This window comes from Actinopolyspora xinjiangensis, from assembly GCF_900104475.1.
Taxonomy (GTDB): Bacteria; Actinomycetota; Actinomycetes; order Mycobacteriales; family Pseudonocardiaceae; genus Actinopolyspora; species Actinopolyspora xinjiangensis.
Genome location: NZ_FNJR01000010.1, coordinates 57,672 through 173,014, shown reverse-complemented (window position 1 = coordinate 173,014; position 115,343 = coordinate 57,672). Strand labels below are relative to the sequence as shown.

Below are 115,343 nucleotides of genomic sequence, written 5' to 3'. Positions count from 1 at the left end.
CACGATCGTGACCGCCGCCCGGTTGGTCTCGGCCGGAGCCGGGGAACGCTATCTGGCGGGCGGCGCGGAGAGCGCCTCGACCGCACCGTGGCGCGCCTGGCGGCCACGGGACGCCACCGAGCCTCCCCGGTTCTACTCGCGGGCGCCGTTCGCACCACCCGACGTCGGGGATCCGGACATGGGGCCCGCCGCCGACCTGGTCGCCGCCGAGGCCGGAATCACCCGACAGCGGCAGGACGAGTTCGCCGCGCGCAGCCACCGGCGCGCCTCTGCCGCGCGGGAGGAGGGAGCGTTCGACGCGGAGCTGGTCGCAGTCAACGGGGTGGGGCGCGACGAGCGACCGCGCGCCGGGTTCGACGTCCGGCGGCTGGGCCGCTTCCCGCCCGCCTTCACCGCCGACGGCACCGCCACGGCCGCGAACTCCTGCGGCATCGCGGACGGGGCCGCGATGGTGGCGGTGACCAGTGAACGCCTGCGGCGGGAGAGCGGCGTGCCGGGGCTGCGGCTGCTGGACGCCGAGGTCGCGGGCTCCGACCCGAACCGGCTGGGCACGGCGGCGGTACCCGCGATGCGCGCCGTGCTGCGGCGGCAGCGACGCCGCCCGGAGGTGGTGGAGTTCACCGAGGCGTTCGCCGGGCAGGTGCTGGCGTGCCTGGACGCCGTGGGCCTGGACGAGCGGCTGGTCAGCCCGGACGGGGGTGCGATCGCGTTGGGGCACCCGTGGGCGGCCTCCGGCGCGGTGCTGGTGGTGCGCCTGTTCCACCGGATGCTGCGGTGCGGAGAATCGGTGGGGATGGCCGCGCTGTCCTCCGGTGGCGGCCTGGGGATCGCCACCATGTGGGAGCTGGTCCGCTGAAGCGGCGGGCCGCGAGGCGAACCGGAAAGGCGGAAGTTCGGTTGATCGAGTTCGACGGAGTCGGGCACTCCTACGGCGAGCACACGGTGCTCGACGACGTCCGGTTGCGGCTGGACGAGCGTCGGGTGGCCTTCGTGGGCGCCAACGGTTCCGGCAAGTCCACCCTCGCCCGGATGATCAACGGACTGGTGCTGCCCACGCGGGGGCGGGTACTGGTGGACGGGCTGGATCCCGCCCGGGACGGCAAACGCGTGCGCAACCGGGTGGGTTTCGTGTTCACCAACCCGGACTCGCAGATAGTCATGCCCACCGCCGGTGAGGACGTCGCCTTCTCACTGCGCAGGAAGGGGATTCCCAAGGCCGAACGGGAGCGCAGGGCCGCCGAGGCGCTGGCCGAGCACGGCCTGGCGGGCTACGCGGAGCATCCGGCCCAGCAGCTCTCCGGCGGGCAGAAGCAGTTGCTCGCGCTGTGCGCGATGCTGGTCCTGGAACCCGACGTGCTGGTCTGCGACGAGCCGACGACGCTGCTGGACCTGCGCAACAAACGACGTTTCGCGGAACGACTGCGCGGGCTCGAACAGCAGGTCGTCCTCGTGACCCACGACCTGGAGCTGCTCGACGACTTCGACCGCGTGGTGGTGCTCGACGAAGGACGCGTCGTCGCCGACGACGAGCCCGACGAGGCGCTGCGGTACTACCGGGAGCTGGTGGTATGAGCAACGTGATCGGCCTCTACCAACCCGGTCGCAGTCCGCTGCACCGGTTGCCCGCCGGGTGGAAGTTCCTGGCACTGCTGGTCTTCGCCGTGCTGATCGTGGTGTTCGACCGGCTGTGGCAGCTCGGTGTCGGCGCGGCTGTGCTGTGCGTCGGGTTCGCGGTGGCACGCCTGCGCCCCGGGGTGGTCCTGCGGACCATGCGCACGGTGCTGGTGCTGCTGGCGGTCGTCTTCGCGTTGCAGTGGTGGTTGCTGGGCGCCCTCAGCGCCGCCGTGGTGTGCCTGCGGCTGCTGGTGGCCATCGGCGCCGCCAACCTGTTCACCCTCACCACCAGGGTCGACGACCTGGTGGCCGCGATCGAACGGGCGGCCTCCCCGTTGCGCCGCTTCGGGGTCCGGCCGGAGACGCTGGGACTGCTGGTCGGGTTGACCGTCCAGGCGGTGGGAGCGCTGTCGGTGATCGCGAGACAGACCCGCGAGGCCCAGCGGGCACGCGACGCGGGGCGGTCGGTGGCCGCGTTCACGGTGCCCTTCCTGATCCGCACGCTGCGGCACGCCGACGAGCTCGGGGAGGCGCTGGCGGCTCGTGGGGTCGGTGACGAGGACGGAAGTGACGCGGCCCGGCTCTCCGAGGAGCTGAGGCGGTAGCACTCAGCCTCTCCGGGCAGCCCGGTTCCCGATGAACGCCCCCGCGCTACGTTGGGCTGCCGGGAGCGAAGTCGACGAGCTGTCAGCCCCGTGTCAGTCCCCACCACTAGCTTTCACTCACCGAAACCTCTCCGATCACGGGAGATCCTGGTGAGTGAAAGGTTCAGGAACAAGAGCGCGCTGGAGGTGCTGCGCCAGCATCTGGCCGACCAGCTCGTCCCCACCGTGAGGGTGAACAGTGTCGCCCCCGGATTCGTCGACACCGCGTTCGCCGGGAAACTGCGACGGCTCCCGAAGGAACAGGGCGACGCCTCGTACCCCCTGGGCCGACAGGGAAGCCCCGAGGACGTCGCGCGGGCGACAACCTTCCTCGCCTCGGACGAGGCCGAGTGGATCACCGGCACCGTCCTGGTGGTGGACGGCGGCAAGAGCACGCAGCCCTACCGACACGACCTGCCGCACGTCGAGATGGGAAGCGTGCTGCACTGAAAGCGCGTCGCCGAACGCCAGAGCCACCCGGCGGTCGGCGACGCGCTCAGCTCCCCGCTTCGACCTCGCGCGGCCACCGCGCCAGCACGGTCACGGTTCCCGGGTCGATCTCGGTGAACCCGGCGTCGCGCACCGCCGCCACCCCGCGGTCCCGCCAGGCCGAGGCGGGATCGTCCCCCGGCAGCAGCTCCCGCCAGGTTTCGGCGTCCGGCGTGCGCACCGCGCACGGGAACCCGGCGTCGTGCCAACGGCGCAGCTCGCCCTCGGCGTGCTCACCGACGGCGTCCGCCCGCCGGGTGTCCCCGTGCAGCAGCGCGGCCAGGATCATGGTGGCGTGCCCGACCTGCGCTGCCGCCTTGCCCGCCGTCATCCCCACATGCGGGTTCAGCCACAGCACCGGCCTACCCTCCGGCGGTGCCCCCGGCTCGTCGGCGGGGAGTTCGCTGCCGGATATCTGCAGCCGGGTGAGTTCGCGCGGCATGTCGGCCACCCGGGCAGGCAGCAGCGCGCGCACCTCAGCCCCGCCGACGGTGACCGTGATGCCGGGCAGTTCCGTCACGGCGCGCCAGTGCGAGCCCCGGGCTCGCCGGGTCACCTTGCGAATCCGTCCGTCGACCCAGCCGGAGACCGCCTCGTGCCACGGACCACCCTGCCCGCTGCGCGGATCGAGGCACACCGCCACGGCCGCCGAGGCCGCGGCCTCCAGCAACGCGGTGCGCGCGGGCGGCGTGCTGCGTTCGATGCGCAGCACCATCGGCATCAACACGACGTCGTCCGGGTTCTCCTCCGAGGTGTCGGCGGTGGACCGGTCGGGCAGCGACAGCCAGGAGGTGTAGCGCTCGGTCAACGGGTTCAGTACGGCGGCGCGCTCACTCACGGGACCGATTGTCCTTCCGGGACGGCGGCCTTCTCCCGCTCCCGCAACCGGATGTTGCCCAGCCAGGCGACCAGCATCGCGGCGAGGGCGATGCCGAGCGCCATGACGACCAGGTGCAGCACCACGCCGTCGACCCCACCGGCACCGCCGGGACGCAGGAAGGGGTAGGGGAACCATCCCGTCACCGCACCCCGCACCAGCGCGTAGGTGACGTAGACCAGCGGGACGGCCAACCAGGCGAGGGCGCGGCCGTAGCCGACCCGCGCCCGGGGGCGCACCAGCATCCAGTCCACGAACATCACCGCCGGGATGACGCGGTGCATCACCGTGTTCACCCAGGGCAGTGTCAGCCCGAGATCGCCGTCGTCGAGCAGCAGCGCGAAGACGATCCCCGTCGTGGCCATGTAGACGGTCATGCCCCCGCGCCACCATTCGAGAACGGCGTGGCCGTCACGGCCGGGCGCGGCCCCGAGGCGGAGCAGCAACACCCCGGCTGCGATGTTGCTGAGGATGGTGAAGTAGCTGAAGAAGTTCACCGGGGAGAACTGCGGCAGCCCCACTTCGGCGAGGAACTGTCTGCCGACGGCGGTCACGGCCAACGCGCCGAACAGAATCCGCAGCAGGCGTACGGGCCACGCCCGGCTGGACAGCATCGGGTCGGACACCTCACGTTTCCAACGGGACACGCGCGACGAACCCGTCCTCGGCATCCGCGGCCTCGACCTCGGCGCGAGTCACGCCGAGCACGAACAGCACGGCGTCGAGGAACGGGTGCGACAGCGCGGTGTCGGCCACCTCGCGCAGCGCGGGCTTGGCGTTGAACGCCACCCCCAGCCCCGCCGTGGCGAGCATATCCATGTCGTTGGCGCCGTCACCGACCGCCACGCACTGCGAGAGCGGAACGTCGTAGGACTCGGCGAACCGCTTCAGCGCGCGGGCCTTGCCACTGCGGTCGACGATCTCGCCGACGACGCGCCCGGTGAGCTTACCGTCCACGACCTCCAGGTCGTTGGCGGCGCTGAAGTCCAGCCCCAGATCGTCGACCAAGTGGTCGATGATCCTGGTGAAACCGCCGGAGACCACACCGGTGTGGTACCCGAGCCTGCGGAGGGTGCGCACCGTGGTGCGGGCGCCGGGGGTCAGCCGCAGCTCCTTGCCGACCTCGTCGAGCACCGAGGCGGGCAGCCCCTCCAGCACCGCCACCCTGCGGCGCAACGACTCGGAGAAGTCCACCTCACCCCGCATGGCCTGTTCGGTGACCTTGCGGACCTCCTCCTCACGGCCTGCCTTGGCGGCGAGCATCTCGATGACCTCGCCCTGCACCAGGGTGGAGTCGACGTCGAAGACGACGAGGCGCTTGGCGCGGCGGGCCAACCCGGTGCGTTCCACCGCGACGTCGACACCGATCCCGGCGGAGAGATCGGCCATCTCGGAAGTGAGCATCTCGTCGGTGTGCTCGCCGGTCTCGGACGCGCTGACGTACAGCTGCAGGCCGGTCACCGGGTAGTCGGCGACCCGCTGGATGGAGTCGATGTTGACGTCGACCTCGGCGAGCTTGCGGGCCACCTCGGAGAAGCTGCGTGCCGACACGGGTTGGCCGAGCACGGTGACGACGTGGGTCGAACCGAGCTTGTCGGCCTCCCCGTCCTCGGCGTCGATCTCGACCTCGACCGTCATGCCGACGGTGGCCATCGCCTGTTCGACCGACTCCTGCAGCTGCTCGGGGTCGTGTTCGGTCGCCACGAGCACCCCGAGGACCAGTCGCCCGCGGATCACGACCTGCTCGACGTCGAGCACATCCACCCCGTGCCTGGTCAGCGCGGCGAACAGCACCGAGGTGACCCCGGGTTTGTCACGGCCTGTCACGGTCATCAGCACGGTGGTGGGATTTGACGTGGTCACGACTGACGGCACTCCCTCGATATTCGACTCCACGGCCCACCCTACGGGGTTCGGAGCGACCGGCCCCGAACAGCAAGAGCCCCGGACCGGTCGGCTGACCGACCGGCCGGGGCTCCCCGTCGAGCGGGATTACCGTGACACACCCGCGGGGCGTGCCGTTAGGTCGAATATCACTTCCCGTCGAGCTTGTGCGCGCCACCGGAGTCGCCGTCGTGACCCGAGTCACCGGAGGCACCGGCGTGTGCCAGCGGTTTACCGGAGAGGCCGACGTGGCTCTCCACTCGCATCCGCTCGCTCATGTGCGGGTAGTGCAGCTCGAAGGCGGGACGCTCGGAACGGATGCGGGGCAGCTCGGTGAAGTTGTGCCTGGGCGGCGGGCAGGAGGTGGCCCACTCCAGCGAGTTGCCGTAGCCCCACGGGTCGTCGACGTTGGCGAGCTCACCGTAGCGGTAGCTTTTGAACACGTTGTACAGGAACGGCAGCATCGACGCGCCCAGCAGGAACGCGCCCGCCGTCGAGATGGTGTTGAGCGTGGTGAACCCGTCGCCGGGCAGGTAGTCGGCGTAGCGCCGGGGCATGCCCTCGTTGCCCAGCCAGTGCTGCACCAGGAACGTGGCGTGGAAGCCGATGAAGGTCAGCCAGAAGTGCAGCTTGCCCAACCGCTCGTCCATCATCCGGCCGGTCATCTTGGGGAACCAGAAGTAGATGCCCGCGAACGTGGCGAACACGATCGTGCCGTAGAGCACGTAGTGGAAGTGCGCGACCACGAAGTAGGTGTCCGAGACGTGGAAGTCGATCGGCGGTGAGGCCAGCAGCACGCCGGTCAGCCCGCCGAACAGGAAGGTGACCAGGAACCCGATGGAAAAGACCATCGGTGTCTCGAAGCTGATCTGCCCGCGCCACATGGTGCCGATCCAGTTGAAGAACTTCATACCGGTGGGCACCGCGATCAGGAACGTCGTGAACGCGAAGAACGGCAGCAGCACCGCGCCGGTCGCGTACATGTGGTGGGCCCAGACCACGACCGACAGCGCGGCGATGCCGAGGGTCGCGTAGATCAGGCCGGTGTAGCCGAACAGCGGCTTGCGGGAGAACACCGGGAAGATCTCGGTGACGATGCCGAAGAACGGCAGCGCCACGATGTAGACCTCGGGGTGGCCGAAGAACCAGAACAGGTGCTGCCAGAGGATCGCCCCGCCGTTGGCGGGGTCGAACACGTGCGCGCCGAGGTGCCGGTCGGCCAGCAGCCCGAACAGCGCCGCCGTCAGGATGGGGAAGGCCATCAGGATCAGCACGCTGGTGACCAGGATGTTCCAGGTGAAGATCGGCATCCGCCACATGGTCATGCCGGGCGCGCGCATGCAGACCACGGTGGTGATCATGTTGACACCGCCGAGGATCGTGCCCAGTCCGGAGACGAGCAGACCGGAGATCCACAGGTCCGCGCCGATGCCGGGCGAGTGCACGGCGTCGGACAGCGGTGTGTAGGCGAACCACCCGAAGTCGGCCGCGCCGCCCGGAGCCAGGAAACCGCTGACCACGGTTATCCCACCGAACAGGTAGAGCCAGTAGGACAGCGAGTTCAGCCTGGGGAAGGCCACGTCGGGAGCGCCGATCTGCAGCGGCAGGATGTAGTTGGCGAAGCCGAACAGGATCGGGGTGGCGTACAGCAGCAGCATGATCGTGCCGTGCATGGTGAACAGCTGGTTGTACTGCTCCTGCGACAGGAACTGCATCCCCGGGACCGCGAGCTCGCCGCGGATCAACATGGCCATCAGACCGCCGACCAGGAAGAATCCCATCGAGGTGGCCAGGTAGAGGATCCCGAGCTGCTTGGGGTCGGTGGTACGCAGCAGTCCCAGCAGTGTGGATCCCTTGGACGTGTTGCGCACCGGATAGGGGCGCGAAGTGATCGGCTCTGGCGCGACGGCCGTCACGGTGCCTCCTGCACTGCCTCGAAGACGTTGTCGGCCCCGACCACGGGACCGCCCGGCCCGTGCGGGCCGGCTAACCCTGATGGCAGCGTCGCAACCGACGTCGGTTCGACTCGCTCCCCGATGATCGATTCGATAACTGCCATCTGCGGATATTAGCCCTGGCGTTCAACTCCGACGCGTCCGGGCTGTAGTCACCCTATTCATCCCCTTCCTCGAAGGCACGAGGGGTGAGATCCATCCGACAGCCCGAGGAGCTCTCGCGGCGCGGGTTCCCTCGCCGTGGGGACCGCCCCGTCCCCGCGGCGAGGGGCGCACGGACCACCTGTACGGATCTCCGCGAGGCGGACCCCTTAAGCTGACAGGTGGTCGCCTGTTCGGTCAGGCGGACCGCTGGACCCAGCGGTGGAAGGCTCCGCAGGCGTGTCGGTGCGTGTACGGCACCCGACCCGCCCGGGGAAGGATCGGTATTTCCGGAGGCGAGGCAACGGTGCGCAAGAGCACGATCATCGGCGTCCTTGGGGCCGCGGTCCTGGCACTGACCGGCTGCTCGCCGAACTACGAACAACCGAGCGACATGGAACCCGGCCCGGGCACCCCGCCACCACCGAGCGCGATCGTGCCCGCCGAGGACTCCGGCAACGGCGACGAGACCGCGCGGGTCGACACCGACCTGGAGTTCGCCCAGCAGATGGTGGCCCACCACGAGGCCGAGCGGCAGCTGCTGGAGGTGGCGATCAAGAACGCCCCCGACGAGCGGGTCGTGGAGCTGGCGGAACGACTCGAACAGGAGCACGGCCCGCGGATCGAGGAGATCAGCGCCTGGCTGCGGGAGCGCGGCGAGGGCGAGGTCTCGCCCGAGGACGTCGGGACCGGCGAAGACTCGCAGATGCCGGGCACCGACGTCGCCAGCGAGATCACCAAGCTGGAGGAGGCCCAGCAGGGCAGGTTCGACTCGCTGTGGGTCAAGTCGATGGTCGACTACTACGAGGCGATCGTGGAGATGTGCCGCACCGAGATCGACAAGGGCTCCGACGAGGAGATGAAATCGATCGCCCGGCAGCTCCTGGACTCGCGCGTGCCGACCCTCGAGGAGCTGCGGCAGCTGCAGCGGAGTCTCTGACCTCCCGGCCGTTCGTCCGTCGTCCGCGAGTCCGCGACGTCCCTGCCGAACGGCCGCGTTGGTTCGCTCGGTGGTGTTGGTACGCCCGTACCAGACGGTAGTCTCCGGTGCGGCTCGGAACCGGTTTCGCGAGCACGGCCTTCCGAACCGGTTCCCCGGAATTCGCAGTCGCCACCTGGAGGGACCCGTTGGGCGAGAGCCTGGTCTTCGACGCGGACGACACGTTGTGGGAGAACAACGTGCTGTTCGAACGCGCGGTGGAAGCGTTCATCGACCATCTGGCGCACCCGGAGCTCACCCGGGAACAGGTGCGGGAGCAGCTGGACGAGATCGAAAAGGCCAACTGCCGAATCCACGGTTACGGCGTGGACAGCTTCGAGCGCAGCCTGCTGGACTGCCTGCGCCACCTCCGCGATGGTGATGTCTCCGAGGCCGACCGAATCGAGCTGCGCAGGGCCTGCACCCCGATACGGGAACAGCGGATCGAGTTGATCGACGGCGTCGAGGAGACCCTGCGGGAGCTGTCGCGACGGCACGACCTCTATCTGCTCACCAAGGGGGACGCCGACGAACAGGCGGGCAAGATCAAGGCTTCCGGGCTCAGCGAGCTCTTCGCCGACGTCACCGTGGTGCCGGAGAAGAAGACGGCCACCTACGAGCGGTTCGTCGCCGAGCGCGGCCTGGAGGGCTCGCGAACCTGGATGATCGGGAACTCGCCGCGCTCGGACATCTGGCCCGCCCTGCACGCCGGACTGAACGCCGTACTGGTGCCGCACCCGCTGACCTGGAGCCTGGAGCTGCGGGAACTGCCGGATCCGGGCTCCGGCTTCCGCACGGTCGAGCCGTTCTCCCGGCTCAGCGAGCACTTCTGACCGGGCAACCGGTGTTTTCGCCCCGCCGGGTGATGATCTCGTAGGTCGAACCTCTTTACTTTACGAACGAGTAACCTACTATGGGTAACCCGGCCGGTCGTCCTTCGGACCACCGCCGTTCAGTCGGCTCGCGAGATCAGGGAGGCCCCATGCCCATGTCGATGTCGGGCAAAGTAGTCGCCGTCACGGGTGCAGCACGCGGGATCGGCGCCCAGACCGCGCGCGATCTGGCTCACAAAGGGGCGCGCGTCGCCCTGATCGGCCTGGAACCCGAGGAACTGGCCTCGGTCGCGGCCGAGCTCGGCCCCGGCCACCCGTGGTTCGAGGCGGACGTCACCGACCCCGAGTCGATAGGGGCCGCCATCGACGAGACCGCACGACAACTGGGCGGCATCGACGTGGTCATGGCCAACGCCGGAGTGGCACCCTTCGGAACCGTGCGCCATCACGACCCGCGTGCCTTCACCAAGACGGTGGACGTCAACCTCAACGGGGTGTTCCACACCGCTCGTGCGGCACTGCCCCACCTGATCGAACGGCAGGGGTACCTGCTGGTGGTCTCCTCGCTCTCGGCGTTCGCCCCGATCGGCGGCATGGCCGCCTACACCGCGAGCAAGGCCGGTTCGGAGGCGCTGGCCAGCGCTCTGAGCTCCGAGGTCCGTCACCTGGGGGTGGCGGTGGGCAGCGCGCATCCCTCCTGGATAGACACCGACCTGGTTCGCGAGGCCTCGGCCGACCTGCCGAGTTTCCGCGCGATGCGGGCGAAACTTCCCTGGCCGATGCACTCGACCACCAACGTCGCCGACTGCTCCCGGGCGATCGTGGCGGGCATGGAACGCCGCGCCAGGCGCGTCTACGTCCCCAGGTCGGTGATGTTGATGCACTGGCTGCGCAACCTGCCCGCCTCGCGGTTGGTCGAGCGGCTGATGCTGCCCACCGTGCGGAAGCTGATGCCGCAGATGGAGGCCGAGGTGGCCCGGCTGGGGCGCGGGTTCAGCGCGCGCAACGACGAGCTCCAGGGGAAATGAGATCTCCCGGCGAGGATCTTCGTGCCTGGTCATTTGGCGGAACCCCGGGGCTCGCCGCGGGCGCCCCGACATCGGGGAGCTACGTGGCGTAGTGCCTACTCGATGTCTCCGGGCCCACTCGTGAGCCCGCGCGAGGTTCCGCCAAGCGACCAGCTACGCAGGCGGCGGAACCACCGTACAGCGCGAAAGTACCGGACTACCGGTTCTTACGCCGGAACAGCCTCCCCAGGGGATCGTAGCGCTGGTCGGCCAGCCGCTCCTTGAGCGGAATGAGCGCGTTGTCGGTGATCCCGATGTGTTCCGGACACACCTCGGTGCAGCACTTGGTGATGTTGCAGAACCCGAGCCCGTGGTCTCCCCGGGCTTCCTCCGGACGGTTCCCGCCCTTCTCCTCGTGGGAGTCCAGCGGGTGCATCTCCAGCTCCGCCACCCGCATCAGGAACCGAGGCCCGGAGAACGACTCCTTGTTCTCGGAGTGATCACGGATCACGTGGCAGGTGTCCTGGCACAGGAAGCACTCGATGCATTTGCGGAACTCCTGGGACCGCTCCACGTCCCGCTGGTGCATCCGGTACTCACCGGGCTCCAGCCCCCCGGGAGGGCTGAAGGCGGGAACCTCCCGCGCCTTGACGTAGTTGTAGGAGACGTCGCAGACGAGATCCTTGATCACCGGGAAGGTGCGCATCGGGGTGACCGTGATGGTCTCCTCCTCGCCGAAGAGCGACATCCTGGTCATGCAGGTCAGCCTCGGCCTGCCGTTGACCTCGGCGGAGCAGGAACCACACTTGCCCGCCTTGCAGTTCCAGCGCACCGCCAGGTCCGGGCACTGGGTCGCCTGCAACCGGTGCAGCAGGTCCAGCACCACCTCGCCTTCCTCCGCGTCGACCTCGTAGTCCCGCAGCTCTCCCGAATCGGCGTCACCACGCCAGACCCGCAGTCGCGCCCGGTATCCCATTTCCACAGTCCCTTCCATGACACTCGCCTGCAGACCAGCCGGTACTCGCGCGCTCGAACCGGCGGCGAGTACCGAAGTACTCGTCGAGCCCGGATTCGCGGGAAACGTGGTAGCCGGTCGTTTTCCTCCCGCGCCGCAGCGCCGAATCCCCATTCACACGACTCGCACCGCCGCGGGCTCTGCCGCGTGCGCTCCCGCACGCAGGGCCCGACGTCGCGTAACGGCTACCCGATGTCGGACCCGGCCCCGGTGAGAGCCGTGCGCGAGATTCCACCGCGAACCCCACGGAACCGAGCCGACCGCACCGCTAGGACGGTGTTCTCACCACGGCGAGCTCCTCCTCGGTGAAGTACTTACCCAGTTCCTCCGGTGAGAACAGCCGCATCAGGTCCTCCCGCATCGGGGGTTGCGGGTGCTCGGTGACCTCCACCGAGCCGTCCCGCAGCTCGCAGCCGAGCAGCGTGCCGCGCCACTTCGGATTCATGCTCGGGTGGTCGTCACGGGTGTGTCCGCCCCTGCTCTCGGTGCGACGCAGCGCCGCCGACGCCACGCACTCGCTGACCGCGAGCATGTTGCGCAGGTCCAGGGCCAGGTGCCAGCCGGGGTTGAACTGGCGATTGCCCTCCGGAACGGCCAGCCGCGCCGCCCGCTGTCTGATCTCGGCGAGCTGCTCCAGCGCGGAGCACATCTCCGCGCCGTCACGGATGATGCCCACGAGTCGGTTCATCACCTGTTGCAACTCGGCGTGCAGCGAGTAGGGATTCTCCTGCCCCCGCGTGTCGGTGACCTCGAACGGCGCGAGCGCCGAGTTCACCGCGTCGGTGACGGCGGCTTCCGACACCTCGGGGTGCTCCCCGCCCAGGGCGGCGATGTACTCCGCGGCCCCGGCCCCCGCTCGCCTGCCGAAGACCAGCAGGTCGGATAGTGAGTTCCCCCCGAGCCGGTTGGAACCGTGCATCCCACCGGCCACCTCACCGGCGGCGAACAGCCCCGGCACCGAGGAGGCGGCGGTGTCCGGATCGACCTCCACCCCGCCCATCACGTAGTGGCAGGTCGGGCCGACCTCCATGCGCTCGCTCGTGATGTCCACATCGGCCAGCTCCTTGAACTGGTGGTGCATCGAGGGCAGCCTGCGCATGATCTCCTCGGCGGAGAGCCTGCTGGCGACGTCGAGGTACACCCCACCGTGGGGTGTACCCCTCCCCTCCTTGACCTCGTTGTTGATCGCGCGGGCGACCTCGTCGCGCGGCAGCAGCTCCGGGGGCCTGCGGTTGTTGTCCGGATCGGAGTACCACCGATCGGCCTCGTCCGGCGTGTCGGCGTAGGAGTCCTTGAACACCTCGGGGATGTAGTCGAACATGAAGCGTCTGCCCGCCGCGTCCCGCAGCACCCCGCCGTCGCCGCGCACGGACTCGGTGACCAGGATTCCCTTCACGCTGGGCGGCCAGACCATCCCGGTGGGGTGGAACTGCACGAACTCCATGTTGATCAGCCGGGCGCCCGCGCGCAGGGCCAGCGCGTGCCCGTCCCCGGTGTACTCCCACGAGTTGGAGGTGACTTTGAAGGACTTCCCGATTCCACCGGTGGCGAGCACCACAGCCGGGGCCCGCAACCGCACGAACCGGCCGCTCTCGCGCCAGTAGCCGACCGTTCCGGCGACACGACCGCCGTCCAGCAGCAGATCGGTCACGGTGAACTCGGCGAACACCCGCAGCCCGGCCTCGTAGTCGCCGTGTTCGGCGTGATCGGCCTGCTGCAGCGAGACCACCTTCTGCTGCAGCGTGCGGATGAGCTCCAGCCCGGTGCGGTCCCCCACGTGGGCGAGCCGGGGGTACTCGTGACCGCCGAAGTTGCGCTGGCTGATCCGCCCGTCGGCGGTGCGGTCGAACAGCGCCCCGTAGGTCTCCAGTTCCCACACCCGTTGCGGCGCCTCGGTGGCATGCAGCTCTGCCATGCGCCAGTTGTTCAGAAACTTGCCGCCGCGCATGGTGTCGCGGAAGTGCACCTGCCAGTTGTCGCCCGAGTTGACGTTGCCCATGGCGGCCGCGATGCCGCCCTCGGCCATGACGGTGTGCGCCTTACCGAACAGCGACTTGCACAGCACGGCGGTGCGCAGCCCGTGTGAGCGCGCCTCGATCGCGGCGCGCAGTCCTGCCCCGCCCGCCCCGATCACGATCACGTCGTAGTCGTGACTTTCGATGTCGGCCATGTGCCGGTTTCCGATTCCTCGTCCGAAGGGGTTTCACGGCGCCGCCGCGTGCCCGGCGTGCCGAAGGGTCAGTTGAACAGTCGCGGGTCCGGGAACGCGCCGGCGGCGATGAGCATCACGTAGAGGTCCACCAGCGCCACCGACAGCAAAGAGGCCCAGGCCAGCCCCATGTGGTGGCCGTTCAGCCTGCTAACCAGCGTCCACATCCGGTAGCGCACCGGGTGTTTGGAGAAGTGGTTGATGCGGCCGCCGATCAGGTGCCTGCACGAGTGACAGGACAGGGTGTAGCCCCACAGCAGGACGACGTTGATCAGCATGAGCAGCGTTCCGACCCCGAATCCGAATCCGCCGTCGGGACCGCGGAAGGCGATCACGGTGTCGTAGGTGAGCACGCCCGCCACCAGCAGCGCCGCGTAGAAGAAGTAGCGGTGCACGTTCTGCATGATCAGTGGGAAGCGCGTCTCGCCGGTGTAGCGGCGGTGCGGCTCGGTGACCGCGCAGGCGGGTGGTGACGCCCAGAACGAGCGGTAGTAGGCCTTGCGGTAGTAGTAGCAGGTCAGCCGGAAACCGAGCACGAACGGCAGCACGAACACCGGAGGCGGCACCCAGGGGGCCAGGTCCGGGAAGGGGGTTCCGAGGTGACTGGCGCCCGGCACGCAGGCATCGCTGAGGCAGGGCGAGAAGAACGGCGCGAGGTAGTGGTACTCGGGCACCCAGTACCACTGGTTCATGAAGGTCCGCACCAAGCCGTAGACGACGAAGGCACCGAGCCCGAGCGCCGTGCCCAGCGGCGGCAACCACCACCGATCGGTTCGCAGGGTCCGGACGCGCCGAAGGGCGGATGTGGTTGTGGGAGCGGACATGCTCGACCTCTTGGACCTTTTTCGTTTCGGTTTCGAGGGGATCGGTTCGACGGGACCTCGCTTCTGCTCCCCGTTCGGGAGGCCGCGACGTCGAGCGGCTGCTACGCCACGTCGGGTTCTCCTCGCGAGCGGGCACGCGGGAATTCGCCTGCGGTGCTGGTACTGCCGAGCGGTGGGTGTTCCGGTGCCGGTAGCCCCGTCGCCCGGTCGTCGTCCTGGCCCGAGAGCTAGCTCCACGGGGCGAGGTGGCCGGTCGTCACGGGACGCGGCAGCACCACGTCGCGGGTCACGGGGCCCGTCGTGAGCGGGTTCAATCGTTGCGCGGTGACTGACCACCCACCCCTTCGTCGTCCACGCCCTGCCACCACGAGGGGTCGTAGGGCGTGTCCGGAACCTCGATGATGTCCCGCTGCCCGCTCTCGCGTTGCGTGGACATCCCCCGGTTCGCGGTGTTCACCGTCGAGGTGCCGGAACGCTGGCGCGGCGGCCCCGGTACGGCGGTCGAGAGCTCGGAGACGTCGATCTCCAACCGCTGGAGGTCGTTCTCGATGCGCCGTACCACGGCGACGTCGCCGTACCTGCCGTAGAGCTCGTCGACGCCGGTACGCAGCTGCGACAGCGCACGCAACACGTCACCCAGTTCAGCTGTCGAGGACATTCGCAACACCTCGCGTTCCCGCTCCGGTCACCGAACGACTCTGCACGAACCAAGCATACGTGACAAGAGACACATGTGATTCACAGCGCACCGAATGGACGAGGGTTCGCCTCCTACCCTCCGAAGAGGTGGCGCACGAAGATGACCAGTGACTGGAACACGAAGGCGACGCTGTCGAACAGCATCACCGACCCCTGCCGAACAGTTCCCGCGGCCGCGACCGGATCACGCACCACCAGGTAACCGACCGCGATCGCCGCGAACGCCACCAGAACGAGCACGCTCCTGCGGTCCACTCCCGACCTCCGTGTCTCGAACGACCGCGAATCGTGACCACCCTCGCACGGGCGGCCGTGCCACGGAGAGCGCAACGCCGGGAATCCACCGTTTCGTGCCAACGGGACCTCCTCACGCCGGTCTTCCCGTGTGCCGCCGCGCCGGGAGCGCCCGCCCCGGAAACAGCGGGCGGACTCGTGTCCCGGTGTCGCTTTCGGCCGACCGCGAACGAACACACCCGACCACGAGGCACCGCCACCACCCGCGCGCGGGCATACTCGAGGGCCGGAGACGATCAGACACGCACGAACGCGGAGACGGCGAATGCGGCAACGCGCGCTGGGCAGCCAGGGCCTGCGGGTCAGCGAGCAGGGCCTGGGCTGTATGGGAATGACATTCGGATATTCGGGGCGGAACGACGAGGAATCGGCCGCCACCATCCGCCGTGCCCTGGAGCTGGGGGTGAACTTCCTGGACACGGCGGACATGTACGGCCCGTGGAGCAACGAACGCCTGCTGGGCGAGACACTGGCCGGTCACCGCGACGAGGTGGTGCTGGCCAGCAAGTTCGGCAACGAGGTGGACGAGAACGGCGAGCTCACGGGCAGGACCAACGGCAGGCCGGAGTACCTGCGCGCGGCCGTGGACGGATCACTGCGGCGGCTGGGGGTCGATCACATAGACCTGTACTACCAGCACCGGATCGATCCCGACGTACCGATCGCCGAGACCTGGGGCGCGATGTCGGAACTGGTGCGGCAGGGCAAGGTACGTTACCTGGGAATCTCGGAGGCGGCCCCGGAGACCATCCGGAAGGCCCACGCCACCCACCCGGTCAGCGCGGTGCAGACCGAGTACTCGCTGTTCAGCCGCGACCCGGAGGACAACGGCGTGCTGGACACCTGCCGGGAGCTGGGCATCGGTTTCGTCGCCTACTCCCCACTCGGACGCGGCTTTCTCTCCGGCACGATCCGCTCCTTCGAGGACCTGCCGGAGGACGACTGGCGGCGGACCGCGCCGCGGTTCCGGGGGGAGAACTTCCGGCGCAACCTCGACGTGGTCGACCGGGTCCACGAACTGGCGCACCGGAAGGGCGTCTCGGCCTCGCAGCTGGCCCTCGCGTGGGTGATGGCACGGGGTGAGGACGTCGTGGCCATCCCCGGCACCAAGAAGCGCCGCTACCTCGAGGAGAACGTGGGAGCCGTGGACGTCACCCTCACCACGGAGGACCTGGAGGCCATCGAACGGGTGGCACCGCACGGCGTGGCCTCGGGGGAGCGCTACGACGAGGGCGGCATGAGCAAGGTGCACCTCTAGAATCCGGCTGCCCCGAGCAGGTGATCGCCGAAGCGGCGGCCGGGTGGCGCCTCGCCGGGCCACCGGGCACGTCGAGCGGCGACCATTGACGAACCGGGCGCCGAATTGATCACCTCGGGTGACCACGGTGGTGGTGTAGACGCGTTCCGACGCGGGTACGCCGGAGCAGGACGTTTCCCCTTCCGGAAAGGCAAGCATGGGCCAGCGACACGTCGTTCCCGGAGGCGGTGTCGGCGGTTGGAAGGTGGTCGGGGCGGCCACCGGCTCCACCGAGTCGAGCACCAGCACTCAGGCGGACGCGATCGACGAGGCACGCAAGCAGTTGGAGGACTCCGACGGCGGGGAGATCCTCATCCACGGCGTGGACGGATCGGTCCGCGACCGGCGGACCGTGCAGCCGAGCTGATCGGGGCCGGGGTGGCTCCGGTGGTCGACGAGGAAGCCACGAACCGCCGGAGCCACCACCCCACTCGGTCGCCGGGAACGGCACCACGGTGTGGTGACGCGTCGGTGCCCGTGTTCACGTTGCCTGGCGTTCCCGGCGATTCCCGTTCACGGCTCGGATTCCTCCACCGCGCGGAACCACAACCGCTGTCCGGGACGGGCCTGCGCGGCGGTGGGAAGATGCGCGGACGGCACCACGGCGATCACGGGGTATCCCCCCGTCACCGGGTGGTCGGCCAAGCAGAGCGTGGGCCGCCCGTCGGGCGGCACCTGCAGTGCGCCGCCGACCATCCCCTCGCTGGGCAATTCCCCTGTCTCGCGGCGCGGCAGCGAAGGCCCGGAAAGCCGCATCCCGACACGGTCGCTGTCCTGGGTGACCACGAAGGGTTCGCCGAGCAGTCGGCGCAGTGCTTCCCGGGTGAACCAGTCCTGCCGGGGACCCAACCGCACGGACAGGGTCAGATCACCGCCGGGGGGCGTGGCGATCGGTGCCGCGTCCACGCGGGGGAATCCGCCGTGCGGTTCCCCGACCGGCAGTACGCTGCCCACCTCGAGCGGCCGGGGGCCCAGTCCGGCGAGGGTGTCGGTGGCGCGGGACCCGAGTACCGGGGGCACTTCGACACCACCACGCACCGCCAGGTAACCGCGCATCCCCGTCCGGCACTGCCCCACGCGCAGTTCCGACCCGTTCCCCAGGGTCAGCACGGTGTGGCTCGCCGCCGTCCGGCCGTCCACTGTGACGGGGAACGAAGCCCCCGTCAGCGCGACGACGAGCGTGCTCCGGGCACGCACCCACAGTCCCCCCAGTGTGACCTCCACGGCCGCGGCGCCCTCGGTGTTCCCGACGAGCCGGTTGGCCAACCGCAGCGAGCGCCGATCGGCGGCCCCGGACACCCCCACTCCCGTGGCGGCCAGCCCGGTCCTGCCCAGGTCCTGCACGGTCGACAGCGGGCCGGACCGCAGCACCTCCAGTTCCCGCCCGGTCCTCCCACCGGAGGTGGCGCCGATCGTAGCGGGATTCGGGCCGGTCACGATCCCTCCTCGAATCGCACCCGAACGCCGGGGCGCAGCAGCGCGGGCGGGTCACGGTCGGTTCGCCAGATCTCCAGCTCGGTGCGGCCGATCAACTGCCACCCTCCCGGCGACGCCTTCGGGTACACACCACTGAACTTTCCCGCCAGTCCCACCGAACCCGCGGGCACGCTGGTCCGGGACTCGCCCCTGCGCGGGACCTCCAACCTCGGGTCACCTCCCACCAAATAACCGAATCCGGGAGCGAACCCGCCGAACGCGACCCGCCACTCGGTTCCGGTGTGCGCGCGCACCACCTCGCGACGCGAGAGACCGGTCAGCCGGGACACCTCCCCGAGGTCGGCACCGTCGTAGACCACCGGCACGGTGAGCAACCCGCGATCGACGAGCTCTCCCCCGGTCAGCGGCGCCTCACGGATCACCTCGACCAGCGCCCGCCGGTCGGCGTGCTCGGGATCCAGCGACACCAGCAACGTCCGCGCGGCGGGAACCAGATCCACCACTCCGGGCAGCGTGCGCTCGGTGAGCGCGGCGTGCAGCGCCAGCACCTGGTCGAGGTCGTCCAGCTCCACCAGCAGACCGGAATCGGCGCAGGGAAGTATCCGCACCACACCTCCTGCGATCCTCTGTTCGTCCCGGCGACCGGGACGGCCACCCGCACACCGGCCGGGGCTCTTCCTCTTCTTGCTCTCGCGGGCGAGGCCCCGAGCGACGTAGTCCTCACTCGACGTCGCCTCCATCCCGAACGGGAACCGGCGGGATGTTCCGCCGAGGAACCCGAACCGGGAACCAGGTCTCACCGCCCCACTGGGTCGGGGGGCGGCGGCGCGAACGGCTCGATCGGGGTTCCCCCCTCGGCCAGCTTCCCGCGCACCGCGCGGGCGATCTCCACCGCGTCGGGGGTGTCACCGTGCACGCAGAGCGAATCCGGCGACAACGACAACGGAGTCCCGTCCACCGCCTCGATCGGTCGACCTCGCACGATCCGCAGGCAGCGGTCGGCTATCAGCTCGGCGTCGTGCAGCACCGCGCCCGGGCTCCCCCTCGGGACCAGTGTCCCCTCCGGGGTGTAGGCGCGATCCGCGAAGGCCTCGCGGTGGACGTCCAGACCGGACTCCGCGGCCAGTCGCAACCACTCCGAACCGGGCAGTCCGAGCACGGCCATGCCTGGGCGGAACCGGCGCACCGCCTCCACCACGGCCTCGGCCTGGGCGGTGTGGGAGACGATGGTGTTGTACAGCGCGCCGTGCGGTTTGACGTAGGTGACCGCCGTGCCCGCCACCCTGGCAAGCGCGTCGAGCGCACCGATCTGGTAGATCACTTCGTCGACGAGTTCGCCGGGGTCCACGTCGATGAACCTGCGGCCGAAACCGGCCAGATCGCGGTAACCGACCTGCGCCCCCACCGCGACGCCACGCGCGGCCGCACCGGAGCAGGCTCGACGCAGCGTTCTCGGGTCCCCGGCGTGAAATCCGCAGGCGACGTTGGCGCTGCTGACGATGTCCAGCAGCGCGGTGTCGTCACCCAGTTCCCAGCGCCCGAACCCTTCGGCCAGGTCCGCGTTGACGTCCATGGTGGGAAACCTTTCACGAGATCGTGGGCGTGATCATAGGACTCCGGACTCGGCGCTGCCCACCGGACGTGCGTCTCGCACCCGCCGTCGGGGACACGGTGTTGGAGACACGGTGTGAACGAGGTTCTGCCCGCCGGGAGTTCCTGCCCGGACTCGAAGGACCGAGGCCACCGAACGATCGCGCCCCTGGGGCAGAGCTGGCCTCTACTCGGATCGTGGGTGCGTTCGCGCGCACCGTGCGAGGAACCGGTGAGTGAGGTCGGCTGTTTTTACTCGCGTGTCATCGTCGACGGTCTCGGAGGTAACAACCACCCCCCAGGCTGGAGACATGATCGAACGGGACTCCGGGGAAACCGACCACGGCAGGGCGCTCCGGCGCGTGGCTTCCGGGCGTTCGTCCAGCTGGTGGGGGCTCGCCGTGGTGGTGCTCGGCACCGCGCAGCTCGCGCTGTCGCAGCTGGACGCGGCGCGCGGCGCCGCGTGGTCACTGACCGTGGGCGGTCTGGTGTGGCTGTTGGTCTCGGTCACGCGCGAGACGATGTCGCGGATCGCCGGAAGGCCGTGCGGAACCTCCGGACGACGGCGGATCGCCGGTGAGCCCACTACCGTGGAGCTGGCCGGGTCCGGCGACCGGGCGTTGTGGCGGGTGCGTGCCTCGGTCAGCGACGAACCCGGCGGTCTGGCCTCGCTGGCGGACCGGCTGGCCCGGTTGGGCGGCGACATCCGAACCATGCAGGTGCACCCGGTCACCGACGCCGCGGTGGACGAGTTCCTGCTGCACCTGCCCGCCGAGGTCGGGCACACCGAGCTGGTCGGGGCGGTCGCCGAAGCGGGAGGGCGGGAGGTTATCGCCGAACGCACCGGACCTCGCGAGCTCGACGACGTACCGACCAGGGCACTGCGACTGGCTACCGGGCTGATGGACGGAACCGACGACCTGCGGAGCGCCCTGCGGCCACTGCTGGGGGATGTCGAGGTGCGCTGGCTGGGGTCCGCCGAGGAGGCGGGCACGGGCATCGGCGAGTTGGCGGGGCACTCGATCTGCCTGGAACACCCCGACGGCGGGGTACTGCTGCTGCGCAGGGGGGTCGGCGAGTTCACTCCCGCCGAGTTCGCCAGGGCACGCGCGATGACCGAGCTGGCGGCGATCCGAACGGCGCGGGCGAGCCGCACCGTCGAACACCGCACGGCACGCGACGGCTCGGAGTTCGCGGTGCGCGGCGCCGACCGCTCCGACCTGGCCGGAGTTCGGAGGCTGCACGAGAACTGTTCGAGCGCCAGCAGGCATCGTCGCTACTTCGTCGGGGGCACCCCCACGCGACGACAGCTCGAAGTCCTGCTCACCCCGGCCCTGGGCAGTACGACGCTGGCCACCTCGCCGGACGGCGAAGTGGTGGCGATGGGCGGTCTCGACCACGACGGCACCACGGGTGAGCTGGCACTGCTGGTACGCGACGACTGGCAGGGGCTGGGAGTGGGCTCGGCACTGCGGGACGCGCTGCTCGCCCGCGCCCGCGAGCTCGGGCTCGGCACAGTCCGCGCGCTGACCCAGTTGGACAACACCGCCATGGCGCGCACCCTGCGCTCGGCCGGGTTCAAGCACGTCGGAGCGGACGAGCCCGGTGAGTGGTCCTGGGCACTGGAGTTGCGGGAGAACTTCCGCCACGGCGGAACCGCCCCCGAGGCGGACAGGCCGGTAAGGCGCACCCTCGCCGAGACCAGCCCCTGCTGAGATCCCGTCCCCGGAGGCGTCGCTCCACCCGCGTTCGAGCACCTGCCGGGACACCGACTCCCTCGGCGGGCCATCACCACCCGGGTTCCGGGGGATCGCCGGTGTCCAGGAGAGCGAGAGCTCCACGCCCCCTCACCCCGAAGACGGGAGCTTCCCCGGCGGCCGACTCGTCCGGACCTTCGTACTGGTCCGGACGAGTCGGGATACCTCCCGCCGGTCGGGACTCAGGCGAACGCCGCCTCCCCGACCCGGGTGCCGTGCAGCCAGGCGACCTTGTCGTGAAGCTGCTCAGTGGACAGCGCCCGCAGCATGGCGTTGCGCTCCGTGGCCGCCTCGCCCTCCGGATGGTAGAGCTGTCGGCCCATCTCCCTGGAGACGAACTGCGCCCAGGCGGTGCGCGAACGCCGTTGCTCGTTGAACGTCTCCAGGCGGCCCGGTACCTCGGAGACGGAGCAGTCGAGCAGACCGCCCAGCACCACGGCGTCCTCCAGAGCCATGCACGCCCCCTGCGCCGCGTACTGCAGCATCGGATGCGCCGCGTCCCCGACCAGCAGGACCCGGTCGTCCGCCCACTCGTCGACGGGATCGCGGTCGCAGAGCACCCAGGACTTCCAGTCGGTCCCCAGCTCCAGCAGCCTACGGGCGTCCCCGGTGAACTCCGGGAACTCGGACAGCACCAGATCCCGTTCGACCGGCTCGCCGATCACTTCCTCCGCCGCGTCGTTGTCCCGCGTGACGGCGAGGTTGAGCAGTTCGCCGCCCCCGATCGGGTAATGCACGAAGTGGCACTTGGGTCCGGCCCACAGCGTGACCGAGTTCCAGCGCAGTTCCGGGGGAACCTGTTCCATCGGAATCACCGAGCGGTAGATGGTGTGTCCCGATATCCGCGGCGCTCCGTCCCCCACCAACTGGCCCCGCACCGAGGAGCGGATACCGTCGGCCCCTATCAGCGCGGCACAGGATATGCGCTGCCCGCTCTCGAGCACCGCCACGACGGTCTCCTGGTCGTGGTGCTCGTAGTGGGTCACAGCGGCGTTCGGCCGCAGCTCGATGGCGTCGGACGCCCGACAGGCGTCGAGCAGCGGCCGGTATATGTCGATGCGGTGCACCACCGCGTACGGGTTGTCGAACCGCTCCCGGTAGGAGCCGGTTACCGGCATTCTCGCGACGGCCTCTCCGGTGACACCGTCCATGAACCGCAGTTCGGCTATGTGCACCGCCAGTTCCCTGACTCGCTCACCCACTCCCAGGCGGTCCAGCGCGTGGAAGGCGTTGGGACCGAGCTGTATTCCCGCACCGAGTTCGGTGAACGTCTCCCTCCGTTCGAGCACGACGACCTCGTGTCCTTGTTCGGCGGCGGCAAGGGCGGTCGCCAGACCGCCGATCCCACCACCGGCGACAGCGATATACATGTCACTATTCCTTCTGTTCCACTGGTTCGAAAACGATTCGCACGAATACTTCCGTTCACGCCCCGAAGAACCAGAAAAGCCGCACCGGAAAGAGATGGTCCGAGAATTTCGGCCACTTTTCCGAAGTCCTCCGGGAATCCCCGAAGGGGGCGCTGCCCCGCCTTCCGGGGACGAGTCGTGAATTCCCGCCCTCGGGACCGCTCCCGCGACTCACGGGGAGGCTCTCCGCGAGTCCCCCGCGGAGTCGCGGGTTCACACGGGACGCCGCTCCACCAGCCGGGAAGCACTGTCCGAGCCGGCCCAGCACCCAGTCACGAGCTCCCGGATGATCCGGGGGCCGTCCACGGTCAGCACCGATTCGGCGTGGAACTGCACGGAGGCGAATCCCTGCCCCCGCAGGGCGTGCACCTCACCGTTCACCGGGTCCCTGCTGACCTCGACGACACCGCCCACGGACGGTACGAACTCGTCGGAGTCCGCCCGTGCCGCGAAGGTGTTGTAGAAACCGACCCTCTCGAACGAGCCGAACAGGTCGATCTCGTGCTGGGCCCCCTGGTTGGGATGCTCCCGGCGGATGATGGGAAGCCCCAGCAGCGAGCTCAGCACCTGGTGGCTCAGGCAGACCGCGACGAAGGGTTTACGACTGGAGAGCAGTCGCTCGATCGTGGCCCGCAACACCGCGATCTTGTGGGAGGCGCCGTCGGTGGGGTCCCCGGGACCGGGCCCCATGACGACGAGATCGTGCGAATCGATCGAGTACGGTTCGTCGAAGCGCCGCACGGTGACCGACAGCCCGAGGGACCGGAGCTGGTGCCCGATCATCGACGTGAACGTGTCCTCCGCGTCGACCACCAGCACGTCGAGTCCGGTCAGTTCCGGGACGAGCTGATTACGGTCTCCTTCCCCGCTCAGCCAGAACTTGGCTATCGAGGAGTTGCGCTGCTCCAACGCGTCGCGCACGCTGGGGTGGTTGTCGAATCGCTCACGTGTGCCGGGCTGCAGCGCGGCGAGCATTCCGGCCGCCTTGGCCCGCGTCTCGGCCACCTCCGACTCCGGCTCCGAGTCCCGCACCAGCGTGGCCCCGACACCGATGCGCAGCCTGCCGTCGCCGTCGATGTCGGCCGCCCTGATCAGGATGGACGAGTCCAGGGTGCGTCCACCGCGTGCGTCGCGGCCGATCAGCGCGGCCACTCCGCTGTAGTACCCGCGCCCGGCGGGCTCGTAGCGGCGGATGACGCGCGCGGCGCTCTCCAGTGGACTTCCGGTCACCGTCGGCGCGAACATCGTTTCGCGCAGGATCTCCCGGACGTCGCGCGTGCTGTGGCCGTGGACGAAGTACTCGGTGTGCGCCAGCCGAGCCATCTCCTTCAGGTGCGGTCCCGTCACCCGGCAGTCCCTGTCGCAGATGCGGCTCATCATCTTGAGCTCCTCGTCGACGACCATGTAGAGCTCGTCGACCTCCTTGGAGTCGTCGAGGAAGTCCAGCACTCCGGACAGGCTCGGCCCCGATTCCGGGTACCGGTAGGTGCCGCTTATGGGGTTCATGACCGCGTGCTCGTCACGCAGGCTGATGTGGCGCTCCGGCGAGGCGCCGACGAACGTGCGCCGGCCGGTGTGGACCAGGTAGGTCCAGTAGGCTCCCGACTCCCCTTCCAGCAGCCTGCGGAAGACCGTCAGCGCCCGTGCGGTGGAGTAGTCCGAGATCTCGGCCACGAAGGAGCGCTTGAACACGAAGTTCGCACCCGCTCCGCTGCCGATCTCTTCGTCGATGATCCGCCGCACCGTGGCCGCGTAGGTCTCGTCGTCGACGTCGAAGTGCCCGTTGGTCAGTTCGATTCCGGTGTCGGGCACCCGCGCGAACAGCTCCGCGGTGGACAACCGCTGCTGGTCCTCGACGCTGAGGGCTATCAGCGGCGCGTCCTCGTCCGGTGCCTCGAACCCCCGCTCGGCGATCTGCCGGTACGGGACCAGGGTCAGCAGGTCGTGCTCGTCACCCTGGCCTTCCCGGCTCGTGGTGGGCAGGTCGGGCACCGGCAGCTCGGCCAGGCTCCCGACTGTCGAGACGGAACCACCGAGCACCTCCACCACGTCCGGTCCCGTGGTCTCCGGGCGGTGCAGCAGCGCGAACGGCGTCGGGGCGTCCCCGAGGACGGTGCCCAGCAGGTCGGCGGTGTCGGGGTGCTGCCTGTCGGTCATAAGGCGACCTCCGCGGTGTGCAGCTCGGTGTTGACCGAGGCCGTCGTGGTGACGACGGCGCAGCGGGCCGCCGCGTAGTCGACGGCCATCCGGTGGTACTCCGGGGAGAAGTCGGCCACCGCGTCGGCCACGAGGAACGGCTGGATGTCGTTGGTGAACGCGTCGACGGCCGACATGAGCACGCCGACGTGCGCGTAGACCCCGCACAGGAGCAGCTGGTCACGCCCCGATTCCCGGAGCATCGCGAGCAGATCGCTGGCGAAGAAGGCGCTGTAGCGCCACTTGGTGAAGACCCGGTCTCCCTCCCTCGGGGCCAGGGGTTCGACGAGCTCGCGGTCCTCGGGTCCACCGCTCATTCCCGGTCCCCAGAAGTCCTGGAGGAGGCCGCGCTGCTCGGTGGTCATGTCCCCCGGTTGAGCCGTGTAGGCGACGGGAACGCCCAGCTCGGAACAGCTGTTCCGTAGTGAGACGATGTTGTCGACCAGGCTCCGGCCGGGCTCCCGGTCGGAGGGGAGCGGTTTCAGGAAGTACCGCTGCATGTCGTGGACCAGCAGTACGGCGCGGTCGGGATCCACCGTCCACGGTGCGGTGTTGGCGGGCAGGTCGTCGCCGGTGGGCATGGGGTACGGCGTGATCGTCGGTATACCGGTCATTGATTCTCCCTTTCGGGATGAGAAGGACTTCGTAACCGTTCTCTCGGCGCGGTCCCGTCACCGAACGCTTCGGCCACGGTGCCGGGCCGAACGCGCGGGAGCCGCCGAGAAACAGGCTCAACCTCCGAGCGCCGCCCCGCCGTCGACCGTCAGGGCGTGCATGGTGATGTGCGAGGCACGGTCGCTGAGCAGGAAGACCACCGCGTCGGCGATGTCGGAGGGCAGCGCGAGCTTGCCGAGTGGAATCCCCACGCGGTACTTCTCGGGAACCCCCGCGATCGTCGCGTCACGCCCGGTCTCGTCCTGCCACATCGACCCGAGCATCGGTGTGTCGGTGGAGCCGGGAGCCACCGTGTTGCACCTGATGCCGTACTTGGCGACCTCCAGACCGAGGGTCTTGGTGAACATGGTGGTCGCCGCCTTGGAGGCGGCGTAGGCCGCCATGTCCGCTCGCGGTGTCTGCGCGGCGTTGGAGGCGACCGTGACGATCGCGCCGCCACCTCTGGGCACCATCCGGTTGACCGCCGCCCTGGAGACGTGGAACACACCGGCCGTGTTCACCGCGAAGGTGCTCGACCAGTCCTCGTCGGTGAGGTGACGTGCCTCCCCCAGCCGCAGCACGCCCGCCGCGTTGACCACGTAGTCCAGCGGCCCCAGCCGGGTCTCGACGGTTTCCACGATCTCCTCGACCCGCTCGCTGGAGCTCACGTCGGCGGGAAACGCCGATACCTCGTTCCCGTCGACCGCGATCTCGGCCACTTTCCCGCGCAGCGCTTGCTCGTCCCGGTCGACCGCGGCCACCCGCACACCGTTCCTGGCGAGCTCGCGGACCACCGCTTCGCCTATTCCTCCCGCCGCACCGGTGACGAGAGCCGTTCTGTTCCGCAATTCCGACACCCTTCGTCCGATCGTCCTCGCTGGCGCGGCGCCGGTTCAGCGCCAGGCCGAAACGACGCGCAGCGCCTGTTCGGAGTTGAGCCGGGGGTCGCACAGCGTGGTGTAGTTGTGGTTCACTCCGTGCGTCGTCGCACTGTCCGAAACGCACTCGGTGACGTCCTCCGGTGTCGTCTCCAGGTGCAGACCCCCGGCGACACCTCCCGCGCTCTCCACCGCGTGCTGGAAGTTCCGGACCTCGTCGACCACGGTGCCGACCAGTCGGGTCTTGATCCCGTCGGCGCGGCTGACGGTGTTGGCGTGCATGGGATCGCTCAGCCAGATCACCGGGTGCCCCGAGGCTCGCACGGCACGCACCAGCGGTGGCAGGCACTCACCGACCTTCTCGGCTCCCATGCGGGCTATGAGGGTGAGCCTGCCGGGAACGCGTTCCGGGTCCAGCCTCTCGCAGAGCGCCACGATCTCCTCGGCTGTCATGGTGGGGCCGACCTTGCACGCCACCGGGTTGACCACACCGGAGAGCAACGCGACGTGCGCCCCCTCGACCTGGCGGGTGCGCTCCCCGATCCACGGCCAGTGGGTGGAGCCGAGCACCGGCACGCCCGTCGGATCGCGGCGGGTCAGCGGCAGCTCGTAATCCAGCAGCAGGGCCTCGTGGCTGGTCCACACCGGAGGGTCGATGAGGGATCCGGTGGCCGCTCCCGGCCAGCCGAGCAGGTTCATCACCTCCCGCGCGGCCCGGTAACCGCTCAGCATCCGCTCGGGGTTCGGAGCACGGTCGTGCTCGGTCGGTTCCAGGGTGTTGACCATGTGGCCGCGGTAGACGGGCAGTTCACGACCGTCGATCCACTCGGTGGGCTTGGAGCGTGGTTTGCCGAACTGGCCCGCTATCCGGCCCACGCGCAGCACCGGTTTGTTGGTGTTCATCTTGAGCACGCCCGCCACGGACTCGAGCAGGCCGGTCTTGCGGGCGACGTGCTCGGGGGTGGACTCCGCGGGATCCTCGGCGCAGTCACCGGACTGCACGATCCGCATCTTTCCCCTGGCGACGTCGGCCAGCAGGCCGCGCAGCACCCGGACGTCGACCGCGTCGACCAGCGCCGGTAATCGGGACAACCGCTCACCGACGTCTGAGGCGTGCTCACGGTCGGGCCACTGGGGTTGCTGCTGGGCGGGGCGGGACAGGACGTCCTCGGCCACCTCGCCGAGTCCGACGTCGCGGGATTCCGAGGGAATCGACTCCGACAGCGAAGTCATCCCGGATCACCTCTCCTCGAAAAATATGGTCAAAATCTCGTGACAACACCGGACGACTCTACCCGGAAAAACGATCACAAACAGCGAACAGGACACACTTCGTCAGATACCCGAATCGAAAAACACGAAAATCAAACCCCCGGCGAAGCAGCCCGACAGCACCGAAAGAAAACGAAAATCGGAATTCACGGAGAAAATTCTCTAACCCCGACCGCGGGCTCACGTTCCGGGGAGCGTCCGCCCCAGAAAAACCGGCCCGCCTCACGACGGGCCGGCGGGGAGAACGAGCGGATGGACACGGTGCCCGACTCAGGGCCTCTCGGCTCTCCTCCGGAGGGGAAGCCGGTGTGGTGACCGGCCATTCGGGGAGGCCGTGACACCACGCCCCCGGTTCGCGCCCGGCCCCGAGCCGCCGTGAGGCTCACCACCGGCGCCCCGGCGGGACCGAAGCCGCGGGAACGACCGCTCGCGGCTCAGAGCTCCACGCGGACGTTGTACTCGGTCACCCAGTTGTCGAACTCCACCAGCCTCTCCAGCACCGCGCGGGCTCCCCACGGTCCGCCCACGCCGTAGGTGCCGAACGGTTCGTCCAGCAACGAGCGAATCCCCGATTCGGGGACCAGGTCCAGCACGGGGGAACCCTTCGTGAGCAGACCCTCGACGCGCTCGCGCAGCGCCGTCTCGTACTTCTCGTCCTGGGTGGACGGGTAGGGGTTCTTCTTCCGGTCGAGGGCCGAGTCCGGCAGCACACCGCGCAGCGCCTCACGCAGCAAGCTCTTCTCCCGACCGTCGAAGTTCTTCATCTCCCACGGGGTGTTGTAGACGTACTCCACCAGCCTGTGGTCGGTGAACGGCACCCGGACCTCCAGACTCGCGGCCATGCTGATGCGGTCCTTGCGGTCGAGCAGGAAGTTCTCCCAGCGGGTGAGGTTGAGGTAGGTCAGCTCCCGCATCCGTTCACGGGTACCCGTCTCCCCTTCCAGGCGTGGCACCTCTTCCAGCGCCTGGGTGTAACGCCGCTTGACGTACTCGTCCATCTCGAGCCTGTCCCAGAGCCCCACCTGCCGGAGAGCGCCGATCCCGCCCGCCTTCTCGAAGGGGTGGTGCCAGGGGAACGTGTCCGCCTGTACGGCCTCCTCGTCGTGGAACCAGGTGTAGCCCCCGAAGAGTTCGTCGGCGGCCTCACCGGACAGCGCGACCGTCATGCGCTTGCGCAGTTCGCGACACAGGACCAGCAGGGAGTACTCCATGTCCCCGGTCGAGACGGGCAGGTCCTGGGCGCGCAGCACGGACTCGCGCACCTCCGGATCCAGGACGTCCTGGTTGTCCAGCTCGACGATGATGTGCTCGGCACCGACGTGCTCGGCGACCTCTATCGCGAAGGGGGTGTCGGGGTCCTCCCACTGCACGTTCGAGGCGAACCGCTCGGAGTGCCCCTTGAAGTCGACGGAGAAGGCCTGAACCGGCTGCTCGTGCCCCTTCTCCCGCAGCGCGCGGGCGGCCAGGGCGGTCACCGCGCTGGAATCCATGCCACCGGAGAGCAGCGTGCCCACGGTCACGTCGGCGACGAGCTGGCGTTGAACGATGTCCTCCAGCAGTTCGCGCACCTTGCGGATCGTGGTGTCGAGGTCGTCGGTGTGCGGGCGGGCGCGCAGCTGCCAGTACTGGGTGGTGTGCTGCCCGTCCCGGCCGAAGCGCACCACCGTGGCCGGCCGGACCTCGTGCATGCCGCGGAACACGCCGTGTCCGGGGGTTTTGACTATGCCGAAGATCTCCCGCAGCCCGTCGGCGTCAACGACCGCCTCGGCCTCCGGGTGGGCGAGCACCGCCTTCGGTTCCGACCCGAACAGCACACCGTCCTCGGTGGGGTAGTAGTACAGCGGTTTGACACCCATCCTGTCCCGCACCAGCAGCAGTTCCTCGCTGCGCGGGTCCCAGATCGCCATCGCGTAGATCCCGTTCAGGCGCTCCGGGAACTCCGCGCCCCACTGCTGGTAGGCGCGCAGCACGACCTCGGTGTCGGTACCGGTTCGGAACCGGTGACCGAGCTCGGCCAGTTCGTCCCGGAGCTCCCGGTAGTTGTAGACCTCGCCGGTGTAGCTGATCACGGGTAACGAGTCGTCCTCGGCTTCGGCGGGCATGGGTTGAGCGCCCGCGGCCGGATCGATGATGGAGAGCCTGCGATGGCCGAGCAGGGCGTGCTCGGAGACCCAGGTCCCCCCGTCGTCGGGGCCACGGCACTCCATGGTCCTGGTCATCGCGTCGATGATTTCGGTCTGTCCGGTCAGGTCACGTTGGTAACTCACCCATCCGGTAAGTCCGCACATGATATCGGCCTCTCACGAGAAGGGATCCGAGTCTGCCGGTGTCGAACTCGGATGATGTCGAAAACCGGGACCGCCTCACACCGCGGTCGAGGGGTGCCGCACGGTGGCTTCCACGATGGTCAGAAGTGAACCGGCGAAGAGTGAAGAGGTCTCCTTCAGGAATTCCCGGTCGCTCATCGCCTTTCTCTCACCCTCCTCCGAGAGGGTGACTTCGAGGACGAAGTGGAATTCGCCGCCCGACTCGAAGACCTGGTTGACCACGCGGTCCACGTCGATCGGGTCCCTGACGTCGAACACGAAACGACCGTCCGAGCCGTAGGTGACCCGTTCCACGACGCGCTCGCCGCTGCTGTACGTGATCTCCCGGAGAATCCCGTCGTGATAGCGCTCGTGAACCTCGCAGGAGGCTATGTAGGGAATGTAGGCAGCGGGGTTCTCGGCCTTGTCCCGCATGCTCCGCATGATCTCGTCCCGATCGAGCCGCAGGCCAGCCCGTGTCTCGGCGGGGCGTAACGGGACGGTCCAACTGAGTACGGTCATCGTAGCGTCACACCGCCTTGCGGATGTTCGAGGAAGAACCCGGCACCCGTTCCCGGGTGCCGGGTCGGTGGGACCTCACGCACTGGCCCCGCCGTCGACCACCAGGTCGTGACCGACGACGAAGCTGGCCTCGTCGGAGGCGAGCCAGAGCACCGCCGAGACGATCTCGCTCGGGTCCGCCAGCCTGCCCGCCGGGATGCCACCGGTGAGCCTGGCGGCGCGGTCCTCCTCGGACTCACCGGGCAGGAAGGTCATCTTGGTGTCGGACGCACCAGGGCTGACGACGTTGATCCGGATACCGTCCTGGATGTGGTCACGCGCGGCCGACCGGCTCATGTTGCTGACTCCGGCCTTGGAGGCCACGTAGGGGCCGACACCGCCGAACCTGGCGTGGTCACCGATGTTGGAACCGGCGTTGACGATGACACCGCCACCGTTCTCGCGCATGTGGTTGATCTCGTGCTTCATGCACAGGGCCACACCGGTCAGGTTGATGGCGATCACGGAGTGCCAGGTACTCTCCTCGGTGTCGGCGAACGCGCCCGGCATGGGGAAGATACCCGCGTTGTTGTGCGCGATGTCCAGGGAGCCGTGACGGCTCACAGCGGTCTGCACACCGTTGCGCACCGACGCCGAGTCGGTGACGTCGACGTTGACCGCGCTGGCCCTGCCGCCGTTGTCCTCGATCGTCTTGACGGTCTGGTCGGCCGTCTCGCTGTTGTGATCGGCGACGACCACGGTGGCTCCCTCGGCGGCGAACGAGAGGGCGCTCCTCCTGCCGATGCCGGACCCTGCTCCCGTGACGAATGCGACCTTGCCGTCGAAACGTGCGGCCATCTTTCTTACTCCCTAATCGTAGCGGATACCTTTTTCACTTTTCCGACCGAGCCGGTATCACTTGACTTCGGACGGACGAACCACCGCTCCACACTCCACGTCGCCTCACGCGGAGGGCAGTTTTATCGACTGCGAGTGGCGGAAGAAATTGGTCGGGTCGTAATTCTTCTTGACCCGCTGGAGTTTCGGGTAGTTGTTCTTGTAGTAGAGCTTGTACCAGGGGACGCCGGACTTGTTGTGCTCCGGGTCGGTTATGTCCATGTCCGGGTAGTTTATGTAGCAACCGTCGGCGCGGTCGTCCGGAACCGGATATCCACCCTTTTCCGCGAATATACCATTGTATATGGACCTGCACCAGTTCACATTGGCCGAATCATCCGACTTCCGCGACCAGAAGCTCTCCACCAACACCTTGAACGCCGAGTCGCGCTGCGCCGAGGCCGTGGCGTCCGGGGCCACCGAATTGATGGCGCCGCCGTAGGAGAGCAGGACCATTATCGAGTTCGGATTGGCGTGGTCGGTGCGTGTCAGCTGTTCGTACATGGTCGCTATCTGCTTCTCGGTGAAGCTCCGCTTGAGATAGCCCGACTTGTAGTCGGCACGCATGGTCGGATCGTTGAGCGTGGGGTTGTTGGTTCCGAGTAATCGAGTGGCGCGGAACCAGGGCAACCGCACCGGCTGGTAGAGCTCGGGAGCGGCGCTCATCTCCCCGACCGGCTCGCTGAGCGGGCGGGTCCGCACGTTGGCCCCCGCGAAGAGCCTGTCGAGGTAGTCGCGCAGCAGGGAATCGGCGTTCGGGTCGGAGCCGTCCACCACGGTCAGCAGACCGGCGCTGCCGTTCGCCTTGTGGTTTACCAGCAGGAAACTGGACAACGACGCGCCCGGGGAACCCGGAGCGCTGTTGTTCTCGAACCAGGTGCCGTAGTTCTTGACCAACCGGGTGAAACTCGCGCTGTCCAGGTCCGACCAGGGGATCGAGACGGCGTTGACCAGCAGCTCCTCCGGCGGACGAGGAAGCAGCGAGCCTGGGTCGGTGGCGGTTACGCCGGGGGACCTGAACCAGTAGCGGGTGACCACTCCGAAGTTTCCACCACCGCCGCCGGTGTGCGCCCACCACAGGTCACGGTTCGGATCGTCGGCCTCTCTGGTGGCGATGACGGACTTCGCCCTCCCGCTGCCGTCCACGGTGACCACCTCCACCGCGTACAGGTGGTCCGCGATCAGCCCCTCCTTCCTGGAGAGAAGACCGTAACCACCGCCGGGGACGTGACCGCCCATGCCGACCGAGAAGCACATCCCGCCCGGCAGGGTGACCCCCCAGATCTTGAAGAGGGTCTCGTAGACCTCCATCAACGTCGCGCCCGCCTCGACCACGAACGCCGATCGGCCCTGATCGAAATAGATGTTCTTCATCTCGCTCATGTTGATCACGACATCGACGTTCGGGTTGTGCACGAAGTCGGCGTAGCAGTGCCCCCCTCCCTGGACGGTGAGGCGTTTGTTCGCGCTCGCGGCCTCTTGAACGGCCTTGACCACCTGGTCCGTGGTCGCCACCATGCGGATGTGATCGGGCTTGCTGACCCAGCGCTGGTTCATGCCCTTGGTCAACTCGGGGTAGCGCAGATCGTTGGGTCCGATCTTGACCGAGTCGAACGGCTGTCCCGAGGCACTCGTCTCGACGGCCAGCGCCCTGCCCGCACCGCTCCCACCGCTCGCGGCGGCGATGCCCGTGGCCGTCAGAGCTCCCGCAGCACCGGTGAGCATTCTTCTCCGATTTAAACCACTCATGGTGAACATCCTCGTCAAGTAAGATTCGAACGCGTCGCGGAACGGAAAGGGGCGCGTTTCGACGAAAACCTCGCGCCGACCACACCGTCCCGTTGTCTCCCCCAGGGAGCCGCCACACATCCTGGGAATCGATCGAAGTGATCGGCAACCCGATCCGCACACTTCGTCAGATCGAGTGGAAAACAGGCTCGGACCTGACGAAATGAGGAGGCTCGGTTGCCGGGTACACCGGAGGTTCGCATACTCCGCACGGAAACAAAAGTCCGGAATTTCGAGGTGTTCGATGACTGTCGGTTCCCAAGACGCCGCCGCCTGCGCGGAAGGAGGACGACGCAGCGGACAGTCGCGTTCGAACGCGGCCTTCTTCCTGCTGGCCGCGGTGCAGATCGTGCTCATCATGGCGATCACGATGCTGGCGGTGGCGCTGCCCAGGATCGAGGCGGAGCTGGGGCTCTCCGCGAGCCGCCTGACGCTGGTCAACGCCGCCTATGGCCTGTCCTTCAGCGGTCTGCTGCTGCTGGGCGGTCGAGCAGCCGACCTCTACGGTCGTCGGCGGCTGTTCACGACCGGCCTCGCGCTGTTCGGCGGCGCCTCCCTCACCGCGGGGATCGCGCCCGAGTTCTGGACGCTGACGATCAGCAGGTTCCTGCAGGGAGCGGGCGCGGCACTGGCGGCCCCGGCCGCCATGGCACTGGTGGGGGCAGTCTTCCCCGATCCGGGCCGACACGCGCGCGCCATGGCCGTGTGGGGCGGTCTGTCACCGATGGGAGCCGCCGCGGGGACGCTTGCCTCCGGAGCCGTCTCCACCTGGGTGTCCTGGCGCTGGACGTTCGCCGTGCCGGTGGTCGCCGCGGTGCTCGCGCTGGCGCTGAGCGGACCACTGCTCCCCGCCGGGAAGACGAACGTGCGGGGCGGACTCGACGTCAAGGGCGCGGTGCTGGCGACGGCGGGGCTGACCGCGCTCAGCTACGGCCTGGTCTACGCGGCGGAGCACTCCTGGATCTCGCTGGCCGTGCTCGGTCCGATCGCGATCAGCGTGGTGCTGTTGGCGACATTCGCGGTCGTGGAACGGAAGACGGCGGACCCGCTGCTGCCGCTGGACTTCCTGAAGTCCGGGCACCGGCTCGGTGCCCTGTGGGTGATCCTGGCGGGCGCCACCGCGATCTCGACCATGTTCATGCTGATGTCGTTGTACTTCCAGCAGGTGGCGGGTATGTCCCCGCTCGGCACCGCCGCCGCGTTCCTGCCGTTCAGTCTGGTGCTGTTCCTGTCCGGCATCTCCGTGGCACGGTTGGTCCGCCGCTTCGGTGCCCGCAACGTCACGGTCGTCGGCTCGGTGCTCGCCGCGGCGGGACTGGCGCTGCTCGGGGCCATGGCGGCCGACAGCCCGTACGTGGGCACCCTGCTGGCCGGACTGCTGGTCCTGCCGGTCGGGATCAGCATGATGTTCTCCGGCGCGACGGTGAAGGTCTTCTCGCGAGTGGACGACGAGCGCTCCGGGCTCGCCGGGAGCCTGGTCAACACCGCCATGGAGACCGGCCCGACCGCCGGGCTGGCACTGCTGGTCTCGCTGGCGACCGCGCACACCGGTTCGCTGCTGGACGAGGAGACCGGAGCGCGGTTCGCGGAGACGGCCGGGTACTCCTTCGCGTTCAACACCGCGGCGGTGGCCCTGCTCGGCACGGCCGTGCTGACGCTGTGGACGCTCCGGGAACGACCGAGGCGTCAGGAGAGCTGATCGGACGTCACCCGGTGAGGAGGACCACCCCGCGCCCGGAGGCGGGGTGGTCGATTTTCGGCCCACGGCAACGGCGGCACGAAAAAAGCGTCCCCGCCGCACCACCGGAAAGCAACGCGCCACACCTTCCGGTGGATTTCTGCTAGTATCGCGTGCCGGAGCGGGGCCGGATTCGGCAGCGGCCACGGAAGACGATCCGAATCCTCAGGGAGTTCACCGAATCGCGCGGGAACGGACCTGACGAAGACGGTTACCGCGCTTAACATTCACCCGAATTTCGTTTATCGTTCATCCCTATGATCACCCACGCGGCCAGTGAACTTCTCGAATGCCTCGCCGCAGAGGGAGTGGTCGCCTGGATGACCGGCGATGTTCGTGGCTCCCTCACGAAGCGGGAGTTCGGACGACTGATCGACAGTGGGAAATGGTTCGGCGAAACACTGCGCCACCATGCCGAATCACCGTCCCTGATCCGACGGGCGTGCGACGATTTCCGGAAGACGTACGAGGAGACCGGGGCACGTGACGGTTACGTGTCCGTCCCCCTGCGGCCGCATCCGGGAGACGACGCGCAAGCGCTGGTCGACGCCGCGCGGTCGATGCGCCGTGAGGTGGGGCGCCCCAATCTGCTGGTGCAGCTCCCGGCGACGGACGCCGGAATCGACGCCTACCAGGAATGCCTGACGCGCGGGATCGGGGTGAACAGTACCGGCATCCTATCCGTGGAGCGCTACCGGCGCGTGCTGGACGCCCACCTCACCGGCACCGAACGTGCGCTGGAGGACGGTGTCCGCCTGCACGACATCACGGCGGTGACCTCGCTACCGGTGGGAATCCTCGACGCGGAGGTCAACCGGGAGCTGGACCTGTGCTCCTCCGCCGAGGCCGTGGCCAACAAGAACCGGGCGGGCACGGCGGTGGCACGACTGGTGTACCGGCAGCGGGAAACACACCTCAGCGGTGACTGGTGGCGGGTGCTGCGCACTGCCGGCGCCCGGCCCCCCAGGCTCATGTGGACCGATCTCCGCGCCTGGCACGTACCCGCCCTGGTCGGTTGGAACACGGCTCAGGCGGTCTCGCCCTCGGTGCTGGAGTCGGCCGCGGCGCGGCACTGCTTGCGGGGGGACAACCTGCTGAACACGCACTTGCGGGCGAGCCGCACCGTCAGGACACTGAAATCCCTGGGAAGCGACCCAGAGCTGGTGGCACGTTCACTCGAACCCCACTGCGGAACCCACCGGCACGGCGAGAACACCGGGGCCGTCCCCGAGAACAGCGTTCAGCGGCCCTGACCCGCCGAACCCGTCATCGCGAACCCTTCGGAAACGGACCCGGAAACACTTCACCCGAGCGATCGTTCTCGCCGCGGGCCTCCCCGAGCCACCGCGCCCCGCTCACGATCTGGACATGGCAGGGGATTCGCCCTGTTAGGACAATTTTTTGTCAACTCTGGATTCCGCTATGTCCGGTTAGCGCGAAAACGTTGTTAATCTTGTGCCGCCAGTACGCCGAACTAGGGGGAACGGATCGGTGACCACGCAAAGCGCTGTTCCGGGTGACGAACTGCTCGGTTTCCTCGAACTTCTGGCCTCGAAAGCTCCCACCTCCCGAATAGAACAGTGGGCGGAGCGACTTCGTCAGGAGCACGACGATCCCGAGACAGTGAAGCGGATCGACAGGGCGGACGAACTGGCCCGGCTGGTGGCGAACACCTCACACCCCCTCCCCCAGCGGGACGCGGGCACGGCCGGTCTGGTCGAGACGGCGCGTGACCTGGCCCGCCCGCGGGAGACAGAGCCCCTACTGCGGCTGGTCGTGAAGCGGGCGCGTCTGCTGCTGAACCTCGACATGGCCTGGCTGGCTCTCCGCGATCCGGCGGACGACCACTACAACGTGCGGGCCGCCGACGGACACATCTCCACATTGACCCTCGGTCTCCAGCTCCCCGAGCACGAAGAGCTCGGCGACCGGGCGAGACGGCACTCGGTTCCGTTCTGGTCCGCCGACTACCTCACCGACGACCGGTTCACGCACTCCGAGGCCGTCGCCGAGATGATCCGCGCCGAAGGACTGTGCGCTGTCCTGGCCGTGCCGCTGGTCGATGAGAACACCGACCTGGGAACCCTCTACGTGGCGACCAGAACCGAGCACGTCTTCCGAGGCGAGGAGATCACCCTGATGTCCTCGCTGGGTGAGCTGGTGTCGGTGGCCGTCGATCGGACCAGGCTGCTGGAGAGCACGAGAAACGAGCTCGACGCGCTGCGACAGGACACCTCGGACTCGGTGCACTACTCGCGCGTGGCCCACAAGCTGCACGACACCCACAGTCGGCTGCTCGATCTCGTGCTGCGCGGGTGCGGCCTGCGAACCCTGCTCTGCGAGGCGGCCAAGGAACTCGGCGGAACCCTGCAGCTGCGCGACAACCTCGGCAACAAACTGTGCGCCTCCGGAAAGATCCCGGAGATCGAGGACATCGAGCACCGGTGGATATCGGCCGACGTGTCGGACGGGGAGATCCCCTTCCAACCGCTGCGCAGGATCTGGTCCTGCCCCGTCTCGGCGGGCCAGGAACAGCTGGGCACCCTGCTGATGCGGCGGGAACGAGAGCCGGGTGAGCACGAGCTGCGGCTGTTGTCGCTGTTCGCGCAGAGCGTGTCGATCCTGCTGCTGATCCAGCGCGGCACGGCGTTCGCCGAGGGGCAGCTGCGGGAGGAGCTGTTCGAGGACCTGCTCAACTGCTCCTGGCTGACACCAGAACAGTACGCTGAACGGGCCAGACGGCTGTCGATAGACCTGAACGAACCGCACACGGTGGTGATCGCCCGCCCCGAGGGCAAAGGCCTCGGCAGAGCGGCGGGTTGGGCCTCCTCCTACACGGCACGCCGGTCGGGGTTGAAGAACGTCCGGGGCGACAAACTGGTCCTGCTGCTGCCCGGTTCGGACGCCTCGGCCGAGGGACGCGCGGTCTTCGAGGAACTCTCCGGGCTGCTGGACCATCCTGTCACCGTGGGAGCGGCCGGCCCATTCTCCGGCACCGCCGCACTGCTCGACACCTACCGGGAGGCGGTGCGCTGCCTGGACGCGCTCACGGCGCTGGGCAACACCGGACAGTCCGCCGCCGCCGACGAACTCGGTTTCCTGGGGATGCTGCTGTCCGACAACCACGACGTGGACAGCTTCATCCGCTCGGCCATAGGACCGGTGCTGGAGTACGACGCGGCGCAGTCCACGGAGCTGGTCCGGACGTTGCAGGCCTATCTGCACTCCGGCAACAGCCCCACCAACGCCGCCGAGGCGTTGTACGTGCACCCCAACACCGTCTCCCGGCGGCTGGAACGCGTGACCACCCTGCTGGGACCGGGATGGCAACACCCGGACCAACTGCTGGAGATCCAGCTGGCGCTGCGACTGCACCGCGCCCGCCACACGCTGCGCGAGAACGACGACCGGGTGCTGCTCACCGGCCGTTCCGGCCGAAGTGCTCAGTAGTCCTCGCCGCGCGTGAGCACGCGGGCGGTGTGCGCCAGCGAGGCCAGCGTGATGTGCCGATGCCAGCCGGGAAACGTGCGCCCCTCGAAGTCCCGGAACCCGACTGTCTCACCGACCTCCTCGCTGTCCCGGCTGACGCGGCGGGGGAGTTTGCTGCTCCGCAGCAGAGTCTCGACCGAGGGGGTGCGGGCGTTCGTCAGCCACATGCGTTGCGGTGCTCCTCGCGGGTCCGACCACTCCCCCACGAGGCGAAGCTCCTGCCCCTTGGTGCCCGTGGCCGCCCGCTGCGGTGCCGGAGCGACCGGAACGGCCACGGCCGGGCTGGTGTGGCGGTTTCCGGTGGCCGGGTCGAGCCACTCCACGGGCCTGCGCAGCCCTCGAACCGATTCGAGCAGTCGTCGCGCGGTCAGCGGACCGGCGCCGTATCCCGGAAGTGTGGGGTCGGTGACGACGAAGTGGTTGTCGGTCCGCACCCGCAGCAGGAAGGGGAACGGGGCGGTGGACAGACCGGTGCCGAACACGTCGACGTCGATGGAGTCGTTGTCGAACACCACCGGGGCGCGCAGCGGTCCCCACCGCCGGGCGGCTTCGAGTCCCACGTTCGCCGCGCACTGCCCCAGCGTCTCCGTACCGACCCCCGTCGGGATGGCGGCCTTGCCCCGTCGACTGTGGTCGCCCAGCCACTCCGAGGTGAGGTACAGCCGCCAGTCCACCGGGAAGGACGACCGCCCGTCGGTCAGCCACAGTCCGAAGGCCTGCTGCTTGTTGGCGCACGAGAGCACACCGACCGAGTGATCGCCGGTCTTCGGGATGGACAGCGGGCGCACCACCCACGCGGCGGGGGTGATCCGCTCACGCAGGTGTGCCACGAGCCGCTCGCGCACCGCCGTCCAGTCCCAGGTGGAGCTGTGCACGAAGTGGTGCAGGTTCTGCGCCGCCGCCTCACCACCGACGGTCGTCGCGATGTTGCGGATGGAGCGACGCCCGGTGGTGGACAGCAGGCCGCGTACGTACTGCTCGCCGCGACGTCGCTGGTCTCTTCTGCGTAGCGCCGCGAACACGGCCGAGCAGAGCTCGTCGACGACGTCGTCGTCGGTGGTGGTGGACCTCGTCAGAACACTCATGTCTCGTCTCGCACCTTTTCGGGGAAAGCGCTGTGAAGGACGCTTTCCACGGTGCCGGAACGAGCCGACACCGGACAGGTGCGGCGAACACACGATTCGCCGCTCGTCCGGTGGTGGGAGCACCGGAGGAGCACGATACGGCGCCTCCGGAGGGAGGTCGGCGTGACCACGCTCACGACGGGTGCCCGGCGGGAGCGGTACGGCCCCGTTCGCCGGGGTGTTCAGCGCACCAGGACGCTGGTGAACTGCCAGGGATCCTCGTCCGGTTCCCACGGTGGTGCGTCGAGCCGGTCGTCGGGGCCGTCGAGCGGCGTCCAACCGGTCGGCACGGAAGGGCAGTCGCCGAGGTAGGGCTCGGCGGCCGCCAGCACCTCATCGTGGTCGAGGTCGTCCGGCACGCACAACCCCCGGTTCGGGTGAAACAGCATCCAACGCAATCCCCCGAGCACGGCGGCGGCCACCTGCAGGGTGGTCGCGTTCTGCCCGGGAGCGAGCGAGCGGGCGCGGTGGATGTCCAGGCGGCTGCCGGTCCACCAGCCGCCACGGCCGTGCCCCAGCAGCAGGACACCCAGCTCGTCGGCTCCTCCTACGATCTCGTCGTCCATGATCCGCCGCTCCGACTGCGTCCGGTAGCCGGCCATCCGGAACTCGTGCAACGAGGCCAACGCGGGGTCGCTGGGCAGGTAGGCGAACAGCACGGTGGGTCGGTAGACCGGCTCGCCCTCGTCGTCGCGGACGGTGAGCCGCTCACCGATGGTGTAGGTCTCCCCGTGGCTGATCATCATCCCCAGCATCGGCCCCGTGGTGGGCACCCAGGAGCGGACCCAGGTGCTCATTCCGGTCCGCGCCAGGTAGATCTGGTTGCCCGGCCCGCTCCCGTGCGTGACCGCCCGCGGCGGCAGGCACCGTTCGTGGGTCCCCCAGCCCAGCTCGGCGGGCGCCGTGGCCTCCTCCTGGAAGCCCTTGACCGACCAGGTGTTGACGAACTCGCCGACGCGTTTCGGGACGCTGCCGCGCTGGGTGTCCCGCTCGGAGATGTGGACGGCCTTCGTGCCGCTCGCCATGGCGATCCGGGCGTAGTCGGCCTCCGCCAGCGCGGACTCCAGCTCGTCAGCACCGTCGGGGCGGGGCTCGGCTCCGGCGGAGCGGTCGTCCAGCATCGCGGTGGCGACGTCGTGCAGCGCGCGTTTGGCCAGGTGGCTGACCAGCCCGGGGTTGGCGCCGTGCTCGACCACCGCCGTGGGGCCGGCCGGGTCGAGTCGGGCGGCCAGCTCGTACAGCTCGCCGTGCCTGCGGTAGGTGGTGCGGTCCGCGGCGCTCGTGGTGGAGTCGTTTTCGGACGGCCACATCTCCAGCGAGGTGTCGAGGTAGCGCACCCCGTGGGAGTGGCACCACCGCAGCAGGTCCAGGGAGTCGACGTCCCAGGTGAGGTTGATCAGCACGTCACCCTCGCCGAGCTGCTCCGCCAGGGTGTTCGGGTAGTTCCACCGCGTGATCCGGTGCCGCACGAAGCGCGCTCCCCGTGCCAGCGCCCCTTCGGCGTGGGCCCGCGAGTCGAGCTTGTCCATGATGGTCAGTCGGCGGAAGTCCATGTCGATGTGGCGCAGCAGCAGCGGTTGCAGGCACCGGGAAACGGCCCCGCAGCCGAGCAGCAGCATCCGGCCGGGGAGCTCCACCCGCCAGTCAGCTCGCATGGCACAACGCATACGCCGGTGGCGGGTCGAGGTCCACAACCGGTGGTGAAGGGTAAGTCGATCGGAGTAGCGGCGCCTTCGGGACCGTTTCACTCGGGGGCGGCGTCCGGCGCGGGCGGCCCGGCCGTCACGATGTCGAGGAAGGACCGCAGCACCGGGGGTGTGCTGCCGCGTCGCCAGGAGACGGCGGTCTGCGCCTGTTCGGTGACGTCGCTCAACGAGCGGAAGACGGCCCCCGCGCGGTGCACCCTGCGCATCGAGGCGGGCACCACGGCCACCCCCATGCCACCGGCCACCAGTCCGACGATGGTCTGCATCAACCAGACGTCGCGCTGGACCACCCGAGGGGTGAAGCCCGCGCGTTCGCAGGCCTCGACCACGATCGCGTAGAGCCCCGGCATGCTGCCGTGCCGGGCGGGCAGGATGAACGGCTCGTCGGAGACCTCGTCGAGCCGCACCCGGTCCCGGTCGGCCAGCCGGTGGGTGGCGGGCAGCGCGAGCACCAGCGACTCCTCGGCGACGGCCCGCACGTGCAGCGAGGGGTCCTCGAACGGCAGGTAGAACATCCCGGCGTCGATTCGCCGGTCGTGCAGCCGGTCCACGATCTCGTCGGGGCGCATCTCCTGCAGGTGCAGCGTGACGTCGGGGTACTCCGCCTTGAACTGGCGCAGGATGGGCGGCAGCACCGCGTTGGACGCCGAGGGGATGAACCCCAGCGCGAGCCTGCCCACCAGCCCGCTGCCGACCTCCCTGGTCATCCTGGTGGCCTGCTCGACCTCGTGCAGGATGCGCCGCGCCTCGTCCAGCAGCACCCGTCCCGCCTCGGTCAGCTGGGCACCACGCGCGGTGCGGTTGACCAGGGTGGTTCCCAGCTCCGTCTCCAGCTTGCGCAGCTGCGCGCTCAGGGGTGGTTGCGCGATGTGCAATCGGGCTGCCGCGCGGGTGAGGCTCTGCTCCTCCGCGATGGTCACGAAATACCGCAGGTGTCGTAGTTCCACTTCCGCCGTCCGTCGCAGCACAGCCGTGCCGCATATGTTGATCGTATGACTACCGTCACGAGATGGTATTGGACATATGACTTGGGTCAAAGTCACTCTGCTACCCGACGGTCACCGCTCCCTCCCGGGCCAGGACGAGCCACACCACGGCTCGCCCGCGCGGCGGCAGCGGAGCGCGAACGAATGACCGGTGCGGATTTCCAACCACGTCCAACCCAGCTAGGAGAGTGCTGTGGCGGGTGTTGAAACGACGAGCCGCGCGGGTGCCGCTTGGGTGCTGCCGCTGTGTTGGGCGGCGGTGCTGCTGGACGGCTTCGACCTGGTGGTGCTCGGATCGGTGCTGCCGGTGATGCTCGACGAGGGGGTGTGGGGGCTGACCCCGGCCAGCGCCTCGGTCGTCTCCACGGTCGGACTGATCGGGATGATGGTCGGCGCGCTGACGATCGGCACGGTCACCGACCTGATCGGGCGCCGCAAGGTGCTGCTGGTGGCGGTGTCCACCTTCTCGCTGTTCACGCTGCTGTGCGCGGTCGCGCCCTCGGTGTTCGCCTTCGGGCTGCTGCGCTTCCTGGCGGGTCTGGGCCTCGGCGGCTGCCTGCCGACCGCGATCACGCTGACCACCGAGTACGCGCGCGGCTCCTGGCGCAGCAGCGCCACCACCACGATCATGACGGGCTACCACGTGGGCGCGGTGCTGACCGCGCTGCTGGGGATCGGGCTGATCCCCGCGTTCGGGTGGCACGCGATGTTCGTGGCGGGGGCGCTGCCCGCCGTGGTGCTGGTGCCGCTGATGTGGCGCTACCTGCCCGAGTCCGAGGTCTTCCGGGAGAAGGCGGCGAGGTCCACCGAGTCGCACGGCGCCTCGGCACGGCAGAGCATCACGCTGCTGTTCCGCGACGGCACGGCCCGCTCCACGCTGGCCTTCTGGATCACCTCGTTCCTGGGGCTGATCCTGGTCTACGGGCTCAACACCTGGCTGCCGGAGATCATGCGCACCGCCGGCTACCCGCTGGGCACCTCGCTTGGGCTGCTGCTGACGCTCAACGCCGGTGCCGTGGTCGGGCTGGTCGTGGCGGGCCGCGTGGCCGACAAGGCCGGTGTGAAGGGCTCCACGGTCTGCTGGTTCGGCGCGGCGGCGGTGATGCTGGCGCTGCTCAGCGTGAAGCTGCCCGCCTTCGGGCTGTACGTCGCGGTGTTCCTCGCCGGGTTCTTCGTGTTCAGCGCCCAGGTGCTGGTCTACGCCTTCGTGGGGCGCAGCTACCCGGTGGACAGCAGGGCCACCGGGCTGGGCTGGACCACCGGTGTCGGGCGGATCGGTGCCATCAGCGGCCCGCTGATCGGCGGCGCGCTGCTCACGGCCGGTATCGCCTACCCGTGGGGTTTCTACGCCTTCGCCGCCATCGGTGCGCTGGGCGCGGCCGCGGTGGCGATCGCGGCGCGGCCCGCCCCGCACGCCGAGGAGTCCGCCGAGGCGGCGACCTCGGAGCGGGCGGGTTCGAACGAGTCCGTGGCCACGAGCTGAGGCGACCGGGACTCGGTTCCGTGACGAGTTGCCCGGTGGGGTCGGCGGTGTTCGTGGAGCATCGCCGACCCCACCGGCTCGTCGGCGGCTCGGCGGCCGGTACTTTCGCGCGCGTTTCGGCGTTTCTGCGGGACGCGGCGGTGGTTTCGCAGCAGCATCGGGAGCGGTAACCGCTCGCTGCGCTTGGGAGTCGACGTGGATTCGGACGGCGTGCTGGACCCGGCCGAGGTCTTCGACCAGCTCGGGGCCGACTACGAGGCGGCGTTCCACGAGGCGCCGCTGGTGTGGGAGGGGCTGGACGCGCTGCTGGCACGGCTGCGGCCCGATGACGAGGTGCTGGACCTGGGCAGCGGCACCGGGCGCCCGGTCTCGGAGCGGTTGTCCGGCGCGGGCTGCGGGGTGACCGGCCTGGACGTCTCGGCCACCATGATCGAGCTGGCCCGCCGGCGGGTGCCGGAAGCTCGGTTCGAGCTCACCGACATCCGGGAGCGGGACTTCCCGCCGGAGTCGTTTCACGCGGTGGTGGCGTTCTTCTCGTTCCTGACGCTCTCGCGCACCGAGATCCGCACGATGCTGGAGCGGGTGCGGCGCTGGCTCGCGCCGGAGGGGATGCTCGCGCTGCTGACGGTGCCCGGCGACATCGAGCAGCGGGTGGTGCGCTTCCTGGGGTACCCGATCCGGGCCACCAGCTTCGCCGCCGAGCAGTGGCCGGACGTGCTGGAGGAGGCCGGGCTGGAGGTGCTGTGGAGCCGTTCGGAACCGTTCGTGCCCACCGGACGGAGCCGTGCCGAGACCGAGCAGCACCTGCTGTTGCTGGCGCGGAAGACCTAGACCTCCGCCGGTCCCCGGCGTCCTTCCCGGTCGCGCTCCCTTCCCGGCCGCGCTCCGCGATCTCGCGGGAAATCGACGTGGGATCGGGCCGGGAACCCCGGCGGTCTCCCCGTGGGGTTCGCGGGGGATCGAGGCGGTGCCGGGACGGGGCCGACCCGGGTGTCCCGCCACCGTGTCGGGGGCTGGTCGGAGCACCCGGAGCGTGACGGACCGCGCCGAGGGCGGCGTATGTGGAGATTCGGAAGGGCGGGGCTCAGGAGCTCCGGAGCCGCCGCAGCCCGGCCAGCACCCGGCCCATGACGACCAGGTCCGGATGCTCGGCCACGCTGCCGGAGCCGACCTCGACACTCCCGTCCTCCCCGGCCCCGGCAGCAACCCCGGTACCGGGCGCGGTACCAGCCGCCGCACCTACATCGGCACCAGCGGGCACCGGTGACGGCGCCACCGGCCGCGGCACCGCCGGCGCGAACAGGTGCGGACACCGATCCGGATCAACCAACGGCCATCCGATCAGCTCCACGGTGGGCCGCTCCTCCCGGAAATGGGGCTCCAACCGCAGCGCCGCCAACCTGCGTGCCGCCGGGCCACTGCCCCCGGCATGGCGCGGACGCGAGGCACCCCGCCGCGACCAGAACCGCAGCACCACCGCCACCCCGGCCAGCACCAGCGCGGCCCCCACCGGACCCGCCGAACCCACCATCACCACGACGCCTCACCCCGTTCACCCAGCACACCCGCATCGACCACACCGTCCACGGCCCCACCACCGAACGAGACCGTCGCCGCGTGCTCCCGCAGCAGACGCGCCACCCGCTCCAGCACCACCGCCGTCTCCGCGCACTGCCGCGCCGTGGCCCGACCACCGGCCAGGTCGTAGGCAACCTGGTCCAGCACCCACCGCTCGTGCTTGAGCACGATCACCAACTTCGCCCGATCACCGGTCACGACCGCACCTCCGCCCCGGCACGCCGCTCGATCTCGGCCAACGGCTCCAGCCCGACGAGCTCCCGCGTCCGCTCGTCGCAGTCGCGGCACGTGCCCCACAACCAGGCCACCTCACCCGTCTCGGCCGAGACCTCGACGCCGCACAACGTCGAGACCACCACACCCTCCGGAAACTCCACCCCCGGCAGCGGCACCACGTCCCCACTCGCGTGCCGAGCACCACCACCCGGCACCCACACGAACGGATGCGACACGAGCGATCACCCCTCACTCCGATCAACACCACACCGTTACCAGTGGTGCGTTTGGTTCTGTAACAGATTGTTCGAGGGCACCAATTTGCCGCAATCCCCTGATCAGGTGATCTTCAGGTCCAGAACTCAGCTGGTTATGCTGTGGTGCATGGCTGGTACCACCCCGAAAGCACGTGCGCTCGGCGCCGAGCTGCGTTCCGCGCGTGAAGCGGCGGGAATGGGTCTGCGGCAGTTGGCCGATCTGCTCGAAACCTCGCACGCGACAGTGTCCCGCTGGGAAACCGGGCAGCGGGCACCGAAGCCCGAGGACGTGACCGCCTACCTCGCCACCGTGGGTGGGACCGCCGAGCAACGCGAACAACTGGCTGACCTGGCCAGAGACCCGGACGGCTCCCACTGGTTGTCCGTGGGAATGCCCGAACAGCACCGGCAGCTGGCGACCCTGCTGGAGATCGAGCGAGAGGCCAGCCGGATCACGACCGTCTCACCACTGCTCATCCCCGGCCTGCTTCAGACTGCCGACTACGCACGAGCGATCATGACGACCGGCGGAGTCCCCGCCTCCGAGATCGACACCCGAGTCGCCGTACGGATCGGACGACACGACGCCATCGTGCGGAAGAACCCGGCGCACCTGCGTGCGTTCATCGGCGAAGGCGTGCTCAACCAGCTGATCGGCGACAGCGAGATCATGGTCGATCAACTACGGGCGCTGCTCAAATACGCCGAACTCGACAACGTCGAACTGCGGGTGATCCCCACCAGATGCGGCTGGCATCCAGGGCTCGAAGGCCCGTTCTCGCTGGCTGAATTCGACGGGACCCGCTCCCCTGTCGTTCATCTGGAAAACCGGGTCTCGGCATTGTTCCTGCACGAAAGCGACGAAGTTCAAGCGTATCTGGACGCCCTGGACAGGGTACGCGAAGTCGCCATGAGCCCGGCCGAATCCGTGGGGACTATCGGCGACGCCATCAACGAAACGGAGAGCACACAGTGACCACGCCACACACCTGGCGCAAATCCAGTCGAAGCACGAACACCGACAACTGCGTCGAGGTCGGCCGGTTAGCCGACGGCGCGGCCGTCCGTGACACCAAGGACCGCACGGGTGGGCATATCACCACCACCCGAGCACAATGGGCAGCCTTCATCACGGCCGTCAAAACCAACCGCTTCCACTGACCACACGAAGTCCACGACGGCCCCCGGTAGCCACCCCGGCGCGGGGGCGCCACCAACTCCTCGTGAAATCGCCGGGCACCCGGCCGAAACCGTGGAGCTCACCGACGACGCCACCAACGAAACGGAGAGCACACAGTGACCACGCCACACACCTGGCGCAAATCCAGTCGAAGCACGAACACCGACAACTGCGTCGAGGTCGGCCGGTTAGCCGACGGCGCGGCCGTCCGTGACACCAAGGACCGCACGGGTGGGCATATCACCACCACCCGAGCACAATGGGCAGCCTTCATCACGGCCGTCAAAACCAACCGCTTCGCCTGAGGTCAGCCATTGGGACTGTCTCGGCGAGTCCTCGTGTGCCGGAGAATCTTCTCGATCGGCCGTCTCACACGACTTCCGGATCGACCCTTCCACCACAACGGGGCCAGGATTCTCTGGACGGCACCATCGACGAACAGGAAGAAGCGGTATGAGCCCAGCATCCCACTGGCACAAGTCCAGCTATAGCGGCAACCAAACCAACTGCGTCGAGATCGGCCGGTTAGCCGACGGCGCGGCCGTCCGCGACACCAAAAACCGCGCCGCCGGGCACCTCACCACCACCCGAGCACAATGGGCAGCCTTCATCACGGCCGTCAAAACCAACCGTTTCGCCTGAGGTCAGCCGTTCAGACCGTCCCGGAAAGTGCGCGTGCACCGGGACGGTCTTTTCGCTCGGCCGCGTTTTGACCGGGAACAGGGTCTTCCGCGACGGGTTCGTCCGCTGAAGAGCACTCGCTGTCGGTCGGCGGCGCTACCGTCGCGCCGTGCGACAGCTGCCCGCTTCGCCAGGATCCACGCGCGGACCGAACGAGCCGTCAGCGATGCCCGGGACGTCGCCCGCGACGACGGGGGCGAGGATTCTGCGGCTGCCCCAGAGCAGGATGAGACGCTCCACTGCACGCGGCGCGCCCTCTCCGAAGCAGCGGCCACCCCCAGGAGGCCGCGCGGTGACCGTCCTTCCTGTCGACGTGTCACCGGAAACGCGCGGGGAGTGGAGACATCGAGGCCAACGGCGAGTTCGGCGTCAGGCGTGCCGCACGACCGCCGCTCCTCGGCTGTCTCTCCCGCGATCACCATCGGCGGGCACCGCCGACGACCACGCCAGCGGCAGGCAAGCCACACCCCTCGCGCACGCCGAGACGGAAACACAGGCAGGCACTGTGAGCAGCCTCGAGAAGCTCGGTGAGCAGCTGGCCCTGGTACTGGCCAAACTCGCCGAAGGCCAGGCCGCTCTCCGCCAAGCCCGCCACCGCATCGGCGAAAGCGGCCAGGCCCTGGCCGCCGTCGTCGACGACGACACCCACCCAGACCTGTCGTCCGGCATCTCGGCCCACCGCGAGGCCTGGTCCACCACGACCGAGGCCGGCAAAGCACTCGTTTCGGTCGACAAGGTCATCCGCACCTACATGACCAGCATCGGCGCCCCCGGTGTCGAGACCGCCGGAGTTCCCAGCGATGACGAGGCGAGCCCACCGATGGTCGCCACACCATCGTCGGAGAACACAGCGCGGTCCGACCAGTCGCACGAATTCACCCCCGAGTTCGGCAGCCCCGAATGGCTCGCCGCTGTCGGTAGGCGCATCCCGCCCTCGAACAACTACAGCCCGACCCGGGCCATCGCCTTCGATGATCACGGCAACGAGATCATGTCACTATCAAGCTCTACCGAGCAGGAACTCGGTGACGCTGCCCAGGACTTCTTGACCAAATCCAAGCAGTTCCCTCCGGTTTCTCCGCCGGGCAGCAAGATCGACAGTACCGATCACGCCGAGACGAAGCTGGCCATGTGGCTGCGTCAGCAGCGAGAACGCGGAAGCGCCATCACGCACATGACCGTCGTCATCAATCACCCCTACGTCTGCGGGCCACCGCTGGGATGCCAGCGTGCCGTGCGGGCGCTGCTGCCCCGAGAGGTCACCATGACTGTCGTCTCCGCCGTCTCTCAGCGAGAATGGCCGTTGAAGGGAGTGGCCCCACAATGATCTTGAACGCGGTGATCCACGGGACCTACCACTACGGTGAGTCCCCCCAGCAGGTCGAAGCGCTGATCAACAAGGTCCTGTACGACCTGGACCCGGGCACCCCGTGGGAAGCGATGGCCCCCGGCGAAGATGCCTACTTCAGCTTCGCCACCGCTCGTCACGATGCGGATACCTTCGACTGGTGGCCGGACAACTACCTGCAGATCGCGACGAACCCACGTACCGGCTTCGGAGCGCTGACCTGGACACACACCGAAGAGCGCCGAGTGGTCGACTCCCTTTACGGCCACCGGTGGGTCTCGGTCAACCCGCGCCCTCCCCGGGACCCGGCAGTCATCGGTGACCCGGGATACCCACGCTGGTTCCACCCCGCCTACACCATTCCACTCGACCGCGTGGAAACCGCGATCCGCGAGTTCTGCCGCCGTGGAACAGGTGACCGGCCCGAATGCATCCTGTGGTCCTCGGACGGTGACGATCTCGACCGGTTGTACGTAGACGCACACCAATACCGAGCCATGCTGCGCAACGCCGCATAGCACCCGATGTGCTTGGCAGCGGTGATCACCCGCTTCCTACCTGGATCGGCGCGTGCGCCGAGCTCACGGCGCGACCGTCCGCCACACCAAAAACCGCACCACCGGGCACCTCGCCACCACGCGAGCACAGTGGATGGCCTTCATCGCCGCCCTCGAAACCAACCGCTTCCACTGACCACGAGCTCCCTACGGTGGTGCCCCGGTGCCCGTTCAAGCGCCAGGGCCTCGCCCCCGAGGGGCGCCGTCAACTCCTCGCGAAATCACCGGGCACCGGGCTCCCGGCCTCCTCCCAGAGCCGGGCGGTGATCCGCGCCGCCGGGTCATCACCCGCCTCGCGGTAGCCGGTCCCCGCCCACAGCGCCAGCCCGTCCTGGTCGGCCTGCGCGGCGGCAGCGGCGCGCAGCGGCTTGGTGAGCTGGTTGACCTCCGGGTAGGCGGCCGGGGCGGTGGCGTCGTGCTCGTCGATGAACCGGTTGCGCAGCCCGCGCGCGTTCCTGCCCGAGAACGCCCTGGTCACGGCGGTCTCGGCGAAGCGCGGATCGATCAGCGCGTCCTTGTGCGCGCCGTTCGTCCCTGCCTCGGGGCAGCGCAGGTAGGCGGTGCCCAGCTGTACCGCCGTGGCCCCCGCCCGCAGCGCGTTGGCGATGTCGGTGCCGTCGGAGATCCCACCGGCCGCGAGCAGCGGCAGCTCGGTGGCGGCGCGCACCCGGACGAGCAGTTCGAGGGTGCTCACCTCGTCGTCCGGGGTGTCCACGTGGAAGGTCGCGCGGTGGCCACCGGCCTCGCTGCCCTGCACCGTGAGGGTGTCGGCCCCGTTGTGCTCGGCCCGCCGGGCCTCCTCCACCGTGGTCACGCTCGCCACCACGTGCGTGCCCACCCGGTGCAGCCGCTCCACCGCCGCCGGGGGCGGCGCACCGAACGTGAAGGAGACGATCGGCACCGGTTCGCGTTCCAGCAGGTCGAGCTTCTCCTCGAACCGGTCGCGGTCGGACGGGTCGGGCTGCGGCAGCTTCGCGGCGTAGCGCTCGGCCTCACCGCGCAGTTCCTCCAGGTAGGCGGCCACCGCCTCGCCCCGGTCGGACTGCTCCCCCGGCACGAACAGGTTGACGCCGAAGACCGGGACGTCGCCGCGCAGCCGTTCGATCTGCTCCCGCAGGGTTTCCGGGGACTTGTAGCCCGCCGCCAGGAAACCGGTGCCGCCGGCTTCGGCGACGGCGGCCACCAGTTCCGGGGTGGACGGGCCGCCCGCCATCGGCGCGGCGATCACTGGGATCCGTAGCTCGGAGAAGGCGAACACCGCGTGCGCTCCTGGTCTTCGAGGGTGATCGTGTACCGGCCCGCCCGAGGCGAACCGCTTCCGGGCGAGAGCGCTACCCGACGAGTCGTGATAACCACCGTGCGTCCCGGCGAGATCCACGGTCACAAAGCCTCATCCGCCGCGCAACAGCGGAGCGGATGAAATCCGGCACAGGCCCCGAACCGATGATTCGTCAACCGACTCGGGGTGAAATCACGGCATCGAGCGAGGGACGAACCGGAAAAATCCGTGGTTACCGCCGCCGCGTCGGACTAGGGTAGGCCACGACGAGGTGGCACCGCGAAGCCGCGACCGCGTTCCGGCGCGGGCACGCCGAATCCACCACTCACGCGATCGGGGTTGCCCGTACGGACGACCCCGGCTCCGGTGAAGCAGGAACGCGTGGCGCGGGCCGCTACCCGATATCGGTCCTCCCGGTGCGGGAGCCCGCGGCAGGTTCCACCGACCCGATCACTTCCACGAGGACGTCCATCATTGACCAGAACCGTACGAGCCGAGTTCGACGAGCGGACCATCACCGTCTACCAGGCCTACCGCCCGGAGATCGCCGAGGCGGCGCTGCGGGCGGGCACGTTCGTCGCGCCGTTCAAGCGCGACCGCATGACCTGGATCAAGCCCTCGCTGCTTTGGATGATGCATCGCTGCGGCTTCGGCACCAAGCCCGACCAGGAGCGGGTGCTGGCCGTGCGGCTGCGGCGGGAGGGCTTCGAGTGGGCACTGGCCCACTCCTGCGCGAGCTCGTTCGACCCGAGGCGCTACCGCGACCACGAGCACTGGCGCGCCCGCCTGGCCGAGAGTCCGGTGCGGGTGCAGTGGGACCCCGAACGCGACACCGCCATGCGCCCCACCGAGCGGCGGGCGATCCAGGTGGGATTGGGCGGTGACGCGGTGCGGCGTTACGTGGACGAGTGGATCGTCGCGGTGCACGACCGCACCGACCTGGCGGGCGAGCTCCACCGGCACCACCGGGAGGGTGATCACGAGGCGATGCGGCGCCTGCTGCCCGCCGAGCGGGAGTACCCGCTGCCGGAACGGATCCGCACCGTCATCGGCGCCGACTGAGCGCGGGGGCTCGCTCGGAGTCCGTGGGACACCCGATCGGGGGTGCCCCTCGCGCGGTGGGAGGTTCCCCGGGCCGAGCACTGGGCCGCTCGGGGCGGGGCCCACGAGGAGCGGCCCGCGCGGCCGGGAGAGGAGCTCCCGACCGCGCGGTGGGATGGCTCACTGGGAGACCCTGACCCAGTCGATCAGGTAGCGCGAGCTGCCCGAGGCGACCTTGTCCACGGTGGACTGCGGGATTCCCGGGTAGGGCTGGGTTACCCCGTTGACGCCCTGCGGGTAGGTGCCGCCGAGCGCGAAGTTGAGGATCATGTACTGCGGGTCGTCGTAGACCCAGGTCCAGCCGTTCCGCTCGATCTCGGCCTTGGTGATGCGGTAGATCTGCCTGTCGTCGACGAAGAAGGTGAACCCGCCGTTCCACCAGTCGGCGCGGTAGGTGTGCCAGCCGCCCGGATCGCCGCCGGGGAAGGACTGGCTGGCGTTGACCGGGGTGTCGCCGTGGTACTCGGGGCCGTGCAGCGCGACGCTGGTCCACGGCTCACCGACGTTCTCCATCACGTCGACCTCACCGTTGGTGGGCCAGGGCTCGCCCTCGTCGATCTTCGCGCCCAACGACCACCAGGCCGGCCACAGCCCGGCAGCGCCGGCGTTCTCCGGCAGCTTGATGTGGGCCTCGTACCTGCCGTAGGTGAACTCGAAGCGGTCCTGCGTGCTCACCCGGCCGGAGATGAAGTCGTAGCCGCGGCCGTCCGGGGCCTGGAAACCGGGCCGGTAGCGGGGGTGCAGCGCGAGCGCGCCGCCGCTGGCACCGGCGACGTTCTGGTCGATGTAGATGGTCTCCGGGGAGTCCACGTAGGCCTGCTGCTCGTTGTTGACCGTGCCGAAGTTCTCGCCGGTCCTGAGGACCTTCCACTTGGAGCGGTCGAGGTTGTCGCCGGAGAAGTCGTCGAAGAAGGTCACCGCGGAAGTGCCCGCCGAGTCGGCCGGGTTGGCGGCGCTGGTGGCTGATGCCGACAGCAGGGCGGTCAGTGCCAGGGCGGCGCCACCGAGCAGTCGCTTCCTTCGTCCACGCATCGAAACTCTCCTCGCTGGGGGTGACGGAGCGGGTGCACCCGAACATCGATGCTGGTGGGGAGAGGTTGAACGGTAAAGACAGTATCGATCAAGTAACACGAAGTTGCGCCGGAAAGCCGATCGGACGGCGACGATCGGAGGGCGTTCACGGGGCCGGGAACGAGCGAGTGTGAGAACTTGACGTTCTTTCGTGAAACGCTACGAGCACGGACCTTCGAGTCGCGGCTGAATTCGTCCATCTCCTCGGGGAAGCTTCTGGAGAGCCCCTCCGGGCGCCCGAAAGCCGAAGCTCCCGATGTGGTGTTCGACCAAGCTGTGTTCCCGCACGAGCTCCAGCGAACATCTCCACAAAAAAGATTTTATCAACCAACCGAGGAGAAGCTGTTCAGCGTTCAAAAGAAGACGCTGGAACACTCACTTGGCATTCTCCGTCACCTCCCCGGACTCTTGTGAGCCGAAATCTCTCGGATACTGGCAAACCTGGCTGTCGCGCTGAAATAGACCTCCCCCGAATCGATCACAGCGCTCACTTCACCGTTGTCCGTTTTCTTCATCCGAAGATCCACCTTCAGCGGCGCCGTCCATCCCTGAATGGCCAGCTCGGAGGGATCCAAAAAATCGAGTTTCAACCGAACGGAATCAGCACCTTTTCTCTCCCATTTCTTCGGCATCACCACCGGGAGCTCCGGGAGGTCGAACCCGAGCATGACGGATAGGTATTCATAATCGAGTGTCACCTCTCGCAGGGTTATCCCGTCCAGCCCAGGGAGATGGTCACCGTATATCGCCCTGATCCCTTCGGTTCTGATCACGTAATCAACCCAGCTCATTGCCCGGATACACCACCAACTGATCGACCCACGAGCTTCGAAACACGAAGATAATCTTTCCGGAAAATCAACAACTCCCCCAGTGGACGCCACCACCCTCATAAGGACATACCGGACGTTCCATGTTCTGATACCCGGATATTCTTTCGAGACGAGCGCTTCTTGCTCTCAGTTTTAGCTCCGTCACATGCGATTCGATCGCACAACAGATTACTCCGTTTTCTTCGCCTATGTGAAGATCCGAAACAACGTACTCCCCCCACCCGCGAAGCGAGAGGTCGACGATCCCCACGAAGCGGACCGTCAACTGTACTGTGTTGTGCTTTTTTCTGGCCCAACTTTCCGGGGGTGAATCCGGAAATTCGGCGAGATCGAACCTGAGCGAGACACCCTCCTTTCCCTGACGCAACTTCACCTCGACGAGTTCGACCTCTTCCAGGCTGGGCGCTTTCCCTCCGTAGAGTTTCTTGAGTTCCGTTGTGTCGCCGACGGTGCCGAGCCAGCTCATCGTCACCTGCTCACCGAAAAGGATAGTGGTCGCGCGTCCCGTCAACATTTCCGGTTCTGGGTTTGTCCACAGGGCGCACGTTGAAGTGCGATCCCTGCTTCGTTCCCTGCCCCGCCGGCCTCATACCGAAGGGGAAGTTTATAGGTGTCGCATCGCGAGTCACCGGCGAGTGCCTCATCACGGCCGAGAGCGACGTAGTAGGTGTGAAGTGTTCCCGTTTGAGCGGACACTTCAATCCTCTCACCAATGAATGGCAGCCCCCAGCCAACCACCGATACCCAACGAAAACACACCCCACCAGCAAACACCACACCCCGAGCCGAACCACCGCTACACGCTACCAAACCACCTCACCGAGCTTCCCCGCATCACACCTAACAAACCCTCACCCAGGGTCAGTATCGGCAAGGTACTGCGCCGTCGTCTTGAACCACGGCGAATCACCTGGAAAATCACGCGGCATCCACGGCTCCCGACGCCGCCCCGAGACGACTTCCACCAAGAACTCCACCATCGAACCCTCGAACACACTCCACTCCATATCCTCATCCCGTGACACCACACACCACTGTTCCGGATCCTCCCGCGGCTCCATCAACAAGTAACACACGTCATCATCAATCGTATTCGCCCACGGCAGAATATTCTCCCTTCCTTCCTCCAAAGTCGCCCACTCCGGAACCTCATCCCAAAAATAACGCACCCTCCGCATTTCGCTACGCCATATTTCCAAGGTTCCCTCGATATTATCCGCGAAGCGATAGATGATCAGAAAATCCTCAATGGTACCTCCACCGTACGTATCCATGAACTCCTTGTAATAACTCGGCAACCGCAGCCCCAACGCCTGCTCGACCGCCGCCCAATCCACCGGGTCCAGCGACACCTCCGGTGGCGGCAACACCGACTTCAATCGATCCAACACTGATGACACCATAAACCTCCTTCCACGATTCACGGCAGCCGATTCAACAATGATACCGGAGGAAAAACATCTCTCCCTGAAGCATCACGCGCCGTCATCGTAACCCCTTCCGGCATACCGTTCGCCCCTCGATACACCGGAGTAACTTCGTAGCTCACCGGACCAGCACCAGAGCTGACCGCCTTTCTAACTTCCCGCTCATAAGCACGCATGTTCGGCGTATTTACCGGATCTTGATACAATGTAGTCAGGTTCTTGCGATTATCGCCAGGACCGCCGAGCTGCTTCGCCAAAAGGTGACCACGCGCATGGCCATACCCACCGTATTTTCGTGAAACGCCGTTTACGAAACCGGGGGGATCTTTTTGAGCTTTCGTGCCCTTATCAAGCATACCTTTGGTGACTCGTGCGGTCATGCCGGTGGCTCGGCCTTGGTCGAGTTCGCCGTACTGGACCCAGCCGCCGTCGTCCCAGCACTGCGTGTTGCTGTTGTGGACGAGTACGGGTGTCTCGCCTGCGACCGCATAGTACGTGTGGGTGTCGTTGATGGTGAGGTTGTGGACCCGCTGTAGGGCGGTCCAGGTGCGGATACCGGTGACCAGCCGCTGCTCACCCTCGGCGGTGCGCACCCGGTCCCCAGCCTGGAGATCGGCCGCCTCGACCCACTCGTCGCGGGTGGGCACCCAGAACGGATGCTCGCCCGTCGCCGTCACCGACTCCGTCTTTTCGCCTCGGTCGCCACCGACATCGACGGTGACCTCCACCAAGTGCTTCTCACCCTGGCCGGTGATGGTGGCCGTCACCCGCTTCGGCGCGGTCTCCCCCGTCTCCGGGTCGGTGGCCAACACCCGATCACCGAGCTCGACCTCCTCGATCGCCCTGCGCGACCCATCGGCCAACACCACCTCGGTACCCGGCACGAAACTGTTCGGCGTACACGCACCACCAGCACCCGACGAGCCGGACGAGCGCGCCGAACCACCATCGGGCAGATCCGGCGTCGCCCCCGGACGGGACACCCCACCACCACGCCGGAGACCACCCACAGCCCCCAACGCCTCGGGCACGAACCCACCGGCATCCTCCTCCGAACCCGCCGACACCGCATCCGCGGCCAGCACGCCCAGCTCGACCGGGTCCTGGTTGTCCAACCGGTCCAGCTTGTTGCGCACCTGGTCGGAAACCGTGTTCGACGGCTTCGGCTTGGGGTGGTGCGTCATCGCGTCGTCACGCACCCGCTTGCGCCGCGCCGCCTTCCGGGCCGCCTCACGCGCCGCCGCCTTGGCCCGCGCGATCGCCGCCCGCGACATGGTCTTACCGGCCGCCGAACCACCAGCGGAAACGGCCACACGCCCACCGACGTTCCGCACGACCTTGCCGACCCGACTACCGGCCCTACCCCGGGCCTTGCCGCCGCCTCGACTCTTGCCCTTGCTCTTGGCCTTACCGCCGCCCCCGCGGTTGAACTTCCTCCCGCCGGAGGGCACGTCGTCGGCCGCCTTGCCCGCCTTGCGGCTCCGGCTCCAGGTCTTGTAGCCCTTGTAGGCCGCCTTGGCCCCCTTGGCGAGCTTGCCGACCGGCGTGAAGTTCGCCGCCGTCCAGGCACACCCCGCCCAGGAGCCCTGCAAACACCGCTTGGCGTCGTTGTAACCGGAGACCTCCTTGACGACGTCGAGCGCGGCACCCCAGAAGTAGCCCCTCGGATCGATCCGCGTCAGCGGATTACCACCCGCATAGGCGTACCGGTTGGCGTCGGTCGTGCTGGTCGGATCCAGGTTCGCCGAGTCCCGCGAGGTGAACGTGCCCGTACCGGGCCGGTACCAGCGCGAACCCATGTTCACCTTGCCGCTGTCGGCATCGGTGAACTGCCCCTGGTAGCCCAGCGAGGGCTGCGCACCCTCCTTCCGGCTCACCTGGCCGAACGGCGAGTACGAACGCCACCCCGACACCGAACCGTCGTCCGGCGAGACCGCGCCCACCAGGTCGGTGTGCTGGTTGGTCACCGCGATCCCGGCCGAACCGCCGTTGGCGACCCCGAGCGCACCACCCTCCGGCGTGTAGGAGTACCGGCTCTGCCCGTCCGAGGTCACCTTCAGCGAGTCGCCCGCGTAGGACAGCGAACGCGACCCGGCCGAGACCAGCCGGTTCAGCGCGTCGTAGCCGTAGGACTTGTCACCGTCGGCGGTCATCTCGCCGTAGGCGTTGAACCGCACGTCGGTGGTGGTCCCACCCGCGCTCCGGGCGGTCACGGTGCCGCGCGCCGAGTACTCGAACTCGGTGCCGCCCCGCGAGAGCAGCCGGTTGCGCGCGTCGAACGTGGCCGTCTCGCCGCCGGAGCCGACGAGGTTGCCCGCCGCGTCCCAGGAGTACTCGGTGACCTGGTCACCGTTGTCCCAGGAGGTGAGCCTGCCCGCCTCGTCGTAGGTGTACTTCGAGCTCGTGGTGCCCGAGGCCGTCGAGTTCTTCTTGCTGATCAGCCGGTCGGCCACGTCGTAGTCGTAGGACAGCTCCGTGCTGACCGAGTCGTCGGCCCGGTGCACCGTGTCGGAGGAGAGCCTGCTGAGCTCGTCGTAGCCGTACTCGCGGTAGGTCCCCTGGTCGCCGTACTCCACGCGGGCACGCCGCCCGGCGTCGTCGTAGCCGTAGGAGGCGGTGATGCCGGTGAGCGGGTCCACCGCCGTGGCCAGCCGCCCGGCCGCGTCGTAGCCGAACGACGCCTCCCCTGCCGCCGTGGTGGTGGCGCTGATCCTGCCCTCGTCGTCGTAGGCGAAGGTGGAGTCACCGGAGGGCCCGGAGGCCGAGACCAGGTTGCCTCGGTCGTCGTATCCGAAGGTGTTGGTCCTGCCCGACACCGAGGCCGAGGTCATCCGCCCGGCAGCATCGTAGCCGAAGCTCCGGTCCGGGGTGGCCCCCTCCGCGCCGGAGCCGCTCTCGCCGACGAGGTTGCCCAGCGCGTCGTAGGACTTGCTGACGGTCACCCCGCCCGGCTGGATCTCCCGCTTCACCCGTCCCAGCGCGTCGTAGGCGGTGGTGTAGGTGCGGTCGGCGGCGTCCGGGTGCCGCTCGGTGGCGGGCTCGATCGTGGACTCGGGCAGGTTCCACGAGTTGACGGTGTAGACGGTGGTGTTGCCGTTGCCGTCGGTCGCCCTGGTGACGTTGCCCGCCGCGTCGTAGCCGTAGCTGGTGGTGATCTTCTCGGTCTCGGAGACCGGGCGGGTGACCGAGCGCAGCCGGTTCAGCGGGTCGAACGAGCGGGTGGTGGTCACCCCGTGCGCGTCGGTGCTGCTGACCTGGTTGCCCGCGCGGTCGTAGCCGAAGCCGCGGCTGCGCACCTCCTCGCCGGAGGCGTCCAGGTCGGCCGTGCGCAGCAGCCTGCCCGCGAGGTCGTACTCGTAGGTGGTGGTCACCCCGGACGGCTCGGTGATCGAGACCGGCTTGCCCTGCGCGTTGTAGACCGACGTGGTGGTGTTGCCCGCCGGGTCGGTCATGCTCACCGGGTTGCCGAGGTCGTCGTGCTCGTAGGTGGTGGTCAACCCGGTGGGGGTGGTGACCGAGGCCGGATTGCCCAGCACGTCGTAGGTGTAGCGGGTGGTCAGGTTCCTGGTCGGCTCCGGCACCCGCTCCACCACGGTGGAGGTGATCGTCCTGCCGAGCTCGTCGTAGGTGTAGTGCGTCTCGGCGCCGGTCACGTCGGTGGTCGAGAGCCGCTCGCCCAGCGGGTCGTAGGTGGCCCGCCACACGCCGCCGGACTGCTCGCCCTCGCGTGCCGGGTCGGTGCGCCGCACCAGGTTGCCCAGCTCGTCGTAGTCGAAGGTGGTGGTGTTGCCCAGCGCGTCGGTGCTCTCGACCACGCGCCCGGCTGCGTCGTAGCTCCGGGTGCTGGTGGCGGTGATCGGCTCACTCGCCCCCGGCGGGGTGTAGTCCGGCTTGGTGGTGCGCACCAGCCGCCCGGCCTTGTCGTAGGCGTTGGTGCTCACGTTGCCGTTCGGACCCCGCTGCGCCACCGCTTCGCCGAAGGTGTTGTAGCCGGTGGTGGTCACCGGGGAGACGGGCTCCGCCGGGTCGCCGCCGGATTCGGCCCGCACCTCCGGTCGCGTCACGGTGACGCGTCTGCCGAGCGCGTCGTAGCCGTACTCGGTGGTGAATTCCGCCGGATCAGCGCCCTGCGCGGTGCCCCTGGGGTCCACCGTGGACGTCACGAGTCCGCGCTGGTCGCGGTGGCTCTTCGAGACCAGGGTCTGCCCGCCGGTGTGCACGGTGTGCGAGAGGCGCCGCCCCATCGGGTCGTAGGTGCTCTCGGCGTGCCGGGTGATCTCACCCTCGGGGTTGCGGTCGATGACCTCCAGCGGGTTGCCGACCGCGTCGTAGCTGGTCTCGGTGGAGCGCAGCACCCGCTCGCCCTCGCGGTCGGTGCTGCGCACCGGGCGCCCGGCCGGGTCGTACTCGGTGCTGGTGCTGTACTGCCCGTCACCGCGGACCACCAGCGACTCGGAGCCGTCGCCCAGGTACTCGTAGCGCCGCAGCAGCAGGTCGCGGGTCTCGCCGGTCTCCGGGTCCTCGTAGTCCAGCAGCCGCTCGGCGGCCAGCTGCCCGTCGTCGTAGTAGGTGTAGCTGGTGGTGCGCCCCATCGCGTCGGTGACGCTGGCCAGCCGACCGGCCGGGTCGTAGGCGCGGGACTCCAGCACCACGTCGTGCGGTTCGGAACCGTCACCGCTGAACCCGGTCACCGTCATGGTCGCCAGCTGGTGCCGGGCGTCGGTGTAGGTGTAGGTGTACTCGGTTCCGGTGGGCGTCAGCCGACGCACCACCTCGCCGAACTCGTCGTACTCGGTGCGGGTGACCCCGCCCTCGGGGCCGGTGACCTCCAGGCGACGGCCCCGGTTGTCGTAGGTGTAGGAGGTGGTGCGGGCCGGGTCGTTGCCCAGCGCGTCGTCCACCGTGGTCTCGGCGAGGCTGCCGTCACCGTTGTAGGTGTTGCGCACCCGGCGCTGGTGGCGCTCGCCCGTGACCGCGTTCTCGGTCTCGGGGCCGACCTTCTCGACCAGCCTGGACGCTCCGTCGTACTCGAAGGTGGTGGTCAACCCCTCCGGCTCGCTGTCGGAGACCTGGGTCTCGGTGGTCTTGCGTCCCAGCCCGTCGTAGTCGTACTCGGTGACCAGCCCTGCCGGGTCGGTGACGCTGGCGAGGTCACCGGCACTGGTGTAGGTGTAGCTGGTCGTGTTGCCCGCCGGATCGGTCTCGGAGGCCAGCAGCCCCGGCGGCTGGGTTCCGCCTCCCGGGGCGGGCTCCTCGCCGGTGGTGTAGGTGTTGGTGGTGGTGCGCTGGGCACCGCCCGTCTTCCCCGGCTCCGAGGTGCTGGTGAGCTTGCCCGCGGCGTTGTAGGAGTAGGTGGTCAGGTAGGTGTCGTCCGACCCGGAGACCGAGCGGGCGTCCCGGAACTCGGTGACCTTGCCGTTGCGCGGGTCCAGCGGGTCGTCCGGGTTGTGGTAGTAGGAGCGGTAGCTGGTGTGGCACTTCTCGGTGCCGTCGGTGCGGCACGTGGTGCGGGACAGCTGGTTGCCGCGCTCGTCGTTGACGAGCTTGGTGGTGTCGCCGTTGGCGTCGGTGATCCGGTTGACGAAACCGCCGGTGTCGTAGCCGTACACCTTGGTGGCGCCGTCCGAGTTGGTCACCGAGATGGTCCGGCCGCCCGCGTTGGGGTCGTAGGTGTAGGTGCGGACCCCGCCGTCCGGGCCGGTGATGTCCACGGCGGTGGCGGCCTGCTTGGCCGAGTAGTGGTCGGCCACGCTGGCGCTGTCCAGCGGCCGGTGGTAGAAGCCCACCTCGCCGATTGAGCCCTCGAAGTGGTTCCACACCTGGTCGGGCAGGGCGGGCCAGTCGCGCGAGTCGACCTGTCCGATGCCGAGGAAGTCGTAGCGGAAGAAGTTGTCGACCTCACCCTGTTGCGAGCCCACCACGTTGCCGTCCAGGTAGAGGCGCTGCGAGTCGCCGGCGGCCGACAGGACCACGTGGTGCCACTGGCCGTCGTTGACGGCCGCGTCGGTGGCGATCCCGGCCACCTTGCCGTTGCGGAAGTGCCCGTGCAGCTTGCCGTCGGTACCCACGTAGAGCACCGGCACGGCACCGGTGGAGGGTTCGGCGACGTTCGGGCCGAAGTAACCGGTGGCGTAGAGCACCCCGCCCGCGGAGCTGGAGGTCTTGAACCACATCTCCACGGACAGCCGGCTACGGCCACGCGCCTGGCTGTTGGGCAGCCGCACGTACGAGCTCTGCCCGTCGAAACCGACGGCTCCCGCCCCGCGCATCGGCGGGGGAACGCCCTGGTCGACGCCGTGGTAGGTGGCGTCGGTCAGCGCGTGCACCGACTCGGCGTGCGTGCTGCCCGCCGGGTCACCCAGCGTCCAGAGGGTGTGGACGTTCTCCTCGCGCACGGCCGCCCGGTAGTCGGCCGCGTCACCGCGCGCCGCGTAGTGCTCCTGGGCGTCGGAACCGGAGACCCCGTAGGGATACAGGGCGACCTGGCCGATCGCTCCCTCGAAGTAACCCCAGGTTCCCTCGGGTTTGGCGGGCCAGTTCAGACCGTTGAGCAGCCCGGTGCCGACGTAGCCGTAGGGGTCGATGTTGCGCAGCTCCCCCTGCAGCGTCTGGACGGCGCTGCCGTCCAGGTACAGCGTCTGCCGCTCGGGCTCGCCGGACAGCATCACGTGGTGCCACTGGCCGTCGTTGACCTGGTTGGCCGAGACCGCGCCCTCGGTCTTGTTGTTCCAGAAGTGGCCGTGCAGCTTGCCGTCGGTGCCCACGTAGAGCACCGGCATGGCGCCGCCGGTGGGGTTCTCGTCGTCGGGGCGGTTGTTGCCCGTGGAGAACAGCACGCCGCCGTCGGTGCTGGAGGTCTTGAACCACAGTTCGACCGCCAACCGCTTTCTGCCGGTCAGCGCGTCGTCCGGCAGTTGGACGTAGGAACTCTGGCCGTCGAAGGAGCGCGCGCCGGTGTCGGGGATCGGCCCGGAGGTGCGCGAGACCGCGTGGTATTCGGCACGCCGCAGTGCGGGGTCGCTGCGCGCGGTGGTTCCCTCGTCCTCCCGCAGCCGCCAGTGGGCGTTGGGGCGCGATCCGGTCACCGCCTCGCTGTAGCGGAACCCGTCGCCCTCGGTGGTGGACTCGCCGACCTGCCAGGTGCCGCCGTCCGAGTCGGTGTAGCTGGTCACCCTGGCGGTGGCGGGGTCGTAGGAGACCTCGGCCGCGTAGGCCCCTCCGGCTCGCTTGATGGAGGTCAGCTGCTCGGTGGCGGTGCGGGCGGCGTAGTGCTCGGCGGCGACGGTCCGGCCGATCGGCTGGTGGTACATCGCCACCTCGGCGATGTCGCCGTCGAAGTAGTCCCATGTCGCGTTGGGGGCGGCGGGCCAGTCCAACGAGTTGAACCAGCCCGCGCCGACGTGGTTGAAGGGGTCGATGTTGGCGAGCTCGCCGCTCTGGCTGCCCACGGTCCGCCCGTCGAGGAACATGGTCTGGGTGTCGCGGGCACCGGAGAGCACCACGTGGTGCCACTGGCCGTCGTTGACGGCCGCGTCGGTGGCGATCCCGGCCACCTTGTTGTTCCAGAAGTGCCCGTGCAGCTTGCCGTCGGTACCCACGTAGAGCACCGGCATGGCGGCATCGTTCGGCGGGGCGTCGCCGGGGCGGTCGTAACCGGTGGAGAACAGCATCTCACCGCTGGAGCTGCTGGTCTTGAACCACATCTCCACAGCGAGGTACTGCGAGTTGCGCACCATGTCGTCGGGCAACCGCACGTAGCTGGACGAGCCGTCGAAACCGGCCGCCGTGGTGGAGCTGCCCGCGATCGGTGCGGGCCTGCCGTGAGTGAGGTTGTGGGAGACCGCTTCCTTGGACTCCCAGTAGCCGGGCACCTCGCTGGTCACGGCGGTACCGGACTGTTCGGACAGTCGCCAGTAGGCACGCGGGTTGGCGTCCAGCGTGACCGACCGGTAGTGCGAGCTGTCGGTGTAGGTGTAGTTGTCGCAGGCCCCGGTAGGGTCGCAGACCCTGGTGAGCCGGTCACCGTCGTAGTGGTAGTACCAGGTCAGCACCGGGTCAGGGCCGGTGCTGATCTCGGTGACGTGACCGCCGGAGAAGGTCAGGTTCAGCGAGCGCCCCGAGGTGGCGTCGGTGACCGAGGCGAGCTCGCCGGAGTCGTCGTAGCCGAGGTGCTGCTCACGTCCCTGGGCGTCGATGATCGTGGTCAGCCGTCCGCCCGAGTCGAACTCGTAGCGCTGGCCGCCCTTGGTGCGCAGCGTCCAACCGTCCGAGGTGGTGCGCACCAGGGTTGCGGTGCGCCCGGAGGGGGTGGCGTAGCTGCCGTCGGGGTTGAGCCCGTAGCGGGCCTGCTGACCGGTGGGGTAGGTGACCACGACGTTGCCGGAACCGTCGTCGTCCGGCACGACCCGCGCGTCCCACTTGGTCGACCAGCCGGAACCGAAGGCCAGGCCCTTCCTGGGGTCGAGGCTGTTGTAGGAACGGGCCACTGCCAGCTCCGGGCCCACCGCCGCGACCTCGGCGTCGGTCTCGACCTCGGCGAAGTTTCCCACACCGGGATCGACGCGTCCGGCCACCTCGTCACCGGAGGAGAGGTGGCTGGTCACCGGCGGCTGCGGCACCTTGGTGGTCAGGTAGGACCCCTGCGTCCACGGGCTGGCGATCCTCATGTCGCCGATCTGGCCGTACCAGACGTAGCTCTCGCCCCAGGTCAGCTTGCCTTCCGGCACCGACCACACCGGGGAGTCAACCCAGCCGGAGTTGAAGCAGTCCTCACCGGGCGCGGAGCACACCTTGAAGCGGTAGTTGATGCCCTCGCCCGGGTAGGAGTCCTGGTCGTGCCCGGTCAGCGCGAGCGTGGGGGTCAGTACCGAGGCGTTGTAGTCGCTGGGCGGCGACATCGACTCCACGGCGGGCGGCTGGTTGGGCACGGTGAACTTCACCGGCGCCGACATGGGCACGCCGTCCCAGGAAAACCGGGTGGTGCCGTAGTGGTCCATGTCCCAGCGCAGCGTGTAGTCGCCCGGTGGCAGCTTCTCCACACGGGCGTCGAGCGTGACCGTCTGGCCGGGAGCGACGTCGTGCGGCATGTCCGTCCACGCCGTGGAGGTGCGGGGCAGCTCGTTGCCCTCGGCGTCCCAGAGGCGGTAGCCCAGCTTGTAATCGTTGCCCGGCGTCCAGGTGTCGCGGCCCCGGTTGGTCACGGTGACGCTCATCCGGCCGTCGTCGGTGGTGGTCACCACCGAGCTCATGCCGTCGACCTGGTATTCGGCCCAGTACGGTGTGTAGGTGATCTCCAGGTAGGGCGGGTTGGCCGAGGCGGCGCTGGCGAACTTCTTCCAGCCCTTGGAGTCGGTCTCGGAGGCGCGCAGCGCCAGTCCGTGGTTGGGCTCGCCGTGGGTCCAGCCGTGCACCAGGTCACGTCCCGCGTCGCCCAGCGGGATGTCCACCCACTGCGAACCGCAGCTGTCGTTGTAGCCGTGGGCGAAGCTCTTGCGGGCGATCTCGCCGCCGATGTTCGGACCGGGGTAGCTCTTGTTTCCCTGCACCGACCAGGGCTGGGTGACCGGGTGCACCGTCACCGGCCTGGCCTCGCAGGAGTAGGACCAGGTCTCGAACATCCGCAGCCTGGCGCCGAGGATGTAGTTGCCCGCCAGTTCGGAACTGACCGAGTCGAACTTCAGGAAGGCCGCCGCCTTGTTGGTACCGCCGTTGTAGGTGCCCACGCTCATGTTGGGCTCGCCGGAGTAGTCGCTGGTGTAGGGCGACTGCACGTAGGTGGTGCCGTCGGTGTCCTTGCCGACCACGCTGGGATCGACCTTGACCGGGAAGACGCGCTCGGGAGCGGACAGCCACTCCTCGTCCACCGAGACCCGCAGCACGGGCTGTTCGGCGTCACCGACGAGTTCGTACTTCACGCCGTCGGAGCGCACGCCCTCCCCGGAGCGGGGGTGCACGTTGGAGTCCACCATGTAGCCCGGTGGGATGACGTGGCGGACCTCGCCCTCGGCGTCCTTGAGCAGTACCGAGCCCTCGTGCAGTTCGGGGGTCAGCTCACCGACGTGCATCGGGAAGTCCCACACGGTCGGCGCGTCGGCCGACCTCAGCAGGATGGTCTCCTTGATCCCCACCGAGGTGGCCCGCAGCTTCAGGTCGGCCCGCGGCCGGATCCCCGGGTAGGTGACCGAGCTGCCGGAGACCTCCGCGGCCACGTCGGCGGCCTCGGCCACCCGAAAGCCCAGGCGCCGGCCGTCGGCGAGCCCGACCGAGGCGATCTCGGCGGCACCGGCGGAGTTCGCGAAGTTCTTGGTCTGCGAGTCGGCCGAGGTCCTCCAGACGTCGCCGTCCCGCTCCAGGGTCAGGTCGACCGGCTGGAAGCTGCCGTCGGCGCTCCTGGAGAACTTCTGGCTCTGGTAGACGCGCAGCGTCCTGGTGCCGTCGGCGTTGGCGAAGGTCTGGCTCGTGCTGGAGCGCTCACTCCTGAGTTCACGGCTGGTGTTCGGGTCGAACCCCTGAGTGGAGACTTGCGGCTCGGAGCCGATGCTGACCTCGGCCCTGTCCGGCAGTTGCTGCGGCAGTTCCGGGGCGGGCGGGCGCTCGTCCGAGGGCAACCCGTCCGCGGGCGGTGCGTCGTGCGGCTGCCCGCCACCACCCTCGGCCGAGGTGTCCTCTGTGGATGCCTCGTGGGAACGCCCGGCGGCGCTGCCCTGCTCCTGCTTCGGGATCTCGCCCTGCACCGCTGCCTGGGCCTGTCACTGCGGGGCGTTGATCAGACCCACGACCACTGCCAACGCGAGCAGCAGCGATCCGAGCCTGGCGGGACGCGGCGTGTTGCCACGGTGCGCGTCGTAGCTCATCAGAAGTTCCTCACCAGCCGTGAGCCGCGAACCGTCCCACCACGACGGTGGTTGGGACGAGCCCGACCCGACGGGAACCGAACCAGGACGACGGCGCGTCACCGCGACGCGAAGTGACGATCCCGTCCCGTTCCGGTCCCGAACTGCACGTACCGGCGTCACGCGACGGAGCCGACGAATCGGCCCAGCCGTCGAAACGCCCGGCGGAACTTATCCACGCCCCCGGGCACGAACGAAAGGAACGAGATCCTTTCGTGATCTTTTCGTGTCAACCAACAGGTTTGTCAGTGTCGGTTTTCACAATTTCCGCACTGGACGGAAAACCGTTTGACAACTATCGCGCGCGCTCGCGTGGAACGCCACGATCGCCCACACAGGCGGGACGATCTCCGCGCGCGTTTCGTTGCGTCACAGAACGTACGAAAAAGAATTCACCGGGAATCGATCTCGCTGCGACCGAACCGTGCTCGCCGGGAGAGGCGAAACGGGTGGCGCGGTGCGGTTTCAGCGAGGACTCGCGGCGGCACCGACCACTCCGTAGGGCTCCAACCGCCCCGGTCCGGCACCCGCGAGCGGAACGAACGCCGCGGGGAGCCGGTCGGCCAAGCCGAGCAGCCACGCCAGCACGGCCTCGGCACGCGCGGCTCCGCGACCGTCACCGAACGGATTGCCCCCGGCCAGCATCGACTCCCGCGCGCCGGGATCGGCGAGCAGACGCGAGGCGTGGTGCACGATCCGGCCCCGCTCGGACCCCACCAGCAGGGCGCAACCCGCGTCGACGGCCTCCGTGCGCTCGGTCACGTCGCGCAGCACCAACACCGGTACCCCGAATGCGGGCGCCTCCTCCTGGATGCCGCCCGAGTCCGACAGCACCAGCGTGCTGGCGGCCAGCACGTGGACGAGCTCGCCGTAGGGCAGCGGATCGGTCACCAGCACGTTCGGATCGGCCGCGAACACGCTCCTGGCCAGTCCACCGACCTCGGGATTCGGGTGGGCGGGCAGCACCACCCGGATGTCGGGGTGGATTCGGGTGAGCTCCCGAATCGCTTCGAGAACACGCCGTATCGGCTCACCCCACGACTCCCGACGGTGGACGGTGACCAGCACCAGGCGTCGCTCACCCGCCACCGCCCGCTGGACCACCCCGGCCAGTTCAGGATTCTCGAACACCGGTTCGCGGTGGGCCACGGATTCGACGGCGTCGACCACGGTGTTACCCGTGACGAGAATTCTGTCGTCGGTTATCCCGCACTCCCGAAGATTCCGGGCGGCGTTCTCGGTGGGCGCCAGGTGGAAACCGCTGGCCTGGGTGACCATTCTGCGGTTGAGTTCCTCGGGAAACGGCGCGTGCAGGTCGAACGAACGCAGTCCGGCCTCCAGATGCACCACCGGAACACGTCGCCAGAACGCGGTGAGCGCCCCCGCCAACGTCGTGGTGGTGTCGCCCTGCACCAGCACCGCCTCCGGCGGACGGCGCTCGGCCAGCCCGTCCAGGCCCTTGACCAGCTCCGCCAGCAGTTCGGGCTGGGAACCGGTGCCGCGCCGCACCGCCAAGTCCACATCGGGCTCCAGCTCGAAGGCGCGCAGCGCCTGCGAAACCATTCCCGCGTGCTGTCCCGAGGCGATCAGCACCGGACGTGTGCGGGCGTTCTCACGGCACGCGCGGGCCACCGGCGCGAGCTTGACCGCCTCGGGGCGGGTTCCCGCGACGAGCCACACTTCTCGCTGCCCGGCGGCCACGGAACTGTTAATCTCTTCGCCGTACATATTCCGCGACCTCCGACACGCCGAAAACGACCGGTACGCACCTCGTACAACACCGATCCATACCGAACGAAGCGCGGGTTCGCACGCTCACGAACCCGTGTCCGGACGAAAATTAGATCTTTTTCGAACGGAGCGGACATGTATTGTTTCCGATTCGGCGGCGCCGCCGTGTCCACCATGGGAATCGCGGCCGGCGGTGGTAATATCGGCGTTTTCTACTCGATCCTCTCGTTCCTGTCGCTCGTGGCGTTGCTGCTGTGCGCACGCTCCCTGCGACAGCACACGCGCCTTCCTTCCGGAGAACCGGATCGGAAGTGAAAGATGATCGGATGGTTGCTCGCGGTTCTCATGATCGCTCTGCTCGTCTGGTGGCCGACGCTGAATCTGGTGCTCGCGGCGTTCTCGTGGCGAACTCCGGTTTCCGCGACCGAACACCGTGAACGCGAGCCTTTCTCGTTCTTCATCGTCATTCCCGCCCTCAACGAGGAGCGCGTCATCGAAAGCACCGTGCGCGACGCGTTGGCGCTGGACACTCCCGAAACCCCGGTGCGGGTGCTGGTGGTCGACGACGACTCCGACGACCGCACCCGAGCGGTGCTCGCCGACATACCCGACCCCCGGCTGCACGTGATCCACCGCCGACCGCCCCGGGCGAGGCGTGGCAAGGGCGACTCGCTCAACCAGGCGTGCCAACACGTCCTGAACCGAGCCGAACTCGATCCCGCGCGAACCGTGGTCGGGGTGATCGACGGCGACGGTCGTGGCAGTCCCGGCATGCTCGGCGAAGTGGCGAGCGTGCTGCGCGACGACACGGTCGGCGCGGTGCAGTGCGGTATCCGCGTCCACAACCGCACCGGTGTGCTGCCGCTGCTGCAGGACCTGGAGTTCGGCGCGGTGATGGACTCCTCGCAGCTGCTGCGGGATCTGCTCGGCAGCGTGGGACTGGGCGGCAACGGCCAGTTCGTCCGGCTGTCCGTACTGGCCGACCTCGCCCCCGATATCTGGACGGACTGCCTGGTGGAGGACTACGAACTGGCGCTGCGGCTGCACCTGGCCGGTGTTCGCGTCAGGTACACCAGCCGTGCGCGCGTCAGCCAGCAGGGACTGCCTGACGTGCGGCGGCTGCTGCGGCAGCGCGCCCGCTGGGCACAGGGCAACCTGCAGTGCGTGCGCCACGTCCCCGCCCTGGTGAAGTCGCGCTCGGTCGGCAACCCGGCCCTGCTCGACTTCCTGGTGGCACTGCTCTCGCCCTGGGCCACCGTGCCGGTGTCGGCGATCTTCAGCGGCCTGATCGCGTTCAGTGTGGCCGACACCGCAGCCGCGAGCGGCGACGTGGTCACGGCCGCTCCCGCCATCGCGCTGGCGTCCGCCACCTGGCTGCTCCTGTTGTTCCTGCCGGGTCTGGTGTGGGCGCTGGTACACCGGTTGCGGCTGGGCGACGAACCGTTGTGGCGCTGCCTGCTCGCGGGACTGTGCTACCCCTTCTTCCTGCTGTTCGGGGTGATCTCCACCTGGCGAGCGTTGTTCCGGAGACTGGCGCGGCGGAGCTCGTGGGCCAAGACCGACCGGGTGCCCGACCGGCCTGCCGTCGCGGACTGAGGTTTCCGTGCTGTCCTCGGCGCTGGCCCGACCGGGCCTTTTCCCTCCGTTCCGGAGTCGGCACCCCCTTCCGGTGCACCGCTTCGGTCCCCGGAGGATCGGCCCATGACCGACAGCACGCACGAGAGCGGGAACTTCCGCCGGTTGGCCCCGGGACGGCGCACCGTGGTCCGGATCGCCTCGCCCGACTCCCCGACCCCCCGGAAGCTGTTCGAAACGGACGAGATGCTGCTGGAAGCGCCCAACTGGACGCGGGACGGCAGCGCGCTGCTGCTCAACGGCTCCGGGGCGCTGTGGCGGCTCGACGTCGAGCGCCCCGACGGCGTCGAGCGGGTACCGCTGCCGGGAGTGCCGGACATCAACAACGACCACGTGCTCTCCCCCGACGGGGAGACCGTCTACGTCACGGCCAAGGACGGGCACATCTACGCCGCCCCGGTGACGGGAGGAACGGGCAAGCGCCTGACCGAGGACGACGGTTGGCGCCACTACCTGCACGGGGTCAGCCCGGACGGCGAAACGCTGGTCTGCGTACTGCTGCCGAGCAGCGGGGACGGCGAGGCGGGCGAACTGGCGGTGCTGCCCGCGGCGGGCGGTCCGGTGCGCCGGTTCGAGACCGGACCGGGTCACCTCGACGGGCCGGAGTACACCCCGGACGGGGAGTGGATCGTGTTCAACGACGACTCCTTCGGCGACGAGACCGGGCACGCGCAGCTGGCCCGCGTCCCCGCCGAGGGCGGCACACCGCGACAGCTGGTGAGATCGACCACCGTGGACTGGTTCCCACACGTCTCCCCCGACGGCAGGCACGCGAACTACCTGTCCTACCCGGCCGGTACCCGCGGCCACCCGCCCGACACCGAGGTCGCGATCCACGTGGTCGCCACCGAGGACTGGCAGAATCCGATCCGGACCTTCCCGCTGTTCGGCGGGCAGGGCACCAGCAACGTCGGCAACTGGGCACCGGACAGCACCCGGTTCGCCTTCGTGTCGTACTGAGTTCGTCGGCCCGGTTCCCGTGACAGCTCGCTCGGCGGAACCTTCGGCACGGCTCTCGCCGCTGGTGGACCCGAGTCGATGGCGCGGCGATTCCGTGGGAAATCTACGCTCGGGCCACGACTCCCCACCGGCGCGACAAGTTCGCGGGAAATCGGCGCCGTCGCCGTACTGGGAGTATCGACGGAACACCGCACCCGAGGGGACGTCACCGGTGCGACCGGGAGACGACGGGGCACGGGACAATCGGCACATCCGTCGACGGACAAGGTGATCACGCCGGTCCGAACGAAACAGCCGCCCACTCCAGGAGGCCGAGCAGCGTGTCCGACAACACCGCATCAACCTCCGGCGAGCAGGAGCGCAGCGAGCTGCGGGCCGACTGCTCGAACTGCTTCGGGTTGTGCTGCGTCGCACTCCCCTTCACCGCCTCGGCGGACTTCCCGGTCGACAAGGCGGCCGGAACACCTTGCGGGAACCTGCTGGCGGACTTCCGCTGCGGTATTCATTCCCGGCTGCGAAACGAGGGATTCGCGGGTTGCGTCACCTTCGACTGCTTCGGAGCCGGACAGCGCGTCTCGCAGCACACCTTCGGCGGAACCGACTGGCGGCGTGCTCCGGACACCGCACGAGCGATGTTCGACTCGTTCGCGGTGATGCGCCAGCTCCACGAGCTGCTCTGGTACCTCACCGAGGCGCTGGAACTGGCGCGTCCCCGCGAACTGCGGGAGGAGCTGCGAGGGGCTCACGAACGCGTCGAACGCCTCACCGGTCACAGCGCCGAGGCGCTCGTGGCGCTGGACCCGAACTCGCTCCGGGACGAGATCAACCCGCTGCTGCTGCGCACCAGCGAGCTGGCGCGCGAGGGGCTGCCCCGCTCCGGGGTGGACCACCGAGGTGCCGACCTGCTGGGTGCCGACCTCGGCGACGCGGACCTGCGGGGCGCCAGTCTGCGCGGGGCCTGCCTGATCGGGGCGAGGCTCACCGGCGCGGATCTGCGAACCGCCGACGTCATCGGTGCCGACATGCGGGGTGCCTATCTCGGCGGAGCGGATCTGCGCGGCAGCCTGTTCCTGACCCAACCGCAGGTCAACGCGGCTCTCGGGGACGCGCGAACCGGGTTGCCCGACACGGTCTCCCGTCCGGCGCACTGGTGATCCGGAAAACCACGTACGCCCGCCACCGAGACCGGGAACCGTCCGGCCGAAAACCACCGCGCGACCCTCGCTCCCGCCCGAGTACGGCTCCGGAACGTTCCCGCGTTCCTCGTCGCGGAATCGGGGAGCGTCGCCACCAGGGGCGATCCGCCCCGCCCGTCAGCCGAGCTCCAGAGTCGCGCTGACCAACCGTCGCGCGTACTCCCCCGTCAGCCCTTCCGGGCGGAAGAGGATCCGGTACATCAGCGGCGCCACCACCCTGTCCAGGACCGTCTCGACGTTCGGGGCGCTCTCACCACGCCGAACCGCGCGGGCGTGACATCCCTCGTCCGAGACTCAGTCGTCGGACCTCTCCTCGCGGCGGAGCTCGTCGGGGTCCTCACCGAGAGCGCGCAACCGGGAGCGAAGCTCCGCGTTCTCGGACTCCAGACGGGACAACCGCTCCCGCACGGGCGCGAGCTCGCCCCCGGTGTAGCGGTGCGGGATGTGCTTGGGACAGTTCCAGTCGAAACCCTCGACCCGAATGAGCGGAACCCGTTCGACCCTTCCCGTCGTACGCACCCGGCAAACCGAATCGGTCAGTTCGGGATCGTCCTCCGGCCGGCGCGTTTCCGCGCGGCCGAAGAGCTTGAGCCGCTCGCGCCCGGCGTAGTCCATGAAGAACAACGCCACCCTGCCGTCGGTGCGCAGGTTCCCGTTGGTGATGTATTCCCGGTTGCCCCGGACGTCGGCGTAGCCGAGGGTGTACTCGTCGAGGACATGGACGAATCCCGCCGGTCCACCGCGGAACTGCACGTACGGCCAGCCGGTTTCACCGACGGTGGCGATGTAGAACCCGTCCCGCTGCCCGATGAAGTCCCTCTCGCGCTCCCCCAACGGATCGGGCGCGAGCCCCACCGCCGAACCGAGCTCGCCCCGATCACGGGGACGCGTTCCCTCCTGCTGCTGAACCCGGCGCACCGTGTCGGTGAACGCCAGGCGTGCGAACCGGCTCATCACTTCCTCCCACCTCGGCGGAACGAACGCTCCGGCCGTCGGTGACACGCGGCACCGGCTTCCCGACAGCGCTCATGCCCCGTAACCTCCCGTCGGCGGCCACGCGCGCCGGACGCGGTGGCACCGCTCCCCGCCCGGACGGGAAGGCTGTCCCCGTACTCACCCGCGCTCCGGGAGGACTCCACGGGGAGCTTCGGCAGCGTCGCGCCAGTACGTCAGGCGCAGCGACAGCACCACCAGCGCGCCACAGAGCAGCACCGCACCTCCGATGAGCAGCGCGAGACGGTAACCGTCGCTCAGCGTGGGCTGCACGAGCAGCGGTCCCACGATCTGCCCGAGGCCGTAGGACGCGGTCAGCGCGGCGGCCGCCCGTGGCACGCCCAACGCGGCGCCGGAGACCAGTGCCAGGGTCGTGATCCCCATGAAAGTCCCGCCGAACACGGCGGCGGCCAGAACCACGGCCAGCGGGTCGCCGGTAAGAGCGGGCAGTGCGACCGCGACGGCTTGCAGCGAAAGCGCGGCCACGAGCGCTGACGGAACGGCGAACCTCCGGGAGAGGCTCGACCACAGTACGCAGGAAGGAACGGCCGCGAGTCCCACGATCACCCATGCACCGCCGCCCAACCAGGCCATACCGGCGTCGGCGAGCGCGGCCACCAGGAAGGTGGCCGCGATTATGTATCCGACCCCTTCGAGGAAGTAACCGAGCAGGAGCAGTCCGAACGCACGGCCGCGTCCCGCGACGGGCTCCTCGGAGGTTTCCGCCGAAGCCGGGGGTGCGGCCCTGCCCAGCAACGTCCACACCGGAGCCCCGAGCAGGGCCGCCAGCACCGCGCACACCAGCCAGGAGACGACCCAGGAGGAACCGGCTCCCAGCGCCAGCACCGCCATCCCGGACAACGTGATTCCCAGGCCCACTCCTCCGTAGGCCCACCCGGACAGGTGTGGATTCCGCCGCAGGGTCCGCAGTACCGCCTGGGCGGACACGACGAAGATCACGGCACTGGCCACACCGGCGAGAAACCGAAGCACCATCCAGACCGAGGGTTCGATACTCAGCGGCATCGCCGCGATGGAGGCCACCAGCACCAGGAACCAGACCCTGACGAAGCCGGCGGAGAGCGCCAGCACGGGAAACACGCTCAGCAGCAGGGCTCCGACGAGATAGCCGGCGTAGTTGGCCGTGGCGATCCAGGCCCCCGCGTCGGCCCCGAGAGCCGCCTGGCGTTCCATCAGCGGCAGGATCGGTGTGTACGCGAAACGCCCCACCCCCATGGCCGCGGCGAGGGCCAGCGCCCCGCGCCACAGGATTCCCCGCTCGACGGCGGGCACGGTGGGAGCGGAAACACCCGCACCAGGACCAGTCACCGAAGACACTCTTCCCGAATTCGCACGAGACTCCCGACGTCGAGAGGCGATTCACGGACACGCCCCTGAAAGGGTTGATCGACACCGCGCACCCAGGTGATCACGGCGATCCTCACCCTCACAAAGATCAACTCTTCGTGCAACCGACACAGCGGTGACATGCGGCACAGAATTGCCGGAAATCACAAGAACCCGTGGTTGACGGACCACACCCCACCACGAAGAACGGTTCCCTCGATTAGGTTTCAACGAACGGAGAATCGATACGCCCGGAGGGGATCCCGACACACCTGAACGCGAAAAGCCCCGGAACAACGAACGGTGTGGATCACGAAGCCGACCACCCTTGCCCGGCATCACGGCCGGACGGAATTCCGCCGGGTTCGGAGGTACCTCCGCGGGCACGAGAGACCGAGCCGTCCGGGCACCCGACCCCGGCGGCCCCAGGTGTCCGGCTCGTGCCGACCCCCGGGGGTGCTCGGGAACCGGAAGACCTGGCGGCGCCGGGTCGGGCGCTCATCCTGCACCGGCCTCGGCCCGCTAGCAGGACGAGTTGGTCTGGGTCAGCAGTCCCAGCTGGTACGGCAGCTGGGAGTAGTCACCACCAGCCTCCGGGTCCTTGCCCTGGTAGAGGAATCGGAGCTGACAGGGGTCGATCGTCATGGTCTGGTCGACACCGGAGCGGATCAGCTCGCCGTGGCTGATGTCGGCGGTCCATTCCCCGCCGGGGAACGTGACGTTGTTCGACCGTGCGAACGGGTTCTGCTCGGTGTCGGCCAGTCGGTTCCAGAAGCCGTCGATGCTGTCGGAGGTCCAGGAACGGAACCACCGACGGCCGTCACTGCCGATGGCCTCCACCAGCAGCAGGTACTTGCCGGTTCCCGCCACCTTGTAGACGTTGCTCGCCTCGAACAGGTCCTCAGGGGTGTCCCACACGGCGATCTGGGTGTCGCCGAAGCCGTGCGGAAACTGCCCGAGCGTGGTCTCCGCGCGGTAGAGGTGACCGTTGTCGTCGGAGGAGAACAGGTAACACATGGCCGCGTCGCAGGTCACCCAGAAGTCCACCCAGTGCCCGTCACCGATGTTGTCGGCGACTATGTCGGGCATGCTGTCCATGAGGTTCCTCGGCTCGGACCAGGAACTCGGATCGCTGGGATCGTCCGTGGTGGAGTAGGAAGGCACACCGGTCTGGTAGACCAGGTACCACTTGTCCCGGGGTTCGAAGTAGAACACCTGCGGTGCGGCACGGTACCCGGAACCGATGGCGGACCGGTCGAGGTAGTAGTGCGGAGCCGAGGATGCCTGCGACCAGTCGCTGAAGTGGGTGTAGACCAGGTTCCAACCGCCTGATTCGCTCGCGGTCGTCCCGTAAACCAGCCACTCGCCCTCGTAGCGCACCACCGAAGGGTCCTTGAAGGAGACCGCGTCGTGGGTCGCGTCGGGTTTGGGGCCGATCAGCGGGCCGGTCGAGCTCCATTGGAAGCTCGAGGGCAGATCAGCCGTAGTGTTCGTGTCCGCGCTCGCGGTCGTGTCCGCGTAACCGGCGGACACCCCACCCGCCGCGAGCATCGCGGCGGCCAGCACCGCGAACCAACGTGAATATCGCACAGCGAACTCCTCTCCACGGGAAAAAGTGTCCCAATACTGGGATTTACCAATTATTCGCAGGATTCGGACCGGTTTTCAGGAAGCTTTTACTATTCGTCGCCGAATCCGGACAGCTACCCGGCACGAAGAGGCCTCCGAACGGGATCACCCTCGCGCAGCTCATACCGCACTCTTCCTTCTGGAACTCCACATGCCACAACCGGACCACGAACACCAAAACTGTGTCCGATATACCGAACACAGTTCGGAGTTACTGGAACACCAAGTTCCGTGACATTCCTGGAAGCTGTCAATAATCCCGGAAAATCGGTAGGGCGAATTGCTGCAAAAGCAGCAGCGAACACGAACCCGGTGAGTGGAACGCCGCTGACGGCTCCCCACGAGCCCAGCTCGGGTACGCGCACCGCCGGGATCGGCGCGCTCGGACACCTTCCCCGCTCCACCGGAGACGCGGTCGCCCGAGCCCTGGCCGGAGAGAGTCGATCAGGGGATCCGGGTACCGCTTCCGCCGCGACCGGTGGTCAGGGCGGCGAATTCATCGAGCGCGCGCAGCGCGTCGCACTCCGGCGAGACAGCCGGCGGAAAGACCACACGCTTCGCACCGGCTGCCGCGTAGGCATCCAGCATGGACACGTTCTCCGGTTTGACCGGATTCACGGTGACGTCGTCGCGCCCCTGGTCGGCGAACGCTTCGCGTACCCGGCGGATCTTGACCGATGTGGGCCGGTTCGGGAGCCAGCCGTCGCCGTGCTTGGCCAGACGGTCGACGGCGGCGCGGCTGTGCCCACCCATGTGGCTCGGTGGGTGCGGTCGCTGGACGGGCTTCGGCCACATGCGCAACGGGCCGAAGCTAACGTGCTCACCGTGAGACTCCGCTTCCGTCCTGGGGCCATATCGCTTTCAACGCGGTCAGCCGCTCGTCCGCCAGCATTGCGGGTGCGCGATTCCGTGCCGTCACGGTGGCGGCTGTGACGTGCAGCAAGCTCGCGCGCCCGAGGTCCGGCGGTACCCACGTCTCAGGTGCCGACGCCCTGGAGCGCCGGAGTCCCGGCGGGAGGTGCCGCGATCGCGGGCGTCCCGAGGAGCCGAGGCAACGGCTCCCGAGTCCTTCTCCGGAGACACCGTTCACAGGTGACTGACACATCGCTCTCACACAGCCCCGGCACTCGATCCGGTCCTCCACCACGCAGCGGCGGGCACGCCTTCACGGCCGCGCCGTGAAGGCGTGCCCGCCGCTGTGCGGTGAGCACGCTTCTTCGAAGATTCAGCCGACTCGAACCCCGCACCGAAGCGGTTCACGCGAGAGGCGAAGCCATGCACGAAAAGCCCCGCGCCTCGACCGAATCGAAGCGCGGGGCCGTCCGAACCCGGTGGAGCTGACGGGACTCGAACCCGTGACCCCCTGACTGCCAGTCAGGTGCGCTACCAACTGCGCCACAGCCCCGTTCCACTCCGGAACGGATGTTCAGCTCGTACCACTGCCCATCCCTCGGGGGTATACGATACACGGCCCGCACACGAGCCGTTCGGCCCCCTCCCACGCGGATGCCCGGGCCGCCGGTGACGGCTCGGCACGACGCGCTCACGTCACACGGATCGGCGCATGTCGCGCATGATCACGATCTGGGCCTTCTGGGTGGACATCATGTCCTGGCACATCTGGTTCAGCTCCCGATCACTGCCGTTGAGGATCACGTCCCGCAACATCACGACCGCACCTTCGTGGTGCGGGATCATCAGGTCCAGGAACATCCGGTCGAACTCGGCTCCGGACAGCTTCGCCAACCGGTCCATCTCCTCCCGGGTAGCCATGCCCATCCGCTCGAGCATCTCGGGATCGGCGAGCACGTCCTGGTAAGCGCTCTCCGGATCGGTCACCGGCAGGCCGTTGCGCTCCTGCCAGCCCCGCATCATCCGGATCTCCAGGCTCTGCTCGATGCTGATGCGCTCGGCCAGTGACTTCAGCTCGGGATCAGCCGCGCGGTCCGGGGCCAGTTCGGACATGACGATCGCCTGGTGGTGGTGCGGAATCATCATGCGGGTGAACTCGGCGTCGACATCGTTGTAGTCCCGGTCGGCCGCACTCGCGGTCCCCGCTCCGAGCAGCCCCACCAGCAGCAGCACCAGCAGCGGGGAGAGTTTCCGCAGGAACATCGCGCCTGCTCCCTTCCGAACACCCGCGCCGGGCCCGGTGACGACCGGCCCCGGTGGCAGGACGGATCACTCGGGGTAGGAGTACTGCGTCTGCGGGTTGAGGACGTCCAACCGGAGCTGCCCGGCCTGGCCCATGCCGGGGCCGGTCACCTTCATGACGTCCAGGCCACGCGTGATGTCGCTGGAGTAGACGTAACCGTTGTAGTAGTAGGCCGACCAGGAACCGCCGAAGGTCAGGTCGTTCTCGTCGATCGGACCACGATCGAAGTAGCCGATCTCCTTCGGCGCCGTGGTGTCGGTGAAGTCGAAGATCGACACGCCGCCCTGGTACCAGGACTGTACGTAGACGTCGCGGCCCGGAACCGGGATCAGGTTTCCGTTGTGCGCCACGCAGTTCTCGGTGTCGGTCTGGTCGCGCGGGATCTTGTAGTAGCTCTGGAACTCGAGCTCGCGGTCGTCCCCGCTGCCGGTGATGTCGTAGATCGCGTTCGCGCCGTGCTTGGGACCGACATCGTCGTTGCACGTCGGCGCACCGCCACCACCGAGCTCATCGGTGAACAGGACGCTCCTGCCGTCGTTGGTGAACGTCGCCGAGTGGTAGAACGCGAAGTTCGGGTCCGCCACCGAGGTGATCACCCGCGGCTCGACGCGGTCGGAGATGTCCAGCAGCGCGCCGTCGCCCATGCAGGCACCACCGGCGAGGTCGTGCTCCGGGTAGACCGTGATGTCGTGGCAGCCCGCGGTGCCCGCCGCGCCGCCGTCGGGGAACAGCACCGGCTCGGCGACCACCTTCGCGTCGGTCGGGCTACCGGCCGGGACGTTGATGACCGAGATCGAGTCGTGCGGCGGTTGGCAGTTCGGGAACGCCGGGTCCGGGTTGTACGACGAGACGTAGAGGAACAGGTCGTCGGTGTTCTTGCCCGGGACCACGGTGTGGGTGTGCGAACCGCAGCTGGTCCTGATGCCCTTGACGTAGCGCGGGTTCGCCTTGTCGCTGATGTCGAAGACCCGCATTCCCTCCCAGGAGCTCGGGTCTTCGTAGGAGCCCTGCTCGCTCCGGCAGGTGTCGTCGGTGCGCGCGTAGTCCACCGACAGGAACAGCAGGCTGCCGTCCGGGCTCACCGACACGTCACCCTGCCCACCCGGGCAGTGCACCTGGGTGACCGTCCTCGGCTTGTGCGGCTTGGAGATGTCGTAGACGGTGAAACCGTCGTAGCTGCCCTGAAAGGCGTAGTTTCGGTAGAACGCCAGATCGGTGTGGTTAGACTCCCGCAGCGGACCCTGGCGCGGCACGTTGGTCACCGGATGGACGTTGTCGCTGTGCCGCACGTCGTCACCCGGTGGCTGGGCGGCGGTGGGCGGCGCGATCAGCGCCAGTCCGGTGACGGCAACGGCCAAGCCGAGCGCGAGCGGCCCTCGGGATCGCCGTCGGCCACGAGACTTCAGCATCCGGTCAACCTCCCTGAAATCCCGACTCGGGACTCGACGGGTGAGCTGGAAAACCCCGAGTCTTTCCGACGAAGGTCATTACACGGCGGAATGGTTCCGGTCAGCGCGTGATCGAATATTCAAGCATCGCACAGCAGACACCACGACCGCATGCCGCGACGCTCGCCGCGCCGGCTGGGGCACCGAATCGGACGGCAGAGACTTACTCGACTCTCAAACGTATTCCATGGGGAGAGCGGGCGCCAGCTGACGAGGCCGACGGCCGGGGAATCGTGGGGGATGTCGGTGCGGCAACGCGCTCGGCCGATCGCCCGCGACGCGACCGAGCCGGAACTTCCGGCGATTCCCCCGAACCGCGACGAAGACACCGCCGTAGGGCCACTGGAGCGTCGCTCCGTTGCGGGTGAGGAGAGCGACAGGAACGGATGGGACCGACCGGAGGGCCGAGCACGCTCGGCACGAGAAGCGGTGATGCGGTCCGCGACGGTCCGGCCGACCCCCGGGCCTCCGCACGGCGGCTCGGCGTGGAACCGCACTCGGTCGACGAGGAACTCGAGCCCTTCGAAGGGCTCGACTCACCGCATCCCTGTCCGTATACCGCCAGCGCCGCTCCCCGCTTCGTGCGCGGAACTACCCGCGCGGGAAACACCGGCAAGGACATCGACCACCGACACGAAAAACCCCGCGCCTCGACCGAATCGAAGCGCGGGGTCGTCCGAACCCGGTGGAGCTGACGGGACTCGAACCCGTGACCCCCTGACTGCCAGTCAGGTGCGCTACCAACTGCGCCACAGCCCCTTGTTCGGTTCTCCAGGACGACGGTTCAGGTTCTCTTTTCCGTTCCCGCCTTCCGCTGTGACACTACTTTACAACAGGGCGTCCCCGCTGCCGCACAGGGGGGCCACCCGGCCGATCACTATCGGTCGCATCGCCGTGCCCACCCGGTTCGCCATCAGGCGACCTCGAAAGCCCCGGTGACACACGACGCCGCGACACGAGCGCGGCGTCACGCCCCACGAAAGCGTCGGCGGTGACGCAAGACACAGGTCTCCGCCTGCTCGACGGCCCGCGCCATCGCCGCAGGCACGCTCAGCCCGCTCTGGCCCCCTCACGGGTACGCCTGGGATCGACCTCGCGCTCGGGGTGCCTGCGCAGGTACTCCTGCTCCAACTCGAAAGTCCTGCGGGTGTGCTCCTCCAGTGCGTCCGAGGAACCGTGCAGGAACGTCTCGTTGCGCGTCTCGTGCAGGTGGCGCAACTCCCGCCGCAGGTCGACCTCGGACAGCTCGGTCGCTTCCACTCCGGTTTCCATCGACACGCACTCCCCTCGCCACCGGCTTTACCGAGGCCTACCCGGTCGGAAGCCGTGCAACACCCGGAACGGGCGATTCAGTCCGCCGCTCCCCGCTCCGCCGACTCGGCGGGTTCGGCCGACTCGGTTCGGTCCGACCGCGAACCCCGGCCGAGCGTCTCGGGCGAGAACAGCCACATCACCATCGCGACCAGCGCCACGAGCCCGGTGAGCAGGAACGCGGCACGGTAGGACAGCGCGCCCGCCAACGCACCGGCCAGCGGCGGTCCGACGATCGTGCCGACGTCGGCCGACATCTGGAAGGCGGCCAGTACCGGGCCTCCCTTGGCCTTCGGGCCGACGATGTCGGCCACGGCCGCGCTCTGGGCCGGAGTGAACAGCCCCATGCCGATCCCGCCCAGCAGTGAGGCCCCCAGCAGCCAGGGCACGGACTCGCTGAACCCGATCGCGGCGCTGCCCACCGCCGCGATCGTCAACCCGCTCAACAGCATCGGTCTGCGCCCGCGCGAGTCGGCCAACCTGCCGGCCGGGAGCAGCACAGCCGCGTTGCCCGCGGCGAACACCGACAGGGCGATACCGGTCATGGCATCGGGAAGCCCCAGGGCCTGGCTGATGAACAGCGGGATCAGCGCGATACGCACGCCCTGCGCGGTCCAGCCCTTGCTGAAGTTCGCCAGCAGCGAGGCGCGGTAGCTGGAGTCGCGCAGGGCGGTGGTGACCTTGAGGTCGGGGGCCGCCGCGTTCTGCTGGGGATCGGCCAGCGTGGAGTCGCGCAGCAGGAACCAACCGACGAACGCGGCGAGGTAGAGCGCGATTCCGTAGATCAGGAAGGGCAGCCGCAACGAGAACCCGATCAGCAGCCCGCCGAGCACCGGGCCCGAGATGCTGCCCAACAGGAAGCTGGTCGCCCACAGCCCGGAGGCCCTGGCCCGCAGATGGGCGGGGGCCAGCCGCACCAGCAGAGCGAGTGCCGAGACGGTGAACATGGTGGAACCGATGCCGCCGAGCCCGCGGAACACCAGCAGCTGCCAGTAGGACTGCGCGAAGGCGCAGGCCGTGGAGCTGATGCCGACGATGACGATGCCCAGCACGTAGTTCGGACGCTCGCCGAACGCCGAGACCAGCCTGCCGCTGGCCGGGGCGAAGACCAGCCGCATCAGCGCGAAGGCGCTGACGATGAACGCCGCCGCCGTCACGCCGACGTTGAAGCTGGTTGCGAAGGTTGGCAGGGCTGGCGAGACGATGCCCATCCCGATGGCGACGATGAAACCACCGCTGATCAGGACCCATATCTCGCGGGGAAGTTCGGCGAGGGTGCTCTTCCGGCCGCTGAGCTGATCGTTCGGGGTCTCGGCGGTGGTCGGCTGGGAATCCGGCACTGTGCCTCCTTCTCGTCCGCGAAGGCACAAGTCCGATTGAAGATGAAATATTCCCACATTCATCCGCGCGTGTCGGTGACGGCTCGCACTCCGCTCCCCGGCCACCGCCGGACGGGACTACTCCTCGAACCGCTCCTCGAGCCCCCTGGTGTAGGAAACCACCTCGTAGGCCACCCCGAAACCACAGCTCTCGGCGAAGCGCTGGACCGAACCACCGTCCTCGGCGTGCGTGGCCACCAGCACCGATCCCCGAGCCGCGGCCGATTCCACTCCCACGCGCAGCAGCTCCCTCCCTCTCCCCCGGTTCCGCCTGCCCGGGCGTACCGCGATGTGCTCGATCAGTCCCACGCCGCTCTCGGCGAAACCGAGCACGAACCCGGCCACCCGTTCGAGTTCGCCGTCCTCCAGCACGTGCAGGAAGCACCGCGGATCGTCCAACCGCTGTCCCAGGTAGCGCGGCAGGCGCCGTTCGGCTCCCGTCGAGAGGTCCAGTTCGTCGGCCAGCAGCTCCGCCACCGAGGGAAGGTCTCGTTCGGTGGCTTCCCGAACCGGATGCTCACCGGCACGTCCCGCCCACTCCCGCCCGGGGTCTGGGCGGTACAACAACGCGACGTTCTCGGCGACGGCGTGCCAGCCGGAATCGTCGGCGATCCCCTCGATGTCGGCCACCGTGGTCGGGGAGGCGTGCACCACGGCCTCGGGTCTGCCGGCCTCCGCGAACACGTTCTCCAGCCGGAACAGCGTGGTGGCCACCTCCGCCGAGGTGCCCCACAGTCCGCAGGCCAGGTTGCCGAGGCTCAGCGGGTTTCCCGCGTTGAGCACGACGTCGGCGACGCCGACCTTGCCGATGCGGCCTTCGCGCACCGCTCCGGAGGCCAGCTGGGCGCGTTCCACCAGCGCGGCCAGCTCACGGGCTTGCTCCGGCGCGAGCAGTTCTTCGTCGTCGGGATCGTGTAGCGGGTCCACACCCGTATTGTCTTCATCCTCCGCACGCTCGTCCTCGGCCACCCACGCCGGGAAGCCACGTTCGGGACGCAACGGATCCACCGAGGAGCAACGGATCTTCCCAAAAGAAGGAATGGATTCGACAATCAACGGAAACAGTATTACTGCGCACGTTCGACGTGGAGCACGCCGGAAGAAGTCACACCGCTGGTGGTACATCCGATTCCCGGAAATCGAATAATGTACCCCTCGGTCGCTCCGGGCGACAGGAAGAACAAAACAGAATGGAGATAAGGTGTCTTTCCGAAAGAAGGCGGCTTCGCTGGTCGGCGCCATCGCCATGACAGGGCTCGGAATGGCAGGATTCGCCGCTCCGGCATCGGCCGACCCCTGCCCATCCGGGGCGTTGTGCGCCTGGTACTCCAGCAACGTCAACGTCGGAGATCCGGGCACGGTTTACGGGGACAACTACAATCTGCTGCAGTACGACAAGTTCGACAATGCCGGCTCGATCTACAACAACGGGAACTCCTGCAACGTCGCGATCTACACCGGTCTGAACTACACCGGCACTGAGACCGTGGTCAAGCGCGACTACCAGTGGGAGAACCTGGGCAACACGGCTTACGCGGGCGGCGTGGCCTCGAACAACTGGTGCGTCTGATCCGATGCGCTCTCGGACCGGGGCGGGCGTTGCCGTGACGCTGCTGTTCGCGCTGGTCTTGGCCGGATGCTCAGGGGCATCCGGCCACCGGCCCGCAGTGCGGGTGGGCTATCCGTTCGACGGCGTGACACGGTTCAGCGAGGCGGAACGACGAGTGCTGCACGACGCTGAGGAACGGCTCGTGGCCGAGTGCATGAACAGCCGAGGATTCGACTACGAACCCTCCGAGCGCGGCGGCGAGGAGTCGGGGGCCGACAATCCGTACGGTCTGCTCACACCCGAGCGGGCGGCCGACGACGGATACGGCATGACCATGCGGGCGGTTCGGAACTCCTCCGTAGGGAAGGACGAAGCGAGGACGAAGCGGAGCGAATCCCCCGAACGCGACAGGGCACTCACGGGAACGGAGGAGAACAGGAAGACGATAACCACCGAGACCGGAACCGAATTGACCTTCGCGACGGACGGTTGTCTGCACGAGGCCCGCACGGAAGTGTACGGGAAATCATGGGACCGGGCGTTCTACACGATGCAGGACCTGTCGAACGAGGTGATTCGCGGCGTAACCGGTTCCGCGGAGTTCTCCGAGGCCCAGCGGCGCTGGTCCGAGTGCATGAGTTCGGCGGGACACGAGTACGAGACGCTGCAGGGGCCGTTGCGGACCATACGCGAGAAACTGGACGAGCAGGGACCCACCGAGGAAATCGCGGGGCTGGAGCTATCACTGGCCGAACAGGACGCCCGCTGCCAGCGTCGGGTCGAGTTGGCGGAAACGACTCGCGAAGTGCAGCGCGTCGAGGAGGAGAAAGCACTGGAGGGCCATCGTGCGCGGCTGAAGGAACTGCGGAGGCTGCGGAGGGCCGCGCTCAACAGCGCTCGATCGGTCATGGCGGACGAGTGACGGGAACGCGCGGTTCCCGATGTGCCGGGACGACCGGTATGCCGGTGTTGCCGTGGGGAGGCCGGTTTCCCGGCCCTGGTCGAAGTGATCGGTCTTGACCATCGCCACGAACGCCCGGCACCGCGACCCCGTGGTCGCGACGAGCCCGAGCGCACGATCCTCGCCGCTCCGAACCGCCGTGCTGTCGGCGATCCGGCGGACGGCGGGGACCGGCGCGACCGGAGGCGGCGGGCCCGGGGCGGACGAACCGTCCGCCCCGGGCCCGTCATTCATTCACCCCTTGTCGATGGCCAACCAGGCGTACTTCGAGTTGGCAGCACTGTCCATGTTGAAGAAAACATTCTGACCACCGTTGAAGAAGGTCGACGAGACCCTGTCGCCGGTGCTCGTCCGCAACTTCACCCGCAGTTCCTTGTTTTGACCGGTTTCATCATACTTCCCGCCGGCACTCGGCAACACCGCCACCTGGTTTATCATATCGAAGTCCGCGGGCTTGTTCATGACGTAAACATCGGCGTAATGGGTCAAACCTTTCTGATAGAATCTGGTGGCCTGGAACATACGCCTATCCGCAGCGACCGTAGCACACAAGTTCTCCGCGGGCGGCGTGAACCAGAACCGCGCGAAACGCTCGAAGTTCTTTTTCTCTCCGACCTTGATCTCCTCGTTCTTGATACCATCAAAATTCGTTGGCATCGCCACGCTTCCGAGTATGGCCTGAATCTTTCCGTGATTCGAGTTGATCGAGTTCGGAAAGTTCACATCCACAGAGTGGCTCTGGTCCGTGGCGAGGAAGTAAGCGCTGCCCGCTCCCCCTCGCCCCTGGGTGGTCCCGGGAACTTGCACGGACCTCGACCCAAACGTGCCCTGACGAACCGTGAGCACAGCGGTGTTGTCGTTCTGCGCCACGTTGTACAGCATGACCGCGTACAGCTGCCCGGAAGTCAACCCTTTGGCGGACAGCGATTCTCCCGGCTTAATCTCGATGAGCCTACCGTCGTTCCATTCTTTCTCATTACTGTTTTCCGTCATCGTATTTCCTCCTGATTCGATCACAACAACTCCTCGCCGCCACTCGAACCGGCGACGAGGCCGGACGTGCCACGGTTCCCGCGACACGACACGACTCATCCGCATGAGCGAGGAAGCTCCTGTTCAGCTTCCTCCGGATGAATCGGAAGTACTCGTTTTCGCCGGAATCCCGACCGACAAGGTCGCCCCCTTGGCGGCACCGTTCGCGTTCATCCAGACCACGCTTTGCCCGTTGAACCACTTTTCGGAGAAGGAATCCTCGTGCTTTTCGAGATCGAAGTTTCCCCTGGTCGACTTCGTGGCGTAGAGGTTCGGATCATCCCACCCGAGCACCACCAGCTTGCTGTTCGGCCGGTTGAATTTCATGACCACCGCCTGTGGCGACGATTCGTCTCTCTCGACCGTCGCCTCGTACCTCTCACCGGCCGGAACCATGCTGAACCTGGTCCTGTCCCAGAAAGAATCGGTGATGTACTGCCCGACCTGGAGGTCGTCGGTCTCGAATTCCCTGTCTTTTATTCCCGACCTGTCCAGCGGCATGGCCACACTACCCAGGAAGGCGGTCACCTTCTCGTTCGTGCCGACGCTGATGTAAGAGGTGTTGGTGACGAGCGCCAACGCGTAGTCAGGACCCCAGGATGCGGGGGGTATTCTGGCGATGACATCGCCGTCACCACTGCCGATGCCGACGTACGTGAACCAGCGATTCTCGTTCCCTCGCAGGAACACACCGTACAAATCGGTTTTCGACAGATCACGCGCCATGAGCGAATCGCTTTTATCCAGATCGATCAGCTCGCCGTCGTTCCAGTTGATCTCCACCATTACCTCCCCGCTAAACTCGTACTCGGTGCGCCCGATCCACATCCCCAAGCTAATTTCGGCGAAAGATCCACCACAACAGCACGAACGGACATGAACACCATCGTGCCCCCTACTGGGAAAAAAGTGTAAAGAATAGAATGCACACGATCAGCGGTACCCTCAGGGCGAACCGAAATGTACATTTCGAAACGCGAAACCGAAAAATAATCTCATTCTTCTGTCCACGTGGAATGGTCTTTTCGGGTGCCCAGCACGACCCGCTTCGGGACAATTTGCGCTCGGGCGGGGAAACGACCGGGTGCGGATCACCGAGGCCGAGCCACCGACCGACCGATGTCCCCGAGCACCTCCACGACCCGCTGTCCCGTGCTCGGGGGACACCCGCTGGGTGATGGCCACGAGCCGAGTGGGCGAGTCGGTGGCGGCCCCGCGCTCGGGTCCGAAACCACCAGCGGTGCACACCACCCGCGCCGCGGTCACGCCCCACCGACAGCGCCGGCCCGCCACGGTCGGTTTCGCGGCGACGCGGACGGAGCAGGGGCAAGACGGGGCGGAGCTGAGATCACGCCCTCGATACCGAACCACGATGTGGTCGTTGTTGCACAACTGTGGTCACAGCATCAGCAGTGCGTCTAGCCTGAGCGGGACATCAGCGCCCCCAGGGAGCATGCCGTGCACACCACTCCGCTCGCCCTGCATATGACGGACGGGTTGTTGAACGCGCCGACCGCGCTGCTCTTCGGAGCGATCGCGCTGGCGGGCATCGGGTTCTCGCTGGGCAGGGCCCGCGCCACACTGGACGACCGCACCGCCCCGATGGCCGGTCTGGTCGCGGCCTTCGTCTTCGCGGCCCAGATGATCAATTTCCCGGTGCTGCCCGGCGTCAGCGGCCACCTGCTGGGTGGCGCGCTGGTCGCGATCCTGGTCGGCCCGTGGGTGGGCACGCTGTGCGTGTCCATCGTGCTGGTGGTGCAGTCGCTGCTGTTCGCAGACGGCGGCTTGACGATGCTCGGTGCCAACATCACCAACATGGCGCTGATCGGCACCGCCGCGGGATACCTGGTGGCGGTGGCACTGCGCCCGCTCGCCAGGCGGGGCAGGACGGGACTGCTGATCACCGCCTTCCTGGCCGGAACGATCAACACCGTCATGGCCTCGACCGGTTTCCTGCTGGAGTACTGGATCGGCGGGACGGCCGGTTTCTCCGTGGCCCAGGCCGTGCTCCCCATGCTCGGCATCCACCTGCTGATCGGTGTCGGCGAGGGGATCATCACCGCCCTGACCGTCGGCGCGGTCGCGGCGGGCCGTCCCGATCTGATCCTGCTGCTGCGCGAGTCGCGACAGGGCGAGCGGACCCGCACGCGGGAGGACGAGAACCGGCGATCCCAGCAGCGAGGAACCGTGGAGGGCACGTCGTGAACGACACAGCACAACAGCGGGGCGGCAGAACCTTCTTCGTCTGGTTCGGTGTGGTGGCACTGTTCGTCGCCGCCGTGGTGTCCTACCTGGCCGATTCCTCGCCCGACGGGCTCGAAGCGGTCACCAGGCAGGGCTGCGAAACGGTGCCGACCTCGAACGGTGAGCGGCTCACCGGAGAGTGCATCGCGCGCAGCGGCACGGAACACGCCTTCGCCGGGAGCCCGTTGGCGGACTACACGGTGCTGGGCAACTCGGGGATGACCGGAGTGGCGGGAATCCTCGGCGTGCTCGTCACCCTGCTGCTGGCCGGTGGATTGTTCGCGCTGCTTCGCGAACCGAGCCGTCCCACCTCGGGCAGCTCGACCACCGCACCGGGTGATGACGACTCCTCCGGCACCCGGCGATGAGCTCTGTCTCAGAGAACGCACTCCACTTGCCGGGGGACAGCCCGCTGCACCGGCTCGCACCGCAGATCAAACTCGTCGCCGCGTTCGGCACCGTGCTCTGCGTCGTGGCGACGCCGCGCACCGCCTTCTGGGCGTTCGGCGGATTCGCGCTGCTGCTCGGCGTGCTGGCGGGCACGGCCCGGATTCCACCGGGCTGGCTGGCCCGGCGTCTGCTGATCGAACTGCCGTTCGTGGCGCTGGCGCTGGTGCTTCCGTTCGCGCTCGGTGGTGAACGCGCGGAGGTGGCCGGGCTCGCGCTGTCGGTTCCGGGACTGCTGGCGGGCTGGAACATCCTCGCCAAGGGCACGCTGGGCCTGTTCACCTCGTTGACGCTGGCCGCCACCACCTCGCCTCGGGAACTGCTGCTGGGTATGCAACGGTTGCGCACCCCGAGCACGCTGATCATGATCTCGTCGCTGATGCTGCGCTACGTCGGCGTCGCGGTCGGCGAGGCTGGGCGGATGCGGCTGGCACGCATCTCGCGCGGGGACGATCCCCGCTTCCTGTGGCAGGCCAACGCGACCGCCCGGAGCGTCGGCACCCTGTTCCTGCGGTGCTACGAACGCGGGGAGCGGGTGCACCTGGCGATGGTGGCGCGCGGGTGGTCCGGCGAACTGCCGGAACCGGGTAGAGGACGCCCAGGAGCACGGGACTGGCTGCTGGGACTGAGCCCGGCACTGGTGACAGCGGCGATCGCGGGAGTGGCACTGTGGACGAGGTGAGCGGACGCGAGGCGAACGGGGCGGCGCGGACGGACACCGGTACCGGGCCCGTGCTGGAGGTCTCCGGGCTCCGCCACACCTATCCGGACGGCACCGAAGCGCTGCACGGGGTCGGACTGCGCGTCGAGGAGGGGGAACGTGTCGCGCTGCTGGGACCGAACGGTGCGGGCAAGACCACGCTCACCCTGCACCTCAACGGGATCATCGCCGCGCAGCGCGGACACCTGGCGATCGACGGGCTGGAGGTCGCCGAGCCGAACCTGCGCGAGATCCGTCGCATGGTGGGGCTGGTGTTCCAGGACCCGGAGGACCAGCTGTTCATGCCCACCGTCCGCGAGGACGTGGCCTTCGGGCCGATCAACTTCGGCCTCCGGGGTGCCGAGCTGGACGAGCGTGTGCGGCGGGCGCTGGAAGCGGTGGGCATGACCGAGCACGCCGACCGGGGTCCACTGCGGCTGTCCGGCGGGCAGCGCAAGCGGGTGGCGCTGGCCACTGTGCTGGCCTGCGATCCCCGGTTGCTCGTGCTCGACGAGCCCTCGGCGGGGCTGGAGCCGGTGGCCCGGCGCGAGCTGGCGGAACTGCTGCTGGAGCTGAGCCCGACGATGCTGATGGTCACCCACGACCTGCCCTACGCGCTTCGGTTGTGTCCGCGCAGCGTGCTGCTCGACGGCGGCCGGGTCGTCGCCGACCGCCCCACCCCCGAGCTGCTGGCCGACACCGAGCTGCTCGCCGCGCACCGGCTGGAACTGCCCTACGGTTTCCGGCCGGACTGACCGGGAGCAGACAGCGCCTCGCACGCTCCGGCGGAATACCCACCTGACTTGAATATGTTTCGTAAAAATGGAGTGTCGTCCAGCCCCGGAACCAGTGAGCGGATCGAATGCCGAAAACACCGCGCGAACGTGTCGACGTCCTCGTAATCGGTGGCGGCCAGGCGGGCCTGGCGGCCGGCTACTTCCTGCGCAGAGCGGGCGCGGAGTTCGTGATCCTCGACGAGCGGCGCCGGGGTGGCGGTTCCTGGCAGCACATGTGGCCCTCGCTGCGGTTGTTCTCCCCGGCTCGGCACAACTCGCTGCCCGGCTGGGGGATGCCGCCCCAGCCCGGGACCGAGTTCCCCACGGTGGATCACACCGTCGACTACCTGCGAGCCTACGAGCATCGCTACGAACTGCCCGTACTGCGGCCGGTCCGGGTCACCGGCGTGTACGACTCCGGCGAGGAGCTCACCGTGGCCACGGACGCGGGGACGTGGACGGCCGGGGCCGTGCTCAGTGCCACCGGAACCTGGCGGGCTCCCTACGTCCCCGCGTATCCGGGCACGGCTGATTTCGACGGGACACAGTGGCACACTGCCTCCTATCCGGGACCGGCCCCGTTCCGGGGGCAGCGCGTACTGGTCGTGGGAGGCGGCAACTCGGCGGCGCAGATCCTGGCCGAACTGTCCACCGTGGCCGAAACCACCTGGGTGACCCGCAGACCGCCCAGGTTCATGCCGGACGAGGTGGACGGCCGGGTGCTGTTCGACGTGGCGACCCGACGGCTGTCGGGAGCGGCGAGCGGGGTCTCCGAGCTGGGCGACATCGTGATGGTCGACAGCGTTCGGGAGGCCCGCGAACGCGGTGTGCTGCGCGCACACCCGATGATCTCCGGACTGACCGACCGGGGAGCGGTGTGGCCGGACGGAGCCGAGCTGGAGTTCGACAGCGTCGTGTGGTGCACCGGCTTCCGGCCCGCGCTGCGGCATCTGGGACCGCTGCGACTGAGCAGGGAGCGGGGACGCATCCCCACCGAGGGAACCCGCAGCCTCGAGGAGCCACGAATCCACCTGGTGGGCTACGGCGACTGGACCGGCCCGGCCTCTGCCACGCTGATCGGGGCGGGACGCACCGCGCGCACGGCCGTCTCGGAAGCCATCGGCGGGCTCGGCCGGAAACGACCGAACGCCGCGGGGGAAAGGGCTCAGACCCCGCTGGAGACGGTCCGCCGCTCGGTCACGAACCGGTCGTAGGTACGCATCAGGTATCGGTGGGCCGGTTGCTCCACCACTCGGGTGAGCCCCCATCCCAGCAGCACACCGGTGGCCAACATCGCCAGCGTCTGTAACGGGGTCGGTGCGCCCAGGTCCTGCAACCGGCGCACCACCATGTGCCCGAGCGACTGGTGCGTCAGGTAGACCCCGTAGGAGATGCCCGCGTACCACTGGATGGGGCGACGCGCCGCCACGGGGATCACGGCCTCCCAGTCGGGACCGCGCGCCACCAGGGCGATCACGCAGAGCCCGATCGCCACGCACACCGAGGACCCGACGTCCGGGACCAGCTCCCCCGAGGGAGCGGTGGCGAAGCTGTGCAGCCACTGCGCGAACATCGCGGTGCCCAGGAAAGCGGCGAAGTGGGGAGTCCGGAGTCTGCCGACCGACCAGAGCCAGATCGCCACACCGGCCACGAACAGGTGCCAGCGGTGGAACCCGAGCCCGTCGGCCAGTACCCGGTAGAACTCCGGTGGCCCCGAGGCGCGGATGGGCCACTGCGCCAGCGGAAGCAGCATCGCGAACCACAGCACCCAGATGATCCGGTCACCGTGGCCCCAGCGGGAGCGGTAGAGCAACGCGGCCGCCGTGAACCCCATGAGCTGCAGCGGCACCGTCCAGTGCGCGACGTCGAGGAACTCGAACTCCTGCGGCTTCCAGTGCCAGAGCATCAGCAGGTGCTCGAACAGGTCACGCACACTGGGCAGGTACCAGCCCTCGATGCGGAAGGCCCGGGTGAGCAGGAAGATGAGCACCGATGCTGCCACGAAAGCGGGCAACAACCGGGCGATCCTGCCCCACCAGTAGCGCAGCACGGTCCCGCGTCCGATGGTCACGCAGGCGAAGTAGGCCGATATGACCAGCAGCATGCTGGCACCGACCTGCCAGGGGAAGGCGAACGTTCGCGGCTCGATCTCGGGATGGAACTCCACGCTGACCGTGGTCGAGTGGTACAGCATCACCAACGTGACGCAACCGGCCCTGACCACGTCCCAACTGATCTTGCGACGGCTCCCCTTGCCGGGGATCACCACGAATATCCACTCCCGTCGTCCCGCGTGCGGCAGTACCTCCCGGTATTACATCGCATGCCGACGCGCGATCATTACTCGGTATTCGATCGACCGGCACTCGCCGGATGGGCCCTGCGGTAGGCGCGGTTGCGCACCCCGAGCACGACCGAGGCCAACAGCGCCGCGAGCAGCGAACCGAACAGCACGGCCACCTTGACGTGCTCACCGCGCTCACCGGCACCGAAGGCGAGTTCGCCGATCAGCAGCGAGACGGTGAAACCTATCCCCGCCAGCAACGACAACCCCACCAGGTCCCACCAGGAGAGATTGGCGTCGAGCTGTGCTCTGGTGAACTTGGCCATCAGGAACGTGGCTCCGAAGATGCCGACCAGCTTGCCCAGCACCAGCCCCGCCATCACAGCGGGAACGACCGGATCGGAGAAGGCGGCCGAGATACCGCCACCACCGAGCGACACCCCCGCCGCGAACAGCGCGAACAGCGGAACCGCGATCCCGGCCGAGACCGGGCGCCAGCGGTGTTCCAGGTGCTCGGCCGGTCCCGGCTCGCCGCCGTCCTTGCTCAGCACCGGGACGGTGAAGCCCAGCAGCACCCCGGCGATGGTGGCGTGCACCCCGGACTCGTGGACCAGCAGCCACGCAGCCACGCCCAGTACGAGCAGCACCGGCCACCACGGGCCCCGCAGCCGCACCAGCGACGCGAAGGCGACCAGCGGCAGCACCGCTCCCAGCAGCGGCAACGGGTGGAAGTCGTCGGTGTAGAACACGGCGATGACCGTGATCGCCAACAGGTCGTCGACCACGGCCAACGTCAGTAGAAAAGCGCGCAGCGCGCTGGGCAGGTATTTGCCGACGATCGCGAGCACCGCCAGCGCGAAGGCGATGTCGGTGGCCGTGGGAACGGCCCAACCACTCAACGCGTCACCGCCCGCCGTCGAGGCGATGCCCACGAAGATCAGCGCGGGGACGACCATGCCCGCCACCGCAGCCACCACGGGCAGCACCGCTCTCCGGGGATTGCGCAGCTCGCCGACCACGAACTCGCGTTTGAGCTCCAGACCGACCACGAAGAAGAAGATCGCCAGCAACCCGTCGGAGGCCCAGTGGGAGAGATTCAGGTCCAGCCCGAGGAACTCACCACCCGGCCAGGGGACGAACTCGGCGGCCGTCGCGTAGCTCTCCGCCCACGGCGAATTGGCCCAGGCGAGCGCGAGCACCGCGGCCACGAGCACGAGCACACCGCCGACGGTCTCCGTGCGGAGGATGTCGGCGAGCGTGCGCTTCTCGGCATCGGGGGTCGGGGCGAACAGGCTACGCTCCGGGCTGCCCCGCTGGTTCTCACCCCGCTCGTCTTCGCCACGCGGCCGCCCGTCCCGGGAATCCCCGCTCCCGGAGTCCTCGCGCCGAGCTTCGTCGTACTGGGGGTCGGTTCCCATCAACACGTCCTGTTCGGATCGTCCGTCAACTTCCCGCCGACCAGTCTTCCCGGCACACCATTTGCCCGATTTTAATCGCTGACGCATCGCTCATGAGTGATGACGATACGCGACAACCCGGCCACGACGCCCGAGACCGGGCCCGTGACCAGGGATCGACTCGGCGCGGCTGCCGAGCGACGAGCGAGGGCGTCCGCCGGAACAGCGGGTCGCGCCACGACATGAGTGATCGTTGTCATATCCGGTTCGTCCGGATGAGCTCGGCCCGGACGCGCGTGCGTCACGGGCGGCCGCACGGCCTCTCCGGCGTACGTCTCTCACGAAACCACCGCTCAGCGGGTCCACGAAAAACCCCGCCCGGCGGGGCTCGCCGAGCGGGGTTTCCCTTGAAAAATCACGCGGCCACATGGCCGCTGGTGGAGGTGCCGGGATTCGAACCCGGGTCCTCTGTCGCCTCACCAAGGCTTCTCCGTGCGCAGTCCGCTGTGTCTCTACTCGGCTTCACCGGTCACGCGGACGAGCCGGTGTGACAAGCCCAGTCGCTGTGCGATGTCCCGATCAGTTCCGCGACCGAACTGAAACGGTGAGTCCCCTAACCGATGCCGGGGTCCGGGTCGGAGACTTACCCGGTCCGACAGAGTCGCTACTCGCTCAGGCGGCGAGTGCGAACTCGCGCTGACTCTTGTTGTCGGCGCTTGTTGATTCACGGCGACGCTTAACGGTGGTCTTCCGCCTGCACCGGCACGCTTCCCTTGGCTCAACGGCCAGAGTCGAAACCGTTCACCCCCGTGTTCTGTTACTCAACAACCTGTTTTCCAACAGTCCGGACCCGCCACGAACCGGCCGTGTCGAATCCGTACCGAACATCATAACGCATGGCACCCGCCCGATCATTCCCGGTTCGGCGGATCGTCCCGCCCGAACCACCCCGGGATACCGGGAACGGTCTCGCGCCGCCTCAACGGCATCCGAGCAACCGGGCCGGCGTGTCGTGCAACACCGCACGCAGGAACGGCATTCCCAACCGCTCCTCGGAAGCGGCCCACCCCGCCACCGCTGCCAACTGCTCGGCGTAGGGGTACGGAATGTTCGGGAAGTCCGAACCGAGCACTACCCGATCCGCCACGGGAACCAGCCGGGCCGCCCAGTCACCCGGCAACGGCGCGAACCGTTCGCTGAAGGCGACACCGATCATCGTGGTGTCCAGGTACACCCCGGGGTACTCCCGCACCAGCTCCAGCGCACGCTCGTACTCGGGCATACCGGCGTGCGCCAGCACCGCCACCAGCCCCGGATGACGTCCGAGCACCTCGGCGAACACCTCCAGACCGGTGAACTCCCCACGCAGCGGCCCGTGACCGCAGTGCACCACCACGGGCACCCCCGCTTCGGCCAGCAGCCCCCAGGCACGGTCCAGCAGCGGGTCGCGGGGATCGAACTCGCCCACCTGCACGTGCACCTTGAAACAGCGCGCCCCGCCGTCGAGCGCCGCGGCCACGTAATCGACGGCACCGGGTTCGGGATACATCGTGGCGGTGGGCACGGCACCGCTCGTGGTCAGCCCGAATTCGAGGGCCCAGCGATTGAGCCACTCGGCCATCCCCGGCTTGTGCGGGTACACCAGCGGCGCGAACGCGCGAACGCCCAGACTGCCGAGCACCTCCAGACGCGTCGGCTCGTCGAAGCGGTACCGGATCGGCCACTCGATCCCGTAGTGGGCACCGGCCAGGTCGAAGTAGTCCCAGACCTTGTGCAGCACCCGCTCCGGCAGGAAGTGCGTGTGCAGGTCCACCAGCCCCGGAACGCCGAGACCGGCCACCCAGCCGGCCACCTCCTCGTCCGAGGCGGGCGGTCGCCCCGGCTCACTACTCGTGGTCAACCTGTCACCGCCCCGCGGTGGACGGCGCACCGGTCACACCGGGCGAAGTCCGAGACGGCATCCTCAGCGCATACCCTTACGGTGCTGGCCGATCGCCCGCGCCATCTCGCGCTCGGCGTCGCGCTTGGCCATGTCCCTGCGCTTGTCGTGAATCCGTTTCCCTCGGGCGAGGGCCAGCTCGACCTTGGCCTTGCCGTCGGAGAAGTACAGCGAGAGCGGCACCAGACTCAGTCCGCTCTCCTTGGTCTTACCCATCAGGCGCTCGATCTCGTCCCGGTGCAGCAGCACCTTGCGCGAACGACGCGGGGCGTGGTTGGTCCACGTTCCCTCGGTGTACTCCGGGATGTGCACGTTGCGCAGCCACACCTCGCCCCTGTCGATCGTCGCGAAGGCGTCGACCAGCGAGGCACGTCCCTGGCGGAGGCTCTTCACCTCGGTGCCGGTCAACACCATGCCGCCCTCGTAGGTGTCCAGCACCGTCCAGTCGTGCCGCGCCTTGCGGTTACGCGCGATCAGATTGTGGCCACGTTCCTTTGCCATACCGGCGAGCATAGCGCCGCGTCCGACGCGTGGACCACGTGGTTTCCCGCGGCCGTGGCGCCCCGGAAGCCGGAGCGCCACACCGACGCCCCGGGGCGCTCCCGCCCCGGGTCAGATCCGCACGTACAACCGCAGCGTGAGATAGCCGGTCAGTCCCGAGATCACCGAGGCCACCAGCACCAGGATCGGTGCCACGAAGGCCACGTCGGCGTAGCTGACCGCCGTCAGCAGATTCGCCTCGGTCAGCGGCTTGAGCAGGCCGTCGAGGAAGGCCTCCTTGAGCACCATGAGCAGCCCGATCGCCGCCACCGAACCGATGATCCCCGAGACCATGGCCTCCAGCAGGAACGGCAGCTGGGTGTACCACCGGGAGGCCCCGACCAGCCGCATGATCCCGGTCTCGGTGCGGCGGTTGAACGCGGAGAGCTGGATGGTGTTCGAGATCAGCAGCAGCGCGGCGAAGGCCTGCAACGCGGCGATCAGGAACGTCCCGTCGCGCACATCGTTGAGCTTGCCGACCATGCTGCGCACGAACTGGGACTGGTCGTTGATCGAGCCGATCCCGGTGCGCCCCTCGAACTGCTTCTTGACGGCCCGTGGGGTGACGTTGTCCCCCAGTTCCACCCACAGAGCGGCGGGAAGCGCCTTCGGGCGCACCAGCTCCCGCAGCTGGGGCTGGTTCGAGAACTCCTCGGTCGCCCGCTCGAAGATCTCCTGCCGGTTCAGGTACCGCACCGACTCCACACCCGAGGCCCGCTCCAGCTCGGATCGGATGCCCGCGCAGGGGTCGTTGGCACACTCGGGATCGTTGGCGCTGACGTCCTCGCTCATGTAGACGACGACGTCGGCGGCGTTGCGCAGCGATTCCTGGGCCTGGTCCACTTTCCGGACGACGATGAGGCCACCACCGAGCAGCGTGAGGGAGACCGCGGTGGTCAGGATCATCGCGATCGTCATCGACACGTTGCGACGAAGGCCGTTGACGACCTCACTGGATACGAAACTCGCGCGCATCTTGAGTCAGCTTTCGGTGCGGTCTGCGACTTGCGGATTCGGGAGGGAGCCGCCTCGTGGGAGGCTCAGCGGCCCACGCCGTAGACACCACGGGCATCGTCACGGATGACCTGGCCGTGGCTGAGCTCGACGACCCGTCTGCGCATGGAGTCGACGATCGAGTGGTCGTGCGTGGCCATGACCAGCGTGGTTCCGGTTCGGTTGATGCGCTCCAGCAACAACATGATGTCCTGGCTGGTGTCCGGGTCCAGGTTTCCGGTGGGCTCGTCGCACATCAGCACCAGCGGTCGGTTCACGAACGCCCTCGCTATGGCGACCCGCTGCTGCTCACCGCCGGAGAGTTCCACCGGCATCCGGTCGGCCTTGCCCTCGAGACCGACGAGCTGGAGCACCTCGGGGACCACCTTGCGAATGGTGTGCCGGGGCTTGCCGATGACCTCGAGCGCGAAGGCGACGTTGCCGAAGACGGTCTTGTTGTTGAGCAGGCGGAAATCCTGGAACACGCAGCCGACCCGCTGCCGCAGCTTGGGAACGCGACGTCGTGGCAGCTTGGCGACGTTCCAGTCGGCGACGATCACCCTGCCTCGGGTGGGCACCTCCTCCCGCAGCAACAGCTGCAGGAAAGTGGACTTGCCCGACCCGGAGGGGCCGATGAGGAATACGAACTCGCCCTTGTCCACGGACACCGAGACGTCGTCGAGAGCGGGGCGCGCCAACGTCTTGTAAGTCTTTGACACGTGTTCGAGCCGGATCACGGGCAGTGAGCTTACCCGCGGCCACTCAGGGAGCCTTCACTCACCCGTACCATTGGTTGCGCCGAGGCAATCACCTTGCGCGCTTCCTCACGCACCGGTTGGACCGGCGACACCCTGTGACACCGGAACGAGGCCGACTCACGCGATCGGGAAACACGACTCCCGTAATGCCCCGACGGAGTGGCCGCCTCGGGCACGGGCGGTGGTGCCACCGGCGTCCACTTCCGGCCGGGGGCCGGGGCGGAACCGCGACCGTCTCAGCCCTGCTGCTGTTCCTGGTCGTGCTGCTGCTTGCGCCAGCGGATTCCCGCTTCGAGCAGCCCGTCGAGCTGCCCCTCCAGCACCGACTCGGGGTTGCCGACCTCGTAACCGCTGCGCAGGTCCTTGACCATCTGGTAGGGGTGCAGCACGTAGGAGCGGATCTGGTTGCCCCAGCCCGAACCGCTGCTGTCGCGCAGCGCGTCGATCTCGGCGCGCTCCTCCTCGCGCTTGCGCGCCAGCAGCTTGGACTGCAGCACGCGCATGGCCGCGGCCTTGTTCTGCAGCTGAGACTTCTCGTTCTGGCAGGAGACCACGATTCCCGTGGGGTGGTGGGTCAACCGCACGGCCGAGTCGGTGGTGTTCACGCTCTGCCCGCCCGGCCCGGAGGAGCGGAACACGTCCACCCGGATGTCCTTCTCCGGAATCTCCACGTGGTCGGTCTCCTCGACCACCGGCAGCACCTCCACACCGGCGAACGAGGTCTGCCTGCGCCCCTGGTTGTCGAACGGGGAGATGCGCACCAACCGGTGGGTCCCCTGCTCCACCGAGAGGGTGCCGTAGGCGAAGGGGGTGTCGACGCGGAAGGTCGCGGACTTCACACCCGCTTCCTCCGCGTAGGAGGTGTCGTAGACCTCCACGGGGTACCCGTGGCGTTCCGCCCAGCGCAGGTACATCCGCATCAGCATCTCGGCGAAGTCGGCGGCGTCCACACCGCCCGCTTCGGCCCGGATGGTGACCATGGCGGAGCGCTCGTCGTACTCCCCCGAGAGCAGGGTGCGGATCTCCAGGTCGGCCAGGTCCTTCTTGAGCTGGGTGCGCTCCTGCTCGGCCTCGGCGACGCTGGCGCTGTCGTCCTCGTCCTCACCGAGTTCGTAGAGCACTTCGAGGTCTTCGAGGCGCTGCCGGAGCCCGGTGATCTTGCGCAGGTCGCTCTGCTTGTGGACGAGCTGGCTGTTGATCCGCTGGGCGTACTCGACGTCGTCCCACAGGTCCGGGCGGGCCGCTTCCTCCTCCAGCTCCGCGATCCGGGCCCGCAACGCATCGAGATCCATGACGCGCTCGATGCCCTCGAGGGTTTCGGACATGTCCTTGAGCTCGGCGGCGACGTCGGGGTTCACGGTTTCCAGCCTACTTCACACCATCACGACCACGGACGCCGACCGGCGGCCCTCGCCACGCCCCCGCCATACCCGAACGTCATTCGGGTATGGCGTCGAGCATCTTGATGACCGCGCGGTTGTGCGCCACCGAGAAGTCCGCCGCGGCCTTCTCGTAGGGATCCTCGGCCACCTTGGCGGCGTTCTTGGCCTCGTTCAGCTTCTCGACGTACTGCTCCCGGGCCGAGGTGACCAGGTGGGCACGCTGCTTCGAGGTCAGCATCCCCGCGTAGCGCAACCGCAACAGCAGCGGACTGCGCACGTTGTCCGGCCCCGGCTCGGTGTTCAGCCACGACTTGAAGGCACGCTTGCCCGCCGCCGTGATGATGTACTGCTGGCTGGATCGTGGTCCCTGTTTGCCGAGACGAAGCATTCCCGCCTCGGCGAGTGCGGGCAGTTCCCGGTACACCTGGCTGCGGGTGACGCTGAAGAACCCACTGAACCGGTCGGTGGCCGCCGCCACCAACTGCCCCCCGGTCATCGGCCCCTCGTGGAGAAGTCCCAGCAAGGCTGCGGATGTCGCATTCAGGTCGGTCACGGCTCCTACGGTGCCACGGCAATGACAGGCTGTCCACAATGGCCGTAGTCCGTGTCCGAAACGGCAGCGCAACAAGGGGACAGAATGAACACGCAGCGCATTCATCGCAGCACACGAGACCGCCGTTGCGACCCGGATTCACTTTCACCGGGGATTCCTCCACTGGCAGCAACCAATTCGTACACTCACCGTCCCCTGAACAGGGATACTCTTTAACTCGAAATGGGTAATTCTTGCTGCGATGCTGTGGAAGAGCCGTTGTTAAGGGCACCCTTCACAGTGGCCGGCCGAGTAACGGGGCCGGACACTGCGACGGGTGCGTACGGGACGGACCCGCCGAATTAGGGAGGTAACACCGTGCATCGGAGTCTGCTGCGGACCAAGCTCGCCCAGGGCAGGAACAAGATGGCGAGCAAGGTTTCGGAACGGGCGAAGTCACTGGTGCCGATCCAGGTGGACAGCCCGCACAACTGCATCGTGTGCGGCCGTAAGATGCGCGCCTTCCGCAGCGGGAGCCGCGAGGGTCGAGTCTGCTCACCCACCTGTGCCCGCAAGTGGGCCGACGGCTGAGGCTCGCGGAAACGAAAACCGGGCTCGTCGTACGTACGAGCCCGGGGATCTCAGCGACCACCAACGTCCCCGCTTCCGGTCTCGCCAGGAGGAGTTGAGACCGGGACAGAAGTCCCACATCCCGCCCGCATTCCCGAACACGTGCCGCGCGCCGTGAGCCCGATCCCGCTTCCTCGCCCGTCCACTCGGCGCCCCCTGAAGGATCACCCGTCGGAGTTCCGAGTGCGCACGGGGTCTCGTCTCCACGCCGAGCGGCCGATGTGGCGCGGACGATCACCCGATGTCAGCCCTTCCGGAGAGGCCGGATTCGGCGAACCACCCCGGCAGTGCTTCCCCTCATGCGAAAAACTCGGCCCTCGGAGCGGAACTCCGAGGGCCGACCTGGTAGCGGGGACAGGATTCGAACCTGTGACCTCTGGGTTATGAGCCCAGCGAGCTACCGAACTGCTCCACCCCGCGCCGTGTTTCGTTGTAGTTGCAACTCTACACTCCCGCCCACACCTCCCACACAGGGGGGTGGGCACCACGCCCACGACTCCGTTCACCAGCGGTTTCTCCCGGTATCGCCGGTTTCTCCTGTACCGAACGGGGAAGCAACGCCTCACACCGATGACTGCCCGGCGAGCGTGTGCTGCTTCGCGCCCCCGAGAGGGATGCCGTGATCCGGCCCCGGCGCCGCGCGTGCCGCTGCCACACCGGGATCGCTACCCCATCGGGGCCGCGGGAACTTCGACCGGGAAACCGCAGCCGGACGAGGATCGTCCCCCTCCCGGCGAACCGGAAGGGGGACGATCCTGGTAGCGGGGACAGGATTCGAACCTGTGACCTCTGGGTTATGAGCCCAGCGAGCTACCGAACTGCTCCACCCCGCGCCGTGTTTCGTTGTAGTTGCAACTCTACACTCCCGCCCACACCTCCCACACAGGGGGTGGGCACCACGCCCACGACTCCGCGCGGAGCGCCTCCGGCGGGGTGGGAACGCACCGCGCTCCACCCCGCCGCGGCTCGGTCAGCCACCGTCGCCGGTGACCTCCTCGTAGCGAGCCATGGCTTCCTCCAGCCGCTGGAAGGCCTGGCCGAGCTGGCCGAGGTCACCGGAGCTCTGCGCCGAGCGGACCTCCTCCATCGCGGCCCGCAACTCCCGCACCGCCTGGTTCACCTCGGGACTGTTCTGCTGTCCCTGGCCGTCGCCCTGCTGCTGGCCCTGGTCGCCCTGATCACCCTGGTCACCCTGTTGCTGACCCTGGTTCTCGCCCTGCTGCTGGCCCTGGTCACCCTGCTGGTCCTGACCGTCGCCCTGCTGGTTCTCGTCCTCGGCGGTCTCGGTGTTCTGCCCGGCGCCGGGACCGAATATCTGCTCCAACGACCCCTGCAGCGTCTCGGCATAACCGACGCTGTCGCCGTAGGAGGTCAGCACCCTGGCCAGCTGCGGATAGGAGTCCTCGCTGTTGGGCCGGATGTAGATCGGCTCCACGTAGAGCATGCCGCCCTCGACCGGCAGGGTCAGCAGGTTGCCGAACATCGCACGGACACCGGGATTGTCGAACAGTGTCCGGTCCTCGGTGACCTTCGGGGTGGACTCCATCTGCCGCTGGACCTGCACCGGCCCCAGGGTCGGATCACCGGTGGGCAGCTCCAGCATCGTGATCTCGCCGTAGCTCTCGGGGTCCGAGGAGGCCGAGATCCAGGCCGACAGGTTCTGCCGTTCCAGCGCGGTCATGGCGCTGATCAGCTGGAAGGTCGGCCGGTTCTGCGTGGGTGCCTGCGCGATCACGTAGAACGGCGGTTGCTTCTCACCGGATCCACCACGCTGCTCCTCGTTCGGATCGTTGGGCACCTGCCAGAAACCCCGGGTGGCGTAGAAGTCGCCCGGGTTGTCCACGTGGTACCGGGCGAGCAGCTGCCGCTGCACCTTGAACATGTCGGCGGGATAGCGGAAGTGCTGCCGCAGCTCGTCGCTGATCTCGCTCTTGGGCTTGACCACCCCGGGGAAGACGCCCTTCCACGCCTGCAGCACCGGGTCCTTCTCACCGAACTCGTAGAGGCTGACCTCTCCGCTGTAGGCGTCGACGGTCGCCTTGACGGAGTTGCGGATGTAGTTGATCTGCTGGTCCGGCTGCGTGACGTCGCTGGTGGAGTCGCTGGCCGCCTGCCCGAAGGAGGTCAGCGTGGAGTACGGGTAGTTGTCGAGCGTGGTGTAGCCGTCCACGATCCACTTGATGCGCCCGTCGATGACGGCCGGGTAGGGATCGCCGTCCAACTTGAGCCAGGGGGCGACCTTCTGCACCCGCTGCCGCGGATTGCGGTTGAACATGATCTGCGACTGCGAGCCGATCTCCTGGTTGAACAGGATGTTGCGCTCACCGTAGTTGGCCGCGAAGACAGCCCGGTTGAACCAGTTGCCGATCGAGACGCCGCCCTCTCCCGTGTAGGTGTAGCGGGAGTTCTGCGTGTCGTACTCCTTCGGCCGCTCACCCTGCTCGGCACCGACGATGGCGTAGTCCTGGTTCAGCTCACCGTAGTAGACCCGGGGCTGTTCGACCGGGATCTCGCCCTGGCCGTCGTTGGCGACGTCGCTCATCGAGAACACCGGATAGGCACCGGTGTCGGCACCCTCACCGGGCACCGAGCTGACCCGGTCGGCCGGTGCGGTGACGAAACCGTTGCCGTGGGTGTAGACCATGTGCCGGTTGATCCAGGACTGCTGATTCTCCGCGAGACCGTCGGTGTTGATCCCGCGCACCGCGACCAGATAGTCCTGCAGTTCGCCGTTGTCGTCCCGATACCGGTCGATGTCGAGCTCGTCGGGGAAACCGTAGAAGTTGAACTGCTGCTGCAGCTGGGTGAACGTCTCGGACAGCAGGCTCGGGTCGAGCAGTCGCACATTGGAGACGGTGCCGGTGTCCTGGGCGACATCCTCCGGGCTGACATCGGAACCGTCCGAGCCCGAGCCGTCGCCCCCCTGGGTGTAGTTCTCCCGGACGGTCACGTCCTCCTCGGTGATGCCGAACGCCTGTCGGGTGGCGGCTATGTTGCGCTCGATCGAGGTCGCCTCGCGCTGGTTGGCGTTCGGCTCCACCGAGAACTGCTGCAGCAGCGCGGGCCACAGCGCCCCGACGACCAGGCTGGACAGCACCAGCAGCACCGTGGCCAGCGCCGGAATCTGCAGGTTGCGCAGGAACACCGCGGCGAAGAAGGCCAGCGCGCAGATGATCGAGATGCACAGCAGGATCACCTTCGCCGGCATCACGGCGTTGAGGTCGGTATAGCTGGCACCCGTGAACAGATCACTGCGCTGCGACAGCAGCAGGTCCCAGCGGTCGAAGAAGAAATCCACCGCCTTGAGCAGCACGAAAACGCCCGCCAACACGGCGAGCTGAATCCGGGCGGCCTGGGAGATCTGACCCGACCTGCCCGCGACCCTGACGCCGCCGAAAACGTAGTGCGTGGCCAGCGCGCCGATGAACGACAGGGTCACGGCGATGAATCCCCACGCCAACAGCCAGCGGAAGAACGGCAGCTGGAAGATGTAGAGACTGACGTCGTGACCGAACACCGGGTCCTCGGTGCCGAAGGGAGTCCGGTTCAGGAACAGCTGCACCATCCGCCAGTCGCCGGTGGCCGCCAGACCACCGATCGCGCCGACCACGACCGGGATGCCGATGCCGAACCACTTGGACCGCTGGGTGATGACGGTGCGGTACCGCGTCAGCGGATCCTCCTGCCCGCTGTTGTCGAGTGGCACGAAGACCGGTCTCGTCCGGTAGGCGAGCCAGAGGTTCAACGCCAGCACACCGGCGAGGAACACGCCCGCACAGACGAACAGCACGATCCGGGTCAGCACGATCGTCGTGAAGATTCCCCGGTAGTCGACACTGCCGAACCACAACCAATTGACGTATGTCCCGATCAGACGTGATCCGACGATCAGCGCTACCAGCACGACCGCGCCCAGGATCAGAAGGATCCGGCTCCGCCGGGACAGTTTGGGTACTCCTACCGGCCTCGTGGCCACAGCGCACTCCCTGGTGACGATCCGCGGGCAACGGGACCGAGTCAGGCGCGACCCGGGCTCCCGTGCGGTCAACTCTACGATGCCGCCACGAGAAAGTGGGACGGTGCCCGCGAATCCGAACCAAACGGACATCCCGCACGACGGAGAGGCGGGGCTCGTCGCGTGTTGCCCACCACCGGAAAGAGGCCCACGGGCGTCGAACCGGACGGCCGGGGCGGTGCGACGATGGACGAATGTCGCCCGCTATCACCGAGGAAATGACCGCGGCACTGCCCGCGGTGGCACGCGAGATCGAACAGTTCGCGGCTTCGGAGGGTTGGGAACGGCCCGCCAGAATGTTCGCCCTGGTGGAAACCGCGGAACTCCTCGAGGCCGAGCCCGGACTGGCCGAACAGCTCAACACCGGCTCACCGCTGACTCCCGTCGCGCAGGACGAACTGCCCGGCAACGACATCGGCGAGGCTCTGGCCGGGATAGCCTGGCCGGAGCGGGTGCTGGGTTGTGCGCTGGTTCAGGAGATCGTGGTACTTCCCCCCGAGGCCGAGCAGGAACTTCCCGGCGAGGACGAGGCCGCGCGGAACACCGCGGCGCAGCACCCCGACCGCAGGGAGGCGCGGCTGGTCGCGGCGGTGCTGCGCGGTGGGACGCAGACCTGCGTACTGCGGTTGCGCAACAAGGACCCCGAGCTCGACGACGGTTTCGACGGCGACCCCGAACAGGAGGAGGGCGAGCTCGTCGAGGACAGCGCCCTGGCGCCGAACCTGCTCAACGCGATGCACGCGACCTTCGAGGAGTAGCGGTCACCGTGCCGAGGCCGGGCGGTTCCGGGCCGCTCCGTCGCGGCGGTCGACACCCGGCCGCCGCGACGGAGCCCGCTCGGGCGTCCTCGCGGTGCTTCAGCAGCGGGGTGGTTGTTCGCCCGCCCGAAGCGCCTCCAACGCGTTGACGGCCTCGTCGAGCGTGCCGACCTTGATCAACCTCATCCCTTCGGGAGCCTGGGACTTGGCGGCGGCGCAGTTCTCCTCGGGCACGAGGAAGACCCGGGCCCCGGCCTCCCGGGCCTTGGCGATCTTGAATCCGATGCCCCCGATGCGCCCGACCTCGCCCCGCGGGTTGATCTCGCCGGTTCCTGCGACGAACTCGCCGTCCGTGAGCTCGCCGGGGGTGAGCTTGTCCACCACGGCCAGCGAGAACATCAGCCCCGCCGAGGGGCCGCCCACATTGGGGAGTTTGATGTCGACGTCGAAGTCGACCCGAGGGCGCAGGGCCGGCTGCACGCCGAGGAACCCCTGGGAACGGTCGTCCGGTGCTTCCGCGAGGCGGACGGTGGCCTGCTGGGGCTCCCGGTCCCCTCGCCTGAAGCGCAGGGTGACCCGCTGGCCGGGCCGGGTGTCGGACAGCGCGTCCACCAACGACTGCGGGTCGCTCAACCGCTCCCCGTCGGCGGATATCAACTCATCGCCCGGCTGAAGGACTCCCTGGGCCGGTCCGTCGCTGACGAGCTCCTCGGCGACGAGTTCCGTGGGATAGCCGAGGTGACGCAGCGCCGCGGTCTCCGCCGAGTCCTGCGAATTGCGGAACGCGCGCGTATTGGTGCGTTCCACCTGCTGCTCGGTCTTGTCCGGCGGGAAGTACAGTTCACGCGGGGCCAGGGCGTGGTCGCCACTGGCCCAGAGCGTCAGCGCGCTGAAGACCGACAGCTGGTCGGTGACCGAGACGGTGGTCATGTTCAGGTGACCGCTGGTCGGAAAGGTCTTCGTGCCTTCGATGCGGACGACCTTCCTGCCCTGGTAGGAACCGAGCGTGTCATGGGTCGGGCCGGGGCCCAGCGCCACGTAGGGCACCGGGACGAAGGCTCCCAGCAGCCCGAAAAGCACGACCAGAACGACACTCGTAAGCAGGGTCCAGGTACGGCGACTCACAGCACGACACCCTACGTCCCCCGGACGAGCTCCCGGCGGGCGACTTGCGTGGGGCCCGAGATGTCGAGTTCGCGGTGACGTTCGCCCTGGGCGAGCGATTTCCCGCTCGCCTACTGCCCACCGGCGTGTTCCGCGTACGGTGGAACCATGAGTGATGTGCCCTTCGGGTTCGGCCCCCACGATCCCAACAACGAGGAACCCGATGATCGCGACAAGGGCGACTCGTCGGACGGTGGCTCCGGGGGCGGCACCGGCTTTTCCGGAGGAGCGGGTTCCTTCCCCGGCTTCGGCGGGATGCCCGGTCCCGGGGGCATGCCCGGCCCCGGCGGTACGCCGAACTTCGACATCGGCGCGCTCGGTCAGATGCTGACCCAGCTCGGGCAGGCCCTCAGCCACTCCTCCGGTGGTGACTCGGGGCCGGTCAACTACGACCTGGCCAAGCAGCTCGCCCACCAACAGCTGCAGGCCAACAAGCACACCGAACGCCCGACCCAGCAGCAGACCAAGGCCATCGAGGACGGCATTCAGCTCGCCGAGCTCTGGCTGGACCCCACCACGGCCTTCCCGACCGGGACACACGTCGTGCGGGCCTGGTCGGCGCAGGAGTGGGTGGACAACACACTGCCCATCTGGAAGCGGCTGTGCGACCCGGTGGCGGAACGGGTCTCCGAGGCCTGGTTGGAGGCGCTGCCGGAGGAGGCCAAGCAGGCGGCCGGGCCGATCGTTTCCATGCTCGGCCAGATGGGCGGGCTGACCTTCGGTTCACAGCTGGGCAACGGACTGGCTCAGCTCGGCGGGGAGGTTCTCACCTCCACCGACGTGGGGCTGCCCCTCGGCCCGGACGGGACGGCCGCGCTGCTGCCCGCCAACGTCGAGCGTTTCGGCGAGGGCCTGGATCGCCCGGCCAGCGAGGTGACCGTCTTCCTGGCGGCGCGGGAGGCGGCGCACCACCGACTGTTCAGCCATGTCCCCTGGCTGCGACAACGCCTGTTGGCAACCGTCGAGGAGTACGCGCGGGGTATCCACATCGACACCTCCTCGCTGGAGGACCTGGCGAGCAAGGTGGATCCCAGCGATCCGAACTCGATGCAGGAGTTGATGAACTCCGGGATGCTGGAGCCGCGGACCACCGACGAGCAGCAGGCCGCGCTCACTCGCCTGGAGACGCTGCTGGCCCTGGTCGAGGGCTGGGTGGACGTGGTGGTGGCCGACGCGGTCGGGGAACGCCTGCCGGGCGCCGAGGCACTCGGGGAAACGGTGCGACGCAGGCGCGCGACCGGCGGCCCCGCCGAGCAGACCTTCGCCACCCTGGTGGGGCTGCAGCTGCGACCGCGCCGACTGCGGGCCGCCGCTTCGCTGTGGCGGTTGCTCACGGAGCGGCACGGCGTCACGAGTCGCGACCGGGTCTGGGACCACCCTGATCTACTGCCGGACGGTTCCGATCTGGACGAGCCGCTGGACTTCGCCGACCGCTGGGGCGGGAGCAACGAGGACCTGGACGATCCGATCGCCGCCATCAAGCGGGCCGAGGCCGCGGAGCAGGCGAACGGCGACTCGGAGTCGGAGAGCTCCGACGGCGAAGGCAACGACGAGAACGGCGACCGCTGAGACGGTGTGCGACGGTCCCGGCACGGTCCGCCGGGACCAGACCGGTGATCCGGCCCCGCACCGTCGTAATCCTCCTGGGCGGAGCGGCCGTTCCGAGGGCGGGGCGGGCACCGGTTCGGTCACCGTGCGCTCCGGCCGGAGCACGTTTCGACGACGGTGCGGGCGGACCGGTGTCGCGGGCCTCGGAGGGCGGCGCTCCGACGGCAGGGGTCCGTCGGGCTGGTAGGTGCTTCGGTTGACCGAGGATCGCGGTCCTATCGGACCTCGATGTCGTCCGCCAGGTCCGAGCCGAGGTCGGCCGCGGCGGTGAGCCCCTCGAGGTAACCGATGGCCCGCTCCGTGCGGGGGTAGCGGTTCACCCACTCCCAGAAGTCCGATCCGTGCCCCGGAACCAGCAGGTGGGAGAGTTCGTGCACCAGCACGTAGTCGAGCACCCAGCTCGGCACCTCCCGCAGCCGACGGCTGACGCGGATGGTCCCCTCGGTCGGTGTGCAGGACGCCCACCTGGTGCGCATGGGGGCGACCCAGCGGACCCCTTCGGGTACGGCACGCCCGTCGAGGTAGCGCCGCGACAGTTCGGCGCACCGGTCCATGAGCGCTTCGTCCGAGTTCCTCGCCGGTGACTTGCGGCGGGTCTCACTGCGGCGCAGCCTGCCGAGCATCTCGTCGACCCAGTGCTTCTCCTCGGCACGGGTCATCCGGGCGGGCAGCAGCACGACCACCTTGCCACCGTCACGGTAAGCACTGACCGTCTGCTTCCTCCGCTTGCTACGGCGCACCTCCACCTGCGGTTCGGCCACGATCGGGAAGCTTAGCGAGCTCGATCGTCGTTGGGAGGACCGCTGTGATCCGAACCGCAGATCAACTGAGCATTCCACATCGAGGAATCCGGCGCGAACTCCCGTTACTACGGGAACGGTCGTTCCGAACACGCCACGTTACCCCCGAAAAGGTGAAGCCATTCATCCGAAATCGCGATACGCCGAACTCCTGCGCGCTGCTCCTGGCGCGGGTACCTTTTGCCCAGCGTAGTTCCGAGGCACGCGTGGACACGTGAGAGAGCCTCGCGGAACAACGACCCGAAGGAGGCAGCCGTGGCCGAGACGTACAACGGTTACTGCGTAAAGTGCCGGGAGAAGCGGGACTTCACCGGTGAGATATCGGAAACGAACGGCAGGAGGATGGCCAAGGGGACCTGCCCGGTCTGCGGCACCAAGATGACGCGCATTCTCGGCAAGGCGCACAACCCCCAGGGCTAGCGCGCCCGGGGCCGAGCGACGACTCCGCTGGACCGAGCACCGCTGAACAGCGGGTCGGCGTTTTCCGGGAGGGCGATTCACTCGATCCGAGCTTCCTTCACCGGTTCGGCGGGACGAATCGGCCGGTACGATCTTGTACACGGCTACGCGAGAACCTCTAACATGTCGGTGAGCCCGTAGGCGTGTGCTCCGGGGCGGAGATCCGTACCCCGGCGGCCTGCCGACTGGAAGGGAGTTCCCGTGAACGACGTTCCCCGCCGAGCGGCACAGCGCACCGTGAAGCTCGCCAGTCTGCCGCTCGGCGCCGCGGGCAGGATGGCCGCGGGATGGGGCAAACGACTCACGGGCCAGGACGCGGAAAGCGTCAGTGCCGATTTCTCGGCACGCACCGCCGAGCAGCTGTTCGCCGTGCTCGGGCAGCTCAAGGGCGGGGCCATGAAGTTCGGACAGGCGCTCAGCGTGTTCGAGGCCGCCGTGCCGGACGAACTCGCCGAACCCTACCGGGACGCGTTGTCCAAGCTGCAGACGACCTCGCCCCCCATGTCGGAGACCAGTCTGCGGCGCACGCTGGACGAACAGCTGGGCAACGGCTGGCGTGACCGCTTCGCCGAGTTCGACGAGTCGCCGACCGCGGCCGCGAGTATCGGGCAGGTGCACCGGGCGGTCTGGCACGACGGCAGGGACGTGGCCGTCAAGATCCAGTATCCCGGCGCTGACGAAGCGCTGCGCTCCGATCTGCGCCAGTTGATGCGGTTCTCCCGGCTCTTCCAGTCCCTGCTGCCCGGCGCGGAGGTCAAACCGCTGCTGCGCGAGCTGCAGGACCGGATGGTCGAGGAGCTCGACTACCGCACCGAGGCCGACAACCAACGCTCGTTCGCCGCCGCCTTCGAGGGGGACGACCTGGTGCACATCCCCAGGGTGGTGGCGAGCTCGCCCAAGGTCATGGTCACCGAGTGGGTGTCGGGAACCCCGTTCTCCGAGATCATCAACAACGGTTCCCGGGAGCAACGCGACCGGGCGGGAAGGCTGCTGAGCGAGTTCCACTTCTCGTCGCCCTCCCGGGTGGGCCTGCTGCACGCCGATCCGCACCCCGGCAACTTCCAGCTCCTCCCGGACGGGAGGCTCGCGGTGATCGACTTCGGTGCGATCGCCAGACTCCCCGAGGGGCTGCCGAGGACGCTGGGGCGCATGCTCCGCCTGGCACTGGAGGACCGGGCCGAGGAGCTGATGGAACTGCTGCGCGACGACCGGTTCGTGCAGACGGACTCGGCGCTGCGGGCGGAGGACGTGCAGGCCTACCTGGGGCCGTTCGTGGATCCGGTGCGCACCGAGACCTTCCACTTCACCCGCGCGTGGCTCCAGTGGCAGGCCGACCGAGTGGGCGACCTGCGCAGCCCCGACTTCCGCACCGGTCGGTCGTTGAACCTGCCACCGGACTACCTGCTGATACACCGGGTGACGTTGGGGGCTACCGGCATCCTGTGCCAGTTGGACGCGGAGGTGGCCGCCAGGGAGATCATCGCGACCTGGCAACCCGGCTTCGTGGACTGAGGCACCGGTGGAGGTCGCCGACGCGGTTCGTCCGGCGGCGCGCTCGGCGGAACCTCTCGCGGTGCCGTGAGCGGGGCCGGAGACATCGAGCGGGTACCGCGCGGCGGAGTTCCCGCCCCACGCGCTCGGGTCCCGCTCGCCGCGACACGCACGGCCCCGCGACCGATGACCCCGGCAGGACCGAGAGCCCGACTACGCGCGAGCGGCACCAGCCGATCACCACCACGCCCACCCACCGGCACCGCCGCGGGGTCTCCGGGGAGCGCCTCGCGAGGACGACCGGAGACGTTGTGCAGTACCTACCCGATGTCTCCGGCACCCGCGGCGAGGCGCCCCGGAGGTTCCGGCACGGAACGACCTCGCCGGACCGAGGCGACAAACGCTGAATCACATGGGTTTGCTGCCGACGAAGACGCTGTGGGCGGCCAGGTAGTAGAGGTCGTCACGCCGTCCGGCGTAGTGCGGGCCGTGCTCGTCGAGCAGCTGGTCGAGAGCGGCCAGGTCGTCGGCGGAGCACTCCTCCACAGCGGCTTCGCGCAGCCACTCCAGCCTGCGCAACACGATGTCGCGCACCGGACCGGTGACGGGGGCGGGCCAATCCACCAGGTAGCTCCACGACTCGACGTCGTCGAGTCCGGCCTGCCGCAGCGCCGTCGACCAGCCGACCGGCAGCCGCACGGTCCCCGGCATCTCGGCGCGCATCCGACGGAACCAGGAGTGCCGAGCGGCCAGCAGACGCTCCTCCAGACCGGGCTCGCCGACGCCGACATCCCAGGGCAGCACATGTGCCCAGAGTCCGGACTCCACGACGACCAGCCTGCCACCGGGCCGTACCAGCTCAACCAGGCGACGCAGTCCGGCCAACTGGTCGGGCAGGTGGTGCACGACCAGCGAACAGAACACCAGGTCGGCCTGCCCCACCCGCGCGCCGAGCTCCTCGTCGGCCGCGTCGGCCCGCACGCTGTGCACCTCCACGCCGGGGGAAGCGTGGGCCGCCGTGTGCCGTTCGGCCGCGGCGAGCAGCTCCGGTGCCGAGTCGACGAGGGTCACCGTGCCCCCCGGCAGCGCCTCGGCGAACGCCGCCGACGCCCCTCCCGCACCGGAGCCGACGTCGATCACGGAGCGGCAGGATTCCCGCCCCGAGACCAGTGTCTCCGCCACGCGTCGTGTCTGGGTGGCGGTGAGTGAGTCCTCGTCCCGTAGCTGGCGCAGTCTGGTGTCCCAGTCGATGTTGTCGTGCGAGTGATGGTGCATGATCACGAGCCTACTCACGGTCTCCATCGAGTTTTCCGACGCACGCCGACCGACGTGGTCATCGCGGCCGGGACGAGACCGACGGAGAGAGCTCTCCGTCGACGGAGGCGACCGGCGGAGAAGAACGAAGCCGGTGGCCGGCTCGTACGTCACCGATGCGTACTCGCCGGGCCACGACAGTTCGTCGCCGAAGCGACCCCTCCGGTCAGAGGAGTCGTTCGTAGCGTTCGGCTCGGCGGGAGGCGAAGCACGCCAGCCGCCGCCAGAACCGCACCGCGGCCATCCGACGCGGCAGCCTGGAGCGTTCGGCCTCCTCCCGAAGCCGCGAACAACGTAATCGGCTCATTTCCTCGGGAAACATTCCGCTGATCTCACTTTCTCGAAAAAGGTAGCTCTCTTCCCGCGACGGCGGTCCCGCACGTGGTCACGCCGCCCGCCGCGCGGCGGATCCCGCCGTCCGAGCCCCGTCCGCGGGCTGATGCTTGCGCGGCCGCCCCCTCGGCCTCTTGCGGGTGATCACGGTGCCGTGCTCGACGATCTCGCCACCCCAGACCCCCCAGGGCTCCGCTCGTGCGAGCGCTCCCGCCAGGCACTCGGACCTGATCGGGCACTCGGCACACAGCTGCTTGGCCCGTTCGAGATCGGACGGGCTCTCGGCGAACCACAGGTCCGGATCACGACGGCACGGTACTCGCTCGGCCGTGCTGGGCGTGGTGTGCAGCAGAGCGGAAACGGCTCCGCCGAAGTTGCCGGTCTCGCCCCCGGTGGTCGAGGGGGCACTGCCGGTCGCCATGCGCTTTCCTCCCGGTGAGATGAATTCTTCGACTCTGTTCGGCGCTATAACTTGATCCAATATGGACGGAAGAGTTGAGAACGGGGACACAGTAAAAAAGCCGCGGACCCGATAACGGGTCCGCGGCCGAAAGAGCGGTTGTCACTCAACCGAGCGACTCAGGTACTTCGCTCCGGCACGACCCGACCCGAATAGGTCTTTTTCGGCTCGACATCACGATGCGGGCACTGACGCGCGAGACCGATGTTCGCGGTGCGCCCCGCGAACATCGACATATCGGCGTTGTTGAGCGCGGCCGCGTACTGGTCCACCGCCGACAACCAGTTGATCATGCGCATCGCACTCACCGCTCTCTCGTGACCCGGGCCGGATGAGCACGTCCTCCCGGCCTGCCACTGCGCAGATTATTCGGGGCATCACACACGGCGCAAGTAATTTTTCGCAGTGTCGTGCCCAGGGGAACAACCTATTCCCGAAGCGGTACTCCCTGATCACCGCACCACGACCGGTGTTCGGCTCCGATCCCGCGACGCCACCGGGAGCACTGTGAGGCGTAGCTCACCGTCGCGGAACCGACACCGTGGCGGGACACCGACCCACGTGCCGGTCACCGCTCAGAGGACGGAGTCCAGTGTGGTCCTCGCCGCCTATCGGCCGCCCGGGTTCGTCCCGTTGACCAGTTCGAGCACATCGGGCCCGAAACGCTCCAGTTTGGTCTCCCCCACTCCCGAGATCCTGCTCAGCGACTCGGAGTCGTCCGGGCGCTGCTCGGCTATGGCCAGCAGCGTGACATCGCTGAACACCACGTAAGCGGGCACCCGCAGCTGCCGGGCCCGTTCGGTACGCCAACCGCGCAGCTTCGACAGCAGTTCCTGGTCCGCGTCCGAGGGACAGTCGGAACAGCGCCCCAGCTTCACATCGGCACCGACGTTCAGCGGCGCGGAGCAGATCCGGCAATGTGCCTGCGGCACACGCCGCGAACCACCCGACCTCTCCCGTCGTTTCGACTTCGCCGTCGCGGCCGGGGTCTCGGAGGGGTCCAGTTCACGCAGGAACCGGCTGCGCCTGCGCTTGCGACCACCACCCTGCCCTCTGGAAGCCGCCCAGGACAACCGGATCCGCTGCCGGGCACGCGTCACCCCCACGTAGAGCAACCGGCGCTCCTCCTCGACGGCTTCGGCTCCGTCGGCGTGCTGGATCGGCAGAGTTCCCTCCACGAGTCCGACAAGGAAGACGGTGTCCCACTCCAGCCCCTTCGCGGCGTGCAGCGAGGCCAGGGTCACCCCTTCCACCGTCGGCGGGTGCTGCGCCGAAGCGCGGGCGTCGAGCTCGGCGACGTAACGCGTCAGATCGGCCCGCTCCACCTGGCCGGCCAGCTCGTCGGCCAGCTCGGCCAACGCGTTCAACGACTGCCACCGCTCCAGCGCCGCGCCCCCCGAAGGGGCGCGCTCGGTCAGCCCCACCTCGGAGAGCACCTCACGCACCAGACCGGGCAACTCCCCCTGCCCGGCGCGGCCCCGGTTGGCGGCCGTGCGCAGGGCGGTCATCGCCTGCCGCACCTCGGTCCGGGCGAAGAACCGCTCCCCGCCCCGGACCTGGTAGGGAATACCGGCCTCGGCCAGGGTCTGCTCGTAGAGCTCGGACTGCGCGTTCACGCGGTAGAGCACGACCATCTCGGAGAACGGCACTCCGTTCCCGGCCAGCCGCGCGATCCGCCGCGCCACCCCGCGCGCCTCCTCGACCTCGTCGTCGTGGGCGGCGAACTCCGGTTCCGGCCCGTCGGGAAGCTGGCCCACCAAGGTGAGGCCGGTGTCCGCCGCGTCGCCGCCGGAATCCCCGTCACCCGGCTTGCGCTCCGCCGCGCCGATGACCCGGTTCGCCAGGGTGACCACCTGCGGAGTGGAGCGGTAGTCCCGTTCCAGCTTGATCACCTCGGTGTGGGGATAGCGGCGGGGGAAGTCGGTGAGCCAGTGGGGGGAAGCCCCCGCGAACGAATAGATCGTCTGATTGGCGTCCCCCACCACGGTAAGGTCGTCACGCTGTCCGAGCCACGCGTCGAGCACACGCTGCTGCAACGGCGTGACGTCCTGGTACTCGTCGACCACGAAGCTGCGGTACTGGGCGCGGAACTGCTCGGCCACCTCGGTGTTCTCCTCCAGGATGGCGGCGATGTGCAGCAGCAGGTCGTCGAAGTCCAGTACCCGGGCCGAGTTCTTGATCTTCTCGTAGGTCTCGAACACCGCCGCGAACCGTTCCGGGGGGACCGGGCACTCCCGCCCCTGGACAGCGGTGGCGGCCGGATAACGCTCGGGGGTGAGCAGGGCGGCCTTGGCCCACTCGATCTCGGTGGCCAGATCGCGCACCGAGTCCTGGTCGGTGGACATCCGGAGCCTGCCTGCTGCCTGCGTGACCAGCCGGAACTTCTGTTCGGTCAGCGGCCACAGCTCATCGCCGACCACGCGCGGCCAGAAATACCGCAACTGGCGGAAGGCCGCCGCGTGAAAGGTCTGCGCCTGGACTCCGTCGGCCCCCAGCCCACGCAGTCGCGTGCGCATCTCGCCCGCGGCGCGCGCGGTGAAGGTCACGGCCAGCACCTGCTGCGGCACGACCAGACCGCGCCGCACCAGCCAGGCGATGCGA

100 protein-coding genes, 4 tRNA genes, 1 other RNA gene and 2 pseudogenes (2 of these 107 cut by a window edge) are annotated in these 115,343 nt (G+C 68.3%); 39 read left to right on the top strand and 68 right to left on the bottom strand.

Going from position 1 to position 115,343, the window contains the following annotated elements; translation table 11 throughout:
* The 4 genes from BLQ75_RS16140 to BLQ75_RS16125 form a co-directional block, all read left to right on the top strand.
* Nucleotides 1-856, top strand: the 3' portion of a protein-coding gene (locus BLQ75_RS16140) for a thiolase family protein (RefSeq protein WP_092603170.1). The gene continues 287 nt to the left of window position 1, outside the view; the window shows 856 of its 1,143 coding nt (coding positions 288-1,143); its start codon lies beyond the left edge, outside the window; its stop codon occupies nucleotides 854-856.
* A gap of 41 nt (nucleotides 857-897) precedes the next feature.
* Complete coding sequence (locus BLQ75_RS16135; protein ID WP_092603168.1) at nucleotides 898-1,572, top strand: energy-coupling factor ABC transporter ATP-binding protein; 675 nt, start codon at nucleotides 898-900, stop codon at nucleotides 1,570-1,572.
* The gene (locus BLQ75_RS16130; protein WP_170837533.1) at nucleotides 1,569-2,219 is read left to right on the top strand and encodes an energy-coupling factor transporter transmembrane component T family protein; all 651 of its coding nucleotides are present in this window, start codon (nucleotides 1,569-1,571) and stop codon (nucleotides 2,217-2,219) included. The genes BLQ75_RS16135 and BLQ75_RS16130 overlap by 4 nt, the downstream gene beginning before the upstream one ends.
* A gap of 150 nt (nucleotides 2,220-2,369) precedes the next feature.
* Entirely contained in the window at nucleotides 2,370-2,708 is a 339-nt protein-coding gene (locus tag BLQ75_RS16125; protein WP_211481408.1) for an SDR family oxidoreductase, read from the top strand.
* A gap of 46 nt (nucleotides 2,709-2,754) precedes the next feature.
* Here BLQ75_RS16125 and BLQ75_RS16120 read toward each other — a convergent pair whose 3' ends face one another.
* The 4 genes from BLQ75_RS16120 to ctaD all read right to left on the bottom strand — a co-directional run bounded on the left by BLQ75_RS16120 (nucleotide 2,755) and on the right by ctaD (nucleotide 7,424).
* Complete coding sequence (locus BLQ75_RS16120) at nucleotides 2,755-3,585, bottom strand: peptidyl-tRNA hydrolase (RefSeq protein ID WP_092603164.1); 831 nt, start codon at nucleotides 3,583-3,585, stop codon at nucleotides 2,755-2,757.
* The gene (locus BLQ75_RS16115; protein WP_244515622.1) at nucleotides 3,582-4,250 is read right to left on the bottom strand and encodes a Pr6Pr family membrane protein; all 669 of its coding nucleotides are present in this window, start codon (nucleotides 4,248-4,250) and stop codon (nucleotides 3,582-3,584) included. The genes BLQ75_RS16120 and BLQ75_RS16115 overlap by 4 nt, the downstream gene beginning before the upstream one ends.
* A gap of 1 nt (nucleotide 4,251) precedes the next feature.
* Nucleotides 4,252-5,487 (bottom strand): phosphoserine phosphatase SerB, encoded by a 1,236-nt coding sequence (gene serB / locus BLQ75_RS16110; RefSeq protein ID WP_092603162.1) that lies wholly within the window; start codon nucleotides 5,485-5,487, stop codon nucleotides 4,252-4,254.
* A 170-nt stretch (nucleotides 5,488-5,657) separates the two neighbouring features.
* Nucleotides 5,658-7,424, bottom strand: coding sequence for an aa3-type cytochrome oxidase subunit I (ctaD, locus tag BLQ75_RS16105; protein WP_092603160.1), 1,767 nt, complete (start codon nucleotides 7,422-7,424; stop codon nucleotides 5,658-5,660).
* A 487-nt stretch (nucleotides 7,425-7,911) separates the two neighbouring features.
* On the opposite strand from ctaD, the gene BLQ75_RS16100 reads away from it, so the two are divergent.
* The 3 genes from BLQ75_RS16100 (at nucleotide 7,912) to BLQ75_RS16090 (ending at nucleotide 10,444) form a co-directional block, all read left to right on the top strand.
* Nucleotides 7,912-8,544 carry a DUF305 domain-containing protein gene (locus BLQ75_RS16100; protein ID WP_244515620.1) on the top strand — a complete coding sequence of 211 codons (633 nt, stop codon included), beginning with the start codon at nucleotides 7,912-7,914 and terminating at the stop codon, nucleotides 8,542-8,544.
* 188 nt (nucleotides 8,545-8,732) lie between these two features.
* Complete coding sequence (locus BLQ75_RS16095; protein WP_092603293.1) at nucleotides 8,733-9,416, top strand: HAD family hydrolase; 684 nt, start codon at nucleotides 8,733-8,735, stop codon at nucleotides 9,414-9,416.
* A 155-nt stretch (nucleotides 9,417-9,571) separates the two neighbouring features.
* On the top strand, nucleotides 9,572-10,444 hold the full coding sequence (locus BLQ75_RS16090) for an SDR family oxidoreductase (protein WP_211481415.1): 873 nt from the start codon (nucleotides 9,572-9,574) through the stop codon (nucleotides 10,442-10,444).
* 196 nt (nucleotides 10,445-10,640) lie between these two features.
* Here the strand turns inward: BLQ75_RS16090 and BLQ75_RS16085 are convergent, their stop codons facing one another.
* The 5 genes from BLQ75_RS16085 to BLQ75_RS16065 all read right to left on the bottom strand — a co-directional run bounded on the left by BLQ75_RS16085 (nucleotide 10,641) and on the right by BLQ75_RS16065 (nucleotide 15,425).
* A complete protein-coding gene (locus BLQ75_RS16085) occupies nucleotides 10,641-11,399 on the bottom strand; it encodes a succinate dehydrogenase/fumarate reductase iron-sulfur subunit (protein WP_092603156.1) in 759 nt (252 codons plus the stop codon).
* Nucleotides 11,400-11,706: 307 nt separating this feature from the next.
* The gene (locus BLQ75_RS16080) at nucleotides 11,707-13,608 is read right to left on the bottom strand and encodes a fumarate reductase/succinate dehydrogenase flavoprotein subunit (RefSeq protein ID WP_092603154.1); all 1,902 of its coding nucleotides are present in this window, start codon (nucleotides 13,606-13,608) and stop codon (nucleotides 11,707-11,709) included.
* 68 nt (nucleotides 13,609-13,676) lie between these two features.
* Nucleotides 13,677-14,471: a hypothetical protein gene (locus BLQ75_RS16075; RefSeq protein WP_092603152.1), complete on the bottom strand. Its 795-nt coding sequence runs from the start codon at nucleotides 14,469-14,471 to the stop codon at nucleotides 13,677-13,679.
* 310 nt (nucleotides 14,472-14,781) lie between these two features.
* Nucleotides 14,782-15,129, bottom strand: coding sequence for an SH3 domain-containing protein (locus BLQ75_RS16070; protein WP_092603150.1), 348 nt, complete (start codon nucleotides 15,127-15,129; stop codon nucleotides 14,782-14,784).
* Nucleotides 15,130-15,242: 113 nt separating this feature from the next.
* Nucleotides 15,243-15,425, bottom strand: coding sequence for a hypothetical protein (locus BLQ75_RS16065; RefSeq protein WP_092603148.1), 183 nt, complete (start codon nucleotides 15,423-15,425; stop codon nucleotides 15,243-15,245).
* Nucleotides 15,426-15,729: 304 nt separating this feature from the next.
* On the opposite strand from BLQ75_RS16065, the gene BLQ75_RS16060 reads away from it, so the two are divergent.
* Both BLQ75_RS16060 and BLQ75_RS16055 read left to right on the top strand, forming a co-directional pair.
* Nucleotides 15,730-16,722, top strand: coding sequence for an aldo/keto reductase (locus tag BLQ75_RS16060; protein WP_092603146.1), 993 nt, complete (start codon nucleotides 15,730-15,732; stop codon nucleotides 16,720-16,722).
* Between the two features lie 196 nt (nucleotides 16,723-16,918).
* On the top strand, nucleotides 16,919-17,128 hold the full coding sequence (locus tag BLQ75_RS16055) for a DUF2188 domain-containing protein (RefSeq protein ID WP_092603144.1): 210 nt from the start codon (nucleotides 16,919-16,921) through the stop codon (nucleotides 17,126-17,128).
* Nucleotides 17,129-17,274: 146 nt separating this feature from the next.
* Here the strand turns inward: BLQ75_RS16055 and BLQ75_RS16050 are convergent, their stop codons facing one another.
* The 3 genes from BLQ75_RS16050 to BLQ75_RS16040 form a co-directional block, all read right to left on the bottom strand.
* A complete protein-coding gene (locus BLQ75_RS16050) occupies nucleotides 17,275-18,198 on the bottom strand; it encodes a 5-oxoprolinase subunit C family protein (protein WP_170837532.1) in 924 nt (307 codons plus the stop codon).
* Entirely contained in the window at nucleotides 18,195-18,806 is a 612-nt protein-coding gene (locus BLQ75_RS16045; protein WP_092603291.1) for a 5-oxoprolinase subunit B family protein, read from the bottom strand. The genes BLQ75_RS16050 and BLQ75_RS16045 overlap by 4 nt, the downstream gene beginning before the upstream one ends.
* 188 nt (nucleotides 18,807-18,994) lie before the next feature.
* Entirely contained in the window at nucleotides 18,995-19,771 is a 777-nt protein-coding gene (locus BLQ75_RS16040; protein WP_092603140.1) for a LamB/YcsF family protein, read from the bottom strand.
* 328 nt (nucleotides 19,772-20,099) lie between these two features.
* Between BLQ75_RS16040 and BLQ75_RS16035 the strand changes: the two genes are divergently transcribed.
* Entirely contained in the window at nucleotides 20,100-21,503 is a 1,404-nt protein-coding gene (locus tag BLQ75_RS16035; RefSeq protein WP_092603138.1) for a GNAT family N-acetyltransferase, read from the top strand.
* A gap of 224 nt (nucleotides 21,504-21,727) precedes the next feature.
* Here the strand turns inward: BLQ75_RS16035 and BLQ75_RS16030 are convergent, their stop codons facing one another.
* The 9 genes from BLQ75_RS16030 to BLQ75_RS15990 all read right to left on the bottom strand — a co-directional run bounded on the left by BLQ75_RS16030 (nucleotide 21,728) and on the right by BLQ75_RS15990 (nucleotide 33,407).
* Nucleotides 21,728-22,915: a 3-hydroxybenzoate 6-monooxygenase gene (locus BLQ75_RS16030; protein WP_092603136.1), complete on the bottom strand. Its 1,188-nt coding sequence runs from the start codon at nucleotides 22,913-22,915 to the stop codon at nucleotides 21,728-21,730.
* Nucleotides 22,916-23,167: 252 nt separating this feature from the next.
* The gene (locus tag BLQ75_RS16025; RefSeq protein ID WP_092603134.1) at nucleotides 23,168-25,111 is read right to left on the bottom strand and encodes an anthranilate synthase family protein; all 1,944 of its coding nucleotides are present in this window, start codon (nucleotides 25,109-25,111) and stop codon (nucleotides 23,168-23,170) included.
* Nucleotides 25,108-25,764, bottom strand: coding sequence for an isochorismatase family protein (locus tag BLQ75_RS16020; protein ID WP_092603132.1), 657 nt, complete (start codon nucleotides 25,762-25,764; stop codon nucleotides 25,108-25,110). Before BLQ75_RS16020 ends, BLQ75_RS16025 begins: the two co-directional genes overlap by 4 nt.
* A 117-nt stretch (nucleotides 25,765-25,881) precedes the next feature.
* On the bottom strand, nucleotides 25,882-26,652 hold the full coding sequence (locus BLQ75_RS16015; protein ID WP_092603289.1) for a 2,3-dihydro-2,3-dihydroxybenzoate dehydrogenase: 771 nt from the start codon (nucleotides 26,650-26,652) through the stop codon (nucleotides 25,882-25,884).
* Nucleotides 26,653-26,697: 45 nt separating this feature from the next.
* Entirely contained in the window at nucleotides 26,698-27,915 is a 1,218-nt protein-coding gene (locus tag BLQ75_RS16010; RefSeq protein ID WP_092603130.1) for a 3-deoxy-7-phosphoheptulonate synthase, read from the bottom strand.
* A gap of 473 nt (nucleotides 27,916-28,388) precedes the next feature.
* Nucleotides 28,389-30,242 carry an asparagine synthase (glutamine-hydrolyzing) gene (asnB, locus tag BLQ75_RS16005; RefSeq protein ID WP_092603128.1) on the bottom strand — a complete coding sequence of 618 codons (1,854 nt, stop codon included), beginning with the start codon at nucleotides 30,240-30,242 and terminating at the stop codon, nucleotides 28,389-28,391.
* Between the two features lie 75 nt (nucleotides 30,243-30,317).
* The gene (locus BLQ75_RS16000; RefSeq protein ID WP_092603126.1) at nucleotides 30,318-30,782 is read right to left on the bottom strand and encodes an AtaL-like protein; all 465 of its coding nucleotides are present in this window, start codon (nucleotides 30,780-30,782) and stop codon (nucleotides 30,318-30,320) included.
* A 75-nt stretch (nucleotides 30,783-30,857) separates the two neighbouring features.
* Nucleotides 30,858-31,619 (bottom strand): SDR family NAD(P)-dependent oxidoreductase, encoded by a 762-nt coding sequence (locus BLQ75_RS15995; protein WP_092603124.1) that lies wholly within the window; start codon nucleotides 31,617-31,619, stop codon nucleotides 30,858-30,860.
* A 105-nt stretch (nucleotides 31,620-31,724) separates the two neighbouring features.
* Nucleotides 31,725-33,407: an FAD-binding oxidoreductase gene (locus BLQ75_RS15990; RefSeq protein WP_092603122.1), complete on the bottom strand. Its 1,683-nt coding sequence runs from the start codon at nucleotides 33,405-33,407 to the stop codon at nucleotides 31,725-31,727.
* A gap of 283 nt (nucleotides 33,408-33,690) precedes the next feature.
* Between BLQ75_RS15990 and BLQ75_RS15985 the strand changes: the two genes are divergently transcribed.
* The 3 genes from BLQ75_RS15985 (at nucleotide 33,691) to BLQ75_RS15975 (ending at nucleotide 38,634) form a co-directional block, all read left to right on the top strand.
* Complete coding sequence (locus tag BLQ75_RS15985; protein WP_092603120.1) at nucleotides 33,691-35,145, top strand: MFS transporter; 1,455 nt, start codon at nucleotides 33,691-33,693, stop codon at nucleotides 35,143-35,145.
* A 296-nt stretch (nucleotides 35,146-35,441) separates the two neighbouring features.
* A complete protein-coding gene (locus BLQ75_RS15980) occupies nucleotides 35,442-36,437 on the top strand; it encodes a transaldolase family protein (protein WP_092603118.1) in 996 nt (331 codons plus the stop codon).
* A 238-nt stretch (nucleotides 36,438-36,675) separates the two neighbouring features.
* Complete coding sequence (locus tag BLQ75_RS15975; protein ID WP_170837531.1) at nucleotides 36,676-38,634, top strand: helix-turn-helix domain-containing protein; 1,959 nt, start codon at nucleotides 36,676-36,678, stop codon at nucleotides 38,632-38,634.
* Here the strand turns inward: BLQ75_RS15975 and BLQ75_RS15970 are convergent.
* The 3 genes from BLQ75_RS15970 to BLQ75_RS15960 all read right to left on the bottom strand — a co-directional run bounded on the left by BLQ75_RS15970 (nucleotide 38,628) and on the right by BLQ75_RS15960 (nucleotide 42,450).
* Nucleotides 38,628-39,758 (bottom strand): IS701 family transposase, encoded by a 1,131-nt coding sequence (locus BLQ75_RS15970; RefSeq protein ID WP_092603114.1) that lies wholly within the window; start codon nucleotides 39,756-39,758, stop codon nucleotides 38,628-38,630. The genes BLQ75_RS15975 and BLQ75_RS15970 overlap by 7 nt on opposite strands.
* Nucleotides 39,759-39,979: 221 nt before the next feature.
* A complete protein-coding gene (locus BLQ75_RS15965; protein ID WP_092603112.1) occupies nucleotides 39,980-41,452 on the bottom strand; it encodes a saccharopine dehydrogenase NADP-binding domain-containing protein in 1,473 nt (490 codons plus the stop codon).
* Nucleotides 41,453-41,541: 89 nt separating this feature from the next.
* Nucleotides 41,542-42,450, bottom strand: coding sequence for a LysR family transcriptional regulator (locus BLQ75_RS15960; protein WP_244515616.1), 909 nt, complete (start codon nucleotides 42,448-42,450; stop codon nucleotides 41,542-41,544).
* A gap of 232 nt (nucleotides 42,451-42,682) precedes the next feature.
* Between BLQ75_RS15960 and BLQ75_RS15955 the strand changes: the two genes are divergently transcribed.
* Together BLQ75_RS15955 and BLQ75_RS15950 are read left to right on the top strand one after the other, a co-directional pair.
* Nucleotides 42,683-43,972, top strand: a complete 1,290-nt coding sequence (locus tag BLQ75_RS15955; RefSeq protein ID WP_092603110.1) for an MFS transporter — start codon at nucleotides 42,683-42,685, stop codon at nucleotides 43,970-43,972.
* A gap of 195 nt (nucleotides 43,973-44,167) precedes the next feature.
* Nucleotides 44,168-44,803, top strand: coding sequence for a class I SAM-dependent methyltransferase (locus tag BLQ75_RS15950; protein ID WP_211481406.1), 636 nt, complete (start codon nucleotides 44,168-44,170; stop codon nucleotides 44,801-44,803).
* A 253-nt stretch (nucleotides 44,804-45,056) separates the two neighbouring features.
* On the opposite strand, the gene BLQ75_RS15945 is transcribed toward BLQ75_RS15950, so the two are convergent.
* Genes BLQ75_RS15945 through BLQ75_RS15935 form a run of 3 tightly spaced genes read right to left on the bottom strand, consistent with a single transcriptional unit; the run spans nucleotide 45,057 to nucleotide 46,002 of the window.
* The gene (locus BLQ75_RS15945) at nucleotides 45,057-45,509 is read right to left on the bottom strand and encodes a hypothetical protein (RefSeq protein ID WP_092603108.1); all 453 of its coding nucleotides are present in this window, start codon (nucleotides 45,507-45,509) and stop codon (nucleotides 45,057-45,059) included.
* Nucleotides 45,503-45,748, bottom strand: a complete 246-nt coding sequence (locus BLQ75_RS15940) for a hypothetical protein (protein ID WP_092603106.1) — start codon at nucleotides 45,746-45,748, stop codon at nucleotides 45,503-45,505. The genes BLQ75_RS15945 and BLQ75_RS15940 overlap by 7 nt, the downstream gene beginning before the upstream one ends.
* Nucleotides 45,745-46,002, bottom strand: coding sequence for an HC3 family zinc finger protein (locus BLQ75_RS15935; protein ID WP_092603104.1), 258 nt, complete (start codon nucleotides 46,000-46,002; stop codon nucleotides 45,745-45,747). Before BLQ75_RS15935 ends, BLQ75_RS15940 begins: the two co-directional genes overlap by 4 nt.
* Before the next feature lie 148 nt (nucleotides 46,003-46,150).
* Here BLQ75_RS15935 and BLQ75_RS15930 point away from each other — a divergent pair, with 148 nt between their 5' ends.
* From BLQ75_RS15930 to BLQ75_RS15900, 7 genes are all read left to right on the top strand, one after another.
* Entirely contained in the window at nucleotides 46,151-46,999 is an 849-nt protein-coding gene (locus BLQ75_RS15930) for a helix-turn-helix domain-containing protein (protein ID WP_170837530.1), read from the top strand.
* Nucleotides 46,996-47,184, top strand: coding sequence for a DUF397 domain-containing protein (locus BLQ75_RS15925; protein WP_043578239.1), 189 nt, complete (start codon nucleotides 46,996-46,998; stop codon nucleotides 47,182-47,184). Before BLQ75_RS15930 ends, BLQ75_RS15925 begins: the two co-directional genes overlap by 4 nt.
* Before the next feature lie 135 nt (nucleotides 47,185-47,319).
* Nucleotides 47,320-47,508: a DUF397 domain-containing protein gene (locus BLQ75_RS15920; protein WP_092603100.1), complete on the top strand. Its 189-nt coding sequence runs from the start codon at nucleotides 47,320-47,322 to the stop codon at nucleotides 47,506-47,508.
* A gap of 148 nt (nucleotides 47,509-47,656) precedes the next feature.
* Entirely contained in the window at nucleotides 47,657-47,845 is a 189-nt protein-coding gene (locus tag BLQ75_RS15915; RefSeq protein ID WP_092603098.1) for a DUF397 domain-containing protein, read from the top strand.
* 544 nt (nucleotides 47,846-48,389) lie between these two features.
* Complete coding sequence (locus tag BLQ75_RS15910; protein WP_170837529.1) at nucleotides 48,390-49,211, top strand: DddA-like double-stranded DNA deaminase toxin; 822 nt, start codon at nucleotides 48,390-48,392, stop codon at nucleotides 49,209-49,211.
* Nucleotides 49,208-49,750, top strand: coding sequence for an Imm1 family immunity protein (locus tag BLQ75_RS15905; protein ID WP_170837528.1), 543 nt, complete (start codon nucleotides 49,208-49,210; stop codon nucleotides 49,748-49,750). Before BLQ75_RS15910 ends, BLQ75_RS15905 begins: the two co-directional genes overlap by 4 nt.
* A gap of 52 nt (nucleotides 49,751-49,802) precedes the next feature.
* Nucleotides 49,803-49,925: a DUF397 domain-containing protein gene (locus tag BLQ75_RS15900; RefSeq protein WP_244515614.1), complete on the top strand. Its 123-nt coding sequence runs from the start codon at nucleotides 49,803-49,805 to the stop codon at nucleotides 49,923-49,925.
* Between the two features lie 69 nt (nucleotides 49,926-49,994).
* Here BLQ75_RS15900 and BLQ75_RS15895 read toward each other — a convergent pair whose 3' ends face one another.
* On the bottom strand, nucleotides 49,995-51,047 hold the full coding sequence (locus BLQ75_RS15895; RefSeq protein WP_092603090.1) for an NAD(P)H-dependent flavin oxidoreductase: 1,053 nt from the start codon (nucleotides 51,045-51,047) through the stop codon (nucleotides 49,995-49,997).
* A gap of 495 nt (nucleotides 51,048-51,542) precedes the next feature.
* Between BLQ75_RS15895 and BLQ75_RS15890 the strand changes: the two genes are divergently transcribed.
* Complete coding sequence (locus tag BLQ75_RS15890; protein WP_043578228.1) at nucleotides 51,543-52,130, top strand: DUF4291 domain-containing protein; 588 nt, start codon at nucleotides 51,543-51,545, stop codon at nucleotides 52,128-52,130.
* 159 nt (nucleotides 52,131-52,289) lie between these two features.
* Here BLQ75_RS15890 and BLQ75_RS15885 read toward each other — a convergent pair whose 3' ends face one another.
* The 7 genes from BLQ75_RS15885 to wecB form a co-directional block, all read right to left on the bottom strand.
* Nucleotides 52,290-53,201: a glycoside hydrolase family 16 protein gene (locus tag BLQ75_RS15885; RefSeq protein WP_092603088.1), complete on the bottom strand. Its 912-nt coding sequence runs from the start codon at nucleotides 53,199-53,201 to the stop codon at nucleotides 52,290-52,292.
* A 431-nt stretch (nucleotides 53,202-53,632) separates the two neighbouring features.
* Nucleotides 53,633-54,031 (bottom strand): Imm50 family immunity protein, encoded by a 399-nt coding sequence (locus BLQ75_RS15880; RefSeq protein ID WP_170837527.1) that lies wholly within the window; start codon nucleotides 54,029-54,031, stop codon nucleotides 53,633-53,635.
* Nucleotides 54,032-54,098: 67 nt separating this feature from the next.
* Entirely contained in the window at nucleotides 54,099-54,539 is a 441-nt protein-coding gene (locus BLQ75_RS15875; protein WP_244515636.1) for an Imm50 family immunity protein, read from the bottom strand.
* 10 nt (nucleotides 54,540-54,549) lie between these two features.
* On the bottom strand, nucleotides 54,550-54,663 hold the full coding sequence (locus BLQ75_RS24730) for an HNH/endonuclease VII fold putative polymorphic toxin (RefSeq protein ID WP_425286464.1): 114 nt from the start codon (nucleotides 54,661-54,663) through the stop codon (nucleotides 54,550-54,552).
* A gap of 261 nt (nucleotides 54,664-54,924) precedes the next feature.
* Nucleotides 54,925-55,473, bottom strand: a complete 549-nt coding sequence (locus BLQ75_RS15870) for an SMI1/KNR4 family protein (protein ID WP_170837524.1) — start codon at nucleotides 55,471-55,473, stop codon at nucleotides 54,925-54,927.
* Nucleotides 55,474-55,493: 20 nt separating this feature from the next.
* Nucleotides 55,494-66,233 (bottom strand): LamG-like jellyroll fold domain-containing protein, encoded by a 10,740-nt coding sequence (locus BLQ75_RS15865; protein ID WP_092603079.1) that lies wholly within the window; start codon nucleotides 66,231-66,233, stop codon nucleotides 55,494-55,496.
* Between the two features lie 624 nt (nucleotides 66,234-66,857).
* Nucleotides 66,858-68,120, bottom strand: a complete 1,263-nt coding sequence (wecB, locus tag BLQ75_RS15860; RefSeq protein ID WP_092603077.1) for a non-hydrolyzing UDP-N-acetylglucosamine 2-epimerase — start codon at nucleotides 68,118-68,120, stop codon at nucleotides 66,858-66,860.
* Nucleotides 68,121-68,258: 138 nt separating this feature from the next.
* Here wecB and BLQ75_RS15855 point away from each other — a divergent pair, with 138 nt between their 5' ends.
* The 4 genes from BLQ75_RS15855 (at nucleotide 68,259) to BLQ75_RS15840 (ending at nucleotide 71,872) form a co-directional block, all read left to right on the top strand.
* On the top strand, nucleotides 68,259-68,438 hold the full coding sequence (locus BLQ75_RS15855) for a hypothetical protein (protein WP_092603075.1): 180 nt from the start codon (nucleotides 68,259-68,261) through the stop codon (nucleotides 68,436-68,438).
* A gap of 3 nt (nucleotides 68,439-68,441) precedes the next feature.
* Nucleotides 68,442-69,719: a glycosyltransferase gene (locus BLQ75_RS15850; protein WP_092603073.1), complete on the top strand. Its 1,278-nt coding sequence runs from the start codon at nucleotides 68,442-68,444 to the stop codon at nucleotides 69,717-69,719.
* 105 nt (nucleotides 69,720-69,824) lie between these two features.
* Entirely contained in the window at nucleotides 69,825-70,718 is an 894-nt protein-coding gene (locus tag BLQ75_RS15845; protein WP_092603071.1) for a TolB family protein, read from the top strand.
* Nucleotides 70,719-71,038: 320 nt separating this feature from the next.
* On the top strand, nucleotides 71,039-71,872 hold the full coding sequence (locus BLQ75_RS15840) for a pentapeptide repeat-containing protein (protein WP_092603069.1): 834 nt from the start codon (nucleotides 71,039-71,041) through the stop codon (nucleotides 71,870-71,872).
* 159 nt (nucleotides 71,873-72,031) lie between these two features.
* Here the strand turns inward: BLQ75_RS15840 and BLQ75_RS24225 are convergent.
* From BLQ75_RS24225 to BLQ75_RS15775, 12 genes and pseudogenes are all read right to left on the bottom strand, one after another.
* A pseudogene (locus BLQ75_RS24225) lies at nucleotides 72,032-72,187 on the bottom strand (TetR/AcrR family transcriptional regulator C-terminal ligand-binding domain-containing protein); the annotation flags it as partial.
* Between the two features lie 21 nt (nucleotides 72,188-72,208).
* Nucleotides 72,209-72,868, bottom strand: a complete 660-nt coding sequence (locus BLQ75_RS15830) for a pyridoxamine 5'-phosphate oxidase family protein (protein ID WP_092603068.1) — start codon at nucleotides 72,866-72,868, stop codon at nucleotides 72,209-72,211.
* A 159-nt stretch (nucleotides 72,869-73,027) separates the two neighbouring features.
* Nucleotides 73,028-74,236 (bottom strand): YbfB/YjiJ family MFS transporter, encoded by a 1,209-nt coding sequence (locus BLQ75_RS15825; RefSeq protein ID WP_244515612.1) that lies wholly within the window; start codon nucleotides 74,234-74,236, stop codon nucleotides 73,028-73,030.
* Nucleotides 74,237-74,776: 540 nt separating this feature from the next.
* The gene (locus BLQ75_RS15820; protein ID WP_211481405.1) at nucleotides 74,777-75,844 is read right to left on the bottom strand and encodes a glycoside hydrolase family 62 protein; all 1,068 of its coding nucleotides are present in this window, start codon (nucleotides 75,842-75,844) and stop codon (nucleotides 74,777-74,779) included.
* Between the two features lie 483 nt (nucleotides 75,845-76,327).
* Nucleotides 76,328-76,705: pseudogene (locus BLQ75_RS15815) on the bottom strand (LLM class flavin-dependent oxidoreductase); the annotation flags it as partial.
* 510 nt (nucleotides 76,706-77,215) lie between these two features.
* Nucleotides 77,216-77,288 (bottom strand) — tRNA-Ala (locus BLQ75_RS15810).
* A gap of 143 nt (nucleotides 77,289-77,431) precedes the next feature.
* Nucleotides 77,432-77,998 carry a DUF305 domain-containing protein gene (locus tag BLQ75_RS15805; protein ID WP_092603064.1) on the bottom strand — a complete coding sequence of 189 codons (567 nt, stop codon included), beginning with the start codon at nucleotides 77,996-77,998 and terminating at the stop codon, nucleotides 77,432-77,434.
* A 66-nt stretch (nucleotides 77,999-78,064) separates the two neighbouring features.
* On the bottom strand, nucleotides 78,065-79,447 hold the full coding sequence (locus BLQ75_RS15800; protein WP_092603062.1) for an LVIVD repeat-containing protein: 1,383 nt from the start codon (nucleotides 79,445-79,447) through the stop codon (nucleotides 78,065-78,067).
* Between the two features lie 725 nt (nucleotides 79,448-80,172).
* Nucleotides 80,173-80,245: transfer RNA gene (locus BLQ75_RS15790), tRNA-Ala, on the bottom strand.
* Between the two features lie 291 nt (nucleotides 80,246-80,536).
* Entirely contained in the window at nucleotides 80,537-80,758 is a 222-nt protein-coding gene (locus BLQ75_RS15785) for a DUF6158 family protein (protein WP_170837523.1), read from the bottom strand.
* 77 nt (nucleotides 80,759-80,835) lie between these two features.
* Entirely contained in the window at nucleotides 80,836-82,137 is a 1,302-nt protein-coding gene (locus BLQ75_RS15780) for an MFS transporter (RefSeq protein ID WP_092603056.1), read from the bottom strand.
* A gap of 117 nt (nucleotides 82,138-82,254) precedes the next feature.
* Nucleotides 82,255-83,103 (bottom strand): GNAT family N-acetyltransferase, encoded by an 849-nt coding sequence (locus BLQ75_RS15775; RefSeq protein WP_092603280.1) that lies wholly within the window; start codon nucleotides 83,101-83,103, stop codon nucleotides 82,255-82,257.
* Nucleotides 83,104-83,377: 274 nt separating this feature from the next.
* Here BLQ75_RS15775 and BLQ75_RS15770 point away from each other — a divergent pair, with 274 nt between their 5' ends.
* Together BLQ75_RS15770 and BLQ75_RS15765 are read left to right on the top strand one after the other, a co-directional pair.
* Nucleotides 83,378-83,746 carry a peptidase inhibitor family I36 protein gene (locus BLQ75_RS15770; protein ID WP_211481403.1) on the top strand — a complete coding sequence of 123 codons (369 nt, stop codon included), beginning with the start codon at nucleotides 83,378-83,380 and terminating at the stop codon, nucleotides 83,744-83,746.
* Between the two features lie 4 nt (nucleotides 83,747-83,750).
* The gene (locus BLQ75_RS15765; protein ID WP_139183001.1) at nucleotides 83,751-84,647 is read left to right on the top strand and encodes a hypothetical protein; all 897 of its coding nucleotides are present in this window, start codon (nucleotides 83,751-83,753) and stop codon (nucleotides 84,645-84,647) included.
* Between the two features lie 273 nt (nucleotides 84,648-84,920).
* Here BLQ75_RS15765 and BLQ75_RS15760 read toward each other — a convergent pair whose 3' ends face one another.
* Nucleotides 84,921-85,703 (bottom strand): hypothetical protein, encoded by a 783-nt coding sequence (locus BLQ75_RS15760; RefSeq protein WP_139183000.1) that lies wholly within the window; start codon nucleotides 85,701-85,703, stop codon nucleotides 84,921-84,923.
* Nucleotides 85,704-85,802: 99 nt separating this feature from the next.
* Entirely contained in the window at nucleotides 85,803-86,501 is a 699-nt protein-coding gene (locus BLQ75_RS15755) for a hypothetical protein (RefSeq protein ID WP_139182999.1), read from the bottom strand.
* Nucleotides 86,502-87,176: 675 nt separating this feature from the next.
* Here BLQ75_RS15755 and BLQ75_RS15750 point away from each other — a divergent pair.
* The 5 genes from BLQ75_RS15750 (at nucleotide 87,177) to BLQ75_RS15730 (ending at nucleotide 91,099) form a co-directional block, all read left to right on the top strand.
* Nucleotides 87,177-87,923, top strand: a complete 747-nt coding sequence (locus tag BLQ75_RS15750; RefSeq protein ID WP_170837522.1) for an energy-coupling factor ABC transporter permease — start codon at nucleotides 87,177-87,179, stop codon at nucleotides 87,921-87,923.
* Entirely contained in the window at nucleotides 87,920-88,330 is a 411-nt protein-coding gene (locus tag BLQ75_RS15745; RefSeq protein WP_092603046.1) for a PDGLE domain-containing protein, read from the top strand. Before BLQ75_RS15750 ends, BLQ75_RS15745 begins: the two co-directional genes overlap by 4 nt.
* Nucleotides 88,327-89,091: a cobalt ECF transporter T component CbiQ gene (cbiQ, locus tag BLQ75_RS15740; RefSeq protein WP_092603044.1), complete on the top strand. Its 765-nt coding sequence runs from the start codon at nucleotides 88,327-88,329 to the stop codon at nucleotides 89,089-89,091. The genes BLQ75_RS15745 and cbiQ overlap by 4 nt, the downstream gene beginning before the upstream one ends.
* Complete coding sequence (locus BLQ75_RS15735) at nucleotides 89,088-89,864, top strand: energy-coupling factor ABC transporter ATP-binding protein (RefSeq protein ID WP_092603276.1); 777 nt, start codon at nucleotides 89,088-89,090, stop codon at nucleotides 89,862-89,864. The genes cbiQ and BLQ75_RS15735 overlap by 4 nt, the downstream gene beginning before the upstream one ends.
* Before the next feature lie 107 nt (nucleotides 89,865-89,971).
* Nucleotides 89,972-91,099 (top strand): ArsO family NAD(P)H-dependent flavin-containing monooxygenase, encoded by a 1,128-nt coding sequence (locus BLQ75_RS15730; RefSeq protein WP_092603042.1) that lies wholly within the window; start codon nucleotides 89,972-89,974, stop codon nucleotides 91,097-91,099.
* Here BLQ75_RS15730 and BLQ75_RS15725 read toward each other — a convergent pair.
* From BLQ75_RS15725 to BLQ75_RS15685, 9 genes are all read right to left on the bottom strand, one after another.
* Nucleotides 91,051-92,151, bottom strand: a complete 1,101-nt coding sequence (locus BLQ75_RS15725) for an acyltransferase family protein (RefSeq protein WP_244515611.1) — start codon at nucleotides 92,149-92,151, stop codon at nucleotides 91,051-91,053. The two genes, BLQ75_RS15730 and BLQ75_RS15725, sit on opposite strands and share 49 nt — an antisense overlap.
* A gap of 74 nt (nucleotides 92,152-92,225) precedes the next feature.
* Nucleotides 92,226-93,587, bottom strand: a complete 1,362-nt coding sequence (gene nhaA / locus BLQ75_RS15720; protein WP_092603274.1) for a Na+/H+ antiporter NhaA — start codon at nucleotides 93,585-93,587, stop codon at nucleotides 92,226-92,228.
* 414 nt (nucleotides 93,588-94,001) lie between these two features.
* Nucleotides 94,002-94,375: a transfer-messenger RNA gene (gene ssrA / locus BLQ75_RS15715) on the bottom strand.
* A 170-nt stretch (nucleotides 94,376-94,545) separates the two neighbouring features.
* Nucleotides 94,546-95,466 carry an amidohydrolase family protein gene (locus BLQ75_RS15710; RefSeq protein WP_092603038.1) on the bottom strand — a complete coding sequence of 307 codons (921 nt, stop codon included), beginning with the start codon at nucleotides 95,464-95,466 and terminating at the stop codon, nucleotides 94,546-94,548.
* A 63-nt stretch (nucleotides 95,467-95,529) separates the two neighbouring features.
* Nucleotides 95,530-96,006, bottom strand: a complete 477-nt coding sequence (gene smpB, locus BLQ75_RS15705; protein ID WP_043578605.1) for an SsrA-binding protein SmpB — start codon at nucleotides 96,004-96,006, stop codon at nucleotides 95,530-95,532.
* 111 nt (nucleotides 96,007-96,117) lie between these two features.
* Entirely contained in the window at nucleotides 96,118-97,020 is a 903-nt protein-coding gene (gene ftsX, locus BLQ75_RS15700; RefSeq protein ID WP_092603036.1) for a permease-like cell division protein FtsX, read from the bottom strand.
* A 65-nt stretch (nucleotides 97,021-97,085) separates the two neighbouring features.
* On the bottom strand, nucleotides 97,086-97,775 hold the full coding sequence (gene ftsE / locus BLQ75_RS15695; protein WP_092603034.1) for a cell division ATP-binding protein FtsE: 690 nt from the start codon (nucleotides 97,773-97,775) through the stop codon (nucleotides 97,086-97,088).
* A 257-nt stretch (nucleotides 97,776-98,032) separates the two neighbouring features.
* Nucleotides 98,033-99,154 (bottom strand): peptide chain release factor 2, encoded by a 1,122-nt coding sequence (gene prfB, locus BLQ75_RS15690; RefSeq protein WP_092603032.1) that lies wholly within the window; start codon nucleotides 99,152-99,154, stop codon nucleotides 98,033-98,035.
* A 79-nt stretch (nucleotides 99,155-99,233) separates the two neighbouring features.
* Complete coding sequence (locus BLQ75_RS15685; RefSeq protein ID WP_043578168.1) at nucleotides 99,234-99,674, bottom strand: PadR family transcriptional regulator; 441 nt, start codon at nucleotides 99,672-99,674, stop codon at nucleotides 99,234-99,236.
* Nucleotides 99,675-100,088: 414 nt separating this feature from the next.
* On the opposite strand from BLQ75_RS15685, the gene BLQ75_RS15680 reads away from it, so the two are divergent.
* Nucleotides 100,089-100,301 carry a hypothetical protein gene (locus BLQ75_RS15680; RefSeq protein WP_092603030.1) on the top strand — a complete coding sequence of 71 codons (213 nt, stop codon included), beginning with the start codon at nucleotides 100,089-100,091 and terminating at the stop codon, nucleotides 100,299-100,301.
* A gap of 382 nt (nucleotides 100,302-100,683) precedes the next feature.
* Here the strand turns inward: BLQ75_RS15680 and BLQ75_RS15675 are convergent.
* From BLQ75_RS15675 to BLQ75_RS15665, 3 genes are all read right to left on the bottom strand, one after another.
* Nucleotides 100,684-100,760: transfer RNA gene (locus tag BLQ75_RS15675), tRNA-Met, on the bottom strand.
* A gap of 336 nt (nucleotides 100,761-101,096) precedes the next feature.
* Nucleotides 101,097-101,173 (bottom strand) — tRNA-Met (locus BLQ75_RS15670).
* A 137-nt stretch (nucleotides 101,174-101,310) separates the two neighbouring features.
* Nucleotides 101,311-104,316 (bottom strand): UPF0182 family protein, encoded by a 3,006-nt coding sequence (locus BLQ75_RS15665; RefSeq protein ID WP_211481400.1) that lies wholly within the window; start codon nucleotides 104,314-104,316, stop codon nucleotides 101,311-101,313.
* 233 nt (nucleotides 104,317-104,549) lie between these two features.
* Between BLQ75_RS15665 and BLQ75_RS15660 the strand changes: the two genes are divergently transcribed.
* Entirely contained in the window at nucleotides 104,550-105,113 is a 564-nt protein-coding gene (locus BLQ75_RS15660; RefSeq protein ID WP_043578160.1) for a PPA1309 family protein, read from the top strand.
* Nucleotides 105,114-105,212: 99 nt separating this feature from the next.
* On the opposite strand, the gene BLQ75_RS15655 is transcribed toward BLQ75_RS15660, so the two are convergent.
* Entirely contained in the window at nucleotides 105,213-106,238 is a 1,026-nt protein-coding gene (locus BLQ75_RS15655) for a YlbL family protein (RefSeq protein WP_092603026.1), read from the bottom strand.
* 147 nt (nucleotides 106,239-106,385) lie between these two features.
* On the opposite strand from BLQ75_RS15655, the gene BLQ75_RS15650 reads away from it, so the two are divergent.
* On the top strand, nucleotides 106,386-107,846 hold the full coding sequence (locus tag BLQ75_RS15650; RefSeq protein ID WP_092603024.1) for a zinc-dependent metalloprotease: 1,461 nt from the start codon (nucleotides 106,386-106,388) through the stop codon (nucleotides 107,844-107,846).
* A gap of 254 nt (nucleotides 107,847-108,100) precedes the next feature.
* On the opposite strand, the gene BLQ75_RS15645 is transcribed toward BLQ75_RS15650, so the two are convergent.
* Complete coding sequence (locus BLQ75_RS15645; RefSeq protein WP_092603022.1) at nucleotides 108,101-108,646, bottom strand: M48 metallopeptidase family protein; 546 nt, start codon at nucleotides 108,644-108,646, stop codon at nucleotides 108,101-108,103.
* A 294-nt stretch (nucleotides 108,647-108,940) separates the two neighbouring features.
* Between BLQ75_RS15645 and BLQ75_RS23565 the strand changes: the two genes are divergently transcribed.
* Both BLQ75_RS23565 and BLQ75_RS15640 read left to right on the top strand, forming a co-directional pair.
* The gene (locus tag BLQ75_RS23565; protein WP_170837521.1) at nucleotides 108,941-109,105 is read left to right on the top strand and encodes a DUF5679 domain-containing protein; all 165 of its coding nucleotides are present in this window, start codon (nucleotides 108,941-108,943) and stop codon (nucleotides 109,103-109,105) included.
* A 240-nt stretch (nucleotides 109,106-109,345) separates the two neighbouring features.
* A complete protein-coding gene (locus BLQ75_RS15640) occupies nucleotides 109,346-110,656 on the top strand; it encodes an ABC1 kinase family protein (protein ID WP_092603020.1) in 1,311 nt (436 codons plus the stop codon).
* A 387-nt stretch (nucleotides 110,657-111,043) separates the two neighbouring features.
* Here BLQ75_RS15640 and BLQ75_RS15635 read toward each other — a convergent pair whose 3' ends face one another.
* From BLQ75_RS15635 to BLQ75_RS15625, 5 genes are all read right to left on the bottom strand, one after another.
* Nucleotides 111,044-111,910, bottom strand: a complete 867-nt coding sequence (locus BLQ75_RS15635) for a methyltransferase (protein WP_092603272.1) — start codon at nucleotides 111,908-111,910, stop codon at nucleotides 111,044-111,046.
* Between the two features lie 205 nt (nucleotides 111,911-112,115).
* Nucleotides 112,116-112,256, bottom strand: a complete 141-nt coding sequence (locus tag BLQ75_RS23560; protein ID WP_170837520.1) for a hypothetical protein — start codon at nucleotides 112,254-112,256, stop codon at nucleotides 112,116-112,118.
* A 78-nt stretch (nucleotides 112,257-112,334) separates the two neighbouring features.
* Complete coding sequence (locus tag BLQ75_RS15630) at nucleotides 112,335-112,703, bottom strand: WhiB family transcriptional regulator (RefSeq protein ID WP_092603018.1); 369 nt, start codon at nucleotides 112,701-112,703, stop codon at nucleotides 112,335-112,337.
* A 158-nt stretch (nucleotides 112,704-112,861) separates the two neighbouring features.
* Nucleotides 112,862-113,041, bottom strand: a complete 180-nt coding sequence (locus tag BLQ75_RS23090) for a hypothetical protein (RefSeq protein ID WP_170837519.1) — start codon at nucleotides 113,039-113,041, stop codon at nucleotides 112,862-112,864.
* Nucleotides 113,042-113,350: 309 nt separating this feature from the next.
* On the bottom strand, nucleotides 113,351-115,343 hold the 3' portion of the coding sequence (locus BLQ75_RS15625) for an ATP-dependent DNA helicase UvrD2 (protein WP_092603016.1). 125 nt of this gene lie beyond the right edge of the window; the window shows 1,993 of its 2,118 coding nt (coding positions 126-2,118); its start codon lies off the right edge, out of view; its stop codon occupies nucleotides 113,351-113,353.

Coding starts and splice junctions, on each gene's coding strand:
- BLQ75_RS15980 (WP_092603118.1), top strand. CDS start 35,442: ATGATCACCCACGCGGCCAGTGAACTTCTCGAATGCCTCGCCGCAGAG.
- BLQ75_RS15875 (WP_244515636.1), bottom strand. CDS start 54,539: ATGAGCTGGCTCGGCACCGTCGGCGACACAACGGAACTCAAGAAACTC.
- smpB (WP_043578605.1), bottom strand. CDS start 96,006: ATGGCAAAGGAACGTGGCCACAATCTGATCGCGCGTAACCGCAAGGCG.
- BLQ75_RS15915 (WP_092603098.1), top strand. CDS start 47,657: ATGAGCCCAGCATCCCACTGGCACAAGTCCAGCTATAGCGGCAACCAA.
- BLQ75_RS16130 (WP_170837533.1), top strand. CDS start 1,569: ATGAGCAACGTGATCGGCCTCTACCAACCCGGTCGCAGTCCGCTGCAC.
- BLQ75_RS16040 (WP_092603140.1), bottom strand. CDS start 19,771: ATGGACGTCAACGCGGACCTGGCCGAAGGGTTCGGGCGCTGGGAACTG.
- BLQ75_RS15785 (WP_170837523.1), bottom strand. CDS start 80,758: ATGGAAACCGGAGTGGAAGCGACCGAGCTGTCCGAGGTCGACCTGCGG.
- BLQ75_RS15985 (WP_092603120.1), top strand. CDS start 33,691: ATGACTGTCGGTTCCCAAGACGCCGCCGCCTGCGCGGAAGGAGGACGA.
- BLQ75_RS16000 (WP_092603126.1), bottom strand. CDS start 30,782: ATGACCGTACTCAGTTGGACCGTCCCGTTACGCCCCGCCGAGACACGG.
- BLQ75_RS15805 (WP_092603064.1), bottom strand. CDS start 77,998: ATGTTCCTGCGGAAACTCTCCCCGCTGCTGGTGCTGCTGCTGGTGGGG.
- BLQ75_RS15880 (WP_170837527.1), bottom strand. CDS start 54,031: ATGAGCTGGGTTGATTACGTGATCAGAACCGAAGGGATCAGGGCGATA.
- BLQ75_RS15845 (WP_092603071.1), top strand. CDS start 69,825: ATGACCGACAGCACGCACGAGAGCGGGAACTTCCGCCGGTTGGCCCCG.
- nhaA (WP_092603274.1), bottom strand. CDS start 93,587: ATGGGAACCGACCCCCAGTACGACGAAGCTCGGCGCGAGGACTCCGGG.
- BLQ75_RS15650 (WP_092603024.1), top strand. CDS start 106,386: ATGAGTGATGTGCCCTTCGGGTTCGGCCCCCACGATCCCAACAACGAG.
- BLQ75_RS16030 (WP_092603136.1), bottom strand. CDS start 22,915: ATGTATATCGCTGTCGCCGGTGGTGGGATCGGCGGTCTGGCGACCGCC.
- BLQ75_RS16075 (WP_092603152.1), bottom strand. CDS start 14,471: ATGTCCGCTCCCACAACCACATCCGCCCTTCGGCGCGTCCGGACCCTG.
- BLQ75_RS15800 (WP_092603062.1), bottom strand. CDS start 79,447: ATGCTGAAGTCTCGTGGCCGACGGCGATCCCGAGGGCCGCTCGCGCTC.
- BLQ75_RS16080 (WP_092603154.1), bottom strand. CDS start 13,608: ATGGCCGACATCGAAAGTCACGACTACGACGTGATCGTGATCGGGGCG.
- BLQ75_RS15660 (WP_043578160.1), top strand. CDS start 104,550: ATGTCGCCCGCTATCACCGAGGAAATGACCGCGGCACTGCCCGCGGTG.
- BLQ75_RS15855 (WP_092603075.1), top strand. CDS start 68,259: ATGTATTGTTTCCGATTCGGCGGCGCCGCCGTGTCCACCATGGGAATC.
- BLQ75_RS16060 (WP_092603146.1), top strand. CDS start 15,730: ATGCGGCAACGCGCGCTGGGCAGCCAGGGCCTGCGGGTCAGCGAGCAG.
- BLQ75_RS15885 (WP_092603088.1), bottom strand. CDS start 53,201: ATGCGTGGACGAAGGAAGCGACTGCTCGGTGGCGCCGCCCTGGCACTG.
- BLQ75_RS15765 (WP_139183001.1), top strand. CDS start 83,751: ATGCGCTCTCGGACCGGGGCGGGCGTTGCCGTGACGCTGCTGTTCGCG.
- BLQ75_RS23090 (WP_170837519.1), bottom strand. CDS start 113,041: ATGCGCATGATCAACTGGTTGTCGGCGGTGGACCAGTACGCGGCCGCG.
- BLQ75_RS15850 (WP_092603073.1), top strand. CDS start 68,442: ATGATCGGATGGTTGCTCGCGGTTCTCATGATCGCTCTGCTCGTCTGG.
- cbiQ (WP_092603044.1), top strand. CDS start 88,327: ATGAGCTCTGTCTCAGAGAACGCACTCCACTTGCCGGGGGACAGCCCG.
- asnB (WP_092603128.1), bottom strand. CDS start 30,242: ATGTGCGGACTTACCGGATGGGTGAGTTACCAACGTGACCTGACCGGA.
- BLQ75_RS16055 (WP_092603144.1), top strand. CDS start 16,919: ATGGGCCAGCGACACGTCGTTCCCGGAGGCGGTGTCGGCGGTTGGAAG.
- BLQ75_RS23560 (WP_170837520.1), bottom strand. CDS start 112,256: ATGAGCCGATTACGTTGTTCGCGGCTTCGGGAGGAGGCCGAACGCTCC.
- BLQ75_RS15685 (WP_043578168.1), bottom strand. CDS start 99,674: ATGACCGGGGGGCAGTTGGTGGCGGCGGCCACCGACCGGTTCAGTGGG.
- BLQ75_RS15630 (WP_092603018.1), bottom strand. CDS start 112,703: ATGGCGACCGGCAGTGCCCCCTCGACCACCGGGGGCGAGACCGGCAAC.
- BLQ75_RS16090 (WP_211481415.1), top strand. CDS start 9,572: ATGTCGATGTCGGGCAAAGTAGTCGCCGTCACGGGTGCAGCACGCGGG.
- BLQ75_RS15730 (WP_092603042.1), top strand. CDS start 89,972: ATGCCGAAAACACCGCGCGAACGTGTCGACGTCCTCGTAATCGGTGGC.
- BLQ75_RS15965 (WP_092603112.1), bottom strand. CDS start 41,452: ATGCGAGCTGACTGGCGGGTGGAGCTCCCCGGCCGGATGCTGCTGCTC.
- BLQ75_RS16035 (WP_092603138.1), top strand. CDS start 20,100: ATGATCGAACGGGACTCCGGGGAAACCGACCACGGCAGGGCGCTCCGG.
- BLQ75_RS16010 (WP_092603130.1), bottom strand. CDS start 27,915: ATGACTTCGCTGTCGGAGTCGATTCCCTCGGAATCCCGCGACGTCGGA.
- BLQ75_RS15970 (WP_092603114.1), bottom strand. CDS start 39,758: ATGAGTGTTCTGACGAGGTCCACCACCACCGACGACGACGTCGTCGAC.
- BLQ75_RS16020 (WP_092603132.1), bottom strand. CDS start 25,764: ATGACCGGTATACCGACGATCACGCCGTACCCCATGCCCACCGGCGAC.
- BLQ75_RS16025 (WP_092603134.1), bottom strand. CDS start 25,111: ATGACCGACAGGCAGCACCCCGACACCGCCGACCTGCTGGGCACCGTC.
- BLQ75_RS24730 (WP_425286464.1), bottom strand. CDS start 54,663: ATGAGGCCGGCGGGGCAGGGAACGAAGCAGGGATCGCACTTCAACGTG.
- BLQ75_RS15930 (WP_170837530.1), top strand. CDS start 46,151: ATGGCTGGTACCACCCCGAAAGCACGTGCGCTCGGCGCCGAGCTGCGT.
- BLQ75_RS15995 (WP_092603124.1), bottom strand. CDS start 31,619: ATGGCCGCACGTTTCGACGGCAAGGTCGCATTCGTCACGGGAGCAGGG.
- BLQ75_RS15635 (WP_092603272.1), bottom strand. CDS start 111,910: ATGCACCATCACTCGCACGACAACATCGACTGGGACACCAGACTGCGC.
- BLQ75_RS15990 (WP_092603122.1), bottom strand. CDS start 33,407: ATGAGTGGTTTAAATCGGAGAAGAATGCTCACCGGTGCTGCGGGAGCT.
- ftsX (WP_092603036.1), bottom strand. CDS start 97,020: ATGCGCGCGAGTTTCGTATCCAGTGAGGTCGTCAACGGCCTTCGTCGC.
- wecB (WP_092603077.1), bottom strand. CDS start 68,120: ATGTACGGCGAAGAGATTAACAGTTCCGTGGCCGCCGGGCAGCGAGAA.
- BLQ75_RS15830 (WP_092603068.1), bottom strand. CDS start 72,868: ATGAGCCGGTTCGCACGCCTGGCGTTCACCGACACGGTGCGCCGGGTT.
- BLQ75_RS16085 (WP_092603156.1), bottom strand. CDS start 11,399: ATGGGATACCGGGCGCGACTGCGGGTCTGGCGTGGTGACGCCGATTCG.
- BLQ75_RS15905 (WP_170837528.1), top strand. CDS start 49,208: ATGATCTTGAACGCGGTGATCCACGGGACCTACCACTACGGTGAGTCC.
- BLQ75_RS16070 (WP_092603150.1), bottom strand. CDS start 15,129: ATGTCCTCGACAGCTGAACTGGGTGACGTGTTGCGTGCGCTGTCGCAG.